Here is a 115343-nt window from a genome sequence, read left to right as displayed (position 1 = left end):
TCTCTGAATTCTAACTTTTAATCTCTAACTTCTAAAAAATGCAATTAGTATTTTCAGACGCACAATATTGGGAAGACTTTCTTCCACTTACTTTTACCCGCCCTGTTGCAGCAATGCGATGCGGAATCCTCACTTTCTCAGAAAGATGGCAGAAAATCCTGGAGAATAATGAAGTTTCTTATTTTACAGAAAACTATCTTCAGAATAAGTTTAAAAATCCTGAAGATACAGAGAGTCTTTTTCTGGTTGCCAATTTTTTACCTACAGAATCAGTCATTCAGCAGATCAAAGAACTTAAACAGGGAGAGGCGCTGGTATATGAAGACGAATTGGTGGCGGCCAGAATTAACATGAAAGATTTTTCCTTACATCAGATTGAAAAAATGACGGATATTAAGGAAAAGCTTATTTTCTTTAAGAAGCCTGCGGATCTGTTTACCTATAATCACCATGCTATTGATTTTGATTTTGAACTTCTTACAAAAGGAAGAACTTCACAGGAACTTTCTTCTACCAATGGATTCTTAGGAGATAAGAAAGATCTGTTTATTGAAGAAGGAGCACAGATTGAATTTTCAACCCTGAATACCAAAACAGGGAAAATCTATATCGGTAAAAATGCTGAAGTAATGGAAGGCTGTAATCTTCGTGGTCCTATTACATTAGGAGATGATTCTAAGTTTAATCTTGGAGCCAAAATCTATGGAGCTACTACTATCGGGCCCCATTGTAAAGTAGGGGGTGAAGTAAACAATATTATTATTTTCGGCTATACCAGTAAAGGGCATGAAGGCTTTATCGGGAATTCCGTTATAGGAGAATGGTGTAACTTCGGAGCCGATACCAATTCTTCCAACCTTAAAAATAATTACAGCCATGTAAAACTCTGGAACTACAGGACTAAAGCTTTTGAAGATACAGGCTTACAGTTTGCAGGTCTGATCGTAGGTGATCATTCAAAAACAGCAATCAATACCCAATTGAATACAGGAACTGTTATTGGCGTGGCTTCCAATATCTTTAAACCGGGCTTCCCTCCCAATCTTGTAGAAAACTTCTCATGGGGTGGGCTTAAAGATGATGAAAGGTTTAAGTTGGATAAAGTGTATGAAGTTGCAGAAAGAGCAATGGGAAGACGAAAAGTCTCTCTAACAGACGATGACAAGGCGATTTTAAAACATATTTTTGAGACCTATTAACCTGATTATAAAAAAACTTCAAAATAATTGAAGTTTTTTTTATTTTCGATGTAATAGAATGGTAACAGCAATTGTCTTACCTATAAGAAACAAAACTCATGACCCAAGAAACTTTCAAGAATACGGTGTTTATTCTCAAAGACGAGATGTATCGTTTTGCGAAAAGATTTGTCATGAGCAGTGATGAAGCAGAAGATGTTGTGCAGGATCTGATGATGAAATTCTGGCAGAAGAAGGAGGAACTTGAGCAGTTTGGGAATTTGAAATCCTATGCGCTGAAATCTGTCCGGAACGAATGCCTGAACCGTCTGAAGCATCACAACGTGAAGATAGGGTTTGCAGATATGCAGCTCCACAGATCAGAGCTCTACAGTATGGATATTGATAATCTTAAAGATCATATTATAGGATTTATCAACCAGCTTCCGGAAAAGCAGAAAATGGTCATCCATATGAAAGATGTAGAGGAGTATGAAGTTTCCGAAATTTCTGAAATGCTGGAAATGGAAGAAAATGCAGTAAGGGTAAACCTGATGCGGGCAAGACAAAAGGTAAAAGAACAAATTACACAATTGATGAGTTATGAAAAAAGATCAATTACAAGATAAATACGACGAAATCTTCCGGGACATAAAGGACGAAAAAATGGACTGGAGTTTTGAAGACTTTCTTCAGAAGACAGAAGAAAAAGATACTGCTCCTATTATTCCTTTAGAAAAGAATAAGCCTTCTTTCCCAAAATGGTTCTGGATGGCAGCAGCTGTTCTGTTACTTTTCAGTATTGGATTTATTTTCAATACCTATCAGAATACAGGTGCTCAGGATGCCGAAAAATTAGTGAAAGATGAAGTATTAAGACAAAAGTCTGACTTTATAGAAGAGAATAATGACCATAAAAGCCAGGTAGCTGTTAATCATACAGATTCTATCTCAGGAGCAAAAAAAGACTCTATTTTTCAGGGAAATTCTATGGCTGAAAAAGATGTATTGGATGAGATTCTACCCAAAAGAGGACGGCTTAAAAAAGAGAGAAAGCCGAGATATGTAGATAATTCTTCTTTCAACACTAAAACAAAAAAAGATTCTACAGGCTATGAAAACTCTTACGTTATCGTTAACGGAAAAAGAATTGATAATGTAGAAGAAGCCATCAATGTGACTAAGTATTCATTCCAGATATTTGCAAATAACGTTAGTGAAAAATTGGTACAGCCTAAAGTGGTGGATGACGATTATTAACTGAAAAAGATTCGGTCTGATCAGTAGTACTCATCATTAACTTAAAAAATAAAATTGACTCATGAAAAAACTATTCATAATATTCGCACTTGCTTTCTCCCATTTTTTTAATGTATATGGGCAAAGAGACAAATTCGACCAGCTTTTTGAAAAATATCAGGAAGTGGAAGGAGTTACTTCCATCAAAATTGCCAAGCCGATGTTTGGAATGCTTAGCAGCCTGAATATTGATGATTCGCAGCTGGATCAGATAAAACCATTATTATCAAAAATTAATGGATTAAAAATTCTGATCACAGAGAATCCTGAAAAAGGAAATACAGCAGACGGACGCAGAGTTCAGGACAACCTTTCTCAATTGAGCAGAGATGTAGCTTCCTATGTGAAAAATCTCAATTATAGCGAGATCATGACAGTGAATAACGCGGGAGCTAAGGTAAAGTTCCTCTCTTCCGAAGCTAAGAATGGAATGCTGGATGATTTGCTGTTGAGCATTGACGGAGGTGGCGGAGAGAGTATTTTTGTAATGCTTGACGGGAAGCTTTCTATGGATGATGTCAGCAAGATCATTAATTCCAGTGAAACCAAAAAGAATCCTGTAACAAACACAAGAAATACACTTACTTCAGAAAATAATGTGTCTTATCTGAATGGAGAAGCAAGAAATGTAGGTGAGTTTTCAGGAATCCAGGTGAGTACAGGAGTAAATGTTGTTTTCAAACAGGAAAAGCCTACCAGTGTTAAGGTAATTGCAGATGCAGATAAGCTGCAATATATTATTACAAAAGTAGAAAACGGAGTATTGAAGATCCATGTTGATAATAAAGGAGTAAAAAACTTAAGGTTTAAAAACTTAAGCGTTAATGTATCTTCTCCAAAAATGGATAATATTGATATCTCATCAGGATCAAACTTTACGGTAGTCAATTCTATTCAGGAAAAGGATATGAGAATTGATGCATCATCGGGAGCTCACATGACAGGTGATTTTAAAATCATGGAAGCCGTAGACCTGTCTGTTTCATCGGGAGCAAGTGTAAGAGCGGGAGTGACTGCAGGGAATATATCCATTAAAAGCTCAAGCGGATCCAGTACCAGCTTAAGTGGAAAAGCCAATTCCGGAACCATTGATATCAGCAGCGGCGCTGTCTGTAAGGCAGAAGACTTAAAGTTTGATTATGTAGAAACAGAAGCTACATCAGGTGGAAATCTTACAGTAAGTGTATCAGGAAAATTAAAAGTGAGAGCATCTTCAGGAGGACTGGTAAGATATAAAGGAAGACCGGAAATAGAATCCAATATCAGCAAAACTTCAGGAGGCTCATTAAAAGCTATAGACTAAAAACAATCACCATGAAAATTTTTAAAAACATTTTTCTTGTCTTCTTCACAGTATTTGCACTTCAGTCCTGTGTGGTTTCAGGAAAACCCAATATGGATTTCTTTTCAGATTCCGGGTATGATTTCAAAGGGGCGAAATTTAAAAGTATTAATGTACCCCTGATGATGGCAAAGCCTTTTATAAAGAAAGCCTTAAGAGAAGATGGGGAAAGTGAAGAGGTCATTGATCTGATTAGAAAGGTTTCTAAAATCAAAGTTCTTACCGTAGAAAATGGAAGTAAAGAAATGCTGAATGATTATGCTAACTATTTAAATAATAATAACTATGAAGACTGGGCGACCGTAAAACATGATGGTGAAAATGTGAATGTACGCGTAAAACAGAATGGGGATGCTATTAAAAATATGCTGATTACTGTAAATTCAAGTAAAGAATTGGTATTTGTAGATGTAAAAGGAAATTTTACAGCAGATGATATCTCAAAAATAATTAATTCTGTTTCAGATAAGTAATTTAATTTCATATAAGTCAAAGCAATTTTAATATTTAAAAATTAGTAAAGGAAGTGCGTGCCCTAAAGATTTACGTTGTTTCACTTACTGTAGTTTGTATTCTGTTTTTTATTCTCGCATTCAAAATGCAGTCTTCCAATGAGAGGTTTAAAGAAATAGATGTGGAACGCATCAATATTGTAGAGAAAGACGGAACCTTAAAGATGATCATCAGCAATAAAGAAAGACAACATCCCGGAATGGCCAGTCACAAAGAATGAAGCCGAGAGAAAGAGAGGCGGGAATGATCTTCTTTAATCCAATGGAGATGTGGGTATTTTTATCCGCGATACAAAAGGAAAAGTTCGGCTAAAGGCTTTATATTGATAAAAATAACCAGACCCACATTGAAAAGCTGAACGAAAATGGTAACCCGGTTAGATAACAGAAGTTATGATGCCGTAAAGATAATTTGTAACAAGTAGTTTCAAACATACTAGATTTATTTTGTGATCAAACCATTCTTATTAAAGGATGGTTTTTTTGATTTAAGTTATAGATTATTAATTTTTATGTAAACTATTAAAAATGATTTTCATATCTCACTAAAATAGCCTAATTTTGCAAAGAAAGTAAAGATGTCTATTCATAACAAAATTGTAGAGACAGCCATCACTTTCGATGACGTTCTTCTAGTCCCTTCTTATTCAGAAGTTTTACCTAACCAGGTATCATTAAAATCAAGACTTACCGACAAAATCACGCTGAATGTTCCGATAGTATCTGCTGCGATGGACACTGTTACTGAAGGTGATCTGGCGATTGCTTTGGCAAGAGTTGGAGGCTTAGGTTTTATTCATAAAAATATGACCATTGCTGAGCAGGCTGCACAGGTGAATCGCGTGAAGCGTTCCGAAAACGGAATGATTTCAGATCCGGTAACCCTTTCTAAAGATTATACTTTAGGACAGGCCAAAGAAATGATGTCGAAATACAAAATTTCAGGGCTTCCTGTAGTAGATGCTGATAATGTTCTGATAGGAATCATTACCAACAGAGATGTGAAATATCAGGAAAATCTTGATATGAAAGTGGAAGAGATCATGACCAAAGAAAATCTTATCACTTCCGATAAAGATACCAACCTTGAAAAAGCTAAAGAAATTCTTCTTAAAAGCAGAGTAGAGAAACTTCCGATTGTAGATAAAGATAATAAGCTTGTAGGGTTAATTACCATCAAGGATATTGATAATCAATTAGAATACCCTAATGCTAATAAAGATCAGGGAGGCCGTCTTATTGTAGGTGCGGGAGTAGGAGTAGGAGAAGATACATTAGATAGAATCGAGGCTTTGGTAAAAGCCGGCGTTGATATCATAGCAATTGACTCTGCACACGGACATTCGAAAGGGGTACTGGATAAGATTTCAGAAATCAGAAAAAAATATCCGGATTTAGATATTGTAGGAGGAAATATTGTAACGGCTGATGCTGCTAAAGATTTGATTGAAGCAGGGGCTAATGTTCTTAAAGTAGGAGTAGGTCCGGGATCTATCTGTACAACGAGAGTGGTTGCCGGAGTAGGTGTACCACAGCTATCAGCTATTTATAACGTATATGAATATGCGAAATCTAAAAATGTTACCGTAATTGCAGATGGAGGGATTAAGCTTTCCGGAGATATTGTAAAAGCAATTGCAAGCGGGGCAGGAGCAGTGATGCTAGGATCTCTTTTAGCAGGAACAGATGAAGCACCGGGTGAAGAGATTATCTTCCAGGGAAGAAAATTTAAATCCTACCAGGGAATGGGAAGCCTTTCTGCAATGAAAAGAGGAGGAAAAGAAAGATATTTTCAAAGTGAAGCTAAAAAATTCGTTCCGGAAGGAATTGAAGGAAGAGTACCTCACAAAGGAAAACTAGAAGATGTAATCTTCCAGTTAACGGGAGGATTAAGAGCCGGTATGGGATATTGTGGAGCTAAAGATATTGAAGTTTTACAAAAAGATTCCAAACTGGTGATGATCACAGGAAGTGGATTAAAAGAATCGCATCCACATGATGTCATCATTACTCAGGAAGCTCCGAACTACTCTTTATAAAAAGAAGTTAATATTGTTCAATAGAAAGCCTTTAAAAGTGAATTACTTTTGAAGGCTTTTTTGTTCAGCTTATTCTGGAATATTTAAATCCAGGTTTAATGATCTTATTTAGGAAAATGCCTTTTGACTTGGCCTTTCTAAACTTTTCAACAATATCAGACGGTACATTAAGGTAGTCATAAACAGCTCCCGACTGATATATAATTCGCAATATTTCAGTTTCAGGAAAATAAATAAAGCTATTTACGACACTTGATGGCATACCAGGGTAAAGCAAAAAATGTTCCCTGATATGAAAAAGAAAAGCTTCCGGATATCCGAAAGCTTTAGTTATACTATTCTCAGTTTTTTTTCTGAAGATGGAGAAGGTCATGGTAATCTGTAATATGAAGATAGCCCTCCTCTTTGATGCTTACCTTTAGATGATGCTTAATGGCAATATCATAAATTTCTTTAGGCAGCATGCTTCCTTTTTCACTCAGTATTCTGCTTATATCTATCAACAGGTCCAGGTGAAGGATAAGGTCTTCCCTGGTTATTTTGGCGAGATCCTGTATTAGTTTTTCTACTCTCTCATCGGTAATATGCTGCTGCATGCGGTGAGGATAATCTTCCAGGTTATAGGTGGCCTGAAAATCCTCCTCAAAACCATATTTTCTGATATAATCAATAGCAAGAACAGTAGCCTGCTCTCTATCATGACTTCTTCCTATGCTGGCATTCTTTTCGCCAAAAATAATTTCTTCAGCAATTCCTCCCGCAAGATAAATTTTAATTCTGTCCAGGATACTTTCCCTTGTGTCGTGTATCTGATGGGGAAATGTAAAACCTGCGGCATAGCTGCTTGCCACCTTACTTTTCAGCTGTAATGGGGCAAATCCGGTATAAAGCATATAGCAAACGGCATGACCGCATTCGTGGACGCTGATATTAGCGACGGCATTCTGCTCATTAGCCTGACGTATGCTGTCTATTCTTCCCAGATAAGGAATTTCAACCATTCTGCTGCCTATCTTCCCGGTAATGATCTTCTGCTCCTGAAGGTAATCAATTTCTATAGTTGTATCCTCATTCATAATTGCTTCAAAAAGAAACTGGCTGAGGTTGGTATCTAAAATATCCACTACACTGCTGAATACGGGACGGACACCCTGTACAGGAAAAACACCGTTTCTGTAGATAAGCTCATTAATATTTTTATTAATCTTCAGGGCAATACCGAATTTTGTTTTGGTCTTATGTTTCAGATTATTGATCTCCCGTTGAATCAGCTTGTAAAAATCTTCTGTTTTCAGTGAAAAATAAATAAGATGAATATTACCAAACCTGGCAACCTGCTCAGGACGGAATTTTCTGGCCAATGCATTCTTTATGTCCACCATTGTGATTTTTTTTGTAAATGCATGGTAGATATTGGCATCTATATCAGCTTCACTGGTTTCGCGGGACATCTGAAAGGCTTCATCCAGGTTTCCACTGATGATGATCAGCATTTTGCTGTAATCTACAGGCTCATAGATTTTCTTTTCCTTTTGTTTCTTACGGATCAGCTTGATCATATCTTCCTCTTTCATATCAATGATGCTCATCACATCATCTTCCATGCTGAGGTATTTCTTAAGCTCTTTTGCATCCCAGAGATTGAGATAGGGGTTTTCTTCCAGATCTGTTTCACCACCTTTTTTCCGTCTTTCATTTTCCTTTTTCCGTAAAAGGTAGGAGAAGAGGTAATGTTCAAGATCTTCACGTTCCCTTTTACTTAACCGTCCATCACTTAAAAGCTCCCAGAAATCTGTATATTTAGTCTGGGGAACAGGAGTTCCATCCGGTTCAAGGGTGTTAAAGCGCTGGATCTCGTCAAAAAGGGCAATACTGGGTTTCTCATCACCAAGACCATTAGTTTGAAATATATCGGCAACGCTTTTGCTCCATGAGGTTTCATCACTGTTGCTGAGCTCAATTTCTACGAAACGGTTTTGGAAATCCAGAAACCGGACCATTTTTCTTACCAGGTCAGTTTTTCCTACTCCTGTCATTCCCCAAAGGCTTATTACCACAGGGCGGGTAAGAATCTCAGGCATCAGATACCATACCTGAATATATTCCATCAGGTTATCAATAATTTTATCTATTCCAATGAATTCCTTTTTGAGAAAAGCTTTACAGTCATCCAGCTTTTTCTTTTTTTTCCGGATCTCTTCTTTATCAATAATCATATTTGAAAAATACACTAATTTTTTAAATTATCCTTAAAATCATCAATACGAAAATCGGTCAGCGCATTTCCTTTTTCAATTTTTTCTTTGGAATACAGTCTGAAATCATTTTCCGTTTTTTCTAAAAGATAATCATAAGGCCCTATGTGGGATATTAATTTCACCAGAACAGGAGAGATCTCAAGACAGATAAAAAGTCCCATTATGAAAGCAGCAGCCAATCCAATAATGGCTGAGTTTTTGCCAAGTTCATCCAGGGCCTGCAGTCTTGCGGCAAAACCGTTGAATTTATCTTCAAAGGTTTCTGAAGATTTCCTTTCCGTTTCCAGATTAGTATATACTTTGGAAATTTCTTTATCCAAATATTCCAGTCTGGGAGCAGATTGTTTCTGAAAATTTTCAAGATCCAGCCTGCGCTGTTCTTTTAATTGCTGTTTACGTTTGGCATTAGGCCCGAAACCTTCTTTTCCACTGGTCAGTCCTGACTGTTTTCCCAGAATTTCTTTCTCCAGTTCCACAGATGCTGAATCATAAGACTTTTGATATTGGGCGGTCTTTTCTGAAATCTGCTGCTTCTCGGTTTCAAAGGGTCCGCTTTGCTGAAGAATTCTTCCGCTCATTTCTCCCTGAAGCTGCTTCTTATTTCTTTGTATAATGGTATTAAGCTGTTTGTTAACTTCCTTTTCAAAAATTTTAAGCTCTAAAGGTTTTGAAATGATAATTCCTAAAAATGTGGCCAAAATCAGGCGGGGAATAGACATCAGGATCTGGTTCCACCATGTCCCGGTCTTCTTAATGGATGAAACAATATAACGGTCCAGGTTGAAGATCATTAATCCCCAAAGAATTCCGAATCCTACAGAAGCCCAGATATTATCAAATACCGTATACATGGCATACCCAGCAGAAAGAGTAGCAAATACAGCGGTGAAGAGGACAATTCCTCCAATCCCCGAAAATTTATTCCATTCACTGGGAGTTTTTCTCAAAATATGGATGTTTCCGCCGGAACATACCATCAGAAACTGCTGGAACCAATTTATTTTATGATTCCCTTGATTTATAGTTTGTTGGTTTGTTTTCATAACTGAAAATTTATACAAATGTAATACTAAAAATCATACCAATGTAAAAGATAGTATTATGTTTTACCAAGTAATCTTCTTTTTATCCGTATTTTTTGTAAAACAAACTATTATATGAATATGTTTAATTGAATATAATGTAAAAGAACATGAAATTTCTTTTTTAGAATTAATTGCTTCTTTTCCATAATTATACGACACGTTTTGACGCTTTTGAGTATTATTTTTGAATGAAAATAACATAAACCTAGAAAGAAGTTAATGGGTGATGAATTTGTACGCATCCACGCTAATAAATCTTTTGACAGTGAACTAAAAAGAATACTTTTGCAGCAAAAATTAAAATAACAATAACTTAAAAGAACAGAGAATGAAAAAATTTTATCTCGGTGCATGGTTTCTGTGCACAGCTCTGAGCCTATCTGCCCAGGAAGTGATCTGGCAGAAAGACATCAAATCTTTCACCCAGGATTTTCTCAATCAGGTGATCACCACTATTGATCAGCAATATCTTATCACCGGAAGCTCTATCCAGGTTAAAAGCCAGTCGCTGGCTACCAATAGCCAAAAGCCAAATAACGGCTACGATTTTCATTTGGTAAAACTCAACCAGCAGGGCGAACAGGTTTGGGAGAAATATTTTGCGGGACAAAACCACGATTATTTATCCGCAACAGTGACCACCCAGGATGGTGGATTTCTGGTTTCAGGAACTTCTTATTCCGGAAAAGGCCTGGATAAAAAAGATGATTCCAAAGGCGGATCAGATATCTGGCTGATCAGGCTGAATGAATTTGGTGATGAACTGTGGCAGAAAACCTTGGGAACTTCCTCAGATGAAGAAGCCAAAGCAGTGATTCAAACCACTGACTTAGGATTTTTTGTAGCGGGAAATATACAGAATTCATCCAAAGGTTACGGTTCAAAAGATGTCTGGATCACCAGACTCGATAAAGACGGAAAAGAATTGTCTCAGCTTATTCTGGGAGGAAGAGGATTAGACGAAGTGGAAAAAATGATACCAACGAAAGACGGTGGAGCATTATTAGGGATCTATTCGAGGAGTTCCGAGGTTGGGAATCCTAATACTAAACCTTCGACTGAAAGATCATCTGTCTCAATGGCCATCAGCCAAAAGCCAAAAGCCAGCACCAACTTCGGTGAAGGCGACTACTGGATCGTAAAGCTGGATAAAAATGGAAAACTAGAATGGGAAAAGAACTTTGGTGGAAAAGGAGATGATCATATCAGAACATTGGCTTTAACTTCAACCGGTTTTATCATTGGAGGAGAATCCAGGTCCGAAAGATCCGGAAATAAATCAGTAGGTATTGAAGAAGGTACGGACCTTTGGCTGATTTCTTTGAATGAAAGAGGTGATGAGCTGTGGCAGAAGTCTTATAATTTTAAGAACAGGGATATCTTAATGGGAATGAATGTGATACAGAGTCAAGAGCCGAGAGCCAAGAATCAAGATGCCACCAAAGGAATATTGTTGGGTGGTTATACTCAGTCGGAAGGAAGAATAGAAAAGGACGATGAAACCTTCTGGATGTTGTATCTGGATGGCAACGGTAATGAACAGTGGAGAAAACATGTAAATGGTGACTCGAGAAAAAGAGAGGAGAGACTTTCTGACCTGAAATTAAACAGAGATGGTTCTATTATTCTGGCCGGAACCAGTGCTGAGGAATTAGGAAAAGAGAACTGGAAGATTGTGAAGCTGGGAGATAAACAGGTTGATCAGCTAATAGAAAAGCATGATATCAAGATCTATCCAAACCCGGTTTCAGACTATGCGTATGTAGAAATAGGCTTTGATTTCAAAGAAGCTGATATTATGCTGTATGATATGAGTGGCAGACAGCTTCAGAATATAAAAACTAAAAATAATGTTACCAAAATCAATGCCCAGGCGCTTATTCAAGGTGCTTATCTGGTGACCATAAAAACGGATACGAATAAAACAGCGAATGCCAAATTGATTAAAAAATAAACAATGAAAAAAATATACTTATCGCTACCACTCCTGCTAGCTATGCATACTTTCTCACAACAAGTAAAGGAGCCAATACAAATAAAGTCACCACAAACTTATGCATTTGAAAAGTATGGAAATGTACCTGTTAATCTTTATACAGGTACGCTGGATCTTAGAATACCTATTTATACGATTCCAACAAATGGTGGAAAAAATATAGACGTTTTTATTTCCTATGATTCGTCCGGTTTTTTACCTCATAAGAAATCTGATTATGCCGGGATGAACTGGTCACTTTTGGCAGGAGGAAGGATTACCAGAACTTTAAAAGGTATTCCTGATGAATATAAGGGTATTCCTAATGGAACTGCTGGTAATCCTTTTGGAACAGGGGCAAATCTTCATGGCTTTTTAACTGGAGTTCGGCTCAATCCCTACACTAATACTCAGGTTTATGATTTACACAATGGTACAGGAGGTATAACTGGGGAGAACTGGAGATTGGGAACTGTAGATAATGGTTATGAAGGAGAACCTGATGTTTTTAGTTTTAACGCAATGGGGATTTCCGGAAAATTTATGTTGGGAAATGATGGAAATGTTTTGGTAGAATCAAATGATCCCAATATAAAAGTTGACTTAACAGGAGTAGTCTCCTATGGAGGATATGAATTTTGTAAACCAACTAATCAAACAATTATTATTACTGATGGACAGGGAAACAAATATTACTTTGGTGGAGATTTCTCCAAATATGAAATAGCATATAATTTACCTCTTCCTGGTCCGTCTAAACAAAATGTGTTTAAGGGATTCCCATACATAAGTTCATTCAGTCTTTCAAAAGTTGAATTTACAAATGGGCAAACCGTCAATTTTGGATATGTTCAAGATAACTTAAACAGTACTTTTTGTAGTATTATGTCCAGTACTACAAATGTCCTGAATAATGCAAAAGTACTTAATTTTGAAGGCTACTTTCAGGATGGTGCAAGGGTTGATGATTGGGTAAATTGTCCGGGAGGACTTGCAGGCTGTGCTTCTAGTGCAGCTGGTACACCAGGTTATACTGAAAATTTTGTTTTGACCAAACGTTCTCTTCTTGAATCTATAAAATATGGAGATAAGGAAGTGAAAATTAATTATAAAGATGCTGGTTATCCAATTAAACATTATGAAGGAAGTGCAAGTGCCTTAAATTTCAACGAGTTTTTGGTAGATAATATTCAGATATTTAGTAACAACCTTTTGGTTCGGAATACCATATTTGCATATGATGATTTTGGAGGGGTAAACAAAAGACCTTTTTTAAAAACAATTACAGAGCCTCAAAGTAATAAAGTCTACAGTTTTGAATATTATAATACGGCAAACTTACCTAAGTATGTCACAAAAGGTCTGGATCACTGGGGATATTGGAATGGAAATGATAATAATACCAATATATCACCCTTTGAAACCTATAATGCCACCACAGGAGATTATACATTAAATAATACATATAGAGATACTAATATTCAAAAATACAATTTAGGATTGTTAAGTAAGATCACCTATCCAACAAAAGGGTATTCTACTTTTGAATATGAACCTAATTATTATGGTAAGAGAATAGAAAGAAATTCTGCAAGTTCTTTTTTGCCTTCTTTAATGAACAATGCGGGAGTTGTAGGAGGAGCAAGAATTCTCAGACAATATGATTATTCAGAAAACGGAGGAATAATTAATGATAAAACATACAAATATACAATGGCATTAAGTGGGGGAATTTCTTCAGGGATATTGATGAACTGGCCAAGATATATTTATTATATAGAATTTACAAGTCCTACTTCGATTCAGAAGCTGATGATGAGATCCAGTTCTAATGTTCAGCAAAATAGTATGGATAGTTATAATGTAGGATACCAAAAGGTTTTTGAAGTGAATGCAGGAAAAGGATATACGGAGTACAATTTTACAAATTATGAAGACTATCCTGATATTTTAAACCCTGATACTGGAAACTTAAGGAACTACTTTACTTCCGATCAGATAGTTCCAGAAAATTTGTATAAAAATCTCAGAAATTTATATGGAATTGATAGAAGTATTTTAAGAGGTAAACTAAAATCAGAAATTATATACGCTGAAGGCTCTGTAAATCCTTTAAAGAAAACAGAATATACTTTCAATGACAATATAGATTTTAATCCTAATAATGCAAAAGACAATAATAATTTTGTAACGGTGCATCATCTTTCAGGTGCCTGGGTTCAGGGGTATAAGAAGTTTTTGAATATGTCTGCTATCAAAAAGAAAGTGGTTACAGATTTCATAAGCAATAATGAAATTAAGTATACAGAAGAATATTATTATGAGAGTAGTAAAAACTTGAACCTTTCCAAAGAAAATATGGTTACATCAGACAATTCCAGTCTATCAAAAAAGTATTTATATGCAGAGGATACAGAAGTAAATAATACTTTAATGATATCCAAAAACATGGTGGGTATTCCTGTAAGTACAGAAGTTAAAAAAGATAATAAAATTATTGCAAAAACAGAGACCATCTATCCGGCAACCCTACCTACTGCTCAAACCGGAAATATCGTACTGCCGTTAGCTGTTAAATCTTATGATCTTCAAAACCCTGCTATTTCAACGACAGAGGCTCAATATGATAAATATGATTTAAACGGAAACTTACAACAGTATACCACAAAAGACGGTATTCCAACAGCCATTATCTGGGGATATAACAATACAAAACCTATTGCTAAAATTGAAGGAGTAACTTATGCTCAGATTTCATCTGCTGCCAGTGCTATTGTCAGTGCTTCTGATACTGATGGAGCAGCAGGGTCCAATAATGATGAAGCCGCTTTATTAAGTGCATTGAAGACATTCAGAGCTCAGTTTCCTAATTCTCCGGTCACTACTTATACCTATGATCCTCTGGTAGGAGTCAGAAGTATCACTCCGCCAACAGGGATCACAGAGTTTTATACTTATGATACAGCAGGAAGGCTGATAAAAGTAGCTGATGCGAATGGAAAAGTAGTAAAGGAAATGAAGTACAACTATAAAAACTAATACCGATGAAAAAAATAATAATCCCTATAGGAGTACTGCTGGTAACAGGAAGTCTACAGGCACAGCTCACTCCGCTTCCTAATACGGAAAACTATATCCAGGCTAAAACGTATCTGGATTACAATGGAGCTACGGCTACAAAATCTGCCGAAACAGTTCAATATTTCGACGGATTAGGAAGACCCAAACAGGTAGTTAATGTAAAAGCATCCCCACTGGGAAAAGATGTTGTCACCCATATTGAATATGACGGCTTTGGAAGGCAGGTAAAAGATTATTTGCCCGTTCCACAAGGAGGAACTTTGAATGGAGCTATTGTTCCCAATCCTTTATCGAATGCGACCAATACTCCTTATGGTTCAGAAAAGATTTATGCAGAAAAGATCCTGGAAAACTCGCCTTTAGACAGAATCCAGCAACAGATTCAGGTCGGAAATGATTGGTCCGGTAAACCTGTAAAATTTGATTATGGAACCAATACAGCAACAGATGTTATAAAGATGTTCACCACCACCACCTGGGAGAACGGTGCTACAAAATCAACCATTGAGTATGGAGGTATGTATGGAGCAAGCCAGCTCTACAAAAATACCATCACCGATGAAGACGGAAACCAAACCATTGAATTCAAAAATGGAAAAGGTCAGACGCTGATGGTAAGAAAAGTAATCAATGCTACAGAAAATGCAGACACCTATTATGTATACAATGAATATGATCAGCTAGCATGGGTAATCCCTCCTTTGTTATCAGAAAAAGTACATTGGGGATGGGCTGACCAGCAGGAATTAGCTTATGAGTACCGTTATGATGGAAGAAACCGTTTGGTAGAAAAGAAGCTTCCTGGAAAAGATTGGGAATATATGGTGTATGATAAACAGGATAGACTGGTGGGCACACAAGATGCCAATCTCAGAGCTAAAGGACAGTGGATGTACACCAAATATGACCAGTTTTCAAGAGTGATTATGACTGGGATATGTCAGGCTATGGGGAACTCCCGTTTGGAAGAACAGAATTATGCCAATACCAAAGGTAGCAATAGTGAAACCAGAAGCTCTGGTTTATCAATGAACTATAGTGGAATGGATATCTATTATTCCGTTACCCAAGGATATCCCCAATATGATAAAGTCTATAATTTTTTAAGCCTCAATTATTATGATACGTATCCTGTAGGGGCACCTGCTACTCCATCACAGATACAGGGAAGCAATGTTTTACAGGATAACACCCAAAACTCTACGGTAAGTACAAAAGGACTACCCATTGCCAGCTATGTAAAAAATACAGAAGCCAATGATATTGGATGGACAAAGAACTATATTTACTATGACACCAAAGGTAGACTCATTGGTACACATTCCATTAATCATTTGGGAGGCTATACCAAAACAGAATCCATGCTGGATTTTGCAGGAGTTCCACAAAACACCAATACCTATCATCTTAGAAAACCTGGTGAATCAGGCATAACCATTCAGGAGCGTTTTGTTTATGATTCCCAGAACAGAATGAAGGAACACTGGCACCAGGTAGATGGTAACCCAGAGCAACTTCTGACTGAAAATACGTACAACGAACTTTCCCAGCTCAGCAATAAGAAAGTAGGAAACAACCTTCAAAGTATTGATTACGATTATAATATCAGGGGCTGGATGACCGATATTAATAAAAACCAGATGCCTGTTGCTGATTTAGGCGGAAAATTATTTGCTTATAAAATTAAATACAACCAGAGAGAAGGTATCGAAAATCCCGATACTGTACAATTCCCCGGAAAGAATGTAAAACCAAGATACAACGGAAATATTGCAGAAGTAGATTGGAGGTCTGTACGGAGTATTGGAGCTAACCCACCCATTACTCCCAAAAGGTATGGATATGCCTATGATAGTTTAAATAGGCTAAGTGCAGGCTATTATCAGAACCCTAATAATCCGAACAGTAAAGAAAATATAGAATCCTTAGCTTATGATTTAAACGGAAATATTACCAATCTTTACAGAACTTCAGTATTTAAAGCAGCAATAAATACGGCAACGGTCATTGATAACCTTACCTATACCTATTCCGGAAACAGACTGACCAATATTAAGGACAGTACCAACAATCAGGCGGGATATGAAGGCGGAGGAAATACAATAAACTATGACCTTAATGGCAATATGAAAGATATGCAGGATAAACAGATTGTAGGAATTGGCTATAACCATTTGAATTTACCTAATTCAATAACACGTGGTCCTAATTTTAGTGTTAATCATTTGTATCGAGCTGATGGAGTGAAATTACATAAAAGAGCAGTTGAATTGAATGACGGTATCAATGGAACGGTAACGACTACAACTGATACCGATTATTTAGATGGATTTCAGTACAGCCGTATGGAAATTGCAGGTGGTGGTTCACCTGGCGGAGGAGAAGAACCTATCGGTTTTGCCACGTCTCCCATGAGAAAAGCAATGGAAATAGAGGCATTTTCCGTAGAAACGAGAAAAATTTCTCCAACCCCTACAGCTAAGACCGTAGACTTAAAATTTTTCCCAACATCAGAAGGGTTTTATGATTATGAAAAAGATCAGTATATTTACCAATACCAGGATCATCTAGGAAATGTAAGAATAAGTTTCGGAAGAAACAGCACAGGCGCTCTTGAAATTACAGATTCCAATGATTATTACCCTTTTGGGATGAGTCATTTAAATACTGGAGCAGCTTTCTTTGGGCCGAGTACATATAAAAATTATAAGTACAATGGGAAGGAGTTGCAGGAGACTGGTATGTATGATTATGGGGCGAGATTTTATATGCCTGATCTTGGACGATGGGGAGTACATGATCCATTAAGTGATGAAACATTCCAGCCGTATAGTTATGCAGATAATAATCCTATTTTTTATAATGACCCGACAGGTATGATTGCCCAACAACCTGAAACGGTTGCAACAATTTATAAGCATAAAAGAACAGGAGAAGAAGTAAATGTTAATGATGGAGTTAATGAAACTGTTTTAGTCAATGGACATGACTTTGCAAAAGCAAAAACTTATGCTAAATATTATGATTCTAATAAAACTAGTTTAGATGGGAATTCTAATTATGAAGTAAACCAGGGATATATAGATTTTTATTACAATAGTAGATATGGTAGTGGTTTTAGTTTTGCCTCTTTATTTGATTCGGGGCCAGACAAACGAAAGATGCCGATAAGTGATGAAGATACTATGATATTGCTGGAAATGCCAGATATAGGTAGAGGACCATTAAAAAGTTCTTTGAGGGCAGTAGGAAAATCACTTGCTAAAAAAAATGCTGGAAAAACTTCAGGATGGGTTGTAAGGAAAGAATTTAACAAGCTTGATACAGCTATACAAAAAAAGGTAGCAGCAGCAATTGGAAAAGGTATTGTAGCACCTGTAGATGCTCAAGGAATAATAAAATTAACAGCTACTGAGGCAAAATCTACAGGTTATACATACAAAATTAAAATATTAGGTAAAGGAGGTGATATAAGAATTTATGGAAATCCCAATGCTACTGGACATATTATATTTGATTATATAACAGGACATTAATATGAAGAAAAAAATGAATAGTGAAATACTAGAAAATTACTATCTCAACGCAATTAAATCTTACAAAAGATGCATTGAAAAAAGTGAAAACTCTTTTTTATCAGATGAAATTGATATATCTGTATTTGACCTTCAAATTGAAAAAGATTCAGTGAAATTTAAATATTCAGCTATAAACAGTGATTCTTATCTTATTGAGGTAAGATTGAATTTATTATCAAATGAAATAAATTTAGGTTACTATGTATCTGTTTTGGATGAAAAGTACAATGAAGTTGACAATTATCTAGTTTTTAGTTAATAGAGGTGGAATTTCTATCTTTTTTAGGACAAAAGAGGTTTCCCCTACGCCGCACGAATCCTTTCGTGTGGCATTTTTCATTAACAATTAGTTATATTTACCAATACAAGAATCAACTTGGAAATGCAAGAATAAGTTTCGGAAGAAACAGCACAGGCGCTCTTGAAATTACAGATTCCAATGATTATTACCCTTTTGGGATGAGTCATTTAAATACTGGAGCAGCTTTCTTTGGGCCGAGTACATATAAAAATTATAAATACAATGGGAAGGAGCTTCAGGAGACTGGTATGTATGATTATGGTGCGAGGTTTTATATGGCAGATATTGGACGTTGGGGGGTAATAGATCCAAGAAGCCAATATACTCATGAAGCTTATAGCTACGTTTGGAATAATCCAATATCTTTTGCAGATCCTACAGGAATGACTGGAGAGGTTTCTGACTGGATTCATAATCCAAAAACGGATAGATATAGATGGGATCCAAATGTCACAGGACCAGAAAATACTCCTGATGGTTGGAGCCATGTAGGTAAAACAGGTAGTTACAGAATCGATGGAGCTACTGTACAACTTTTAGATGGAGGAAATACATTTACTGATATAGATGACATTGCTGTAAGTGGAGTTTCTCCAGCTGCTGCAGGTATTGCTCTTTCACAAAATGCTCGTTTTGGGTTGTTTGCTTTTTTAGCGGCTGCTTCATGGTATGTTATCAGCGATTTTGTAGATACTAATCCAACTTTTCAGCCAACTCGAATTGATCCTATGATGTACAAACATACTGATAGTGCAGAATCAAATGTGGAATCAAATGCAGAAACTGACAGTACCGATGTAAATGGTGTAAATGTTCCTGATGCAAGAAAAGGAGGAGGAAAGAACGGACAGCATGCAAATCTTAAAGCTAAGCAAAGTGCTGGAGAAAAATATGAAGAAGCAAAAAGTAAATTGGATTCCATATCTAGAAAGCCAAATAAAACAAAAGAAGATAATAAGTTGAAAACACAGTTAGAAAAACAGGTAAAACATTGGAAAGCAAAAGCACAAGAAACAGGAGAAAACCATAGTAGAAATGCAAAAGGAAATAGATAAGCTATGAATTTATATACAATTATTTTTGAATTTATGGGAGGCACATATTGCTCACAAAACTATTCAACAGATGAAAAAGAAGCTTTAGTAAATGCTATTAAAGAAAATATCAAGAATCAAGACCTTATTGATTTTAAAGAAAATCTTTTAAATGATCTTAATTTTTGGATTGAAGAAATAGGAGTTTCTTCCTTAGATGGCTTGACTGACGTTTGGTATTTTTCTTTTTCATATGAGGATGAATCATATCATTGTCATATAATTAGAACTGCTACTCTGTAAGAATAATCCCCCCCTACGCTGCCACACGAATCCTTTCGTGTGGTATTTTTTTATTAACAATTATTTATATTTACCAATATCAGGATCATCTAGGAAATGTAAGAATAAGTTTCAGCAGAAACAGCACAGGCGCTCTTGAAATTACAGATTCCAATGATTATTACCCTTTTGGGATGAGTCATTTAAATACTGGCGCAGCTTTCTTTGGGCCGAGTACATATAAAAATTATAAGTACAATGGGAAGGAGCTTCAGGAGACAGGAATGTATGACTACGGCGCAAGGTTTTATATGCCCGATCTGGGAAGATGGGGTGTAGTGGATCCAAATCAACAATCTTATACCAATCATTCTCCCTATAATTATGTTGGAAATAATCCAATTATGAGAATTGATCCCGATGGAAGGGATTGGTATTATACTGGAGATGGGCAATATCTTTATAATAAAGCTTTAAATAGGGATAATGCTTCTCAGTTTTTTAAAGGCAATAATATTGAAGGAGCTAAGTATGCTTTTGCTAGTAATACAATGGGTTCTATGAATTATGCAGCAGATGGATACGTATATGATGATTCTGTTAAAGGAGGGGGTAAAGCTATTGAAGATGGAAGATTGCATGATGTAGGAAACGTAACAGTTACAAAAAGAAGTCTATGGAATAGTCCTTTTGCCAGATTTTTAGTTCCTGATAGATTTGGGGTTACTCAAGGAGGTTCAGTTGGAGGAGGTCTAGAAATTGGAACAAGTATGGGGCTTGAGGTTATCACAAGAAGAAAAGATGCTGGTGTTTACTTTGACCCAGGTAATACTTTAAGTTTTGGTGTAGCTTTTGGTGCAGGTGGAGAAGGTAATCTTTCGTTTTTTTAGCAGCAGCTTTACAGGTAAAGTTTCTGATATGAGTTTAAATTCAGTTGTAGGAACTGAAGCATATGTAAATGGATCTCTGGTTGATGTTGTTGGAGTCACTGGAAGTGTTTCAGTTTCCTTTGATCCAAAAAATCCATTTGTTGGGGACAGGTGGGTTACACGTTCTGTTGGAGTTGCAGCAGGAGCAAAAGGTTCCGTTGGAGCAGGTGTAACAATTTCCAACACAAGAGTAGGAGTTGGCTTTGACGGAAAAATAAGAATAGCTGATTATACAGGAGCAGTAACAGGAAAAGGATCATATTAGTATGGAATTAAATAAACGTAATTTTATTATTTTTTGTATATTGATATTAAGCATTATTATTGCATTTTTAATTATCAAATACAATAGATCAGAGGAAATGTATATTACCGAATTAAATGGAAGAGTTGAATCTTTGAGATATGTAGGAAGAGGTGAAGGTTATGTAGAGGTGAAATTTGAGGGAGATGACAAGTTCAATCCATTATGTGTTATATATATAGGCAGTGAGAATAAAGAAGACCTAAAAGTGGGAGACTCTATTCATAAGGTAAAAAATTCTAAAAATTACCAAGTCTATAGACAAGATACTTTGGGGAATTTTAATTTTTATAAGACATTAAAAAGTGAACCATAAAAATTATACCCTCCCCGCTGACCCGAGCTTTTAGCTCGTGTCCTTAGGATAATTGAACCACTGCAATTGTAGTGGTTCAATTATTTCTGAGAAAACTATTATATTTATCAATATAAACACAACCTTAGAAATGTAAGGCTAAGTTTCGGAAGAAACAGCACAGGCGCTCTTGAAATTACAGATTCCAATGATTATTACCCTTTTGGAATGAGTCATTTAAATACTGGAGCAGCTTTCTTTGGACCGAGTACGTATAAAAATTATAAATACAACGGGAAGGAGTTGCAGGAGACGGGAATGTATGACTATGGAGCAAGGATGTACATGGCGGATATTGGGAGATGGGGTGTGGTTGATCCGCTGGCGGAAACCTCTAGAAGATGGAGTCCTTATACCTACGCTTATAATAATCCAATCCGGTTTATTGATCCTGATGGTATGCAAGCAGAAGATAAGATTAAGATTTTTAATAATGGTAATATAGAGAGAACAAAAGACAATAACCCCTATGACACTATTACAAATGAAGATGAGTCTAAGTCTATACAAATTGATCGTACCAATGTAACAGAAACTAATCCTACAGGAGATTCGCAAATAGGAGAAGCGAAGACGGTACCATATAATTTAAGTGGTGAGGGGACAACAGGTGATAAAATGACTTATTTAAAAATTGATAATTATGATACTGCTACTCAATTTTTTGAATTTGCAGGGGAGAATACGAACGTCGAATTTGCTCAAAATAAAATAAATTTTTCCGATGGTTTTTCCTCAAATTTGATTAATACAAATCACCTATCAAATGTTGTTCAACAAGCTAATTTAATACTTCCATACTTAAACCTTTCACAAGGAAATGGTCTTCATATCGTAAAAGATGGTAGCTGGGTTGAAAATGCCCATAGCCATCCTACCATCACAGGACAAATGGCTCCCTCTGGCTTTGCCGAAAGATTTACAAACGGAAGTGTAACATTTAGCATAAATCCACTTCATGGTTATGAGGGAGATAGATCTACATCTGAAATTAAGGGGTTAACAAGATATATGTATAGTCCAATGTTAAATGAAAAATTGGGAGGCGGATACGTTCAATATAATAACTCAACAGCAACATTTAAAGGTAAAACAAAATGATAAATAAACTTTTATTAATATTTAGTCTTTCTTTTATATCCTGTTCTGCACAGAATATTAAAAAGATAAAAAAACACAGTATAGAAGAATTACTTAATGTATCACTAGATTTATATAAATCACAAAAGTCAATTGATAATCCAAAGGATATATTTTTAATTTTATCTTCTAAAAAAATAAATGATACAATAGGTTTTAAAGATGTCAGTTATGGAATTGGAATCACAATTATTGAAAAAAGAAATACAAAGAATATAGTATATAAAAAATTATATAAGTATAAAAATTATCTGGTAGTTTCTCAAGATTCATTAGATATTTTCAAATCGCTAATAAAACAAATACCATATCAAAATATAAATAATCAAAAATTACCAGATGGTATTATTTATGATCCTTTTAATATATCATTCATGTTTAATGAAAAATCTGAGATAATTTATATATATCCCACAAGCCGATTATCTTTTTTTAAGAAAACACTTAAAAATACAGAGGTTATTGAAAATGAATAAAGATCAGGTAAATAAATTTTCTTCCGTAGCACAAAGTATCCCGCTTTTGAGTTAACATAACTAAACCTCACAAAAAGTGAGGTTTTTACATTTTAGTCACAGCATTTTACTACTGGCAGAGATTTAAAAGTCGCGGATTATAATATAATATTATTAAAAATGAAAAATATTATTTTACTACTAAATTTGATGTTGTTTTGTTCTTGTTATTCACAAGGGAAAATTACGTTAAGACAAATGAATAATTCTTTATTAAAAAATAAAAGTTTATTTCCTTATAGTACATCAAGTGATTCTACAATGATAAAAATGCTTACAAGGGGTTACACTATATATCGTTTAGCAGGTGCTCGATCTTGTAATATAGATCCCGATAAAAAATATTCTCATATTTATATAGAAGATGGTTTTAATGCAGAAAGGGGGTATTATGATGGGGTTATTATTTTTGATAATAAAGATGTTTGTGAGGTTACAGCTAATCCAAATAAATTAGATATAGATAGTCTGTCTTATATAAAAGGTAAAGAAAAAGATGCCATATATAATGAAGTTATTTTTTATACCAAAAAAATAGAAATGGAAAATTTTAAAAAGAACTATCTTAATGAATATTTTCGGTATCAGCTGGTGATTCAAAATAAAACAAAAGAGTTTGAAAAGTGTTTAAATACTGATAAATATACTCCAAGATCTTCCATTGATTTAATTTCATATTATTTTACAAAAAAGTATATTGAAAAAAATTATATTCCTTTTAGTTATAAAGATACATTTATAGAGGATGGGATAAAGTATTTACCATATTTTAAAGAAGAAAAAAAGAAAGAATTTATAAATTGTATAAGTAATTTAAATATTCCCATAGAATAAAAATAAACCCCTTGCAACTGCAATGGGTTATTTTTTAACCTAAGAAAAGTGCTGTGTTTACTAAAGTCGGATCATTTATGAAACGTGGAATAAGGTTCGAAAGAAACAGCAGAGGAGCTCTTAAAAATAAAGATTTCAATGCTTATCATAGAGCTGCATTTTACCATTGGCAAAAGTTAAAAAATAGAGCATACTAATAAATAAGGTACCGACAATGAAAAATTTTATATTATTATTATTAAGTACAATCATATTTACATGTTGTTCTTCACAAAATAAAATATCACTTAAGCAAATGAATGAATCTTTGTTAAAAGATAATTATATATATTATAATACTGCATATATGGATTCAACATTAATAAAAGGAATTAAAAATAATTTTTTGACATACAGATTAGTAGGTGCAAAGTCTTGTCATATTAATCCTGATAAAAAATATTCTCATATTTATATTGAGGATGGATTCCATGATGAACAGGGTTTTTATAATGGAATGATTATCGTAGATAATGAATTTGCTTGTGAAATTACAACCAGCCCATATAAATTGCGTCTGGATAGCCTTTCATACAATAAGATTAAGACCAAAATTAAAGAAACTGATTTTATATTTTATACAAAAAAGGTTTCTATACAAGATGTAAAAAAGAATTATCCTGACGAATATTTCAGATACGAGCTAGTAATACAAAATAAAGTTGATAATTTGAAAAAGTGTTTCGAAATAGATAGGTATACCCCCAAGTCTCCTGTTTATGTAAAGAGTTACTATTTTACAAATAAAAAGATAGTTAATTATAGCAACATAAGAATAAAATATACTGATATTAAAGACGGTATAGATGGTATGCCTTATCTTAAAGAAGAAAAAAAGAAAGAATTTATAAACTGTATAAGTAATTTAAATATTTCAACAGAATAAAATAAAACCTCACAATAAGTGAGGTTTTTATGTTTATAATGTGGCTGCATTTTTATTAAAAAACATTACCATTCTTTTAAGGAAGCTTTTCTATTTCAATCGATCCGGGTTTTGTTTCAAAAAACTATCCCAGCCGGAGTATGATTTTGTATCTGCAATGGTTCCTGAATTGAAATGATGGCATACCGCAACGGCAAGGCCATCGGAGGCATCCAGATATTTTGTGGGGAATTCTTTTAGGTTAAGAAGATTCTGAAGCATTCCTGCTACCTGTTCTTTACTGGCATTTCCGTTTCCGGTAATGGCCATTTTAATTTTTTTAGGAGAATATTCTGTGATGGGGATATTTCTGTGGAGGCTGGCAGCCATGGCTACCCCCTGGGCACGGCCTAATTTTAACATACTCTGTACATTTTTCCCAAAGAAAGGGGCTTCAAGAGCTACTTCGTCAGGATGGAATTCATCAATGAGCGCTAACGTCTTATCAAAAATATATTTAAGCTTCGTTTCGTGATTAGGATATTTTTTTAAGATCAGTTCATGAATGGAGATCATTTCCATTTTACCTTTTTTAACGGAAATAAGACCAAACCCCATGATGGCTGTTCCGGGATCAATACCTAAAATTATTTTCTCTGAAATCATTGGTTCAAAGATAAGGACTTTCTGCCATTTTTTCAGCGATGAAAAAAAATCAAATAGGAGTGATTTGTATTTAAAAGTTTATTAACTTTAAAAAAAATAGACATGAAAAATTTACTCAATTTATTAATCGTTCCCTCTTTTCTGTTTTGTAGTTTTCAGAAAGAGAATGGGTTAGCTTCGTACAGGAGTGTGGCAGTAGAAAATACGGTAGAAAAAGGTGACCGGATTATTTATTTGTTTTTTAAAGCAGATAAAGACCGATCCGGAAGTGAAAAAATTATCCTTCAGGAAAGCAAAATTTCGGAAGGTAAGATGAAGTCAATGCCTTCTTTTGACCGAAAAGAAGTTCAAAATGGAGATTTTATTATTACGCTTGTAGAAACGGGAGGCAAAGAAATTGCCAGCCAGCATGTAAAAGATCCTCTGAATCCGGAACTTGAAGTCTATGAAAAAGAGGGGATGTCCCGGCATAAGGCTTCACTTCAAAATGCCGAGTTCAGCGTGAGGTTTCCCTATTCTGAAAATATGGGTCTTGTAAAAATTGAAAAAGCCACAGACGATGGTGTAAAGCTATTATTCACTCAAAAACTATAATCATGAAAAAAATATTATTATCTCTTCTTATGGGAAGCAGCTGTTTTGGACAGGTATTTGACAAAGTTCCCCTTTTACAGAGTGGCAGCAATGATAAACGTGTTATTATTGCGGTTTTAGGGGATGGTTTTACTGCTGCACAGCAGACCTCTTTTGTGTCATCAGCTCAGTCAACCATTGATTATCTTTTTACCAAAAGCCCTTACAAAGAATACAAAAATTACTTTAATGCCTATGCCGTGAAAGTAGTTTCTGCTGAAACGGGCGTTAAGCATCCCGGAACGGCTACTGATGTTACAGAACCCGTAATACCGGTTTCAAATCCCAATAATTATCTGGGGTCTACCTTTGATGTTGGGGTTCACAGATGTATTTACAGCAATACAACCAATAAAGTAGGACAGGTACTGGCTGCCAATATCCCGGATTATGATATCACGTATGTACTGGGTAATTCTACAGAATATGGCGGTTGTGGAGGCACCTATGCCTTTGCATCGTTGAATGGTTCTGCCAGTGAAATTGTAGTTCATGAGCTGGGGCATTCTTTTGGGAAATTAGCAGATGAATATTGGTTTGCCGGTTCTCTTGAGTCTCCCAATAAAACCCAAAACTCTAATCCGGCTACTATAAAATGGAAAAACTGGGTAGGATTAAACAGTGTGGGAGTCTATCCGTATACAGAAAGCCCAAGCTGGTTCAGACCGCATCAGAGCTGTGAGATGAGGTACCTTAACCAGCAGTTTTGCTCTGTTTGTAAAGAAGCAATTATTGAAAAAATCCATTCTTTAGTTTCTCCCGTAGATTCTTATACTCCAGCCAACAATACTACCTTAAGTGCGAGTTCCAATATCACGTTTACAGTGAATGAAATTCTTCCGATTCCCAATACCTTAGTGAATACCTGGAAATTGAACGGTGCTGCTCTTAGTGCAACAGGAAATACACTAACAGTTACCCCTGCTCAGCTGAACAATGGCAATAATACTTTATTATTTTCGGTAACAGATAATAATCCGCTGTTAAAAGTAGATAACCACAGTACGCTTCATCTTACCAATATTACATGGACCTTAAGTAAGTCGACGCTTAGAGTTGCAGATATAAAAGCAATAGAAAGAAAATTCAGTATATATCCGAATCCTGGTGATGGAGAATTTACTATCCGTGGAAAACAGGATTTTTCAAAAAATACGAAAGTGGAAATCTATGATGCTTCAGGAAAACTGATTTCTACAAAATTTGAATTAAAAGATGCATCAACGATCTATGTTGATATCAGGAATGTTCCTTCGGGTTCTTACCTTCTGAATGTAGCAGAAGACGGACAGCCTGTTATTTCTCAGAAAATAATAAAAGAATAGATAAACATATAAACCGGCTTTTAACTGCCGGTTTTCTTTTTTAGGTTTCTCTCAAGCTCTTTTCAGCAATGGGAATCCATCTGTAATCATGGCGGAGAAGTAAAATTTTATCAACTAGAAATTTAGTTTTATATTCTTTTGATTGATATTTCTCCCAGGCTTTAAGGTAATTTTCCCATGTCAGATCTCTGTATCCAACAGTCATATGCGGATTGAAAGAATATTTTGCGAAATTGAACTGTTGTTTTACCCTGTTATAAAGCTCTGTTAAATTGGGGCTGTTTTCCGGATGAACAAAGATCACCGGATTCTTAGGATTGGGAAAACTTCCAAAACCATTGAGCTCAATTTCAAAAGGAGACATTTGAGTGTCAATTTTCTGAAACGCTGTAAAAATATCACTTTCCAGTTCCATCTCTCTGGAGAATGGAGGAAATAGGGTGATATGGGCATCATTCTTCAATGCTTTGGAGCTGCCATAGCACTCTGCAAGATCTTTCTTGAAAACCTTAATCTCTTCTATGATTTCCTTTGGCGGATAAATGGCTATGAAATACATCTTTTTCATACAGTTGAAATGAGTGAAAGCTAAGGTACTTCATTTTTTTGCTTAAGCTGCATTATTATATTTTCAAGATTGTCAGTAATCTTTTTTATTTCAATATGTGGTTTGAAGACCAGGCCTTTTCCTTTTGCTTCGTCCGCAATATTGGAAAGAATGATTACAGAGGTCTTTGTTTCCGGATAATAGATATTCAGAGAAGGAGAACCTTTTATGTATCCGCTGTGAAAATAGGAGGCAGGCTTTCCGATATTCAGCATGATTCCATAGGCATACCCCATTTTTCCAAAGATGGCATGATGTCTTTCTGCGCTTTTTGCCATAAACTGTTTTAGCGTCTCCGGTTTCAGTATTTTACCTCCGTAAAGAGCATTATTCCAACGGTGAAGGTCCTGAATGGTAGAAAGTATTCCTCCGGCAGGAGTTCCTATTTCTTTTCCACCTAATCTTTTCGGCATATTCGGAACTTCTTCACACAGTGTTCCATTGCCAACATAAGCACTGGCGAAATGAGTTCCTTTAAAAGTATTTCCTGTGGAAGAATTTGTCATTCCTGCTTTTTTAAAAAGCTCCTGTATATTTTCATCATAAGATCTTCCGGATACTTTTTCTACAATTTTTCCCAACGTATTGAACCCGTCATTGGAATAATAAAAATCTGAACCGCTTTTAAACATCAGCTTTCCGCCAAGAAGGTTCAGTCCGGAAGTATGGTTGAGAAGCTGGTGAATGGTAATATGTTCATAGTCTTTATTCTGGAATTCCTTTACATACTTAGAGGCTTTATCGGTTACATTCAGCTTTCCCTGTTCCATTTGAAGCAGAACCAGGGCTGCAGTAAATTGCTTACTCACGGAACCAATGGCAAAAATGGTATTGCTGTCAATTTTTGTTTTTTTCTTAAAATTTGAATACCCGTTTTCTTTTCTGTAAAGCGGCAGAGAATCTTTAAAGACGGCCACGCTTCCATTGAAATGATACTTTTTAAAAACAGAATCAATCTGTTGTTCTAAAAGTGTGGTTTGAAAAGCAGTAATGGTAGAGTCAATGACGGCATTTTTGTCAATGGGAGCTTGAGAAGGTTCAGTTTTACACGAAAGTAAAGAACAGAATAATACCAGGAATGCTAAATTTTTTATCACGGATGTTTGTGTTATAGGTTATAAATTATTTCAATATTTTTTCGAGACCACAGATCATTGATGGGAATATATTCTTTGAGCAGAGATCAGGTGTTTTATTTTTTAAAATTAAATAAGGTATTCTAAAGATAGTGAAATCTTTAAAAGTTTCAAAAGGATGCAAAATGCGTGCTAGGAATGAATTTAACGGGATTTTTTATAGGAATTTAATCTAAACTTAAAGAGTATTTAATACATTTGAAAGATTATAAGCAACCTACCATCATGAAAGGACATTTAAAAAGTGATTCAGAACAGATTGATTACCTGCTGGATATTACAAAAAGACAGGGAACAGAATATCTGAATAATATTACAGACAGGCCGACCTCTATAGATAATGCTCCTATACCAGGGCTACAGGGCTTGCCGGAAACGGGCTATGGAACGGAAAAAGCGCTACAGATTTTCAACGAAAAATTCGAGCCGATAATGGTTGGATCTGGAGGTCCTAGATATTGGGGCTTTGTAACAGGAGGAACTACTCCGGCATCCATTGTGGGAGATTGGCTGGCCACTATTTATGATCAGAATACCCAAACCGTGTCAGGACAAGGAGATATTTCAGCAAATATAGAGATCGAAACAATACAGCTTTTGCTTACACTTCTTCAGCTTCCGGAAAACTTTCTTGGAGGTTTTGTATCAGGAGCCACCATGTCGAATTTTACCTGCCTGGCTGTGGGCCGTCAATGGGTAGGAAAAGAACAGGGACGAGATATTGCGAAAGAAGGTGTTTCCGGAACAGTAAAAATACTGACAGCAACTCCACACTCATCTTCCATAAAGTCATTGTCATTATTAGGGCTGGGAAGCAATAATATTGTTAAAATTAAAACAGAAGAAGGAAACCGTGAGGCTATCAATATCAAAGATCTTGAAGAACATATTCTGAGACTTACCGGTGAGCCGTTTATCCTGATTTCAAGTGGCGGAACTGTAAATACAGTGGATTTTGATGATTTTAAGGCTATCAGTGAATTAAAAGAGAAATATAATTTCTGGTGGCATATTGATGCGGCTTTTGGAGGATTTGCAGCATGTTCAGATTCATATAAACACCTTGTGGAAGGCTGGGAATATGCTGACAGTATTACGGTAGACTGTCATAAATGGTTGAATGTTCCTTATGAAAGTGCTGTGTTTTTAATCAGGGAACAACATAAAATTTTGCAGGTGGAAACCTTTCAGAATTCAAATGCACCTTATCTGGGAGATCCGTTGGAGAATTTCAGTTATTTAAATTTTCTTCCTGAAAACTCAAGAAGATTAAAGGCACTTCCGGCCTGGTTCTCTATTATGGCTTATGGTAGAAAAGGGTATCAGGAGATTGTAGATAAGAATATATCATGGGCAAAACAGTTGGGGGAGTTAATTGAAAACAGTAATGATTTTAAATTGCTGGCCCCGGTACGGTTGAATACGGTTTGCTTTACATTAAAGGATGAGGTAAAGAAGGATGAGGTAGGGCGATTTCTTGAAAAGCTTAATGATACAGGGAAAGTCTTTATGACACCTACTTTTTATAACCAGCATAACGGAATAAGAGCTGCATTTGTCAACTGGATGACCAGTGAAAAGGATATTCAGCTGGTATTTGATCTCATGAATGAAATCATTACTGAAATAAAATAATATGTTGAAAAGCCTGCTGATAAATATTCACAGGCTTATTTTAATAGCAGGTCACAGAACCAGAAAACATATTCTCCATCCTCTTCTTCAGGACTTGTTTTAGGCTTGGGGTATGTTTTCTTTACTGTTTCGCCTATTGTAAACTGAATCGGGTCTTTAAAAATGGGACCGTCAAAAGTAAAGGTATGGAATTCTCCGTTTTCTCCGCAAGGGTCTACATTTTCAGGAAGGTCATTAATGAAGCTTTGATCAATAATCCGGCCCGCAAAGCTTTTATCCAGATAATTCCCGTTCACACAGGTTACGATGGTTTTGAAACCCAGATCTAAAAATTCATGGATGAGGTCTGATGTATTTTGCTTCCAAAGAGGGAAAACAGCTTCCATACCGATACTGTTTAGCTGTTCTTCCCTGTATTGACGGAGATCTTCAAGGAAAATATCTCCAAAAACAGAATGGGAAACCCCTTGGGACTTTATTTCAGATATCGTTTTATTCATTATTTCCCGGTATTCTTCCATGGAAGGCTCTTTCGGAAGTTCCATTTTTATCAGGGGTATTCCTATATAGGCAGCCTGCTGCTCCAAAAGAGATACATGAACCCCATGCATGGAAATTCTTTGAAACTCCTTATTGATACTGGTAAGTAAGGTGGTGACCTCATACCGGTTTTCCTGTAGTGTTTTGTAAAGAGCCAGGGCAGAATCTTTTCCGCTGCTCCAGTTGAATAAAGCTTTCGGTTTCATTGTAAAATAAAAATCTCCCAAAAATAAGGAGATTTTAGCTATTAGTATCTTTTGTTCTGAATTTCTTTCACAGGAATAAATCCATCATTGAAATAATTTATCTTTAACTCAGAGGATTGTTATTTGAATTTGTAATTTCTATTTTTTGATTAATTTTTTGCTAACAATAAGTTTGTTTGATTGATCGAAAACTTCTATCATATAGTTTCCGGTTGTAAGCTTATTTACGTCTATCTTATTAGATAATATATTTGTTGACAGAACTAATTTTCCACTTACATCGTAAATTTTCACAGAGGATAGTTTTTTTCCGTTCTCTATTGTGATAAAATCTTGGGCAGGATTTGGATATATCTTTAGATTATTATTGGAAACATTTTCTTTTGTAGATAATGTTCCACCTTGTAATAACTCAGCAATATAATAATTGCTGCCTCCTAAATTGTTAATTGCAGTACCTTTTATTGATTGCGCGGAAGTATTTCCACTTAAAAGTAATTTATTCCCTGATATGGAAATTTTTTGATTTAAGTCACTAAAAGAATTCTGAACAATAGGTTCTATAAAACTTAAGCTACCGTTTGAACTAAGCTTAATAACATTTGAGGAATAAGTGGGCATTTGATATTCTGTATTTCCAAGTGTAATTTTATCAAACCATCTTCCATAAATGTAGCTATTTCCAGACCCGTCTACATCAAATTGGTTTGAATCATATGTTCCGGAGGTAAAGATAGGAGTTGATGACAACACATCTCCTGTTTTAGAAATTATTGATATCTCATTAGCAATACTTTTGTTCAAATAAGGATCTGTATGATAAACCCCGTTTAAACTTAGAAAAGATGAGGTGCCAATAGTGTTTCGTGCTAAAACCTCGTAAATAAAGAAGTTGAGTCCATTGTATTTTATATCAATAGGCCAGCTATATTTACGTGTTCCGGCAGGTACATTTTCGTAGAAATTTTTACCAAATACAGGATTTCCCGAAGAGTCAAATTTTACCATCAAAAAATTAAGTTCATCTGCATTTCCATTGATTTGTATATTTCCAATATTATAGGTTGTAGGATATGAAAAAGGCTCATAAAAAGCATACATATTATTGTTTTCATCAAAAGCAAAATGTCCGGTCCAAGGATCTAAATCGTCATATTTTTTCAGATAAATAATATTTCCTGTTTGGCCATCTAATTTTGCTATGAAGCTGCTTATTGGGTCATAAGTTTGATTATCAAAAGTCAAACTTCCTCCCTGATTTTGCCCTACCCAAATGATAACATCTCCGTTTTTATCATAAAAACAAAAGACTTTTGGATTGGCGGTAGAATTGGTAATGCTTTTTTTCCAAAGAAGTTCACCGGAACTCGAGATCTTAATTATCTCATATGCATAATTCGTTAAAGGAGTGATAATTCCACTATTGCTATGAAAAGTAGTATTATTTGATGTTTCAATAGAATATATAGTTTCACCTTGGGCATTTACATCAATGTTCTTGGCATTATCATAGCTGGATGGCTGTATATTGGCTGAAGTTATATAGGCTTGTGAAATTAAATTGCCGGTAGCATCTAATTTTGCGAATACGCTGGCTTTATTTGTTCCTGTATTAATTTGATTTCCAAAGAAGTTTACATTCCCGGAAACAATTACATGAGTATAAACACTTCCATCAGAAAATGTTTTCAAATAGCTTGGAGTAATAGTCTGGGACGGTGATCCTGTATTAGATTGCAGAAGCCTGTTTAGCTGTAAATTATTTTGTGCATCTAAAGTATGGGTAGTCAAAATTAGGAGTAAACAAATAAGTAGTGTTTTTTTCATGGTGTAATTTTTCAAATACAAAAATAAATAAAAATCTCCCAAAAATAAGGAGATTTTAGCTATTAGTATCTTTTGTTCTGAATTTCTTTCACAGGAATGAATCCTCCATTGAAGTAATTGATTTTCATTTCAAAAGGATAAGCGGGATTGGTCATAATCAGAACTCCGATGGCGCCAAAAAATGCAGCTCCGGTAACCATCATACTTCCTCTATTGGGATCTGATCTTATTTTTCCAATGAAATAATAGTCATTATCCCTCTTTTCAGCCTTGGTAAACAGGTTTTCTATGGAAAGATAGATATAAGGTTCACCTTTATATACCACAGCATAGATATCATCCTTCTTGATCTCTTTTTCTTTGCCGTCTGCCGTTTCATAGATTCTTACAATTTTGGGAGCATTACCATAAAACTTCACATTCGTAATTTCCTGATCCGGCTGTTGATTTTTTAAAGAATTATAATCTTTGTAAACGCCATCTTTCAATTGAGGTGAGTTATAAAAACGGATCGACTCTTTTGCCGTATCATCAAAGTTTTTAACCTGCTCATAAGTATAGTGATGGGTAACTTCAGGTTTTTTAGAGGCATTTTTACTGATAAAGTCAATAAGCATTTCGCTTCCTTTCTGTAGGGTTTCTTTAGTGACATCAGTTGCCTTGTGATCAATTACCGTATCAGGCTGATCAATCAAAGAATATGTTCCATCTTCATTTTTTGAAAATAAAAATGCTTGAAAATAACAATACCCGTGCTCACTTAGTTTAGCAGTAAGCTCGGCAAAATAGAGCTGTTTAAGATATAAAACTAAAGTCCCGTTTTCAGTATTCTCACCATTAATGCCATTCAGTACATTCTGAAACTGGCTGGAAAGGCTCGAAGCAGAAACAACCTTTGCTTTAGCATTCAAAAGCCCCTGCTGAACAATTCCTAATGAAGTGGTATCTGTTCTGCGGTCAATAAGTTGGATTGTTTTATAATAGCTCTTATCTACTTTTTTAGTGGGAAGGCTGATGGTGAAATCTTCAGTTCGCTTTTGAGAAGATAACACTGAAGTAAGACAGACTATCATCACAATTAAGGCTCTGTTAAAATAATTTTTCATGATTATTCTCTTCATGGGTAAAAGTTTTGGATTAAAAATACAAAAAAACCTCAAAGAAATTCCTTGAGGTTTTAGTTTTATATTCTTGTGTTCAGAATATTACATATTTCTTCTGTACTTACCGCCTACTTCAAATAAAGCATTAGTGATTTGTCCAAGAGAACAGTATTTCACAGCATCCATCATAATCCCAAACAGGTTTTGCTGATTGATGGCTGCATATTGTAATTTTTTAAGCGCTTCTTCAGATCTATCTTCATTTGATTTTTGGAAATTATGAAGCGTTTCGATCTGAACCTGCTTTTCTTCTTCCGTAGAACGAATTACTTCCCCTGGACGAACCGTAGGTGAACCGTCTTTTCCAAGGAAGGTATTTACCCCAATAATCGGGTATTCTCCGGTATGCTTCAGCCACTCGTAATGCATAGATTCCTCCTGGATTTTTGAACGTTGGTACATAGTTTCCATAGCACCAAGAACACCGCCTCTTTCCGTTATTCTGTCAAATTCTGCATATACCGCTTCCTCTACAAGATCCGTCAGTTCTTCAATAATAAATGATCCCTGTAAAGGATTTTCATTTTTGGCTAACCCTAATTCTTTATTAATGATCAGCTGGATAGCCATTGCTCTTCTTACAGACTGTTCTGTAGGTGTTGTAATAGCTTCATCATATGCATTGGTATGTAGTGAGTTACAGTTGTCGTAGATAGCATAAAGTGCCTGAAGCGTAGTTCTGATATCATTGAAATCAATTTCCTGAGCGTGAAGAGAACGTCCCGAAGTCTGGATATGATATTTCAACATCTGGCTTCTTTCGTCAGCCCCATATTTCAGTTTCATAGCTTTTGCCCAGATTCTTCTTGCTACACGTCCGATTACTGAATATTCAGGGTCGATACCATTGGAGAAGAAGAAAGATAAATTCGGAGCAAAATCGTTGATATCCATTCCGCGGCTCAGGTAATATTCTACATACGTAAATCCGTTAGCCAATGTAAATGCCAGCTGCGAAACCGGGTTGGCACCAGCTTCAGCAATATGGTATCCTGAAATAGAGACAGAATAGAAGTTTCTTACTTTTTCTGTGATAAAATATTCCTGAACATCCCCCATTAATCTTAAAGCAAATTCCGTAGAGAAAATACAGGTATTCTGAGCCTGGTCTTCTTTTAAAATATCTGCCTGAACTGTTCCACGAACAGTAGCAATTGTTTTAGCTTTAATTTCAGCATAAGCTTCCGCAGGAATCACTTCATCTCCTGTAATCCCTAATAGCTTTAATCCTAAACCATTGTTGGATGGAGGAAGTTCCCCGTTATATTTTGGTCTTTCTAATCCTTTATCGTCAAATTTTGCTTTTAAAACAGCTTCAACTTTAGCTTCCAGTTTATGTTCAGCGATGTATTTTTCAACGTTCTGGTCGATGGCAGCATTCATAAAGAAAGCCAGTAGCATAGGAGCGGGACCGTTAATCGTCATTGAAACGGAAGTGAGTGCATTCACCAGGTCAAATCCTGAATACAGTTTCTTGGCATCATCCAGAGTGGCGATAGAAACTCCGGCATTTCCGATCTTACCATAAATATCCGGTGGTAAAGCGGGGTCCTGTCCGTATAAGGTTACAGAGTCAAAAGCTGTTGACAAACGTTTAGCAGGCATTTCTGCAGAAACGTAATGGAATCTTCTGTTGGTTCTTTCCGGACCTCCTTCCCCGGCAAACATTCTTGTTGGGTCTTCTCCTGTTCTTTTAAAAGGATAAATTCCTGCCGTGTAAGGGAATCCTCCCGGAAGATTTTCCTGGCCTTTCCACTTGATCAGATCACCCCAGTCGTTGTATTTTGGTAATGCAATTTTTGGAATTCTCAAATGGGAAAGAGACTCTGTAGAAGTTTCAACTTTAATTTCTTTTCCACGTACAAAATAAGAATAAAACTCTTCATGGAAAGCTTTTTTCGTATCCTCCCAGGACCTCAGGAAGTCGATATTTTCCTGTTGAAGTTCCTTTTCAGCTTTTTGATATTCAGCATCTAAAGCCTCATTGGAAATAATTTTTTTGACCCCTTCAATATGATACATTGTTCGCGCTAATTCAGCTTGCTTTTCAATGTTTTCATCATATATTCTGTTGTTTTCAACAATTTCAGACAGGTAACGGACTCTTTTTGGAGGAATAATCGTTACTTCTTCAGTAATTTCCTGTTCCGCAAAGGTTTTTAAATCCAAACCGGAAAACTTATCGTTTACTTTTGAAACGAGTCTGTTGTATAATTCTGTTGTTCCATGATCATTGAACTGAGATGCTTTTGTAGCATATACAGGCATTTCATCCAATGGACTTTCCCAAAGTAAATGGTTTCTCTGGAACTGTTTTCTTACAGCCTGAAGTGCATCAAGAGCACCCCGTTTATCAGATTTATTTAAAGCCACTAAATCCGCATAATCCAGCATGTCAATTTTCTCAAGCTGAGTGGAAGCTCCATATTCGGGAGTCATCACATACATGGAAACATCTGCAAAATCAGAAACTTCCGAACCGGACTGCCCGATACCTGAGGTTTCCAGAATGATTACATCCGGATGTGCCAGTTTCAGCACATTTAAAGCAGAATGAATAAACGGTGACACAGAAACGTTATTTTCTCTTGTGGCCATTGAACGCATATAAACTCTGGGATCATTGATTGCATTCATACGGATTCTGTCCCCTAAAAGCGCTCCTCCTGTTTTCTTTTTTGAAGGGTCTATAGAAATAATGGCAATTTTTTTATCCGGGTTTGAACGGATGAAACGTCTTACCAATTCATCTGTCAATGAAGATTTTCCTGCTCCACCTGTACCTGTGATACCGATGATGGGAATATGTAAGTCTTTTGATTTTTCGTCAATAGCTTTTACCAGTTCGGGTTTTTCTTCAGAAAAGTTTTCTACAGCAGAAATAATTTTGGCAATACTTGTTGAGTTTTCAAAACTGATGGCATCTAAATCATCTGCAGTAATTTCTTTACCTGTAGCAAAGTCTGCCCTGTTTACCAAATCATCGATCATTCCCTGTAATCCCAGTTCCCGGCCGTCGTCCGGAGAATAAATTCTGTCGATTCCATAGTCCATCAGGTCTTTGATTTCTTCAGGAAGGATGACACCGCCGCCGCCGCCAAAGATTTTAATCTGTGGTGAGTTTTTTTCCCTTAGCAGGTCGTAGATATATTTGAAATATTCATTATGACCTCCCTGATAGGATGTCAGGGCAATGGCATTGGCATCTTCCTGGATAGCTGTATTTACAACTTCCTCAGCTGATTTATCATGTCCCAGGTGAATCACTTCACATCCTGTTCCCTGGATGACACGACGCATAATATTGATCGCAGCATCATGCCCGTCAAATAAGGAGGCAGCTGTTACGATTCTTACTTTGTTGGTTGGAGTATATTTTTGGGTTTCCATAAAAATTCTAGAAAGTTTCTAAGCTTTCAAATATAACAATAAAAAAAGAACCGTGTGTTTGATTTTATAGTATTGATTTCCATTATGTTGTAAGCCGTTATTTAATAAAAACACCCCGGTTTTAGGCTGGAGAGTTTAAGGGTTTGATCGTTTAAGGCTTCAGAAGCAGCATAAGTTGGGGAGATTGGGAATTTTCATTTTCAAATTCTCAAATTAAATTCTCTACTTTTGCAAAATATTTTTACAGGTATGCAAAAAGCTTTGATGTATTTCGCGTTGGGAACGGTAGTAAGCTTCCTTATTAATTATTTTTTTTTAAGCTCAGAAAATCTGGCTCTGGATATCTATTATGCGGTTGCCTTTGGTTTAGCGTGGGGAATTGCCTATTATCTTGATACCCCTAATTTTACATTGCCACAAAAAATGGGATTGTCTTTTGTAGCCATGGGAATTCTGGTTCTTGTGGGAACTTTAATTTTTAATCTGGAACTGGCTATACCGTCTATTCTTAAATTCTCTACAGTTTTTGTTGCCTATTATTTATTTGCAAGCTTCAGAGGAAGCAAGTCATTAAGAAAATAAAAATGGCTTCCCTTGTAAACTCCTCATTTGTATCTAATGAATCATCAGGAAGCTTACTAAGGCAAGACCTGTCACCAAAATCATAAAAGCAAAGGAATTAACAGTCAGTAATGTAAGCCCAATTATAAAGCTTACCAATCCATGGGCATGATAAGCACGGCGGTGAGCGATGAAAAAATATCCAATATTGTATAATAACAGAACACTTATAGTTAAATACAACAATACGTTAATAAGCTTGAAGCTTGTTACTCCCACCAGCTTGTAGACTAAGAATATAAATAAAATATTCAGGAGAAGGAATGAGAAATAATGTAGGGTAAAAATTCCGTGATCGAAATACCACCATTTTTTCTTACTGTGAAAGATCCATAAAAAGAAGGCGAAAAGAGGAAGATAAATGAAAAGTGCTTTAGGCAGATTATGGAATGATTTTTCTATCATATTTAAAATGATCTCTTCTTTTTTTACCCCCTTTTCTTTAAGCTCAAAGAATTTATGAGCTAGCGGTATTTTAATAAAATCAAGAGAAGAAGGATTTTTAACGGCGGCCGAGTCGTAGGATTTCCTTGTTTTGTAGCCTCCATACTCAGCATCTGTATCTATTTTTTTGTTCATCTCCAAGGCTCCTTGTATTTCATTCACTGTCACAGTGTCTGGTAATAGATTGAGATTTTGGATTGACAGAGAATCTTCTTTAGTCAGTTTCCGTTCAGCTTTTATACTGTCGAACATCTTCTGCATCTGTGGTGATTTTACCTTTTCAAAGAAATTTATTTTAGATTCATTTTTGGAATCCTTATCCCCTCCAAAATTAAGATTAACCATAGGGAAAAGGGCGAACACGAAAAAAGTAATAAAGCTGACAAAAATATACAGCTTTACAGGAGGTACAAATTTTTGTCTTTTTCCTTCCAGATAAGTACTGGTAAGTGTTCCGGGTTTGAAGATCAGGTTTTTTAATGTTCCCCAAAACTGACCGTCATAATGGGTAAAATCTTCAATAAAATGGGTAAAAAGAAAATAAAAAGGCTGACGTCTTTCGATATTCTCCTGCCCACAGTGGGGGCAGAATCTTTCTTCCACCTGATGCCCGCAGTTAAGGCAGGTTTTATCTTCTCTTATTTTTCCGTGGCTCATAGTTCTGGGTTTGGCGCAAATATAATTATTTAACGAATTAAAATAATGATATTACTAAGCTTTTACGGAAATTGTTAATGAAAAATTAAAAAAAGAAAGAGTTGAGGGAAGAAACTCTTTTCTTTATCACCTGTGCTTTTAGAATCATCTAAACGTTTTTTTTCATCGCAACAATTTTTTACAAGATGTATGCCAAAGTTTAACATAGTGTTAAAATCTATTAAAGACAGTTCACCATACAATATTCTATAGATTAAATAAAATATGTTTTTCAGTTACAAAAATAATTTGTACCTTTGCACACCCTTTTAGGGGAAAATTATGTTTAATCTTTAACTAAAACGTGTGAATACATTAAGTTACAAAACTGTTTCAGCGAACAAAGCTACTGCGAATAAAGAATGGGTTGTGGTAGACGCTGAAGGACAGCCGTTAGGTAGACTAGCTTCTACGGTTGCAAAGATTTTGAGAGGTAAGCACAAAACGAATTTTACACCTCACGTAGATTGTGGTGATAACGTAATCGTTTTGAATGCTGGGAAAATTACACTTTCCGGAAACAAGTGGGCTGATAAGACTTATATCTGGCATACAGGATATCCTGGTGGGCAGAAGTCTATGACTGCGGCTGAACTTCAAAAGAAAGATTCTTTAAAGGTATTGGAGAAGTCTGTAAAAGGTATGTTACCTAAAAACAAACTGGGATCTGCTATCCTTAAAAATCTTTATTTATATGAAGGTACTGAGCACAAACATGAAGCTCAACAGCCTAAAACAATTAATGTTAACGAATTTAAATAATTAATTATGTCTATAGTTCACAAAATCGGAAGAAGAAAAACTTCTGTAGCAAGAGTTTATGTAAGACCAGGTTCTGGAATCATTACAGTAAACGGTAAAGACGCTGCAACTTATTTCTCTACAGACGTGATGGTTTACAAATTAAACCAACCGTTTATCCTTTCTGAGACTGTTGGTCAGTATGACGTTACCGTAAACGTATTCGGTGGTGGAAATACAGGTCAGGCAGAAGCTATCAGATTAGGTATTTCAAGAGCTTTATGCGAAATTAATGCTGAATTCAGATTAGCATTAAAGCCTGCTGGTTTACTTACAAGAGACGCAAGAATGGTGGAAAGAAAGAAGCCTGGTCAGAAAAAAGCAAGAAAGAGATTCCAATTCTCAAAACGTTAAGATTTCCTGTGGGCGAATGGCTACTGGCTATTGGCTACAGAAATGTATTAAATTTTTTTTAAACTTAATCTCGGCGAAAAGCCATTGCTACAAGCAAAAAGCTTTACGCCACATTGCCCGTTACGTTTAGCATCCAAACGCTTCTCCCATCTAAAGAAGTTGTTGATTGTTTAAAAGACGGAAAGTAAACTAACAAAAACAGAAAACATGGCAAAAGCAAATGTAAAAGACCTTTTAGAGGCTGGTGTACACTTCGGTCACATGACTAGAAAGTGGAATCCAAATATGGCTCCATACATTTTTATGGAGAAGAACGGTATTCACATTGTAGACTTACATAAAACAGCAGTTAAATTAGATGAAGCTTGCAGCGCTTTAGAAAAATTAACTTCTGCAGGTAAAAAAGTTCTATTCGTTGCAACTAAAAAGCAAGCGAAAGAAGTTGTTGCAAAACATGCTTCAGAACTTAATATGCCTTATATCACAGAAAGATGGCCAGGTGGTATGTTAACGAACTTCGTTACTATCAGAAAGGCTGTAAAGAAGATGAACTCTATCGACAAAATGAAAAAAGACGGTACGTTCGAAACTTTATCTAAGAAAGAAAGATTACAAGTTGACAGACAAAGAGCTAACTTAGAGAAAAACTTAGGTTCTATCTCTGACATGGTTCGTCTTCCTTCTGCAATCTTCGTTGTAGATATTATGAGAGAACATATCGCTGTAACTGAAGCTAAGAAATTAGGTATTCCAGTTTTCGGTATTGTTGATACAAACTCTGATCCAAGAAAAGTAGACTTCGTTATCCCAGGAAACGATGATGCTTCTAAATCTATTGATATGATCCTGAATATTGTTTCTGAATCTATCAAAGAAGGTCAGTCTCAAAGAAAAGCTGATAAAGAAAAATCTAAAGAAGAAGGAGAAAAAGTATCTGCTGATACAGATGCTGATTTCGATGCTGAATAATTAAAGATATTTCTTTACAAATATAAAAAGCCACTGAATTTTATTCGGTGGCTTTTTGTTTTAACTTTTTGGTAATAAAAGTGGATTTGTTTTCGTGCTTACTGAAAAAGGGAGTTTAACAGTAAACCCACAGATTTCTGTGGGTTTTATTTTTATCTTGAAAGTTTTACAGAATACGAGCTGGTAATGTATTTTGTTGATTGGTAGGAAGAATTGCATACCATGCCGGATAATCTGTAATTCTGATTTTTGGGAACCATAGTGTAGCCTATTTTTCCGGAAGCTATAGGAATCTTTTTAAAGAAATTGTTTCCGCTTACTGTAAGCACCATATTACATGAGGATTGGTTTTCTATGGAAAGAGAGGTCCTTGGGTTTCCCGGATCATCATTATTGAGAAGATCATTAAGAACATCGGCGGTTTCGGGCTTATAGGTCCTGATCAGTTCGCTGTATTCTCTTTCTGTACTGGCTGCACTGCCGGAATTACCTGAGGGGAAAGGTTTTCTTATCGGATAGTTTCCATAATTAGCATTACAGCTGGTAAGGATAATGGATATACCTATAAAGACCAATCGCTTTTTCATACGGTTTATTTTTTTGCTTTTTTCTTTTTCGGGATCGGTTCTTTTGGATCCGTTTGTGGTTTATTATCTGTTTCCGCCGGAGACTGCCCCGGATTGCCAATCGTTATAAATATACTTTTCTTAATCTCCTTTTTAGAGAAGTATTTCAGGTCGCAAACATTGCTGCTTAGGGTATAAGAACCCTTATTAATGATTACAACGTTTTCTCCATGTGCAGGGACTGCTAAATTATAATAATCTTTTCCTTCAATCCTTAAAACGATATTACAATCCGAATTATTTTTAAACAGCAGGATAGCCTCTTTTCTGGTAATATCCTCACTGAGCATTGCATTCAGAAGCTTTACTGTCTTTTCTTTGTGCTCTTCAGATGTTTCAGCTATCAGCTTCTTAAACTCTTCAGCTTCACTGGAATTTGGGCTCCTCAAGACGCTTTTGGGAATATCAGAGATAATAGGTCTTGCTTCCATAGGTTTGGCAGTATGAGCTCCTTTTGTCCACTCTGCATTTTTTAGAGCAATGAGTTTAGGTTTAAGAACAGCCCTTTTGGGATCGTCAGGATGTGCGTTCTTTAAATATTCTTCAATTTCCTTGATTTTTGTGCTTTTAAGAATGTCTTTGGTGCCTTTTTGGGCATTAGTAAAGATGGGGGTAAGGAAAGTGAAAAATAAAATCGTCAAAAATTTTTTTTTCATCAATGTATGTTATTTCATCAGCTGATCCGGAATTTTATATAGGTTATAGTCTTTCCTTTAGCTGAAAACAGTTCTTCATAATGTGTTTTAATATCTCTCAAATGTTCCGTATCCGGATCATATTCTGGTGCACCATAAATATCATGGTGAGCGCTAATAATATCATAACCTGCTCCCTGTAAATAGCCGAGTGTATATCCATGTAAGAATTCTGAATCTGTTTTTAAATGAATAATACCACCTGGTTTCAGGAACTTTTTATACCGGTCTAAAAAGTCCGGATGTGTCAGTCTATGTTTTGTTCTTCTATATTTGATTTGTGGATCAGGAAAAGTAATCCAGATCTCATCTACTTCGTTTTCAGCAAAAAAATGATCCACAAGCTCAATCTGGCTTCTTAAAAAAGCTACATTATTCATATTGCTTTCTACAGCTTCTTTGGCACCAAACCAAAACCTGGCTCCTTTGATATCAATTCCTATAAAGTTTTTTTCAGGAAATGCTTTTGCGAGACCCACAGAATATTCACCTTTTCCACATCCTAATTCCAATACAATTGGATGGTCATTTTTAAAGAAATCTTTTCTCCAGTTACCTTTCAGTTCAAAGCCTTTCAGTGCATCCTCTCTTGTAGGTTGGATAACATTTGGTAATATTTTGTTTTCTGCAAATCTTGCTAGTTTATTCTTGCCCATTGAATTTATAAAATGACTGCAAAAATATGAAAAAATTAACGATAATAATTAGATCTGTTTACTTTTAACTACAATGGGTAGTATAACAAAAAGAGGATAAAAACTATTCGGGATAAAAAGGAAAGCTAGTTTCCTAATGCTACCATAATAGGCCGCTGGACCGTTTTTTGGGAAGCATATTGCGCACCACATACCAAACTGGTAAAAAGATACTGTCCTTTTTCTATCACCACAGAGCTTTCCCCTTTTGAAGGCACAGCAAGTCTGTATTTGGTAGTACCCACTCCCTCCATTCTTACAATAATATTACAGTCTGATTTATTTTGGATCAGGACGATACATTCTCTTGCATTAGGATCATTGTCAAATAAAGAGTTAAGTATTTTGACGGTTCTGTTTTGATGTTCGGTAGGGGATACTGCCATCAGCATATTGAATTCTTCAGCCTCTGCGTCCGGAATAGCTGTATTATTGGTTGTATTGGCTACAAATGTATTTGTACTGGTACTCGGAGTATATACTGCGGTAGACTGTTTTGCAGCAAGCTCGGCTTTATATTTTGCAATCTGTTTCTGTTTGATAATAGCATTCATTTCATCAAAGCTGATCTTGGTAGATGGTCTTCTTCTGAGCAGGGCAAGCATTTCCTGCATATCTTTGACCTTTTGATCCTCAGGATGGGCATTTTTGATATACTCTTTCATCAATTCCATGACCCGGGGCTTTAATATAGACCTTCGCGGATCATCAGGATGAGCATCTCTTAAGAAAGCATTGATCTCGTAGATGTTGTTGCTTTTTATAACATTGGTGTAGTCTTTTCCCTTTTTTTGGGCAGACAGATTAAAGAACAGTACTGAAACAAGAAGTAAAAGTAATTTTTTCATTAATAATAGTAAGTTAGAAATGGATACTTTCTCTTAATTTGGTTTGGTGGTAATTAGTGTTAACTATAACGAAATAGTATTGTTTTTATTTTAAACACAAAATTGTGACCTAAAAATACGTATATTTTTGAATAATAAAGAATTTTCTTTAGCGAAATTTCAGTCTTCAGAAACTGAAAACGGTTGGTTGTAACAGATAAGCAGACAGTTCGCTTATAAAAAATAAACCATGAAGTATTTTCATGGTTTATTTGTATTATTTTCTGAATCTATTTGCAGGACAGATAAGTCGGCATTTATTTATCAATAATTTCCTGAAGATGAGAGTTTCTTAATCTTTTCTGATAGATTGGAATATATTTTTCAATTGGGATTTTGATAGCTTCAAAATTTCCTGCCAGTACATAAGGCTGAATGTTTTCAGAGGTATATACAAACTGCAGGAAGTTATCTATCAGGTTTTCCGGGATTTTAAACCTCAGGAAATAATCCTTTCCTAAATAATTTTTTATTTGACTTACAGAGCCATTCATTCTTTCGTAGGCAAGGTAACGCTGTTTTTTCTTCCTTTCTCCGGAGAGCATATCATAAATGCTTTCCAGGCTTAATGTAAGTCCGCCGTCTCTCAATCCTGCAACAGGAAGCTCTGGAGGAGTGCCGTCACCCTTGGGCTGCGGCAGGCCGATTACTTTTTTGAGGGCAAGGCTCTTATCCTCTTTTCTGATAGAGTTTACATCATACCGAAGGTTTCCGGTAGGCTTGAATCGGGTGAGTACTATTTCCTGTATTTCATAATACGCTATTTTGAGCTCAATTAAGTTTTTCTGTTCTATTAACTGCGGGGTTAGTTTGATATCTTTTCTCTCTGTAACAATAGAGGTAAAACGGATAACATCCCCCGGATTGGCAGGAATATTAAAATTTCCATTATAGTCTGTGAGCACAGTCTTCTGGGAATTAAGATTGGTAACATAAACCTGATTAAGGTATAAAATAGAATTATCTCTTAGAAATACCTCTCCGGAATATATTTGAGCATTGATTTTTGCAAGGAAAACCAATAATAATAGAGTAAACAGTTTCTTCATATAATGGGGCAAAATTACATAGAAATACAGCAATTTGTTCCTATTATGATAGAGAATAGAGGTTAAAGTTATATTAAACTTTAGTATTAAATTGTTAATGAGTGTTATAAACTTAGTTTTAAATATGTTTAATGCCGAAAAAAGGGCCTCTTACACATTTATAATTGTCTTTACCTGTGTTTTACCAAAAGCCAGCTTGAATACTTTATCTCGAGTCCTGATCCATGTTCTGTCCAGCTGATAAAATACCAATAAGTAGCAGTAGGTACATATCTGCCGCCTAATCTTCCATCCCATGTATATTTATTTTCAGGAGTTCCTCTGAAGACTTCCGCGCCATATCTGTCAAAAACCCTGAATACCAGGTTATCATTGGCCATTAAAGCCGAATAGTTTATGCCTTCGTTGTATCCGTCACCATTTGGAGTAATGGTATTGATAAGATTAATGATCGCAAATGATTTTTTAACCTCTTCACACAATTTGGAATCTCTTACAAACGCTGTGTGGGCTCCTCTCGGCACGTTTTGAAAAACATTTGAACTCTGCCATACCACACCGTCCAGAGAATACTCATAAGGAGGGGTACCACCGCTTGCCCCTATCTTTACAGTAGTTCCGTCAATTTCAATAGACGTAATAATGGGAAGTGGTAATTCTGTGACGTTGACGTGCTGCCTGTACACACAACCGTTCGAGGTAAGATCTACCCAATAGCTTCCTACAGGAACATTGGTGATAGAAGGCGTTGAAGCTCCTGTACTCCACAAATATTTGTCAAATCCCGGGCCCGCATCCAGTGTGGTGGTCATTTTAGGACAGATAGCCTGATCCTTCAGCAGGTTTGATTTTTTAGGAATTTTAATGGTGATTTTAATAGAAGCCACTTCCGGGCATACTCCATTTTTTTCAAAACGGATGTAATAGGTCTGAGACATAGTAATATTCACAGCCGGGGAAATAGGATTGATGTTATTCTGTGCCTCAGACAAGCTTCCGTGGAAAGTAAAGGTAACTGCAGGGTCTGTTGTGAACTGAGCTATGTACTGTGATAAATTAACTGATTTTATTCCGTCTAAGTCATCATCACATACATCCTGGTTAGCCGATGTTATTAATAATTGCAATTTGCTTCCGATACTGAATTGTAAAGGTTTAATCACTGTTGCACATCCATCCGGAGAATCTACTCTGATATAGATGGTTACAGGACCGGTATAGCTCCAGGTATTAGAAAGCGTATTAGCATTTCCGGCGGTAGCATCTGCGAAGCTGGCATAATACCGAACATTTGTAAAATATGTAGGATTGTTAAGGACAATAGCCGTGATATTGGGTAAAATAATATTCACAGTACCATCCAGGTTATCGTCACAGAAGACGCCATTGTAGTTATCTAATACGATGGCTTTGTTGTATAGATTGAGGGTTATTTTAGCTATGCTTTTGCAGCCAAGATTGTTTTTTACTACAGCATATACAATAGTTCCGTTCGGCGCAGAATATGAATCCGGAACCGCAATCAGGGCAGCCGGATTTTCTGTCTGGGCATCCGTAAGGGTAGGATAATAGGTAATGGTAACAGGGGAATTATTTGTGACGTTTGCAGTGGTTAAATTAAATACACCAAGCCCATTAATATCACAGGCACTTAAGGTTCTGTCTGTTACAGTAAGGGCGAGAATATTGATGGTGACAGTTATGGTTTCGCAATCCGGAAAATCAGGATCATTTCCACAGAAAGTATAGGTAAAAGTATCCGTTCCTGCAGTACCCGGAGTATTAACGGTATAGGTAATGATTCCGGTAACCGGATCTATAGCTGCTGTACCCAGGGTAGGAGCTGTTGTAATGGCCACTGTAGCTGGTACAGGAGTCTGTAGTGAACTGCTAAAAGCTGGTGTTATGGTTTGGGTGGTACATACATCATAAGTGGCTGTATTGAGCTTCGTACAGTTCAACACTTTATATTGCCCGGTAACTAAAGGAGCACAGCGCCCCATGGTTACAGTACATGTGTAATAGCCTGATTGAGTAGGAGTAATAGAAGATCCCGTAGCTCCGGTAATTAAAACTCCGTTTCTATACCATTGGTAAGTGTCATAAATAATAGGATCTACAGTAAGGATAATTCCCGGCGCGCAGTCTCCTCCTGATTTTATAATGACAGGCTGAGTAGGGAAGCCTGCAAAAAAGCCTCCATATCCTACTGCATCACTTCCTGCATTAATGCCGGCAGTAATTGCTTTATCTGAAACTATGGTTATCGTTCCGGTTACATTGGGTATTCCATAGGTCACCCAATTGGTTGTACCGGTCATGTCATATGGCCCTGTATTTGCTGGTGGGGTTGCCCCGTTCACTGTTACATTCGCTCCTCTTTCTGTAATAAGGTTTAATTTTGTTGGAATATTGAGAATCCCCGAAGGGTTTCCATTGGAGTAGACAAAATTTTCATTAATAAAACCAAGTTCATTAATCTGCTTTGGTAAATAGCAATTCAGGGCTGGGATAAAATTGAATCCACCGGTTGCTACCTGATTTAAAGCATTGTCGCTTCCTGCTAATATTTGATATACATATGCGTTTTTAGATGTTTTAACATACAGGTTGTAATGTCCTCCACCCTGCAAACTGTATTTTGTATCGGGAATTACAAAATATTTTCCCGTATTGATGGTCGCTATAGGTACAATTTCATTATTTACATAGATCTGAGTATTGTCTTCGGTGGCAATCACTACAGCACCCTCCATATTGGTTCCTACGCTTCCATTGCCTTTTACAAGGGCAAACTCATTACCAAGCCTTTCTACCGGTACAGCCTGATCCATTAAAATATCCGAACTTGAGGGGTAGTCGCCGGCATACTGTCCGTTAAAGTTTCCATTGGTAATATTTACCGGCTTGTTTGCGGTGATCTTTGATCCTATAAAGCCGTCAAAATTTCCGATACTGTTCCCGATACCATCAATTATATAAGACTGTCCTTTGTTTAGGGTAAAAGTCATCGTAGGATTAGTTGTTCCGGTAGTTCCATTTGAAAACTGTACAAGCGGGCTGTATCCTGTAATTGTGACTGTAGTATTATCTTCTGTAGCTAAAACACTGGTCATAAAGTTAAGGATAGTATTGCTTACAGAGAGCGGTGCAGATGCTGCATAGAAGTTTTTTCCGGTCGCCGGGATTCCTTTGGAGGTAATGATTTCTGCATGGTTGTATACGGAGAATCTTAAATTAGCATAGAAAGGAAATTCTGCTTTTAAATATAATCCTTTTGTGGTGGGGGTAAATAAGTCTGCCTGCTGGGTGGTAATAATATATTCCCTCAGTACATCAAACTTTTGAGGATTGTTTTTACTGATGTTCACCGTTCCGATCAGAATATTGTTATTGTAAATATTAACCGGAAAAGGAGTGGTTCTATTGGTAGATAGATAGATTTTCTGATAAGGATTGGGGCTGCCAGTTCTGTCTATCATTGGGGCAAACCAATGTTCTCTGTCTAATTGGGCAAAGGTAAAGGTGAAAATAGAAAATATAAATAGAAAAGATAGAATTTTCTTCATTCAGTATTAGTATTTATCACAAATTTAATAATAAATGATATTAAAACCTTGAAAAACTAATAAAAAAACCACGACTTTAAGATCGTGGTTTTGAAAATTGTATTTCTAATTTTTTACTCTCTGTTTTTTACTAAAATCCAGCCAGTGAATTTAATGGCAGTTTGCTTACCGGTTGGTTCGGTCCAGCCTATTTCATACCAATAATTTCCTGTAGAGATTTTCTTATTTCCGTCCAGAGTTCCATTCCATTTGTATCCGTTGGATTTATCCGCCTGATAGACTTTAGTTCCGTATCTGTCGAAAATGTTAATAACGAGATTGTTTTTATTGGCTAATGCAGAATAATCAATAGCATCATTTACCCCGTCATTGTTAGGTGTAATTACATTAATCAGGTTAGGAATTGTAATATCTACCTGCAGTGGTGTACAATTATAGTCATCCTTTACATATACGCTTGTGTTACCTCTAGGCATATTGGTAAATATATTAGAATCCTGCCAGTTAAGGTTATCAATAGAATATTTATAAGGAGGAGTTCCACCTATTACATACACTGTAATTGAATTGTTTGAAATATCAATATTAGAAATTACAGGCTGTTCAGAAGCATATACTTTTACCGTTTGTAAGGTAACACAGTCTCCTGTTTTAAGTTTTACCCAATACGTTCCCACGCCTACATTCTGTATAGCCTGAGTTGTTGCTCCTGTGCTCCATTCGTAGCTTTTAAATCCAGGTCCTGCATCAAGTGTTGTTTTATTTTCCATACAAATGATCTTGTCAACCAATAGATCAGACTTAACAGGTGGTAATACGGTTAAAGTGACTTCTGCCACTCTGTAACATCCATTGGTGTTGGATACTTTCACATAAACAACCCCCGTTGGAGCTATATAAGCTGTTGGGTTTAGAATTTCATTGGTTCCTGCATGGGCATCAGCAAGAGACGGGTAGTATTTCTTAGTATAATTACCCGGATCGTGAACCAGTGCATTGGTAAGATTGAACAGACCTGTTGCGGGGTTTGATTCAATGAAACAAGTTCTTAATGAAGCATTCTTTACTACAGGGCTCTCAGATATCGTTAAGTTTAATGTTATTTCTTCACAATCTGTAAATTCAGGATCATTGCCACAGAACTGATATACGATGGTATCCGGTCCTATATATCCGAAAGAAGGGGCATAGCTTATCACTCCCGTAACAGGATCAATGATGGCATTACCATGAGTAGGAGGCGTAAGAATGGTTACTGTTCCCGGAACTACAGTTTGGGTAGAGTTGGTGAATGTTGGAACAATCTGCTTTACAACATCACATACGGTATCAGTTAAAGTAGTTTTCTTAAGGCAAGTGAATACTTTATATTCCGGGGTAACTACCGGGGGACATGTCCCAACAGTAATTTTCACAGTATAACGCCCTGATTGTGTAGGAGTATAAGAATTTGTTGTTGCTCCAGGAATAGGTGTATTGTTTCTAAACCATTGATACGTGTCAAAACTGTCTCCTACTTCCAATACTAATCCCGGGATACAATCTCCGGTTTGTTTTGCAATCACAGGAATTGAAGAGAATCCTGCAAAGTATCCACCATATCCCACTACACCACTTCCTCCGGAAATACCTGCTGTAACAGCTTTTGTAGAGGTTATGGTAACGTTGCCGGTAATATCCGGAACTGAATAGGATACCCAATTGGAGGTTCCACTTACAGGAAATGGTCCCTGAGTTGCCGGTAGTGCAGCTCCATTTACGGTAACGGCAGCTCCATTTTCAGTCAGAATGTTTAATTTAACAATATGATTGGATAGGGTGGTATAATAAGGAAGGTCTTTGATCTTTCCAATTTCATCAATCTTTCTTGGAAGATAACAGTTTAATGGCGGAATATAATTGAATCCAAGAGTAGCATTGCTATCTGCAATACCTGCCATTAATTGATATACATATACATTTTTTGTTGTTCTTATGTACATGTTGTAATGATTATTTCCTTGGTTGATATAATTGGTGTTGCTTGCTTTATTCACTCGGTAACTTTCTCCCTCAGCAAGAGTAACAACTGGAGTAGTTCCATTGTTGATATATACCTGGGTTCCACCTTCAGTAGCAATGATTAAAGCGTCTTCCATTCTTTTACTGATGTTGCCATTTCCCTTTACAACTACAAATTCATTTCCTAATCTGTCCACGGGTACAGACTGGTCCATAATAATATCGGAACCATCCCAGTATCCTGTTGAAGGTATAGCAAACTGGCCATTAAAGTTTCCATTGGTAACAGAAATAGGTTTGTCTGATTCTATTTTGGCTCCAATGAAGGCTTCTTTGTTCATTGCTTTATCCCCTGTTCCTTCAATAATGTAAGACTGCCCTTTATTAAGGGTAAAAGTAATAGTGGGGTTGGTAGCACCTGTCCAGCCATTAGTAAATATAATATTAGCACTATAATTGGAAACAGTTACTTTTGTATTGTCCTCTGTAGCCAAGATACCTGTGGTGAAATTATATAAACTTCCCAACTCTTCAATAGGAGCTGTAGCGGCATAGAATTTTGTACCGATTCCTGCTTTACCTTTTGATGTTAAGATCTCACCATGACTGGATACTGAAAATCTATAGGTAACGAAATAAGGTTTTGTTCCTTTTGTATATAAGCCTTTATTACCCGGGGTAAAAAGTTCACCATTGGTACTGGCAACCATTCTGTTTAAGGGTACGTCATATGTTTGAGGAGAACCTTTACTGATGGTAACAGTAGCCAATAAAGCACCATTGCTGTATATTTCTACAGGAAAGGGCGTGACAGAATCTGTAGAAAAGTACAAAGCCTGCTTGGGATTGCTGAGTACTGTTGATCTGGCTGCCATAGGAGCAAACCAATGTTCTGTATCTCTTTGGGCAAAGAGCATTTGGACTGCCGCAAAGAATAACAGAAAAACGGATAGAATTTTCTTCATAGATGTAAAATTAGATTTTTACAAAAATAATAGAATAATTGGTTAGTATTGAAAATATTTTTAATATTAGTTGCCAAATTAATAAATATACGTGCATTGCCTACTTGTGATTGATAAATTATAGCTAAAATCTGATATTCGCTTTTTTTCATCAAATCCTCACATTTCATTGAATTTTTGACTTTATTGAGTTGGTATTACTTAATGTGGCTGCGTAAGAAGTGTTTTAAAATAAAAAACCACGATGATTATCGTGGTTTCTAAAAAGTATGAAAGTATTCTATTCTAAATTTTTTACTAAGATCCAGCCTGTATACTTTATTGGAGTTTTTTCTTTATTAGGCTCGTTCCAATTGATATGGTACCAATAGGTTCCTGTTCCCAGTTTTTTATCGAAATGTCTTCCGTCCCATTTGTAGTTATTAAACTTATTTCCGGTAAAGACCATGTTTCCATATCTGTCATACACTACAAAAGAAAGATTTTCTTTATAAGCCAGCTCGCTGTAGTCTATATAATCATTTACATTATCTCCGTTAGGGGTAATTGCATTTAATAAATTAGGAACAGTGATCTCAACAGAAACCGGAGTACAATCGTAGGCATCTTTTACATAGAATGTATGCTGTCCTCTTGATAATCCTCCAAAGGAATTAGAGTCCTGCCAGTTTACAGTTCCGTCAACTGCGAATTTGTAAGGAGCCTTACCTCCGGTTACAATAACAGATGCACTGTTATTGTTAATCTCAATTTGCTGGATAACCGGATCTTCAGCTTTTCTTATTCTTACAATCTGCGTTATGAAACATCCGTCTTTACCCAATATTACAGAGTATTCACCCACTCCTACATCTCTGATCCCTGAAGTAGTAGCTCCTGTGTTCCATTGATAAGAGTCATATCCAGGTCCTGCATCAATATTGGTTTTAGCATCCATACAGATATACTGGTCTACAAGAAGAGGCGATTTTTTGATAGGCAGTGCAATAAGCTCAATTTTTGCATTGGCAGTACAGCCTTCAGCTGTTGTTATTTTTACATATACAAATCCTCCTGTAGCAGGGAAGTTGTCGGGAGTTGTAATTTCATTGATGCCTGCGTTAAGATCAATAAGGGTACGGTAATATTTTTTTACAACTGCATTATAATCAGTTACTTTAGCTTTAGTAAGGTCAAAATAGGCATAAGGGTCTACATCATACCAACATGCTTTAATGCTGGTATCCTGTACGATGAAAGGAACTACTGTAAGATTTAAGGTAATTTCTTCACAGTCGATAAACTCGGTAGCTGCTCCACAGAATTTATACACAATTACATCTGGTCCCAGGTAGTTGGCATTCGGAGTGTAGGTAATTTGTCCTGTTGCAGGATTGATAACAGCTGTTCCGTGAGTAGGAGCACTGATAATCATTACTGTACCTGGCGCAGGCGTTTGGGTAGAAGACGTAAATGCCGGTGTAATAACTTTAGTGGAACATGCATTGAGAGCCTGTGTAGTGCGCTTTAAACATGTTTGTACTTTATAGATAGGAGTAGTAACGGGAGGACAAGTCCCCATGGTTACTTTCACGGTGTAATTTCCTGATTGGGTAGGAGTGTAGGTGAATGAAGTTGCACCTGCTACAGCCGTCCCGTTGCGGAACCACTGATAGGTTTCATAGCCATCATCTACTTCCAGTATTAATCCCGGAACACACTCTCCTGTTACTTTTGCAATAACGGGAATTGATGAAAACCCTGCAAAATATCCTCCATATCCTGCAGTACTGTATCCGCCGTTAATCCCTGCGGTCACCGCTTTGGTAGAAGTGATGGTTACATTTCCTGATATATCATTGATAGCATACGTTACCCATTGTGTATTTCCCGTAAGTGGGTAAGGGCCTTCAGCGGCTGTCGGGGCAACGCCGTTTACGGTTACTGCAGCTCCGGTTTCAGTTAAAATATTTAATTTTACATGGAGATCACTTGGGGTAGTGCTTGCACCAGATGTGCCAAGTGGCATTTGGTTGATCTTTCCAATTTCGTCAATCTTTCTTGGAAGAAAACAGTTTAATGGTGGTATATAGTTGAATCCATTGGTAGCATCACTATTATCTATTCCAATAAACTGGTATAAATAAACATTTCTTGAAGTTGAAATAAGCATATTGGAATGAGCTCCTGCACCGGGTTGGGTAACATAGTTGGTCTCATTGATTCTATACCATCCTCCCGCATTAATGGTCTGAACAGGAGTGGTAGCCCCATTTAAATATATTTCAGTATTGTCTTCTGTAGCTACGATAAGGCCTCCTTCCATATTAAGATTGGGAGCTGTGGATCTTGTTTTTACCATAGCAAAGGTGCTTCCAAGTCTGTCTGTAGGAACAGACTGATCCAGAATAGGGTCTGAGCCACTTGGGGCAGAAGAAAAATTTCCGTTACAGCTTCCGTTGGTAAGGGTTACAGGTTTGTCTGCAACAACTTTAGCACCAATAAAGCCGCTAAGGTTTGCTGTATTAGTTCCGGTACCGGCAAAAATAAAGGCCTTTCCTTTGTTTAGTGTAAAGGTCTGGGTGTTTCCTGTAGGTGTACCATTATAAAACTGAACTCCGGTTCCATTCCAGGTTACTGTTACTGTAGTATTGTCTTCCGTAGCCAAAATTCCTGCTGTGAAATTATTAATACTGTTAGATGTATTTGTATTAGGAGGGGTAGCAACATAAAACTGTTTTCCAATACCTGCTTTTCCTTTGCTGGTGATAATTTCACCATGTGCAGATTGGGCAAGTCTTAAACTGCAGTAGAAAGGTTTGTCTCCTTTCAGATACAATCCCTTTCCAATAGATTTGAAAGCATCGGTAGTTGCTGAAGTGGATACCAGACTAGGATCAATAAATTCAGACTGGGGATTACCTTTACTGATTGTAACAGTAGCAATCGGAGTAGGATTATTATTGTTATATATTTTTACATCAAAAGGAATTACAGAATCTGTGGATAAATAGATCCTGTTGGAATAGTTGCCGGCATTACTGAAGTAGGGCGCTATCCAGTGTTCTGTATCTCTTTGAGCAAATACTGTGTTAATTGTAAAAAAAACCAATACTAAGCCAAGTAAAAATCTTTTCATGTGTTGGGAATTAGGATTTCTACAAAATTAAAATAAAATTTTAAATATTGTTAAAAAAATACTAATAAATACGATGAATTATTCTCGATTTTTAATTAAAAGCCAATCCAAATGTGAAACTGGTAATTGTATACCCGGTTCTGCCCATTTAAAAAAAATTATGATAAAGGACCGCAAATCTATTAAGTAATAATTGATTTTTAGCATGGAGAATTCTATGAATACTTACTTGTTGAATATTTAAATTCATGTTATATTGTGTTCATATTAGCTGGAATACTGCATAAAAAATCCCGATGAATTTCATCGGGATCAAATATTTTTTTGAAAGCTTGATTACACTAAGCTTACTCTTACAAATCCTGTTACTTTTAGGTCTCCGTTTACAGATTTTACATAGTCAGCAACTGAGATACTTCCGTCTTTAATAAAGTCCTGGTGTACCAAAGTGTTGTCTTTGTAGAATCTCTGCATTTTACCTTTAAGGATATTATCGATAATGTTTGCAGGCTTACCTTCTTCAGTAAGTTTGTGTCTTTCGATCTCTAATTCTTTATCGATAGTTTCCTGAGAAACTCTAGTTTCGTCTAAAGCAATTGGGTTCATGGCAGCAACCTGCATAGAAACAGCTTTAGCAGCTTCGTCAGCCCCGTCTACTTTAGCAGAAAGAGAAGTGATAGCAGCAATTTTGTTTCCAGCGTGGATATAAGCTCCTAAGAAATCTCCCTGAATTCTTTCGAAAGATCCAATCTCGATTTTTTCACCGATAACTCCTGTTTGCTCAATTAATTTTTCAGCAACAGTCATTCCGTGGAAATCAGTAGCTAAAAGCTCTTCTTTAGTAGCCGCGAAAATAGCCATTTCAGCTAATTCATAAGCTAATTCAATGAAAGCTTCATTTTTAGCAACGAAGTCAGTCTCACAATTTAAAGAAATAACAACCCCTAAAGTATTGTCTTCATTTACTCTTGCAATTACCGCTCCTTCAGCAGACTCTCTGTCAGCTCTGTTAGCAGCAACTTTTTGTCCTTTTTTTCTAAGGATATCTACCGCTTTTTCGAAGTCTCCTTCAGCTTCAACTAGAGCTTTCTTGCAGTCCATCATACCTGCACCTGTTTGGTTTCTTAATTTCGCTACGTCAGCAGCAACTGGTGTATAAGACATAATATCTATTATTTTTTATTTAAGATTAGTATTAATTTTTAGCTTAATTTTAAAGCAGTGCAAAGATAATGATTTTAATGATAAACTAAAAAATGACTTTTCACGTTATTAATATATTTAATACTATTTTAAAGTTTTGATTAATGAAAAAATTCTTCTTCCTTCTATTTATATGCATTTTTTCTCTTGGTTTTTCCCAAAAAAAGAAAAAATCGAAATCTAAAGCTGTTATAGAAAAAGAAACAGTAATCATCTATACAGAGCAGGAAGCAGAGATTTCTAAAGAAGCAAGAATAATAGCAGGTTTCCTGAAACAAAATCCCGGCCACGCAAAAACAGACTATTTTAAAAGAAAGCTGATGGAAATTATCATGGCTGATAATTCTCCTGAAGCAAAACCTACAATCAAACCGATCGGCAAAGAAAAGATTGAAAAAATAGTAAAAAACAATGAGCTGAATAGTGGCAAAGTGTTGGCTGCCAATAAATCTTCTGCTGCTAATAATAAGGTCTCCACAGCTAATAATACAGCTGCCGCTATTGATGCATTAAAAGAAGAAAGAAGTGTAAGCTATGCTTCGGTAGGTTCAGCAAAAAGTGCAGGCTCTTCCATGTCGGGGGCGAGTGAAGAAAATAAAAGAAGGGCGGCCATGCTTACCCATCTCTTTAGCAATGATATCAATAAAAATGAAGCCTACGTCAATATTAAAAACAGGTCCAGTTGTAATCTGATCGTAAAAATAAATGGTAAAAAATATTATAATCTGAGTGTTCCTGCTAAAGGGGAAAACTTTATTCTTATAGATAAAGGAGAATATATATTGACCACCATGGTGTGTGATGCAAAATATTCTTCATTAAAGAAAATTAACCAGGACATTGAAATTGCTCTCAATGTTGCGGATTAGAAGAAGACTAGAGCTTAAAAAAGGGTTAAGAAAATATTTCTTAACCCTTTTGTTTTTTTATCCTTTAAACTGACCCATCGCAATGAATTTATCTTGTCTCTGGGTTTCAAGCTCTTGCCCTGTAAATTTGGAAAAAGCTTTTATATTCTGTAAAATAGAACTCTTTAGATTTAAATAAGTGGTTTCCGGATCATACTGAGCCCCTCCAAGAGGTTCCTCAATGATTCCATCAATGAACTTTTCTCTTAAAGCATCCTGTGGAGTAAGGTTTAATGCATTGGCTGCATCTTCTTTGTGATCCCAGTTTCTCCATAGGATGGATGAGCAGCTTTCCGGTGCAATTACGGTATACCAAGTGTTTTCTAACATATATACCTTATTTCCTACACCTATTCCCAATGCTCCACCACTAGCTCCTTCTCCAATAATGTAAGTGAAAATAGGAGTTTTAAGCTGAACCATTTCAAAAATATTTCTTGCAATAGCTTCACCTTGTCCTCTTTCTTCAGCTTCTAATCCTGGATATGCTCCGGGGGTATCTACTAAAGTTACAACAGGAATATTAAACTTTTCAGCTAGCTTCATTAGTCTTAAAGCTTTTCTGTATCCTTCAGGATTTGGCATTCCAAATCTTCTGTACTGTCTTTCTTTAGTTGTTCTTCCTTTTTGAGTTCCTATGATCATCACTCTTTGACCATCCAGGGTAATCAATCCTCCAATCATTGCCGGATCATCAGCGAAGTTTCTGTCTCCGTGAAGTTCCAGAAAACTGCCTTTGTCTGCCATTCCGTTGATATAGTCTATAGTATATGGACGATCCGGATGACGGGACAGTTGTACTCTTTGCCAAGGTGTAAGATTTTCGTAGATTTCTTTTTTCTTTTCTAAAATCTTATCCTCAATCTGGCTGCATGCTAATTTTACATCAACACCACTTTCTTCTCCTACTAAAGAACAGGTCTGGTATTGATCCATTAATTCTTTGATAGGAAGTTCGAAACTTAAATATTCCATTTCTTGAAGTAAATTAAATCTTTCAAATGTATGAAAAATTATGGTTATTCTATTTAAAATTATTTATGGCATTGCCTATTCTGGAGGTACTTTCCTCTTTTCCAAGGATTTCCAAAATATCCGGAACATCAGGTCCTTTCAATTCTCCTACTAAAGACAAACGCAAAGGCATCATTACTTTACCCATTCCCAGCCCTTTATTTTCGGCAAAGTCATGAACCGTCTGTTTGAGCGCTTCTGCAGTAAAGTCCGAAGACTCAAGAGTAGATGCCAATTCTTCTAAAATGGCAGAAGTCTCCTCATTCCATGCTTTTTTTGAGGCTTTTTCATCATAAGAGGTTGGAGCCTCAAAGAAAAATTTTCCGTTTTCATAAATGTCTTTCGGGAAAGTAGCTCTTTCTTTCATCAGCTGAATCACCTTTAACAGTTTTTCGTCTGAAGAACCGGAAAGATCAAGATCTGTATTTTTAAGAAGCTGAAGAAGTTCTTCATCAGATTGCATCTGAATATACTGATGGTTGAACCATTCTGATTTTTCTTTACTGAATCTAGCTCCTGCTTTATGTACTTTATGAAGATCAAATTCTTTGATCATATCCTCCAATGGAAGAATTTCTTTATCATCGGCAGGAGACCAACCCAATAAAGCAACCATGTTGATGAATGCATCAGGTAGGTAACCGTTTTCTCTGTATCCCTTGGAAACAACTCCAGTTGCAGGATCTTTAAAATCAAGCGGGAATACCGGGAACCCGAATTTATCACCGTCCCTTTTGCTTAATTTTCCTTTACCTTCAGGTTTTAAAATTAAAGAAAGGTGAGCGAATTGTGGCGCTTCCCAACCCATTGCCTCGTATAATAAAGTGTGCAGACCTAAAGAAGGCAGCCACTCTTCACCACGGATTACATGAGAAATTTCCATCTCATGGTCATCAATAATGTTGGCAAAATGATAAGTAGGCATTCCGTCATTTTTTACAAGAACCTTATCATCTAAAGTATTGGTATTTACAGACGATTTTCCACGGATAATGTCTTCAAGATTTAAAACTCTGTCAACAGGCATTTTAAATCGTACCACATAAGGTGTTTTTCCGTCCAGTAATTTCTGAACTTCTTCTTCAGAAAGTGCAATGCTATTTCTTAAACGGTTTCTGGTCTTGTTATCATAAGAGAAAACATCACCTCTAGCCTCGAATTCTGCCCGCATAGCATCCAGCTCCTCGGGAGTGTCAAAAGCCAGGTAAGCATAATCTGTTTTTAAGATCTGCTCAGTATACCGGTCATAGATATCTCTTCTTTCAGATTGTCTGTAAGGGGCAAATTTTCCTCCTTTCTTAGGACTTTCATCAGGAATGATTCCGCACCATTCTAAAGCTTCTTCAATATATTCTTCAGCCCCTTCTACATATCTTGCGGTATCTGTATCTTCAATTCTCAGTACAAATTCTCCACCCTGATTTTTAGCAAAAAGATAATCATATAATGCGGTTCTTACGCCTCCCAAATGCAAAGGTCCTGTAGGACTTGGAGCAAAACGTACTCTTACTTTCTCCATTTCAATTTTAATTTTTGCAAATTTACTTAAAATTATGCGTTTAGGAGATGATTTATAACCGTGTATTTTCCGATTTTTATATTTAAACCACTTCATTCCCTGAGGATAGAAGCTGTAAATAGCTAAGAAAGTATAATACAACAGATTCAACATTGAAACTCAGGATACTGATCCATAAAAAATCCGAAGAAATAAATACTTCTCCGGATTACATATTGTTTAATTTTATGTCAACTTATTTGAAGACACTGATTGTTGCTACCACTGGAAGTTAGTTGCGCCTTCAAGACTGTACTCATTTCCATTGACTGTGGTAGTGAATGTGCCACCAATTCTACCTCTGGTAGGAGCCCATGCATGATCTGTTTTCCCTCCAGTATTTCTTAATACACTTCCATAATCAGATAAAAAGCCAAGTCTTTCCAGATCACCTATTCCTGATCCTAAAAATTCTGCATAAGCATCTAATGCTGGACGCATAGAACTAGGGTATAATACCCATTGACCATTAACAAGTGCATTTGAACCAATTTGAGTGAAGTTACGGTAGAACATAATTCCGATATCATCCTTATGTCTTTCAACCCCTACATGCCATGTCAGGGTATATACTCCATTTGACAGTAAAATACCTTCTTTTACACTGCCAACTCCTAAATATTTTCCTGCTGATATATCAGATTGTATTGTTCCCAATTCATTAATGTCAGTTACAATAGCTGTTTCGTAATCTAAGGTTGGGGTAACAGTATAGAGTGATTTTCTTAAAAACTTGGAATATTTGTCGAATAGACGGTCAGATTTTTCTTTATCAAATAAAACAAGGAAGTTGATTTCGTCTGCAAGGTTCTGAAGACTGGTAAACTGAAATTCTTCTCTTTCTTTATATACCGACTTTAGTTTTAAGTTATGATAAAATGTAGCTGTTTTTTCTACCTTATCAGCATTTGAGCCTGCAATGAAATTTTTGAACTCAGCTGAAATAGATTTTTCTTCATTCTGTCTGAATGTTTCTACTCTGTCTGTTAAGCTACTTAAAGTTTTTGTTGTTTCTACGGTCTGTGAAATTTCAGTGCTTTCATTAGTACAAGAAATTGCCGTAATACCAATTGATAATGCCAATACAAATTTCGCTAACTTAAATGATCTTTTTTTCATGTTAATTCTAAGATTTTTAATTCTTTTTTTAAGGTGCAAATATATTGTTTTTACATTAAAAATCTTCATAATGTGAGTTATGGTATGTGTTAATTATGCTTAATGTCGAGTATTTTTCTATTTTTTTTATCTTAAATTGGTGATATATGTTGAGCTGTTTTTTTAATATCTTGATTCTGATAACAGCACGCAACAAAAAAGGGCTCATTCTATTTTTTTTAAGCTTATTTTATTTCCTGATTTTTGAAATAATTCTATTTATATTTTAATTTCTACATTTGCATTCATTGAAATCCACAGATCAAATGATCAGAACATCATGATGATTACAGGGTTTTTACCATAGAATATAGCTTTAATATATAAACGACTATGAAGATTATCTTCCATGAAAATCAGCTCTGCTACCGAGGAACATCGAACGCAGTATTTGATTATGCTTATTACAATGAAGAGATTTTGAATAATGAATCGGTGATCATGTACCAGAAAAATAATTCCGGTAATATGCTTGAAGCTATTCAAAGATTTGAAAAACATTTTACTGTATTTGGTTATGCCAATCTTCAGGAAAGGGATGATTTTATTAGAGAATCTGGAGCTGATTTGTTTTATGCAATTAAATCAGGACAAAAAGAGACAGATGTTCCTTCAGAATTAATTAAAACGGCTATTCATGCTGTTTTTAAATATAATGAGCCTTATGGAGATGTGTACGCCTATGTTTCGGAATGGTTAGCAAAAACTATGAGTAACCAAACGTTACCTTTTGTTCCTCATATTGTGGATCTACCTGATGTAAAGGGTGATCTTCGAGATGAGCTGGGAATACTTAAAGACGCTATTGTATTTGCCCGATACGGCGGTGCTGAAACTTTTGACCTGGATTTTGTGAAAGAAGCGGTGAAAAAAGTAGCTCGCAGTAATAAAAACATCTATTTTATTTTTATGGGGACAGATCAGTTTGTAAAAAGAAATTTTTTCAGACCTTATAAAAATATTATTTTTCTTCCTCCAACCACTGATGTGGAAAGGAAAGTGAAGTTCATTAATACTTCGGATGCATATTTACATGCAAGAAGGCAGGGTGAAAGTTTTGGAATTGCAATAGGAGAATTTTCCATTAAAAATAAACCGATCATTACCTGGAATGGATCCGATGAAAAATCCCATCTTGAAATTCTGGGAAATAAAGCCCTTCTTTACTCGGACAAGGAAGATTTAATACAACTATTAAAGAATTTTGTTCCTGATTCTCAAAAGGACTGGGACTGCTATTCGAAACATTTCAATCCTAAAGTGGTAATGAGAAAGTTTGAAGAGGTTTTTATCAGATAGATCAGAACAAAGATTTAAAGTATAATTTTAATCTCTTTTTAAAATTGAGAGGCATTGTTATTTCTTTTTGTGGATAAGCCGTTTCGAACTTTGTTGTAAATTCTTCAATATTCTTTGATTCAATGAAAATCAATTCTTTCCAATCTGTAGGGGTCAGCGGATGGAAATTTTTCATTTTCATATAGTTCTTGGAATTTAGTTTTTTCCATTCATTCAGAAATTCGTTAGTGTCAAAATCATTATTATGTCCCCAGTTATTGATTTTCTGAGAGATTTCTTCCGGACTTCTTGCCCAGGATTGGTGGATATTATTGAAATCTAATCTTAAAAAATATGGATTTTTAGGATATCTTGCATTGACATACACAGGAACGTTAGTGATCAGAAAACAAGGTTCTGTGTAAGGAGAGATCACCAAAAAACCATCTTCCGTCTGTTTGAAAAGGGTTACAAAATTCACAAAGAAATTTACCGGTGTTTTCTCTGGCTTCCTTAATAGATACTGGTGTTTTTTAAGGAAGGAAGTGAGTTTGCCAAAATCAACAGGATATTCATCGCTATCGATCTGAAGATGCCATCCTCCTTTTCCCATTTTTTTTGCCAGTTTATTTCTTTGCCTGGTGTCAAGGTCAATTGTGGCCATTCCTTCTATATAAAATGTGTCGCTGTAAAAAATGACTTTATTCTGAATGTCCAGCTTTTTAATATCTTGAAAAACATGATCGGGAATGGAAAAATAATTTCCTGCCCAGGTTTTTCCATCTTTATCATAGCAAATAAAAATTTTATCAGCAAAATCATAAACCTGCTTTAGAGAATTGAAAATATATGTATAATCATATGACAGAAGATAGCCAACCTTGATAATGTCCTTTTTGTTTCTCATAATTTGTAATAAATGCTTAATTTCGTTTCCTTAAACGACTAAGGTCCGACAAAATAATAGATTTAAAATGGGAATTAAAAGATTTTTTAAAAATAAAATAAGGGATAATAAATTCATCAAAGACAAAAGAAAAATTGGAATTAATCATTTAGACCTTGATTTTTTTAGAAATTATGAATTTAATTTTAACACTAATTCCCATAATCCTGAAGTTTCTATTATTATTCCTGTCTATAATCAAATCAGATATACCCTCAACTGCCTTTATACGATTGAGCAGTATGATAAAAATACTTCCAAAGAAATTATTATTATTAACGATAACAGTTCAGATGAAACGTTGGAGTTTTTAAATAAAATTCAAGGGATTACAGTCATCAATAATACTGAAAACCTTGGCTTTCTAAGAAATGTAAATAAAGGAATTCAAGCCTCAAAAGGGAAATATGTCTATTTACTAAATAATGATACTGAAGTTCAGGAAAATTATTTAAGCTCACTGATTGATGTTTTTGATACCAAAGAAAATGTAGGAGCAGTAGGCTCAAAAATGATTTTTGCAGATAATACTTTACAGGAAGCGGGTTGCCTGATTTTCAAAAACTGTGAAATTGTAAACCTGGGAAGGTTTAATTCCATTGATCATCCTTCGTTTAACTTTTTAAGAAAAGTTGATTACTGTTCAGGATGCAGCTTGTTGTTTAAAAGAATTGATACAACAGGAAATTTAAATTTCCTTGATGAGGAATTCTTACCGGCCTATTATGAAGAAACAGACTTTTGCCAGCGCTTGAAGTATGTACAGGGTCTGGATATCTACTACCAGCCCAAATCTGAAATTTTACATTTTGAAAATATAAGTTATACAGGAAAAGACAGTAACAAGGAGATATTGCTTGAAAAAAATGCTAAGAAATTTAAAGAAAGATGGAACTCAAGGTTCGAAGGAGATAAATTTTTAGAAATTAATAATAAAAAGCATTTAAATGTCTACAAAAATTATCAGAAGCCTACTATTCTTTTTCTGGAGGAATCTATGCCTAAATATGATCAGGATAGCGGTTCGAGGAGACTGGATGAAATTTTTAAAATCCTGATAGCCCAGAATCATAAGATCCTATTGGGAATTCCGGAATTTAATGATACCGATAAAAAATATATAAAATATTGTGAATCTCTTGGAATAGAAGTATTTCAGGATTATGTTACACCTAAAAATAAGATCGTAAAAATTAATGATCAAATCATTGAAAAGTTACCTCTTATTGATATAATCTGGATTTTCAGACCACATGGTTTTAAAAACTGGCAGAAGGTTTTTAAAAAACATATCACAAAACAAAAGCTTATCTACGATATGGTGGATCTGCATTATTTGCGTGTTGAAAGAGAGAGAGAATATATGCCGACTAGTCCGAAAATGGAGAAGAGAAACCAAAAGACTAAAGAACTGGAATATTCAGCAATGCGAAACTCTGATGCTGTGGCAGCGATTAGTGATGTGGAAAAAGGGATCGTCTCTCAAAATGGAATTGATATCAATAAAGTGCATGTGGTAAGTAATTTCCATACGGTAGAGCAGGTTAATAAAAACGGATTTGCAAACAGGAAAGGATTATTATTTATTGGAGGCTTCAGGCATCTTCCTAATTTAGATGCATTGAAATTTCTTGTTGAAGATATAATGCCTTTGGTATGGAAAAAAGACGATACTATTTTTGTTAATGTAATTGGGTCTGAGTTATCAGAAGAACTTACAAGTAAATATAATTCGGATAAAATCAGGATATTGGGATATCAGGAAACTGTTGATGAATGGTTTGATTCATCCAGGGTTTTTGTAGCTCCTTTACGATATGGAGCCGGTGTTAAAGGTAAAATAGGCCAGGCATTGGAGTATGAACTCCCTATTGTAACAACACCAATTGGGGTGGAGGGTATGAATCTTCAGCATAATATGCATGCACTGGTAAGTGATAGTAATGATGCAGAAACCTTTGCCCGTAATATTCTGGAACTTTATTCTAATGAAGGACTTTGGAGTACACTTAAAAATAATTCAAAGGAAGCATTACATCCTTTTTCAAGGGAGGTACAAGGGAAAAATGTTCTTAATTTAATAGCAAGTTTATACAAGAAATAAGCTTTTGAATTTTTTAGAAGTTATGAATGAATTTGTAGAGAAGCAATTAATTAAAATAGGTTTTAGCTTTATATTTTGTAATGTTTGTGGAAGCATTAGGAAAATAAAGATAAAAACAAATAATCTAAGGGAGGATGCAACATGTAAGAAATGTAGCTCAAACTCCAGAAAAAGACATCTGGCTGAGGAAATTTTAGAATTGGTCAATAAACAGAATAAAACCTCTTATAATAGTTTGAGGAAAATAAAAAAAGATTCGGGATTGAAGATTTATAATGTAGAATCTAATGGAGCTCTTCATCATTATTTAAAACACATTAATAATTATGTGTGTAGTGAATATTTCGGTCCATATGAAACGTATGGTAATGAACAGAATGGGATCCTTAATGTTGATTTGATGAATATTCCATTGGATGACAATACCTTTGATTTAATTGTTTCAACAGAGGTTTTTGAACATATTCCGGATCCTTATAAAGCATTTAGTGAAGTCCATAGAATACTGAACAAAGGGTCGCATGTATTTACAGTACCTTATTATGAAGATAAAGAAAATGATGAGGTTAGAGCGTTCTTAGATGATAATAATGAGATTGTCCATCTTATGAAGCAGGAATATCACGGTGATCCTATAAGAAGTGATGAAGGTATTCTGGTGTATACAGTCTTTGCAAAAGAAATGCAAAAGAAATTAAAAGCTATGGGATTTGAAGTAAAAGTTAGTAAAAAGAGAAGTATTATCGAAGGAATTTTAGGAGATAATAATATTGTCTTTACTACAACGAAATTATAAAAATGAAAAGGAGGTTTTACAATCTCCTTTTGTTTTTGAAAATATCAAGAATAAATAATATTTGTGATCTTACAGGATATCTGGTCTTGATCAGTTCTACTTTTTCAGCATATATTTTTTCAATTTCTTTGATGTTGTTTTTTATCATTTCATGATGTTGGGGCTGAAGCTGAAGATAGAGCAGATTTTTTTTATAGCTGCTGGTCAGACGCTTTATATATTTGGATAAACCTTTAAAATCCTGAATGAGCCCGAAGGTGCGTTTAAGAAATAATAAAGACCTGTCATTTTTATCAAAAAATACACCTCCAATTTGTTGATGTTTATGAATTCTGTAATAGAAAAGTTTTTCATCAAGCATTGCGAAAGAATCTTTTTGAGCAGCAATAAAAGCAATCCATTCATCATGATGAAGACCTTCAGAATCCGGAATGGGTATAATTTCGTTTAAAAAAGACTTTCTTAATGACATTGATGCTCCAGTTGCAATATTTGTAATTTTAGAAAGGGTGCCTTTTATACTGAAGTTTTTATCCGTTGAGTTTGCAATGACAGGAAGATCCCAGAAAGAATACATTTCTTTTTTTTCACCATTATCGTTGATGCAATAGCCATTTGTAGCTATTACCTTTATATTCTGATGCTTTTTAAAATAATCTAAATGTACCTTAACTTTATGATCAGCCCATATATCATCCTGATCACTTAGAAATATGATATCATTATTACATAAAGAAATTGCCTTTTCAAAATTCTTTACACTGCGAAGATTATTTTCATTAGTATAGATTTTGAAAATAGAGGGGTATTGTTCCCGGTAAGAATTTAAAATAGAAATGGTAAAATCGGTAGAGCCGTCATCACATACAATAATTTCATCTATTGGAACGGTTTGGTTCAAAATAGAATCGAGCTGGTATTTTATATATTTTTCTCCGTTGTAGGTACAAAGAGCAACTGAGGTTTTCATGGAGCCTTATTTGTTAATTTGACTGAATAAAATTTGGATCCAATTACTGAATGAATATCTCTGATAAATCTCATCAGAAGATCCAATATAATCATCAGCCAGGAAATGGGTGATGTCAGACATATTGTGATCATTCAGCAGAAATATATTACTAGAATTATAAAAGCTATATTCCTTTACCAATTCATTATTGGTGATTAATTTTTTTCTGTATCCTACAGCCTCAAAAACTCTGAAAGAAAGTCCTTTATGGATCGTGTTTTGAAAATCAAGAATAATTCTTGAAGACTTGGCATTTTTCATGTTTTCCTCAAAACTCATTCCGGTTCTTGTGAAATTAATAGGATACTCCTGATACTTTCTGATATGTTTTTCTTTAGTATAGATTACATTGATATTGGTCTTCAGATTTTTTTCCTGAAATAATATAGAAAGATTGCAAAGCTCTTCAATACGATCCTTCATAAAAGTCCCTACGAAGAAAAGGTCCTGCTTTATTTCGGATTTTTCTGGCAGATAATCAAAATAAAAATTATGGATATGCTTTGTCTGCGGATATCTGATGGTATCTCTTTCATCAAATACAAAAAAGCTGTCAAAATATTGTATGGTATCTTCTGCTAAAGGAAACCTCTGCATTCCGTCCCATTGGTAAGCTACAGTGTAAGTGCTTTTTTTCTGAATTTTGGCCAGAACATTTTTACTGAACAGATCAGGACGTACTACCAGGGCATAATCTGCATGGCTGATTTTATCAAGAAAAAACAGTTGTGGTTGTTCCTTTTTTTCGGCTAACATTTTGGCTTTAAAGGTCCTGTTATTACTGAATGCCTTTTTATAAATATGAATTAAAGACTCTTCAGCGCTCAATTTTACCTGTGAACAATCATGTTCTACAGTAAAAACCTTAAAACCAAGATACTCAAGGTTCTTTTTAAAAACCTTTGGTAGCCCAAAATGATTGGGAACAGCTAATATGATACTTTTATCTTTAAAGTCCTTCATTGTTATATTGAATATCCTGCTTTTGAAAAATAAGGTCTCCAGAAATCTTTCTCCTTATTCCATCTATGGCAGCCAAAAGGAAGTTCTCCTTTATTGATGTTCATTGCTTTCTCCTGTTTGTTCTCAATGGAGAAAAGACAGGCTTCTTTATAATTAGGTTTAGAAAAAATTATACCATTTCTTTCAGGCTCGATACTAAAAAACACATCTTCGGCGTAAAATTGCCCTGTATTTTCAGATTTTAAATAAATTTTTGCTACTTCTGGAATTTTTTCAAGAACTTCTATAAACTTTTCTCTCTTTCTTAAAGACAGTCCTCCATTCCCTACAGCATTATAAAGAAGAGATTTGTCTTTTTGCCATTTTCCATTCCCTTTAAAATTGACCGCTGCCTTAAGTTTTGCAATGGTTTTATCAAAAAATAATTTTAATAAAGGAATATGTTCTGAACTTCGTATCCAGGGAGCACCAATATAATCGTAGTCTTTTTTACACCAATTTATAAGATTATCTTTAAATACAAAACAGTCAGATTGATAAATTAGTATATATTTTTCTGAAAAACTTTTATAAAAATTCACATTCATCATGAGTTGATTGTATCCAAAAATATTTTTGAAATAATGTTCGTCAAAACTAATGAATGAAGCATTAAAATCTTTATAGGCATCAAGAGAAAGACTTTCAGGATGTATAAAAGTGATTTTGTAACTTCCTAAAATATGAAATACCTGATTGAGTGCTATCAAATCATCGCGATCAGGTATTTCTTTATATATTGGAATAATAATATCTACCAAAGTTATTTTGAATATTCTAATACAGTTTTTTCAATGATCTTCACACAATCCAGTAATTGCTCTTCTGTAATTACCAATGGTGGAGCAAGTCTGATGATGTTACCATGCGTTGGCTTGGCCAATAGTCCATTTTCTTTTAATTGTAAACAAAGGTTCCATGCCGTAGAACTTTCAGGGCCATCATTAATCAATATGGCATTCAAAAGACCTTTTCCTCTTACCTTTGTAATAAGGTCTGTTTTTTCAATAAGCTTATTGATTTCAGCTCTGAAAAGCTGACCAAGTTCTTCTGCTCTTTCAGATAATTTTTCATCCGCTACTACATCTAATGCTGCTACGGCTACTGCACAGGCGATTGGATTTCCTCCAAATGTGGAACCGTGTTGTCCAGGCTTAATAACATTCATGATCTCATCATTGGCCAAAACAGCTGATACTGGGTACATTCCTCCTGAAAGTGCTTTTCCCAAGATCAAAATATCCGGCTGTACATTTTCATGATGACATGCAATGAGTTTTCCTGTTCTGGCTATACCTGTTTGTACTTCATCTGCAATAAAAAGGACATTATGTTTTTTACATACTTCAGACGCATTTTTAAGGAAATTTTCATCCGGAACATATACCCCGGCTTCTCCCTGAATAGGCTCTACTAAGAATGCTGCAATATTTCCGGCTTCTCTGGTCAGAACTTCTTCTAATGCAGCAACATCGTTGTAAGGAATTTTGATAAACCCTGGTGTAAAAGGACCGTAATTCTGGTTGGCATCCGGATCATTGGAAAAAGAAACAATAGTAGTGGTTCTTCCATGGAAATTATTTTCACAAACTATGATCTTAGCTGCATTTTCTGAAATACCTTTTACCTCATAGCTCCATTTTCTGGCAAGCTTTACTGCTGTTTCCACAGCTTCAGCCCCAGAGTTCATAGGAAGGACTTTGTCAAACCCAAAAAGGCTGGTGATTTTTTCTTCATATTCTCCTAATCTGGAGTTGTAGAAAGCTCTTGAAGTCAGAGCCAGTTTTTTAGCCTGTTCTACTAAAGCTTCAACAATTTTAGGATGAGAATGTCCTTGGTTCACAGCAGAATATGCTGAAAGAAAATCATAGTACCTCTTGCCTTCTACATCCCAAACAAAAACGCCTTCTCCACGCTCCAGAACTACTGGAAGAGGATGGTAATTGTGGGCTCCATGTTTGTCTTCAAGGTCAATAAAATACTGTGAGTTTTTTGTTTTTTCTGCTGTTGACATATGTTTTGCTTTTTGGCAAATTTAAGCAATATTAATGAGATGAATAAATATTAGGATAATATGCTGCGTGGCAATAATTAAAAGCATATTTTGAAGCTCATTGAGGTGTTTTTAAAGGTTGAATTTATCTTAACATCTTCACGGTTTCTTATGAATAGCCAAAATAGATCAGATACTTCAAATATTCCTTATAAACATAAGCAAAAAATTCTCTGGAAATTAGTGTATAGACCGCTTCAAAAAATTAGGTGCGAATGCTCAAGCATATGGTTCGGAATTGATGATTTTTTACATAATTACTTTTTCCAAATAAAAAAACTGCCTCCGATAAGAGGCAGTTTTACAATATATTGTTAAAATAATCTTAGTGATTATCATATTTTCTATCCATTACAAAATCTTCCATGAATTTTGTAGTATAGTTTCCTGCAAGATAATCTTCATTATCCATCAGTTGTCTGTGGAAAGGAATTGTAGTTTTTACTCCTTCAATATAGAACTCTTCCAATGCACGTTTCATTTTAGCAATAGCTTCCTCACGGGTTTGAGCCGTAGTGATAAGCTTAGCAATCATAGAGTCATAATTAGATGGAATACTATATCCGGAATAAACGTGAGTATCTACTCTGATTCCGTGTCCGCCAGGGATATTTAATCCTGTGATTTTTCCCGGAGATGGTCTGAAGTCAGCGTAAGGATCTTCTGCATTGATTCTGCACTCAATTGAATGTAGCTTTGGATAATAATTGATTCCTGAAATAGGAGTTCCTGCAGCAAGAAGAATTTGTTCCCTGATCAGGTCATAATCAATTACCTGTTCGGTAATAGGATGTTCTACCTGGATTCTTGTATTCATTTCCATGAAATAGAAATTTCTGTGCTTGTCTACAAGGAATTCAATAGTTCCCACACCTTCATATCCAATAAATTCTGCAGCTTTTACAGCAGCATCACCCATTTTTTCACGAAGTTCATCTGTCATGAACGGAGAAGGAGTTTCTTCAGTTAATTTCTGATTTCTTCTCTGTACAGAGCAGTCTCTTTCAGAAAGGTGACAAGCTTTTCCAAACTGGTCACCCGCTACCTGAATTTCAATATGTCTAGGTTCTTCAATCAGCTTTTCCATGTACATACCTCCATTTCCGAACGCAGCCACGGCTTCCTGAATTGCAGACTCCCAGTGATCTTTAAGGTCTTCGGCTTTCCAAACGGCTCTCATCCCTTTTCCACCACCACCAGCTGTTGCTTTGATCATTACCGGATACCCCGTTTCTTCAGCAACTTTTACAGCATGCTCATAAGATTCGATCAAACCGTCAGAACCGGGTACACAAGGTACACCCGCTGCTTTCATGGTAGCTTTAGCATTGGCTTTGTCTCCCATTTTTTCGATTTGCTCAGGAGAGGCACCAATAAATTTGATGCCGTTTTTCTGACAAATTCTTGAAAAGTTAGCGTTTTCAGATAAGAATCCGTAACCAGGGTGAATGGCGTCAGCGTTGGTAATTTCCGCAGCAGCAATAATATTAGGGATTTTAAGATAGGAGTCTTTACTCATTGCAGGACCAATACAAACCGCTTCGTCAGCAAATCTTACGTGAAGGCTGTCTTTATCAGCAGTAGAGTATACTGCTACAGTTTTGATTCCCATTTCTTTGCATGTACGTAAAATACGCATTGCAATTTCGCCACGATTGGCTATTAATATTTTTTTGAACATCTTCTTCAATTTGAAAATTAGATAATTTGAAAATTAGATAATGTTATTTTAATGTAGAATTTAATCTAACATCTAATGTCTAACATCTAACTCTAAAATTAAGATGGATCCACTAGGAATAAGGGTTGGTCATACTCTACAGGAGTAGCATCGTCAACTAAAATTTTAACGATTTTTCCGCTGATTTCAGAGTCTATCTGGTTGAATAATTTCATGGCTTCAATTACACAAACTACTTTACCGGCAGAAACTTCATCACCTACATTTACAAATACATCTTTATCAGGAGATGGTTTTCTATAGAAAGTTCCGATCATTGGAGATTTGATCGTTACATATTTACTGTCATCAGAAGCAGCCTCAGCTTTTTCAGAAGTTGCAGCAGCTGGAGTTGCAACGGGTGCCGGTGCAGCTACCGCTTGTGGTGCAGTATGGTAAACTGCAGGCTGTGCATATACAGCGTCGCTTCCAGCTAATGGAGTTTTAATAGTGATTTCGAAATCTTTAGTTTTGTATTTTACTTCTGAAACCTCAGCCTTAGATACAAACTTAATAAGATTTTGTATGTCTTTAATGTCCATAAATTTGATATTTGATTTTGGGTCAAAGATACCAAAAAAACGTAAAAAACAATAAAAAACCGCCTAATTTTATTAAAATTGGGCGGTTTTTTGTATTAAAATGAGGTTTTTTTGAAAATCCCTCGATTAGTTTTCTTCAGTAGTTGCTACTTCTTTTTCCAATACTACTTTACCTCTGTAGTAAAGTTTTCCTTCATGCCAGTGAGCTCTGTGGTAAAGGTGAAGCTCTCCTGTTGTTGCATCTTTAGCCAATTGAGGAACTACAGCTTTGTAGTGAGTTCTTCTCTTATCTCTTCTTGTGGACGACTGTCTTCTCTTTGGATGTGCCATTTTGTAATAACTTTTTTAATTGATGAGCGATGAGATTCATCATCTCATCATATTTAAATTATTTTATTTAATTTTTATCTTTTAATTTTCTCAATGCTTCCCATCTAGGGTCACTTTTATGTTCTTCCTCTTCAGTTTCCTCAATTTCTTTCGGGCTGAATTGGTCTAATACTTTAAGATCTTCATCACTTACATGAGGTGAAATCTTTTTCATCGGAATGGATAGCATTACATTTTCGTATATCAAATGCGCTACATTGAAAGCATGCTCTCCGGAAGGAATGGTAATAACATCTTCATTGCTATCATCATATTCTTCTCCGAAATTTACCAGGATCTTGATCTCATTCTCAATAGAATAGTCAAAGTCTTCATTTGTAATATCACAAACCAGCTCAACTAATCCATGGATTTTAATCACAAATTCCAAGAACGTAGTGTGCTTATCCAGTAAGACATCCACTGCTATTCTAGGATTTGTAAATTCCTGCTCAGTTTCAAATAATTGAAAGAACGTTTTATCGATCTCAAACCTGAACTCGTGTTTTCCGTTTTTAAGTCCGGAAAAGCTTACGTCATAGTTTCTTAACTTGTCCATAAAATGAGTGTGCAAAAATATGCATTTTTTTTATAATAACAAATAAAATCTAAAACAAATTAATTTAAAACTTATTTTAGGGATTTAAGCTTCAGTTTCATCAGGAAGATCTTCATCCACTCCGTTGTCTGAAACCATTTTTCTTGGCTGAAGGCGGTTGCTCATCAATTCGCTGTATTCATTTCTGTTTTTGAAAACGTTAATAGCAGTGAAAATAGCTTCGGTAAAACTTTGCTCATCAGCAATATTTTTCCCCGCAATATCGTAAGCAACTCCATGATCCGGAGAAGTTCTTATATAAGGAAGTCCCGCGGTATAGTTTACGCCTTCTTCATAAGCTAATGTTTTGAACGGGGCTAATCCCTGATCGTGGTACATTGCTAAAACGGCATCAAAGTTCTTGTATTTACTTGGCTGGAAGAAGCTGTCGGCAGGAAAAGGCCCGAATGCTAATACTCCGTTATCAGAAAGTTCTTTAATAGCAGGAGCAATGATTTCAATTTCCTCATTTCCTATTACACCACCATCTCCAGCATGCGGGTTAAGCCCCAAAACAGCAATTTTAGGTTTTTGAACCTGAAAATCTTCAATCAGGGTTTGATTTAGTACTCTGATTTGTTTTTTTATTTTCTCTTTAGAGATGTTTTCTGCAATCTTGGCAATAGGAATGTGGTGTGTAGAAACGGCTACTTTTAAATCTTCAGTTACCAGAAACATCAGTCCCTTTTTGCTGAATTTTTCTTCAAAGTATCCGGTGTGTCCTGTATGTTTGAATCCCATTTTCACCATTTCATCCTTATTGATAGGAGCGGTTACCAGAACATCAATATCTCCTTTCATCAATGCTTCAGTAGCTGCTTCCAAAGAATCAATGGCCATTTTTGTGGATTCTTCTGTGGGAACTCCTAATTCTACGTTGACATTCTCCTTTGTCAGATTCACCATATTAAGTTTTCCTTCCTGGGCTTGAGAGGCTTCATTAACATAGTTGAAGTTAAGATTAAGCTTGAAAATATTTTTCTGATAAGTGAATAATTTTCCCGAACCAAAAATTACAGGGGTGAAAAAATCCGTAATGGTTTTGTCTTTCAGAGACTTCATAATGATCTCCGGGCCTATGCCGTTGAAATCACCGATTGAAATTCCTACTCGTACTTTATGGTTTTTTGGGCTCATTTTGATTATCTTTGAAGATTATAATTTACAAATTTAGCAAAAAATAATATGTTCACAGGAATTATTGAAGCAGTTGGTGTTATTGAGAAGATTGAAGAAAAAGGAAGCAATATAGATTTTACTTTAACTTGCCCTTTTACAAGCGAACTGAAAATTGATCAGAGCCTGGCCCATAATGGCTGTTGCCTTACTGTGGTTGAGATTAAGGATGATCAATATGTTGTTACCGCTATCAATGAAACTTTAGAAAAAACCAATCTTGGAAAATGGGAGCTGGGAACTGTTGTTAATCTTGAACGCTGCATGAAAATGGACGGAAGATTAGATGGCCATATTGTTCAGGGACATGTAGATAAAACAGGAGAGGTAGTCAATATTGAAAACAAAGATGGCAGTTATTTTATTACCATTCAATATGAAGCAGACGGTAATTTCGTGACCGTACCTCAAGGCTCAATCACGGTAAACGGAATCAGCCTTACGGTTGCAAAAAGTGAAGATTCACAGTTTTCTATAGCTATTATTCCTTATACTTGGGAATTTACAAATATGAACCATTTAAAAATAGGTGATCAGGTAAATTTAGAATTTGACATCATTGGTAAGTATATTGCTAGGTTAATTAAAAAATAGGATGTCAATAAATAAGTATAAAGGATATAGCTTAAGGAACCGGGTGTTTTTCGGTTTCCTGTTGGTATGCTTTTTAAGTGTTGTGGCAACTTCGCTTGTTCCGTATTTTGTTTTAAGGAATAATTCTTTACAACAGAGTAATATTGACATGCAGGAGAAAACCAATGCTGTTATGAGGTATCTGGATTATGCTGTTAGCCGTACTCTTGTGAAAACGGAAGATCTGCCGAATGTTTTAGGAAATAAAATTTTTGAAATAGCAGATATCAACCAGCATGATATTGTTATTTATGATCTGAAAGGAAATTATGTGCTTTCCAATAAAGATGAAAGCCTGGTTGAGCAGAAAACGATTCCTATAGAAATCATCAATAAAATTTTATCTACTGACGCCAGAGTAGATATGACAAGATATGACGCTTCTAAAGATGCCAAGCTTACTTCTTCCTATCTTCTGTTGAAAAATAATGAGCTTGAACCCGTAGGGATAGTTTATATTCCTTTATATCATAATGTATCTGCCTATCTGGATGTTCTCCATCAGTATGTTAAATACATCCTTTTAGTAGATATATTCCTTATCTTATTCAGTATTTGGATTAGCTGGGTGACTTCTAACAGCCTTGCAAAAACAATTACGAAGTTTTCCGATATGATTACGCGTATTACATTGTTTGAAAATGAAATGCGGCCCATCAGATATTATAAAAATGATGAGCTTAATGCATTAGCCAGAGCTTATAACAGAATGATTCTGCAGATTCAGGATCAAAAAGAAAGACTTCGTTTCAAAGCATCGGAAGAAGCTTGGAGAGAAATGGCAAAACAGGTGGCCCATGAGGTGAAAAATCCACTTACTCCTATGAAGCTTACCATCCAGAATTTTGAAAGAAAATTTGATCCGGAAGATCCAAATATAAGAGAGAGAGTAAAACAGATGAGTAAAACGGTGGTAGATCAGATCGACTTAATTGCCACAGTTGCTTCTGCATTCTCAGAATTTGCAAAGCTTCCTGAAAAAAATAATGAGGTAATCAACCTGAATACTGAAGTTGAAGATATATTACGTGTTTTCAATGACGACAGTGTTTTTATGCATGCTAATAAGAGTAATATCATGATCAGTATGGACAGGATTTACCTTTCCAGAATTATCACTAATCTTGTAACCAATGCTAAGCAGGCAGAGAGTGAAGATAGAAAATTAATTATTAATGTTGATGTGGAACAGCATCAGAGAAGAGTTATGATCTCTGTTCAGGATAATGGGATAGGAATTTCCGATAATATGTATGAACGTATTTTCGAACCTAATTTTACTTCTAAAAACAGTGGGATGGGACTTGGCTTATCTATGGTTAGAAAGATGATTGAAGACTACAAAGGGGAAATTTCCGTGAAATCCGAAGTAGGGAAAGGATCAACATTCATTATTACACTGCCTACCAATTTATAGTGAAATCTTTTAAATTTAAACAGTTTGAAATTCAGCAGTCTGAAAACGTCTTTCGTGTAGGAACAGACGGTGTTTTGCTTGGTGTGCTGGCCGATGTTGAGAAGGCTTCAAATGTATTGGAGATCGGGACGGGAACCGGGCTGATTACTTTGATGCTGGCGCAGAGAAATCCTAAAGCTGCTTTTTTAGGACTGGATATTAATGAAGATGCAGTAGCGCTTACAAAAACCAATTTTAAAAATGCTCCATTTCAGACAAGACTCAGGAATATACATCAGGATTTTAAATCTTTCGATACACAAGAATCATTTGATTTGATTGTTTCCAATCCCCCTTATTTTGAAGAATCAGCATCAGATAAAGATAAGATGGCCCGCCAGACGGTGGAATTGAATTTTAAACAGCTTATTAGCCAGGCAGCCGGGCTTTTATCCGAAACCGGGCTTTTATCTGTGATTATTCCCAGTGAAGCCGGAGAGGTATTCACTTCGATTGCGAAAGAAAATTCTTTGTTTTTAAGCCGTAGGGTCAATATTACCGGCATTGAAAATTCAAAAGTTAAAAGACTGGTTCTTGAATTCTCATTACAGGAAAAAAATCTTGAAGAATCTGATTTTACTATAGAAAAAAGTCCGAGACAATACTCGGACCAATATCTTGAACTCACCAAAGAGTTTCATGTTTTTAATAGAAGCTAGAAATTAAACTTGGTATTTAAATCCTTTACTTTTAAATTTTTAAAGCTTATTCAAATAGCTCAGCAGTGTCCAGTACGGAAACTTTTCCGTCTTCACATCGGATCGCTTCACCAGGGAAGTTCTGGATCATGTGATAATCATGTGTTGCCATTACTACCGCAGCTCCATTTTCAAGGGCTACCTGCTTTAATAGAGTCATAATTTCATTAGATGTTTCCGGATCAAGGTTTCCTGTTGGCTCATCCGCCAGAATAAGGTCCGGGTGATTCAGTAAAGCCCTGGCAATGGCAATACGCTGCTGCTCTCCTCCGGAAAGTTCGTGTGGCATCTTATGCTTTTTGCTTTTCATGTTCACACTGCCCAATACCTCATTGATACGGTCTTCCATTTTTACTTTATCATTCCATCCTGTAGCTTCAAGGACAAATTTTAAGTTCTTTTCAACAGTTCTGTCTGAAAGTAACTGGAAGTCCTGAAATACAATTCCTAATTTTCTTCTAAGGTTTGGAATGTCAGAAGGTTTTAGCTTTGCCAGCTCAAATCCAACAACAGATCCATGTCCCGATGCTAATGGAATGTGACCGTAAAGGGTTTTTAAAAGTGAACTTTTTCCGGAGCCTGTTTTCCCGATAAGATAGCAGAATCTACCTTTCTTAATGTTAAGATTTACATCAGTAAGAACAGTAAAGTTTTTTTGTGCAATCTTTGCATGTTGTAAACTTATGATATTGTCTCCGGAGATATTTGTATGTGGCATAATTTAATTTTAAAGGCTGTTTTCTAACAAAATTTTTCAACTTTTAAAAATAGAAAAAGAAGTTTATACAACCTAAATTTTAGTAAATTTTAACAACAAAAAATGCCTGAAAAAGATCTTTTCAAGCATGATTTGTATATGATAAGGTAGAAATTATCTCTTAGCGCGTGCTGCACTTACAGTTAAACTCTTTCTGCCTTTAGCTCTTCTCGCAGCCAAAACTCTTCTTCCATTTGGCGTAGACATTCTTTCTCTGAAACCGTGTTTGTTTCTTCTTTTTCTTTCTGATGGCTGGAATGTTCTTTTACTCATTACTATATATTTAAATCGTAATTAATCTATTTATTTTCAGGTTGCAAAGATATAGAAATTTTTATAAGCTACAAATTTTCACTATCTTTTTTTAAAATTATTTTGAAATGTTTTTTAATCAGAAACTTACAAATCCCTAATCAGAAACGAAATTCTGTGTGCAAAAATAATATTTAAATGATTTATATAAAAGCTTTATCTTTGAAAACTTTAATTTTAACGAAAATAAACACCACGATGTTTACACCAGCAGAACTTTTAGAAATCAACACATTACTTAAACCTGAAAACAAAATAGTTATTCTTACCCACTATAATCCGGATGGAGATGCTATTGGTTCCAGTCTGGGATTGAAACATTATCTGAAAGCCAAAGGAATTCATGCTGAAGTAATTGTCCCTAATGATTTTCCGAAATTTTTAAAGTGGATGCCGGAATCTAAAAAAGTAATCATTGCTGAATACAAGAAAAAGCTTGCTTCTGATATGATTGCCGGAGCTGACGTGATTTTCTGTCTGGATTTTAATGCCCCATCAAGAATTGGGTTGCTGGGAGACTGGCTAATTAATGCGCAGGGAAAAAAAATTCTTATTGATCACCACCAGCAACCTGAAAAATTTGATTATGTATATTCTGATACAATAATTCCGGCCACTTCCCAGATGATCTACCATTTTATTGAAGTGATGGAAGATGAGAAACTGGTGAACCAGGATGTAGCAGAATGTCTTTACACAGGGATTATGACGGATACAGGAGGCTTCCGTTTCCGTTCTACAAGCGCTGCTACCCATAGAATAATAGCTAACCTTATAGAAAAAGGGGCAGACCCTGCTATGATTACTTCCAATACCTGGGATACCAATACCGTTTCCCGTCTTCATCTTCTGGCTTTAATTCTTGGAAGAATAGAAGTGGTGAATGATGGTACGGTAGCTGTTTTAAGCCTTACGAGAAATGAACTTAAAGAATATGGTTTCCAAAAAGGAGATACGGAAGGTTTCGTAAATTACGGACTAAGCATTGCCGGAGTAAAAATGGCTGCATTTTTTATGGAAGATCTTTATGAAAACTTTATTAAGATTTCTTTCAGAAGTAAGGATGATGTAGATGTCAATCAGTTTTCCAGAAAATACTTTAGTGGAGGTGGTCATATTAATGCTGCAGGTGGAAAATCTTACGATTCATTGGCGGGAACTATTGAAAATTTTAAGCAATATATATCAAAAGAAGAATTTTTGAATATAAAATAATTAAATAATAGTTTGTTTTTAATTTGAATTTATTGTACTTTAGGAAAGTAAATCACTAAAAAACAAACCATTATGAAAACAAAATTACTAGCATTCTTGCTTGCATTGCCGCTTTTGGCCCATGCGCAATTTTCTCAAAACTTTGATGCGGGAACTACAGCACCTGCTGGCTGGTCCGTCATTAACGGAGGAGATCTCAACGAATTTATATTTGGCCCGGGAGCTCCCAGAAGTGTGTATTCGTTACCCAATGCTGCGCAAATTAATTATTCAGCGGCTCCTCATGACGACTATTTAGTAACGCCTGCAATTACTGTAACGGCAGGTGTAAATGACAGATTAACTTATTTTGTGAAAAATCAGGATCCGAATTATGTAGAAAGTTATGCCGTTAAGCTATCCACTACAACAGCTACTGCAGCAGCGTTCACAACAGTTCTTACTCCGGTTGCTCCTGCACCCAATAAATGGACTTTCTTCTCTATCGATCTATCGGCTTATATAGGACAGACAGTGTATGTTGGCTTTCAGGCTACTTCTGCAGACATGTTCAGGCTGTTATTTGACAATATAAACAGTAATACTGCTCCTACTGCAGTTCCTAACTGTAGTACACTGGTATCGCCAAGCAATGGACAGACAGGCGTAAATCCCAATGCTGTAACATTAACATGGGCCGCACCAACTTCCGGAGCTCCCGTAGATAGCTATGAGGTATATCTTGATACCAATCCAAATCCTACTACTTTAGTTTCAAGCAACTATTTATTTGCTGACTTTAATAACTTGTTAGGAAATACTACTTATTATTGGAAAGTAGTAGCAAAAAATGCAGCAGGTGTAGCGGTTGCCTGCCAGACAAATAGTTTTGTAACAGGGGATTCATTTGCCCCTTACTGCTTTGGTAACCTATTATTCACCAGTGGAGTGGAGCCAATTACCTCAGTTAAGTTAAGTGATATGACCAATACTTCTTCAGAGGCACTTACAAGCCCTTCTCATGAAAATTTTGTTAATAAAGTAGCCTCAGTAGAGCAGGGAGGAACTTATCCTATTACATTTAAAGGGAATACAGACGGGAATAATGCTACGAAGATTGTAGTATATATAGACTGGAACCAGGATGGAGATTTCCTGGATGCAGGAGAAGTCTATTTCGGGGCCGCAGGAACTGCGGTAACCATAACAAACTCTACAGGTATTGATGCTATAACAGCGACTGGAAATATTGTTGTTCCTGCCACTGCTACATTAGGAAAAACAAGAATGAGAGTGAAAAAAAATTATGCAACGGGAACAACATTCTATTTAAGTCCGTGTTATTCTTCAGGAACCGGTCTTGCTGCTGTTTCAGGAACCGGTGGTTATGGTCAGGCCGAAGATTACAGTATTATGGTTTTGGCTCCAGGGACACTTGCCGTTAATGAAACTAAGGCTAAATCTGCACTTGCTGTATATCCGAATCCTATGAAAGATATTTTAAATATCACTACAGCTGATAAAAAAATAACAGAAGTAACATTCTATTCTGCTGAAGGCAGATTGGTGAAATCTGTTAAAGGAAATATTGCCACTGTTAATACAAATGATCTGAAATCAGGGGTGTATGTGGTAAAAGTAAAGACATCAGATTCTGAACAGACATTCAAAGTGATTAAAGAATAATAACTTATTCAGTCATATTATAAGCTCTCAATCTGGGAGCTTTTTTTATATCCTTTTTCTTCTAATTCAATACAGGTATACTCGTAAACCTGCTGAAACATTTCGTCCATGTATTTCTTATTAAAAAGGCTGAACTTTGTCATTTTTGGAGGGTCTAAAAATATATTGCAGTATTTTACTTTAGAATACACGGATTTTGCGATGGCTAAGTGAAGTATACGGTCAAATTCTTTCATCAGACTCATCTTTTTTAATTCATCATAGCTTATTGAATTCACATGGGAGGCAATCAGGAAATCGCATTTATTAACAATAGGTTCAATGGGTAGATTGTCTAAAACACCACCGTCTACATAGATTTTGTCTCCTATTCTTACGGGGGGAAGGATGAAAGGTACGCTTGATGAAGCCAACAGAGGCCCGAAAAGTTCTCCTTCAGAGAAAAAATCAACAATACCGTGGGTCATTTCTGTAGCGGTAACATAAACCGGTATTTTCAAAATATTGAAATTATCTTCAGGAAAATAATCTTTAAAAAGTTTTAAAATAAAATTGGAACTGAAAATTCCATTTTTTGACAGCTTCAGAGAAGACCGGGAAAAAAAAGAAGTCTGTTTGACGATTTCCATCATCTCATCGGGGGTTTTTCCAAAAGAATAGAAAGCCCCTATAATAGAACCGGCACTGGTTCCTGAGATTATTTGTGGTTTCAGATTATATTCTTCCAGTGCTTTAAGCACAGCAATATGTGCAATCCCACGCATTCCTCCGCCTGAAAGAGTAAGGCCGATAACCGGTGGTTTCTTTTTTTTGAACGAGAATAAACCCATTGCGTCAATTATGCATTACTAATATACAGGATTTTTATAAATGATTATGGCTCATCACAGTCATCATCTATTTTATCTGTAGAAATATGTTTTTCTTTTGTACAACTTAAAAATGTGAGGATAGGGAGATGGTGGATTTCATAGGCTTTTAAAGCACTAATTTTTTAGGAAGATTATGTAAAAGTTCAGTGTTGATGATCTCAGCACAGATGCGTGGTTTTTCCCAATGGCCATTGTGGCCACAGTCTACTATATAAGATTTTATATTGGTTCTGTCCGGGAGATTTTTAATGGTAATATCCGTTTTTACGGCATTGTCATGCTTGCCTGCCAGTACCAGTATTTTTGCTTCCAGGTTTTCCATGATATGTTTTTTGTCAGTTCTCTCTACCATACCTTTTACGCAGGCCAATGCTCCCAAATTGTTTGTGGAAAGAGCTGTCTCAAGGGCAATTTCAATCTTACCTTCAAGGATATCTTTTTCATTAGGATTGAATAAATTGGGAATTCCCGCTCTTACATAATGGGCAAACGCATCCTTAATGATTCTGTAGCTTTTTATACGCTGTAGCTTTTTCTCTTCGTCATCCGGGAAATAGGTGGAGAAGAACAACGTTAAACTTTTTAAAGAATCAGGATATTTCTCGGCAAAAGCCAATGAAGCGTACCCTCCCATAGAATGTCCCAATAGATGTACTTTTTCTAGATTCTGATGATCCAAAACTTTTTTTACCTCCTCTGCCATCAGCTCCATGGTGTGAACTTCACCAAGAATTTCAGATTGTCCGTGGCCGGGCAGATCAATTTTTAAAAGTGAAAAATCTTTAGAAAGATGAGGTTCCATATCGCTCCATATAGAAAGGTTTTCCATAAAACCATGAAGGAGTACTAAAGTTTCTTTTCCGTTTCCTTTTTTTTCAAAATTCAGCATGATATCAAAATTATAAAAGGTTAAAAATAATGCAGAGTCCTTAGGATGCTGCTGCTGATTCAAATGTAAACAAAAAAGAGCATTTTTAAAATGCTCTTTCTCTTTTATTGAACTAAGTCTTTATAAACCTTCGTTTCCCAAGGTTTGATATCTGCAACGCCATAACGTTCCTTTTTTGCAATAGCAAGGTTATCAAGCATATCTACAAAATTTTTATAGTTGGCTTCATCAGTCGGTTTGATAATGACGGTGAAGTTTTCAGGTTTAGGAGCATTTTTGTATGCTTCAGCAATGATTTTTGAAATCTTTATCCCACTGAAATCGGTCTCTTTCAGGTTGCTTGCATTTAAATCTGCCGCATTGCTCTGATGATAAAATACCCGGTCGTCTTTTCCCAGGATGAATGTTACCTGGTTTTTCTGATCCATTACGACAGGTCCTGAAGGAGGATCTCCTTTTGCCGGAAGTCCCAGATCCATCACATTGGGTTTTGTGAAATTGGTAGTGAACATAAAGAAAGTGATCAGTAGAAACCCCAAATCTACCATAGGAGTCATATCAACTCTTATTAATTTCTTTTTTTGCTTGCCGCCTTGTTTTTCTTGTGCGATTACTTCAGCCATAATTAATACTTTAAATGTTAAACGGTATTTGATGAAAACTTTTAAAACTCGATCGTAGTTTGGTTGAATTCATACAAAGTTTATACCTAAATTTTTTAAATGCTATGAATTTGTGAAAATTAATTATTATTTGATATGAAAAAGCCTTGTGATATTTTAATTTCATAAGGCTTTAAGAATTTTTAACTGTATGGCGTTTATCTTTTTAGGATTAGTTTTTCATTTAAAATGATTTTTCCCTTATTTTCAATTTGAATCATATAAATTCCCGGAATTAGCTGAGAGGTATTTATTATTACTTTGTCTTCATGACAATTTTTAGACAATAGCTTTCTTCCGGATGTATCTGTAATGGTCACAACTGATCCGCCTGGGAGATTACTGATATTAATAAAATCTTTGGCAGGATTAGGAAAGAAAGATATAGGTCTGTTTGTTTTCATCTCCGTAGTAGATAATGTTGTGGTAGGTATAAGTTTTACAATCCAGAAATCTGAAAAACCATCTGAATGATTTCCTGATACATCTCCATCATTAGAGTCTGTATTACCTGCAAGAATAAATCCTCCATCCGCTGTTTCTATTGCTGAATACAGTTGATCTGTAGCACTTCCTCCTAAACTTTTCTCCCATATAATACTGCCTGTTGAATTAAGTTTGGCAACATAAAAATTGTCTGTGAAATCTGTTGAGCTTGTTGTGGTCCCTCCAATAAGGTAGCCGTTATCTGATGTTAATTCAACAGATGAAGCCCCATCATAACCGGTTCCGCCAAGAAACTGTTTCCATTGAATATCTCCGGTATTGTTAAGTTTAAAAATCCAAATATTGGGTGAATTACTATTTCCTGTAGCATCTCCGTCTGTAGAATTACTGTTTCCTGCTACAATATAGCCTCCGTCCATGGTTTGCTTTATTGCAGTAGCGTAATCATCATGACTGCCGCCTATCTTTTTTTGCCATTGCAGATCTCCGGACGAATTTAACTTGATAATCAGACAGTCGCTATAAGAAATACCTCCAATTGTGCTGTTTGTACTGCCGGCTACGATATAGCCTCCCTCTGCAGTTTGCTGGATAGAGTAGGCGTAGTCTTTACTATTGCTACCATACGACTTTTGCCACTGCAGATTTCCAGCTTGATCCAGTTTGACGATCCAGAAATCTTCTTCTCCATATGCAACGGTAACATCTCCGTTTGAAGAATTGGTATAGCCTGCAATGACATAGCCGTTATCAGTAGTTTGTTGAATGGAATAAGCTTGTTCAACAACACCTCCTCCGAAAGTTTTTTCCCATTGAATATTTCCCGATGAATCAAGCTTTACAATCCAATAATCAAAACTCCCATGGCTTCCTGTAACATCTCCATCTGATGAAGCAGCTGTTCCTGCGATAATATAGCCGCCATCATTTGTCTGTTGGATGGAGTTTGCTTCTTCAATACTGTTGCCTCCCAATGATTTTTGCCATTGTATATCTCCCGAACTGTTCAGTTTTACAATCCAATAATCAGTCATATAAGGTTGGCCAACGGAGTGATTTCCTGTGACATCTCCATCGGTAGAACTTGAATGTCCTGCAACAATATAGCCTCCATCGGTAGTATGTTTAATTGACTTTGCCCATTCTAGATTGCTTCCTCCAAGTGATTTTTGCCACTGGATATTGGGTGCTTGGGCATACATTGAAATAGAGCAGCCTAAGACTGCCAGCATGTAAAATAACTTTTTCATTTGCGTTTAATTTAGAATTGTTTTCTAAATATATTGAAAAAGATTTTACTTAATGAAAACGACTTAGTAAGTGTTGATTTATTTCTAATAAGTGTAAAAAAAGCCTTACCAATGAATTGATAAGGCTTTAGTGTATTTTGAAATAAAATCTATTTATTTTTCTTGAAGAAATCTACTCCGCATTCTAAGAATTTTTTGAAATCCTCTTTTGGCATATATCCGGAAACAGGGGTATTAATCACTTTTCCGTCAGGAGTTATTAAAACATAGTGAGGCTGAGAGTTATTATTAAAGTTAACCTGTTGGAATAAGCTCCATCTGTCACCAATTGTTTTTACTTTTTTAATCTGTCCTTCCCCAAGGTCTATTTTAGTTTTTTGATCTTCAGGAAGCTCTTCTTTATCATCTACATATAAAGAAGCTAATACCACGTCGTTTTGCAGTATAGGCAGAATATCCGGTTCACTCCAGACAAATTCTTCCATTTTTCTACAGTTTTCACAACCGTATCCCGTAAAGTCAATTAAGATGGGTTTGTTTTCCTTTTTGGCAAGCTCAATAGCTTTGAAAAAATCATGCTCAGGATGCATTCCTAAAATTCCGTCTTTCTCATCGTGGAAATAGCTAACGTTCAGTGGAGGTAAAATACCACTTAACAGCTGAAGTTTCGGACGTTCAGAAGGAATTAATCCCTGGATCAGATAAATGACAAATCCAAAACCTAATACTCCAAGAATCTTTCTGGTGATCGAGATCTTTGGTTTTTTATCATCATGCGGGAACTTAATCAGCCCGAATAAATATAAAGCAAGCCCAAGAGCAACAATAATCCAGATGGCGATGAAAAGTTCTCTTTTCAGGAAGAAAGTTTTGGAAACCAAATCTGCCTTGGATAAGAATTTTAATGCTAATGCCAATTCTACGAATCCTAACACAACTTTCACAGTATTCATCCATCCTCCGGATTTTGGAAGACTTTGCAACGCTTGTGGGAATAAAGCCAATAGCCCGAAAACAATCGCCCACGCCAGCCCAAATCCTGCTAGTGCAAAAGTCAGCAGCATAGGAACATTGGAAGATCCTGTTACCGCACTTCCCAGTAAACTTCCTAAAATAGGTCCTGTACAAGAGAATGAAACAATAACCAGCGTAAGTGCCATAAAGAAGATTCCGATGATCCCTCCGGCTTCTTCTGCTTTAGAAGATTTATTGGCAATGGAACTAGGTAGTGTAATATCATAATACCCGAAGAAACTTCCGGCAAAGAAAATAAAGATGATAAAGAAGGCAATATTCAGCCATACACTTGTAGAAATTTCATTGAAGATATTTCCGGCAATTCCGTCAATGATATGGAAAGGAATACTTAATAAGACAAAAATAAGAAGAATGAAAAATCCGTAGATAATAGCGTCTCTTTTTCCTTTTGCTTTATCTTTATTTCCTTTGGTAAAGAATGAAACCGTTAAAGGAATCATAGGGAAAACACAAGGTGTTAGCAAGGCAATTAAACCTCCGATAAATCCTAAGAACAGGTATGTCCAGTAGTTTTCTTCTACCTGTGTAGATGCTGTCCCACAGTCTGTCAGTGGATTTTTAAAATCCAATGTTTCAATTTTTAGCTGTTTAGGATCTAATTTTGAAACTTCAGAAACGGTAACTTCTTGTTTTGGAGGATTTTCGGTAACTTTTTCAACTGTTTTCACCGAGTCTTTTACTGCTGCAGGTGTTTCTTCAACAGCCTCTTCAGTGGCTCCTTTCGGAGTTAGTTTTTGATTGAATTCTAAAGTATTGGGAGCTAAACAAACCCTGTCGTCACAAGTCTGATACGTAATCTCAGAAGTAACATCGGCTGGTTTTGCAGGATCTTTTAATTTGAATTTTTGTTTGAACCCTGCTGAATTGGAGTAAAAAACAATAGTTCCTCCAAAAGCCTCAGAAAACTCTTCATGCTTTTTACCCACCTCGGTAAATTTTCCGATCAGTTCAATATTTTTTCCTGAAACTTTATACTCAGTAGGAATTCCGGTGTCTTCCGGTAAATCTTTTGAGTAGATATGCCAGCCTTTTTCCATGGTGGCATTTAAAACCGCTTCATACTGGTTATTTCCCAGTTCATTGATGGTGAATTTAAACTTTACAGGATTCTTTATCTGCGCATTAATTCCCGTCGCTAAAAATAGTAGAATTAATAAAAACCAATTTCTAAATTTCATTTTTCGTTTCATTAAAAATTTTGAGACTCCATTTTGTTTTCTCATCCTTAGTATATTTTCTGTCCTGCCTGAAAGGGAGTATTCCAAGTACGGAATTATTGCTGTCAGCCAGTATCCAAATTTTTTGCCTCGCTAAAATAGATAATTTTTCGTCCCTAAAAAATTTAGAAACTTTCTTTTTTCCTGAAAAACCAATAGGGTAAAACTCGTCACCATCCTGTTGCTTTCTCAGGCGCAATGGAAACTGAAGTTTTTCAGCATCAAAATCCCATTCAAAATCCTTATTGATTCCATCAATGTCTTCAATAGTATTTTTAAGGTTAATATTGATTTGTTTTTCAGAAAAATTAAAATGATAAATCAGGATAACTTCCTCTGTAGACTTCTGTTCTTTATTCCTGTCGAGAAATATCAATTCATCACGGTTAACGATCAATTGGTATTCTTTTGAAAAAAAAGAGCTGTTGTTTTCAGCAGTAAAAATTTTAGGGATTTCTTCCTCCTGATTAAATCCATATTTTTTTAAAATTTCAAACTTTATAAAGTCACTTTCCCGATCCAGCTTTTCTTTTGATAAAATTTTGTAGTCTTTGTTAAATAGAGAAAGCTTATTTTCTATTTCTTCCACCTGTTTCTGAACAAAATCTTTAGTTTGATTCAGATAAGAAGAACTCTTTTTGAAATTTTCAAGAAAATGATCATTGGTTTCCAATAGTTTGGGAACGATTTCGTTTCTGATCTTATTTCTTAAATAATCACTTTTTTTATTGGAGAGATCCTCACGGAATTCGATATGGTTTTCCTTGGCAAACTGGTAAATTTCTTTTTTGGAAAAATTTAAAAGTGGTCGGATTATATTATTGTCATGAGAAGGAATACCGCTCAGTCCATTAATGCCAGATGCTTTGGACAGATTAATGATAAAAGTTTCCAGCTGATCATTAAGATGATGTGCGGTAACAAGAAATTCCAGCTTCTCCTGATTCCGGATTTCTTTAAAAAAATGATAACGGAGTTCTCTTGCCCAAAGCTGAATAGAGTGGTCCGGTTTTTTATCTTTTTCAGAAACTTCATACAGATGAAACCTTATATGATTTTTCTCACAAAAATCCTGAACAACTTTCTGATCAAGATCTGAATCTTCATCACGAAGTTTATAATTGATGTGAGCGATCTGTATTTCACAGTTTTTATCTTGCCCATTGTCCCGTAAATCCTGAAATAATGAGGCCAGAACCATAGAGTCTGCTCCTCCGCTCACCGCCAGAAGGTAGGAGTGTTTTTCAGGTTGATCAACGAGGTTTTCCAATTGATTTTTAAAGCTTGTTTTTTTCAACATATACGTTGAGAATTTCTTTTATGCAAAGATAACCGATATAATTCAATTGAATTTTCCTAACTTTGATTGGTCTAAAAATGATTATTTATGAAGATTTTAAAAATTTTAGCAGTTTCTGCAATGGCGCTGGGTATGACATCTTGTGTAAGCAAGAAACAATACGATGCCCTGAGCACAAACTATAAGCAGTGTATTGAAAATATCGGAGAAAGACAAAGAGAAATTCAGGATCTGAAATCTCAGAATTCTGCATTAGCAGGGGAGAACAGCTTACTGAAAAGCCAGCATGATGCGTTGAAATCATCTCTGGATGCATGTCTTTCAAATACAGGAAAAAGCTCTGCTAACATCGATAAATTGGTAAGTGAAATCAACTCTTCAAACTCATACATCAAGCAATTGATTTCAAACAATGCTAAAAATGACAGCTTGAATCTGGCATTGTCTAATAAGCTGAAGAGATCTTTAGATAACGTTTCTGATGAAGATGTACAGGTGAAGGTACTGAAAGGGGTAGTAATGATCTCGCTTTCAGATAAAATGTTATACAAAACAGGAGATTACAATATCTTACCTGCTGCTCAGGAAGTCTTAGGTAAAGTAGCGAAAGTAATCAATGATTATGATAAATATTCTGTACTGATAGAAGGTAACACAGATAATGCTCCATTAAATTCTACAAACCTGCCTAGAGATAACTGGGATCTTTCTGCATTAAGAGGAACTTCTGTTGCTAAAGTTCTTCAGACTCAGTTTGGAGTAGATCCTGCGAGAATGACAGCAGGAGGGCGTTCTGAATACAACCCTAAAGCTACAAACATGAGTGTTTCCGGTAGAGGGGAAAACAGAAGAACTGAAATCATCATTATGCCTAAGCTTGATGAATTTATGAAACTGATGGATATCGCTCCAAAGAAATAATTAAAACAATTATAATAAAAACAATAAATCCCGAAGAAATTCGGGATTTATTGTTTTTATGAAATAAGTTCATCTTTTTCAAAAGATGGATCTAAGGTTAATCAATAGATGTAATTATTTATAGCAAGCGTAATCTACATCTCTTTCTCTCAACTGCTTTATCATATACCCCACATAAAAAATCCCGAAGAGGCTCGGGATATTTTTTTTTAATCAAATTAATTCTTCCTTTTTAAGAAGAGAAATAATTCTTTGCAAAAATGAATTGGATATTTCGGTCTTCGTTTTTTTTGAAGAAGAGCGTGTATTACCTTTCAGTAACACAGATTTTTGATTCTCACGGTTAGTTTGTTTCTCTTCTGCAATCATTTTTCGTAGTGTTTTTACCCTTTATCCTACACGCAAAATTATAACTATTGTGGTAGCGAAAACATCCGTATTTTCACGGTATTTTGTATGGGGTTTTCCCCGGCCGCTTAATCAGATATATAAGTTTTTTATAGATGAATTCTGGAAAACAGACTGATATGAAAAAATGTCTGTTCAATACATTTGTGTAAAAAATCAATAAAAACACATGTGATTTATGTTTTTAATTATGTGATATCATGATATTTATTTAAAATAATACGTATATTTAAATCTCCATAAAAGGAAATAAATATAGAGGCATCCGAAAATCTTAAAGAGTAGGAAAATAATACTAAACAAAATAAATATGAAAAATTCAAAAAAACTTTCAAGAAGAGAAATGAAAACTGTACAAGGAGCTATTAGTGGGTGTAATCCACAGATATTTTGTTCCAGTCCACAGACAAAGTGTTGCCCAGGATGGGTCTGTGCAGGTATAAGACAATATTGTATAGCCATATAATGATTTTTTACATAAAAATTAGATATGTCTAAAAAGAGAGGAATTAATTCCTCTCTTTTTTGTTTTGGATATGGAACAGAAACATGGGTTGTTCAAAAAAGAAATTTTAAAATCCTTAAATTTGTTTAAATTAAATTTTCTATGAGTTTTTTTGAAGAAAAGAATCCTGAAATGGACAGGTATTTGGAAGCACATGCTTCTTCAGAATCAGAAATACTGAAAAAGCTGAGAAGGGAAACCTATCAGAAAACAACACAGCCCCACATGATTTCAGGATATCAGCAAGGAAGACTTTTAACCATTATTTCCCAAATGCTGAAACCCAAAAATGTGCTGGAAATAGGAACATTTACAGGATATGCTACCTTGTGTCTGGCAACAGGTCTTGCTAAGGATGGAAAAATTACAACTTTGGATGTGAATGAAGATCTTGCATACCTGCCAAAGAAATATTTTGAGACGAGTGAATATGCCAGTCAGATTGAATTCAGGCTTCAGGATGCTAAAGAGTTTTTGAAAGAAACAGATGAGGTTTTTGACCTTATTTTTGTGGATGCTGATAAAGAAAATTATGCTGACTATTTTAGACTCATTAAACCGAAAACGAAATCCGGATCTGTAATTATGTTTGATAATGTCTTGTGGTATGGAAAAGTACTGGAAGAAAATCCAAAACAGAAATCTACACAGTCTATCAAAGAATTAAATGATTTAGCGGCAAAAGATGAAGATTTCGAAAATCTTATTTTACCTTTGCGAGATGGAGTAAATTTTCTGAGAAGAAAATAAATTAAAAGATTTAAAAATTAAGAAATTAAAAGATTTTACGGAATCTGATTCTTTAATCTTTAAATCATTCAATCTTTTAATCTTAATGAATGAATAAAGGAATTTGTATTGTTACAGTAGCGCCGGTCCGTGCTGAAAATTCTGACAAAGCGGAAATTGTCACGGAAATATTGTTTGGGGAAAGTGCTGATATTTTGGAGGTTAATAAAAACTGGACTAAGATAAAAATGCACTATGACGGCTATGAGGGATGGATGGATACGAAACAGATAAAGCCTGTAACAGATGAAGAGCTTGCTAACAGAAAAGTTACTATTGTTACTGAAGACTTCTCTTCCGTACTCATGAATGACGGTAAAACTTTGTTATCTATGGGTTCTGAGGTGGAATTTCCTGCTGTAGCCTCAAAAAGAAGTCATGACCTACGGGAAAGTATTGTCCTGGCTGCTCGTGAATTCATTAATGTACCCTATTTATGGGGTGGGAAAAGTTTCTTTGCCGTAGACTGTTCCGGTTTTACCCAGTTGGTTTATAAAATTCATGATATAAAATTACCCAGAGATGCTTCTCAGCAGGCTGAAGTAGGAGAAGCACTTACTTTTGTGGAAGAAACACAGCCTGGAGATCTTGCTTTTTTTGAAAATGCTGAAGGCAAGATTATCCACGTAGGCATTATGCTGGAAAATCAAAAAATTATCCATGCCTCAGGAAAGGTGAGAATTGATACGCTGGACTCTACGGGAATCTTCAATAAAGAAATGAATAAACATACCCATAAGTTGAGAGTACTTAAAAGTGTTATTTAAAATATGAAAATCTCCAGCATATTATTAATTGTAAATACGCTATTGCTTATTGTAATTTGGGCATTTGCAGGAATTAAATATGCTGCATTACCAGAGGTGATTCCTACTCATTTTGACTTTCAGGGAAATGTAGATGGAGAATCTGGAAAAACTGCGATCTGGGCCCTTCCGTGTATTGCTACTTTTATTTCTGTTCTTTTTGTTGGAATATCCAGAGATCCCAATTCTACTTTACTGAATGTTCCTAAAAGTTTTCGTAATAAAGAGACTTTAGAATTGTATGTGTTTTCCCTGCAGCTTCCTGTAATGCTTTTATTTTTAGATATTATTTTAGAGAGCGTTCGGATAGCAGAGGGTAAGCAGACTGATCTCAGTAATGCTATTTTTATTATTCTAGGATTGCTGTTTACAGTGATTGGAGTAGGATTAGTGAAATCAATTCAGGAGAGCTTCACAAAGAAATCTAACGATAAATCAAATCAAAATTGAAACTGATTTACAACATATTTATTAGCCTTCTCATTTTCGGAATGAAGGCTTTCTCTTTGATTAATGATAAAACTAAAAAAGGCGTTGACGGCAGAAGACAATCTTTGGATAAAGTAAAAACTGCCTTTTCAAAAGAAGACAAGGTGGTCTGGATGCATGCCGCAAGCTTGGGAGAATATGAGCAGGGGCTGCCGGTTTTGGAAAAACTAAAAGAAAGACTGCCGGATCACAAAATTCTGGTAACGTTCTTTTCTCCGTCGGGTTATGAAAATGTTGTTAAAAAAAAGCATATAGCAGATGTGATCTGCTATCTCCCTTTTGATAAAAAACGTACTGTAAAAGACTTTACATCACAGTTTAATACTCAACTGTTTTTTACGGTGAAGTATGACTATTGGTATAATCTGCTGGCTGAGCTTAAGAGTAAAAATGCAAAGGTGTATGTGATTTCTGCATTGTTCTATGAAAGACAATCTTTCTTTACTTCCTATGGAAAGTGGTTTGTAAAACAACTTCAGCATAATGTAGATTGGTTTTTTCATCAGACTCAGTTTTCCCTTGCTCTTGCTAAAAGTGTAGGCCTGGTGAAATCTTCAGTAACGGGAGATACCAGGTTTGACCGTGTAAGACAGCTTAGGTTACGCGACAATCATGTAGATTATATTGCAGATTTTATAGGGAAAAATAAAGCAATTGTTTTTGGAAGCTCATGGCAGGCAGAGGAGAAAATTGCAGCAACGGTATTCCGAAAAAATTCCAGGTTAAAACTGATTATAGCGCCTCATGACATGAAAAGAGTGGAACATTTAAAAAGTATTTTCCCTGAGGCATTGTTGTATAGCGAAATGCAAACCTCTCAAGCCATAAATCTCAATACTCAACTCTTGATTATAGACAGCATAGGTTTATTGTCAAAGCTGTATTCCTATGCAGATATTACTGTAGTGGGAGGAGGTTTCCATGATGCAGGACTGCATAATATCCTGGAGGCAGCCACATTTGGTGTTCCTGTTATTTTTGGGAATCATTACAAAAAGAATCCTGAAGCAGATGACCTTATCTCTGTAGAAGGTGGGAGATCTTTTGCTGATGAAGCTACTGCTGCAGAATTTGTCTTATTTCTTACCAATGACGATAACAAAGAAGAATTGGCAGCAATGTCTCAGAATGCTGAGAAATTTGTTGACGGGAAACCTAATGCTACAGAAATGATCCTTCAGAAAATCCTATCTTAAAAATCCCTGGCTTTTAATCTCTTTCATAATCGTTTCAATATTCTCGGGAATCTTTTCACATTCAAACCAGTTGAAATCAAGGCCATTATTGATGCAGAGTTTTTGCAGGTAATGGTTTTCCAAGATTTTATTTTGGGTATCACTCAGGAGCTCATCAATTTCCATCCAGTAATCTTCATCCAGCTTTTTGGCTAAAATCAGATACTTAAATATTTTATTGATGATATAAAGATACAGCTTGTAGATATTGTCAAACCTCTGCCGGCTGAGATCATCATTATATTCTAAAATGGCATTGATCATCAGTAAATTAAGAGAGATGTCTCCAAATTTATCAGTGGTAATCTTTACATGCTCTGTAACTTCTGCGCTTATTTTGCGGATAATGGTCAGGAAATACTTCGCATTGCCAATATATTTTGAAGCTAAAAGAACCTTTTCGGCTACTTCCTTTTCCATTGCATTTCTTTTATCATCCGTGGTTTCAGGATCAATAAGTTCGAAATATAATTTTTTAGACAGCAGTTTGTCCTTTTTTAAAAGTCTGAAGATAAGTTTATCCTTTTCAGGGCCGGAAAAGGCACTCAGTGCTGCTTTAAATTCTTTTGAATACTCCATTAATTAAAAATTTTTGAATACTTTAAAAATCCGTTTACTGCCCAGTTGACAGTGTAATACAATGATTTTACAGTAGAAAAGCCCATAAAATCCTTATAGACCAGATATTGGTCTTTAATAATGTCCTTCTTCTTTCTGGAAACACTGTTTTCCCGCATTCTGTATTTTGCCATTGTTTTGTTGATGGGCATTCCTTCCGGAATTACTTTTAGAAGATTCAGCCACATTACGTGATCCTCACGCTTACTTTTTACGGGAAATAAAAATTTTCCCGCTCTTTTGGTGTCATACATCGTTGAAACCGGAGCTAGTCTGCATGTTTTCAGAAGGTTTGAAAAAGTAACTACCGTGTCAGCCATAAAATCCTTTAATATAGGCTTCAGATGTTCATCACATCGGGAATAATTGCAGTACACAAGCTCTGCATTATGTTCCTGCATATAATCAGTCATGGTTTCCAGATATTCCGGATACCAGTAATCATCAGAATCAAGAAAGGCAATATATCTTCCCTGAGCTCTTTCAAGACTTTTATTTCTGGCATTTCCTGCGCCACCGTTCTTTTCCAGGACCTGTAGTTTTATTCTGGGATCATTGTACTTTCTGAGGATTTCTACGGTATTGTCTTTAGAAAGGTCATCCGTGATCAGCCATTCCCAGTTTTCATAGGTCTGGTTAAGAACAGATTGTATTGTTTCTTCAATGAATTCTGCAGAATTATAACAGGGAGTGATGATGGAGACGAGGTCTTTCATTTGTGGTCTTAAATATATTCAAAATTATAAAAATCTTTTTTCATAAAAGTGCCAGGAGGAAACTCCTATTCCAATTACGGTCAGCATACAGATAACACCCATTACATAAGGGTTATAATCTTCAAAAAGTCCTAATGTCTGGAATACCCGGATGACAGGGAAATGAAATATGTAAATACCGTACGTAAAGTCTCCGTATTTTCCGAAGTTATTCAGGAACTTAAAAGAGTAGGCGATATACAGTACAATAATACTGATCATAATAGGAGAGAACAGTTTTATTTTAAAAATAAGATCTATCCATACGGTGGTCATAGCAATAATAAAAAGCGTATGCTTGTGCTGAATGAATTTATCAAAATTAAAATATAAAAGCATCCCGCCAATGAAATAACATAATGATCCGGGTAATTGTCTTGAGATGGCTGCCTTTCCTGTCATTTCAAAATAATTAAGAAATACCAGGGAAAGAAAATACAATACAATCAGACTGATATTTCTGTATCTATTATTTTTTCCGAAGAATAAAAACATGAAGGGAACAGCAATATAGAAGCACATTTCTATTTTAAGGGTCCACAATGCACCATTTACAGCCTGGTTGCCAAATACCCCGGGAAGCCATGGTGATTTGAAATTCATGAAAATCGAATTCCAGAACCAATATTTGTAGACCTGTGCATTGCCGAAATATTCAGAAAATGATAATTTGCTGACAAGGCTTAATAAGACTGTACAGAGAAATACCACCAATAAATAGGCAGGAACAATCCTGTTGAATCTCTTTTTTGTATAGCTTTTTAGGCTGGAAGATCTTTCATAACTTCTTGCAATTAAAAAACCACTGACGATAAAAAACGAAAAAACCGCGACTTCTACTGGGCTGTGTTCTAAAAATTTAAGTTGAGGAGAGACGCTTAAGGCGCCTAAATGTCCCACAAATACAATGAATGCCAGGAGAACACGGATAAAGTCAAAATTATTTTTCGTTATATCTTGCATTTTTTTCTTTCTTATCTACAAAAATAACTTTTTTAATAAAATAGAGGGCTTTTCGAAGGTTCAATATTTGTTAAATAAAGGCAATATCGTCCTTAAGTGTTTAAAAAAATGTATAAATAAAGGTTGACTCAATAATTTTTCACAAAAAATAGTAATATAAATCAAAAAAATTATAATTTTAGCCCTTGAAAAAATTGATCTATGAAGAAATTAGCACTACTATTTGCCGGGTTATCATTATTTGTAGCTACCGGATGTAATGATGATAAAGATCCTGTTATGGAGGCTCCTATTGTGGGGGTTTGGCAGCCTTTAAAGGAAGTGGTTACCACTGTGGAAGTGAATGAGCAGCCGATTTCGGATGTCATTACCTATTCTACATGTCAAAAAGAATCCAGATGGAGGTTCAATACTGATGTTCTGGGTAAAAGAACTGACTGGGGAGATACAGCTACACCAGGGCAGTGTGCTATTGTTTCTGATAAAAACTTTACCTATACTTATGATAAAAGCAGTAAATCTGTGCAGATAAAGTATCAGGGAATTGTAGAACCGGTTACTGCAAAAGTGGTTACCCTGGATGATACAACGCTCAATCTTGCAGTAAGAGAAGAGACACAGGATCCGACTGTATTTAAAACAAGAACCTATACTTTCAAGAGAATTCCTCAACCATAATAAGTATATTTCAAGATATAAAACAGATCTCATCCCAGGATGAGATTTTTTTGTTGGGTATCGATTGGTAATTAATAATAAATTAAATTTTTATTTCTTTTAAAATCATTAATTTTGTGAATCTTGTTAAAAGAAAATGACATTCAATAGTTAAAGTCTAACATCTAACATATATATAAAGTGTTTTACGATCATCAGCAGATAGAAAAAAAGTGGCAGAAATACTGGGAGGAAAATCAAACCTATAAAACCTCCAATAACACAGATAAACCTAAATTTTATGTACTCGATATGTTTCCGTATCCATCCGGGGCAGGGCTTCACGTAGGTCACCCACTTGGGTATATTGCTTCGGATATCTATGCAAGATATAAGAGACATCAAGGGTTTAATGTTCTCCACCCGGTAGGATATGATAGCTTTGGGCTTCCTGCTGAGCAGTATGCAATCCAGACAGGACAGCATCCGGCAATCACCACAGAACAAAATATCAACAGATATGAAGAGCAATTAAAAAAAATTGGATTTTCGTTCGATTGGAGCAGAGAGGTAAGAACTTCTGATGCTTCCTATTATAAATGGACACAATGGATTTTTATCCAGTTGTATCATTCCTGGTATAATAAAAATACAGATAAGGCGGAAGCTATAGATACCTTAATCAAACATTTTGAAGAAAAAGGTACAGAAGGGCTGAATGCCAATCAAAATGATGCACTTAGCTTTACCGCAGAAGAATGGATGAATGCTTCTGATGTGGATAAAGAAGATATCCTGTTAAATTACCGTCTTTCCTACAGGGCAGAAACAACAGTGAACTGGTGTCCTGCTTTGGGAACAGTATTGGCGAATGATGAGGTGAAAGACGGAAAGTCTGAAAGAGGAGGCTTTCCAGTATTCCAGAAGAAAATGATGCAGTGGAGCATGAGAATCTCTGCCTATTCTGAAAGATTATTACAAGGGCTTACTCAATTGGATTGGCCACAACCTCTGAAAGATGCCCAGGAATACTGGATTGGAAAATCTCAGGGTGCCCAGGTGAAATTTCAGGTAGAAGGTCATGATGAAATCGTTGAAGTTTTCACCACAAGACCTGATACTATTTTTGGAGCTACTTTTATGGTGTTGGCTCCGGAGAATCCTTTAGTGGAAACAATTACTACAGCTGCACAAAAAGCAGCAGTAGATACTTATATAGAAGAAACTTCCAAAAAAACAGAAAGAGACAGGATGGCTGACGTGAAAAACGTGAGCGGAGCTTTCACCGGAAGTTATGCCGTGAATCCTTTCAGCAATGAGAAGATGCCGATCTATATTTCAGATTACGTATTGATGGGCTATGGAACAGGAGCTGTAATGGCTGTACCTGCTCATGACGAACGCGACCACAGATTTGCTAAGAAATTTAACCTGGAAATTAAAAAAGTGGTGGAGACTGAAGAAGACATTCAGGAGAAGTCTTTTGATTCTAAAGATTCTGTTTGTGTCAATTCTGATTTCTTAAACGGACTGCATTATAATGAGGCAAAATCAAAAATAATCTCGGAAATAGAAAACAAAGGAATCGGTCATGGAACTACAAACTACAGACAGCGTGATGCCATTTTCTCAAGACAGCGTTATTGGGGAGAACCTGTTCCTATATATTATAAGGAAGGGATGCCATATACGTTACCGGTTTCTGCTTTACCGCTTGAACTTCCTGAAGTTGAAAAATATTTACCCACTGAAGATGGAGATCCTCCATTAGGAAATGCAAAAGTATTTGCCTGGGATGAGGTAAACCAAAAGGTAGTCTCTACAGAGTTAATTGATGATCAAAGTATTTTCCCGTTAGAATTGTCTACCATGCCGGGTTGGGCCGGAAGCTCATGGTATTTCCTTAGATATATGGATTCTCAGAATGACGGAGAATTCTGTGCAAAGGATCTTTCAGATTATTGGGGACAGGTAGATCTATATATAGGAGGTAGTGAACATGCAACGGGTCACTTGTTATATTCCCGTTTCTGGAATATGTTCTTAAAAGACAGAGGCTGGATCAGTCATGATGAACCTTTCCAGAAACTGATCAACCAGGGGATGATTTTAGGAATGAGTGCTTATGTATACAGAATAGACGGAACCAATCAATACGTTTCTAAAAATCTTGCGGCCAATTATCAGACTCAGCAAATCCATGTTGATGTATCCTTATTAAAAGGAACCTCTGATGAATTGGATACAGAAGCGTTCAAAACATGGAGACCAGATTATGCTAATGCAGAGTTTATTTTAGAAGATGGAAAATACATCACAGGCCGTGAAGTAGAAAAAATGTCCAAGTCAAAATACAATGTAGTTAATCCGGACGATATCTGTGAAGAATATGGAGCGGATGGTTTAAGACTGTATGAAATGTTCCTGGGACCATTAGAGCAATCTAAGCCTTGGAATACACAAGGGCTGAGCGGAGTGTATGGTTTCCTTAAAAAATTCTGGAATCTGTATTTTAACGGCGATGTATTTGAAGTTTCTGAGGAAGAACCTACCAAGGCAGAATATAAAATTTTGCATACCTTAATAAAGAAGGTGGTTTTTGATATTGAAAACTTTTCTTTCAATACCTCGGTGTCCTCATTTATGATTGCTGTAAACGAGCTGCAGAAAATAAAATGTAACAAACGCAATATATTGGAACCTTTAGCCGTTATCATTTCTCCGTATGCCCCTCACATCTGTGAAGAGCTTTGGAGTTTACTGGGACACGGTGCATCTATCGAATTTGAAAGATTCCCTGCATTAAATGAAGAATATCTTGTTGAGGACGAAATTGAATATCCGGTAAGCGTAAATGGTAAAATGAAGTTCAAAATTTCGCTTTCTGCTCAATTATCTGCTAAGGAGGTGGAAGATTTGGTGATTTCAAATGAAAAAATGCAACAGATTTTGGAAGGTAAAACCCCTAAAAAAATCATTGTAGTTCCTCACCGTATTGTGAATATCGTAATTTAAAAAAAAATTAACATTGGGAAATTAAAAAAAATGGGGTGCTAATTTTTTTGATTTTTTAACTCAAATGTTAAATTTGGAAAAAATATATAAAATATCTAAGAATAATTATTATTTTAAAATCGTATTAATTTTTCTTTATCAAAAAAAAGCAAAATGTTTAATTAAGACTCTTGCATTTTAATTAATTTTGCCTTTAATTTACACCCTGTAAAAATTTAAAACAATATAATTTAGTTAAATATGGAAATGAATGTTTCAAAAAATGATGAGCAAGTAGTTGCTAGAAAAGCGGGAGGTTTAAATCCAGCTGTTATTATTCCTATTCTATTTGCTATAGGAATTTGTATTTATTTATTCGTTCTTGGTAACCCAGGAAACTTTAAAGATGCAGACAAACTAGGTAGTGGTTCTGTAGCTTTCTCAAGTGTTGAAGGAAAAGACATTCACCCAGAGTCGTTTTTAGGTATTATCTACAAAGGAGGGGTTATTGTACCAATCTTGATTACTTTCATGATTACGGTAATTGTTTTCTCTTTTGAAAGATATTTCGTACTTGGTAAAGCTGCCGGAAAAGGAAACTTAGACAACTTCGTTGTACAAGTAAGAAGCTTACTAAACCAAAACAAAATTGATGAAGCTCTTGAAGAGTGCGACAGACAACAAGGTTCAGTAGGAAACGTAGTAAAAGAAGGTCTTACTACTTACAAAGCTCTTTCTCACGATACAACTTTAAATAAAGAGCAGAAAATGGTAGCTCTTAACAAAGCTATCGAAGAGGCTACTACTCTTGAGATGCCAATGCTTGAGAAAAACATGATGATCCTTTCTACTTTAGGTACGGTTGCTACGCTAATCGCACTTTTAGGAACGGTAATCGGGATGATCAAGGCATTCTTCGCATTAGGTTCAGGAGGAGGTACTCCAGATGCTGCTGCACTTTCTACAGGTATCTCTGAAGCATTGATTAACACAGCTTTAGGTATTGGTACTTCAGCAATCGCTATTATCCTTTACAACTTCTTTACTTCTAAAATTGATGGATTAACTTACAAGATCGACGAGATCTCTATGAGTATCCAGCAGTCTTTCGCTGAATTCAACTAAGAATTAGCAAGGTATTTGCATTGGCAATTAAAAGAAGTTTAATTAAAAATATTTTATAATAATGGCGAGAGTCAAACCAAAAAGACATGGAGTAGTGACGGACATGACCGCGATGTGTGACGTTGCGTTCCTACTACTTACATTCTTTATCTTGACCACTCAGTTTAAAAAACCTGACGTGGAGCAGATTAAACCGCCATCTTCAATATCAGAGAAGTTACTTCCTGACGCAAGTTTGATGACCATCAACGCTACTCCGGACGGAAAATTTTATTTCCAGCCAGTAGAGAATGCATCAGAGAGATTACAGCTTTTAGACAAAATGGGCCAAAAGTATAATATTACTTTTGACAACAAACAAAAAGCATCATTTCAGAAAGTACAAGCTATTGGGGTTCCTATGAACCAACTGAAAAGCTATCTCGATTTGTCAGATGAGGAACAGAAAAATTTCAAGAGTCCTAAAGGGATTCCTATGGATAGTACAAATAAGCAGTTAGTTGACTGGGTACAGCAGAGTTTGAGCGTAAATCCTGATTACAAATTAGCAATCAAGGGTGACGTTACGACTCAGTATCCTAAAGTTAAAAGCCTATTTGAAGGTTTAAGAGATATTGATTTTCTTAAATTCTGGTTGATTACATCACAAGAGGGTAAACAATAATATATCATTAGAAATGGCAGAAGTACAAGTACAGGAAAAAGGCGGCAAAGGCGGCAAGGTACGTTCCAAGAAGCAGAATACCAGAGTCGATATGACTCCTATGGTGGACTTGGGTTTTCTATTGATTACCTTCTTTATGTTCACAACCACATTTAGCAAACCGAATGTAATGGATTTGGGTCTTCCGGCTAAACCGAAAGATGAAAAACAAAAACCACCTCCAACAGAGATTAAACTTTCTAACTCAATTTCTTTATTATTGGGTAAAGACAATAGGATTTTTTGGCATCAGCAGGATAATACTTCTTTAACTGATCAGAATCTTAATGAAACTTCTTTCGATAGAGAAGGGATTAGAAAAGTAATTGAGCAGGCAAAAGCAAACGCGGCAGATAAAACTAAATTTACTGTTATTATCAAACCGACTGACGATGCTGTATATAAGAACTTTGTAGATATTCTTGACGAAATGGCAATTACTAAAAGTGAGCAATACGGGGTAACCGATGTGAAGCCTTGGGAACAAGCTATTTATAATAAGAAGGTTGGTAACTCTGGAGCTCCTGCAGCACCAGCAACAAAGTAATTTAACCATAAAATTGTAAAAATCTATGGCAGATGAAAATGTATACAATCAAAATCTTACTTTAGACGAGATTGTATTTGAAAATAGAAACAAGGAATATGGTGCCTACGATCTTAGACATCAGTATCCGAGACTTCTGACAAAATCATTTATTGTTGGAACGGCATTATTCCTGGTTGCGGCATTGTCTCCTTTTATTTATCTTACCATTAAGAGACTTACTGAACCGCCTAAGCAAGAAGTGAAGGCAGACTTGGTAGAAATTCTTCAGGAAGATAAAATTATTGAGCAGCCAAAAGAAGAAGAACCACCTCCACCACCTCCACCTCCAAAAGAAGAGGAGAAAATTGAGGTCATCCAGAACGTGGTTCCTGAGCCTGTAAAAGCTCCGAAAATTGAAACTCCACCACCACCGATTTCTAAGCAGTTGGAAACAACAACTGGTTTAAACAATCAGGAGGGGGTTAAAGCTCCGGCTTATACGCCACCACCGCCACCACCATCTACAGGTACTAAAGCTAGTACTGTGGAAGTAAAAGCGAATAATCCTAACGAGATCTACAAAGATGTAGACCAGTCTGCAGAATATCCTGGAGGTATGGGTGCATTAAGAAAGTTCTTAGGAGATAACTTCGATACTTCTCTAATGGAAGGAGGTGAAGGTACGCTTAAAGCTAAGCTTAAGTTCGTTGTAGAAAAAGACGGAACTGTTTCTGGAGTTACCATTGAAGAGAAATCTCCAAATGGCGACTTCAACAGTGAAGCGATTCGTGTAGTTAAGAAACTTAAAAAGTGGACTCCAGCGAAAAGAAATGGAGAAAGCGTTAGATCTTACTATAGCGTTCCATTTACTATGAACTTTGAATAATTAGACTTATTTATTCATAATATAAATAAAAAGAGAGGCATATGCTTCTCTTTTTATTTTTTTTGTATTTTTGTTACATGATGTTCAATTGGTTATCCCTGGTTACGGGATTGTTTTATATCGTTTTAGGAATTGTAGTCATTATCTATAAATTCTTTTTTACAATTTTGGAACCTGCTATTGCCTATGCAATGGGAACTGTTCTGATTATTTATGGAATATTCAGGATCTACAGGGCGCTTTCAAAAATTAAAAAATCAAAGAATGAAGAATAGTTTTAAGATTGTAGTTGTTTTTATTCTGAGTATAATGCTCATCAACTGCAAAAAGGAAGAGAAATCTCCGTCTTACAATAAAGGTGACCTTACAATTTATACTGACGAATCTTTTCAAAGTGTTACAGAAGCATTAGCCGACGGCTACATGATCAACTACCCGGAAACACGTATTAAAGTGGCTACACAAAAAGAGGATTTAGGACTTCTTGACCTCCTGAATGGGAAGGCAAAGGTTATTGTAATGTCTAGAAACCTGACTACAGAAGAAGTGAAAACTTACGAAGAAAGAACCGATTTAAAGTTTTTACCTTCAAAGTTTGCTGCTGATGCTGTTGTCTTTGTGGTTCCTAAAAACTCTCCAAAAGAAAATATTTCAATGAATGAGATTAATGAGGGAATGCTATCTGAGAACAAGAATTTTATTTTTGATGGTACGAATTCCAGTAACTTGAATTTTGTTGCTGAAAAGCTGAAAAAACAGCCTAAAGATCTTAAGTTTTCAATTATTCCCGGGAATAAGAAAATCATAGAAGAATTAGCTCAGTATCCGGATAAAATTGGAGTAGTGGGGTTAAATACCTTTAGCCGTCCCTACGACAAAGCCTCTGAAAAGTTAAGAGAAATGGTTAAGGTGCTTCCTGTTGTACAAAATGGAAAACAATATACGCCTGATTTTGAAAATCTTCGTTCAATGGAATACCCATTTACAAGAGTTCTTTATTTTCTGGCTAACGAAGGTAATTTTAACATTGCTAATGGCTTTATGAGATTTTCATGTACTCATTTAGGACAGAAAATTGTTCAGAAAGAAGGTTTACAGCCTTACAACGTATACCGTAGAGAGGTGCAGATGCGTTAAAAATTATTAAATTCGCAATATAGCTTCGCAAAAAGTGTTATTTTGGTCTGAAAATTGTGTATAATATAACTCAAATATTAGAAATTTAAAATGAAAGATATAATGAATATGAATGTAAAGAAGATTGCTTTTGGAGCAGCTGTGGTATTTTTTGCCGGTTTTACCTCTGCACAAACACTGCAGGATGGTATCAACAGTATAGACAGTGATAAATTTGCTCAGGCAAAAACTAATTTCACTGATATGATCACTAAAGAGCCTACTGCTGAGAACTACTTCTATTTAGGAAATACTTTCTTAAGACAGGGTGAGCCAGATTATGCTAAAGCTATTGAAAGCTTTAATAAAGGGATTGCTGCTGACGGAAAGAGTTATCTTAACAAGATTGGTCTAGCTGCTGTAAAATTAAGTAAAGGTGATAAAAGTGCTATCGCTGAAATCCAAAAAGCAGTTACTGATTCCAGAGAAAAAGATGCTGAAGTTCTATTCAGAGCTGCTGAAGCATTAACTTTATTTGAAAAAAACAGTTCTCCGGATCTTGCTATTCAGTTCCTGACCAAGGCTATTGAAAAAGCGGAGAGAAAGGGTGTGCCTGCACATTATTATTATACATTAGGAGATGCCTACAGATTGAAGAGAATGCCGGGAGAAGCAATGTCAGCGTATGATAAAGCTTTACCGTTAGCTAAAAATAAAGCATCTGTTTATACAAGAATGGCAACTTTATGGATGGCCGCTCAACAATGGCAGCAGGCTAAGCAGAATATTGATAAAGCTATTGCTGTAGATGCTACTTATGCTCCTGCTTATAAAGCATTAGCTTCTTACGATATCAGATATCAGCAAAATGCTAAGGCTACGCAAGACCTTATCAACTATACAAAATATGCTGATGAAGATCCATATACTCAATTGGAAATTGCTAAATTATATTTCACTAACGAAGATTATGTAAACTCTAAAACAGTATTGGATAAAATCTTTGATAAAATTGAAGATCCTATCAAATTCAAATTAAGAGCGTATCAGTCTTATGCTGATGGAAATTATGCTGAAGCAAAACAGAATATGGATACTTTTGTTTCTCAGGCAGAAAAAACCAGAATATTACCTGCAGATCAAGGTTTACAGGGACTTATTGCTGCAGGATTGGCAAAAACAGAAACTGATGCTGCTAAAAAAGCTGCTTTAACTACTGAATCTCAGCAAAAAATTGCAATTGCAAAAGCTGCTAAAGATGAGACCATGAAGTGGGATCTTGAATTAGCTAACATTGCCGGAGGTGGAGGTGCTTCACAGGCAGAAGCGGATAAAGGACCAACTAATCCAACTATTGAAGGCTTGAAAAAGCAAGTTGCAGCTAATGCTCAGGATTCTGATGCTTTATTTAAATTAGCGACCGCTTATCAGGATGCTAAAAACTGGAATGGAGCAATTCTTACTTGGCAGAAAATGAGTGCACTTCTTCCGGATTGGGCACCAGCTTACTACAGCCAGGGGTATTCTTACCAACAGGCAGGAAATAATGAAGCGGCAAAAATTGCTTATGAGAAATTTATTTCTACTGTAAAACCTGCTGACCAGGAAGCTAACAAGCAGACTCTGGCTTATGCTTACTTTGCTGTAGCTTATATGAATAAAGATACTGATCTGGCAAAAGCTAAAGATTATGTAGCAAAATCTTTACAGCTGGATCCTACTTACCAGGATGCTGTAAAATTAAATGCAGAAATCAATAAGTAATTTAAAATTTAAATTATAGATATTAAAACTTCCCATTCGTAATGTTTGGGGAGTTTTTGTTTTAAACCTTATATTTGGAGATATGAAAACTGATATACTTGCTTTTGGAGCACATCCTGATGATGTAGAATTAGGCTGTGGCGGAACTATTGCTAAAATGGTTTCTGAAGGAAAAAAATGTATTGTCGTAGATCTTACAAGAGGAGAACTCGGAACAAGAGGTACAGATGAAACAAGAAAAGCGGAAGCTGCAGATGCTGCCAATATTTTAGGTCTTTCCGCCAGAGAGAACCTCGGAATGAAAGATGGCTTTCTAGTCAATTCTGAAGAATATCAGATGAGGATCGTAAAAATGATCCGCAAATACCGCCCGGAAATCGTCTTAGCGAATGCAATTGATGACAGACATCCGGACCATGCAAAAGGAGCAAAATTAGTGTCGGATGCGTGCTTTTTGTCTGGGCTTAGAAAAATTGAAACAGTAGAGGAGGGTGAGATTCAGGAAGTGTGGAGGCCCAAGCATATTTTTCATTATATTCAATGGAAAGATATCAAACCGGAATTTGTAATTGATATCTCAGAACATCTTGATAAAAAACTGGCAGCCTGTATGGCATATAAAACCCAGTTTTATGATCCCGCTTCCAAGGAGCCTGAAACTCCAATTACGACAAAAGACTTTTATGAAAGTTTAACTTACCGTGCCCAGGATTTAGGGCGTTTATCGGGAGTGGCTTATGCTGAGGGATTTACGTCTGAGAAGTTAATTGCAATGAAAAATTTTGAAGGAATTGTTTGGTAATTAAAAAATCTTTCCTATATTTGCACTCACAAAACGGTGATTGTAGCTCAGTTGGTTAGAGCGTCGGATTGTGGTTCCGAAGGTCGGGGGTTCGAGACCCCTCATTCACCCAAGAAAAGTACACTTTTTAAAAGTGTACTTTTTTATTTTATACCTGTTTCTAAGGTTCAATGAGAGTGTTTTTTTCTTTTTTCTTAGAATATTTTTCCCACAATTCCTTCATATTCTTCACATCAGCGCTTAAAAAGGGTATTACCTGTTAGGAGTAGTTGCTTTTAGCGGGCTAATAATATAAGTAAGTAATAGATCAGGTGCAAAAGTTGGGGTAATATAAACTTACATCAATACCCTTCTCTTTGATGTAAAGTTCTATTTTTATTACGCTTGATTTTAAGTGAGCCAAGAATGAATCGATTAAAAATCGATTTGACGAAGCTAACTTTTTTATATCGTTTATTCAGCGACAAAAGCAGCCTTTCTTGCTTTCTTAAAAATAGAGTATCCGAATTATTACTCCTTTGTGTAAAAGGTTATAAAGCAATCCGCATTTAAAAGTTTCCCTCTGTTTTTCTTGATATTCATCATAAAATCTCAAATTGATCCAATAGCACTACAAAATTTCCCTATATTTATTCACACTAAGTTCAAATATGGAAATAAAGGTCACTGTAAAGCAGTTGGGGAAAAAACGCCCTGTTCTTTCGGAACAAAAAATTGAGATCAGCTACAAAGATTCAAATATTACATTAGAGCATTTATTACAACTGATTGTTCAGCAGCAAGTGGAGGCATTCAATGCAAAATCATTTGAGCTGGAAGATCAAGATGATACTAAAATTCCTCGGGATAATTATCTCAATATTCTTACAGATACCGGAAAAGCAGGTTTTGGAAGTATTTATAACTTAAAAAAGGCTGATGTATACAAAGCACAGGAAAATGCTATTCAGGCTTTTGAGGATGGAATGTTTGCTGTATTTTATAATGATGAACAGCTGGAAGGCCTTTCTCAAACCATAGACTTAAGCACACCTTATACCTTTACTTTCATCAGGCTTACATTTCTGGCGGGAAGTTACTGGTAATCTATTATACTAAAACATCAAAAACATGGAAATCAACGAAAAGTTAGAATCGAAAAAGGTTATAACAAATTATTATGAAAAAGTAAGAAAAGACCTGATAGAACAGTCAGAGAATGGCGTGTCTACTCACATTTTTCCGGATAGGCCGTTACTTAAGAAAGAAGTAGCCGAATTAGGCTTATTGCTGAGTGGAAAACCTAATTCTTATGAGATTGTAACTTTAGGCTCTAAAACTGCCGAAAAACTTAAAGGACATATAAAATCGGATCTCTGGGAAGATCAGGACTATTATAATTTATTGGTTTATTTCTTTGGGGATAATGCAGACCTTGTGAAGCATGTATGGAATAAAATGCCCTATAAAATGTATCAGACGGGGTATTACCGCCGTTCGTTTCGGGCGCCTCATCGTGAAGAATATATAGTACTGAATCAGATCAATTTAATAAGAGGGCTTTTACGCCTTCCGCAGCGGAATGCTTATGATCATGAATTTTATGACCTTTCATTAGAAGAACAGATTATATATGACAATGAAGTATCTAATAACAGCAGTCAGTTCTATATATGGTCGGCAGCTATTGATACAGGAAATACGGATATTTATCAACTGATTGAAGATATTATATTCAATAAACACACTCAGGGAAAAGTATCTTTGAATATGATCAAGGCTTTGCTCAACAGCGAGCAGAAACAGTGTTGGGAACTGGTGGAAAAACTTTTACTTGCTGCCCAACGTCAGGAAGGATTACGCCAGACGATATTAGAAGCCCTGGATGAGACAAGTGTTGGTGCTTTGGAATATATGACCCGTGTCATTGTAGAGCATAAACTTACTCGTTTTTCATCGGTTGTCCGGGCGGTAGATACCTGGACAGGTTTAGGCTGGGAAGCAGAGAAAGAATCTGTGGTGAAGAATATTGTATTACTGGCTCATACCTATTTCAAAAATCCTGAGCTGATTCCTGATGCCATAAAAAGTGAGAATAATACTGAGGTTTATATGGCGCTTTGGGTACAGGCTGTATGGGATGTGGAAAAAACAGTACCTTATCTGCATCAGTTGTTTGACAAAGGTAATACCGAAAAAAAGTGTTTAGCGATAAAATTTGCAACAGAAACGCAGAATCCTTACATTCAGATGCCTCTGTATTATAAAGCTGTGCTGGAAGGAGATATACAGGTATTGGCATTCGCAGGTCATTCAATATCCGAATTATTAAGTGTCAATACAAAATCTAAATTTTTTATCAATAATAAAGATTATCCGGACTTTTTTGAAAAACTGCATGAGCTGACTCAAAAAACAGAGATAAAAGAGAAGAAATTTGAGGGAAAAGTATTCTCATGGCTTACTGCTATTTTTAAAAAGAGTGATTTATATGCTTCTATGTTTTATCTGGTAGGAGAAGACAGTCATAAGCTGGATACTGTACTTTCTTATTTTGATCAGTTTGATCTTTCTTTACGGGAGCTGCTTACCCGAAATATTTTAGGTGATTTTTACTGTTATTCTTTATCTTATAATATTGGGAAACAAAAGAAGAATACGGTGACCCCTTTTCAAAAAGAGTTTGCCTTTAAGGTTATAAAAGACAGAGGTGAATCTCTGATCGCCTCAGGAATCAACGTTCTGCATCAGAATCCTTTACATAAAGAGGAAATAATGATTTTCTTTGATCTGTTTAAAAGAAAAGGGGGAACTCTCCGTAAGACGCTTATAGAGCTGGTGCTTGCGCAGGATGACACCGAAATTACCCCATTGATTGATGAACTTACCACTAAAGGTGATATAGAGCAACGGGCTGCTTCTTTGGATATGATGCTTCAACTTCAAAAAAACAAGAGGTTGCCTGTTCAAATTACTCGCTGGACACAGCAGTATGCCGAAAAGACAAAAGTGTCGGAAAGAGAACAGAGTCTGCTGGACCAACTTCATCCTTCCGATGATAAGAAAATACTTTCTGCTGAAAACGGATTCGGATTTTATGATCCTTTGGTGATCTCAAAATACGCATTACCAGCAGTGGAAGCCAGTTCGGTGTATGCACAGGCTGTTAAAAAAGATAAATATGGATTTTCACAACCTCTTGCCCAGGTAAAAGAAGAATTAAGAAAGCTTAATGATATATTTCTGCAGCATAAGGATTATGAATATGAATCCGAAGACTGGAACGGCTCTGTAACAATAGAATTGATGGGAAATACTTTCCGTCAGATAAAAAATAATACCGATGGGTTTACTCCTCAGCAGCTTGCTGAAAATTATCCTTTGTCTGAAGCCTGGGAACAATGGTATAAAGACTCTGGATTGCTACCCAGAGATCTGTTTTTGCTGACCTTTGCGGATACTTGTGACCGGAAAGTATTCAGGGACTTTTTAGAAGATTATGTATTCTATAACCAGGGTGTTATTCCTAATCCTACGAAAGGAAACTATCATTGGGATAATGCGATTAATAAAATCCTTTATTTACTGCAGTATAAGTTTGTATTCGAGGAAAAAGTTGATTTCTTACTGGATGCCTGCAGTACGCTGTTTGCCAATCTTCCTGAAGAAATTATTAACTATAAAGGAAAGGATAGTAAAGACTATTATTATTCGTATAAAGGGAATGGCTGGCAACAACTGAGCTTTTTTGATGCGTTTTTAAGGGCTGTACCGTTGAAAAATCTTACCGAAGAACAATATCTTAAACAATGGAATTTATACCGATGGATGCAGTATAATGGGTTGCCGGAAAATATAACAAATAGTGTTCCTCCCTTCCATGTATTCTGCAAAGCCTATGAATTGAAAGCCATTACCCAGGAAGAGCTTTATGAGGGAATTCTCACTGCAGATTCTGCGATCAGGGATCTTACCATCACCAAATTCTATCATCATAATGAAAAATATCTTGAGGTATTTCCATTCCTGAAACCGATGATTGAAGAAATACAGGATAAATTTCTGGATATAGAGCTTATTCGTGGTGATGCCAACACCTCTGTTTCTCATTTTGTACAGCAGTTTCAGACGATATATGGTACGCGCCGTTTTATTCAGCTTCTGAAAGGATTAGGAAAATCCGGGTTATATGCCAATTATATATACAGTTATAGTGGAGAAAATATGACGAAGCAGAAACTCTTTTCCTGGCTTATTTCGAATTGCTATCCGTTGGAGAGTGATACGCAGGAAGCATTTAACGAGATAGTGAAAAAAGAAAAGATTGCAGAACTTCGTCTGATACAGGCTGCAGTATATGCACCGCAATGGCAAAAGCTGATAAGTAATTATTTAGGCTGGAAAGGATTGGATTCAGCGATCTGGTGGATGCATGCCCATACAAAAACAGGAGCTTATGAAGCACAGAATGCAAAACTGGAAAGTGAAGTTGCAAAATATTCATCAGTAGATATTCAGGAGTTTAAGGATGGAGCTGTAGATAAAGATTGGTTTACAAAAGCTTACAGGGAGCTTGGTAAAGCCCGGTGGGAAATGCTTTATGAATCTGCAAAATATATATCTGATGGTAACGGACACCGACGGGCGAGGCTTTATTCCGACACGCTGGCTGGAAGTTTAAAAATAAAAGAAGTAACAACAAAAGTAAAAGACAAACGTGATCAGGATTATCTCCGTGTATATGGACTGGTACCATTGAGTAAAACTAACCCTGAGAAAGATGTCCTGAACCGGTACGAATACATCCAGCAGTTCAAAAAAGAAAGCAAGGAATTTGGCTCTATGAAACAGTCGAGTGAGGCGCTTGCTATTCGGGTAGCACTAGAAAACTTAGCCCGAAATGCAGGGTATCCTGATCCGATAAGGCTAACATGGGCTATGGAAACCAAGCAAATTCAGAATCTTTTATCAAAAGAAACGCAGGTTACCATTGACGGCGTTACAGTAGGTTTACTTATAGAAGACAATGGTAAAGCAGAACTTGTTGTATTCAGAGATGATAAACAGCTAAAATCTATTCCGCCAAAGATTAAAAAAGATAAAGCGATCATAGAACTTGGGAACTACCGTAAAATTATGCGTGAGCAATGGACGCGTTCCCGAAAAGGGCTAGAGGAAGCGATGATCAGGGGAGATGAGTTCTTTTTTGATGAAATCAAAAAACTTTTTGAGCATCCTGTTATTGTAAAGCATTTAGAGAAACTGGTGTTCATTTCCAGTGATGATAAAATTGGATTTTTCCACGACGGAAACCTGGTCAATACAGATGGCGAAATCCAGGAATTAAATGAGAATCATACGCTGCGTATTGCCCATTGTGTAGACTTCCATCAGCATTCAGTCTGGAATGATTACCAGCATTATTGCTTTAAAGAAAAGCTTATTCAGCCGTTCAAACAGATATTCAGAGAACTGTATGTTCCTACTCCTGATGAATTGAAAGAAAAGTCTGTATCCCGTCGGTATGCAGGACATCAGATTCAGCCAAAGCAGACATTAGCTTTGCTTAAAACACGTGGATGGAAAGTAGATTATGAAGAAGGTTTACAAAAAGTGTATCACAAGGAAGGGTTCCAGGTGAAGCTTTATGCGATGGCCGATTGGTTTTCACCTGCCGATATAGAAAGCCCCACATTGGAAACGATAGAATTTCATTCTTTAAAAGATGCTAAGAATATTCCTTTTGAAGAGATCAATCCAAGACTGTTCTCAGAAGTGATGCGTGATGTGGACCTGGTGGTATCGGTAGCCCATGTGGGAGGTGTGGATCCGGAAGCCAGTCAGTCTTCTATTGAAATGCGGACTGTACTGATGAAAGAAACTGCCCGTTTATTTAAACTTGAGAATATAAAGATTGAAGGTTCACATGTATTGATAAAAGGAAATATGGCAGAATATAGTGTTCATTTGGGAAGTGCTGTGGTACATCAGGTGCCGGGACATTATCTCTCCATACTTCCTGTTCATTCTCAGCATAGAGGGCGACTGTTTTTACCTTTTACAGATGATGACCCGAAATCTGCTGAAGTATTGTCTAAAGTACTGTTATTATCTAAAGACAATGAAATACAGGACCCAACGATACTCTCACAAATAAAGCGTGAGTACGTATAAAATACAGAAAGTACACTTTTCAAAGGTGTACTTTTTTGTTTTTCAAACCTTAAATTTGCTAAGCCATAAGCCATAAGCCATAAGCCATAAGCCATAAGCCATAAGCCATAAGCCATAAGCCATAAGCCATAAGCCATAAGCCAGATTTTTACACAAAAAAAGCATCCTTTTTCAGATGCTTGTGTTTTTAGATATTCTTTTTTTTAAACTTCGTCGTCAGAATCAATCGTGAAAGATTTGCTTTTGAAGTCTTTGTCATGTTTTTCAGAAATTACATCCTCCCCCTTTTCATTAATGATGAAATCTGTGGACTCATTAAACATCTCCTGAAAACTTTTAAAATCTTCCTTATAAAGGTAAATTTTATGCTTCTCGAATGTAGCTTCCCCATTCTCTCCGAAATTTTTCTTACTCTCAGTGATTGTAAGATAATAATCTCCTGCTTTCGTCTCGCGCACATCAAAGAAATAAGTTCTTCTCCCTGCTTTTAACACCTTAGTGAAAATTTCATTTTCATGGCGTTCCTTGTATTCACTCATTGTTAGATATTTTTTAATCTTGTTAAGAACAAATATAAAAGAATTCTTTTAATCACAAAATTTTTTTTATGATTTATTTAACAATTGAGAACGAAACGGCTAAGCAGTTACAGAATTGGCAATTTCCGTAAGGTTAATGATTTTGTCTGCTTTTTGAGCGCTAGACTCTCTGTGTGTGATAATTATGGAAGTCGCATTGCCTATTTTTTTATCAATATTTTCAAGAATATTCTGCTCGGTCTCCGTATCTAAAGCCGATAAAGAATCGTCAAAAATAATGATATTTGGGTCCTTAATTAAAGCCCGTGCAATACAGATCCTTTGCTTTTGACCTCCCGAAAGCATAACTCCACGTTCACCCACAAGTGTTTTATATTGCTCTTTAAACTCGACAATATTTTTGTGAACATCGGCAATCTGAGCATATTCTACCACTTTTTCGTGAGAAGGGTGATCAATAGCAAAACCAATGTTGTTTTCGATGGAATCAGAGAATAAATAGCTTTCCTGAGGAATGTACCCTATAAAATTCCTATAGTTGCTGAGATTGTGTTCTTTAAGGTTTTTACCGTCAATAAGAATTTCACCTTCCGTAGGATCAATCAACCTGCACAGAAGAAGAGCTATGGTAGATTTTCCACTTCCTGTTTTCCCCATAATAGCTAAGGATTCGCCGGCATTGATGGTAAAACTTAGATTATCCAGTGCTTTGATTCCCGTATTTGGATATACATAAGAAACATTTCTAAACTCTATATTGCCCCGGATAGGGTAATTCTCAAAGTTTGAATTTACAATTTCAGACTCCTTATCCATAAATTCATTAATCCTCTGCATCGATGCTTCAGCTCTCTGATTCACAGAAGTAACCCAGCCTACCATTGAGAATGGAAAAATTAAGGTATTTATATACATGAAGAAATCGGCAATTTTACCTATGCTCAATTCTCCTGCAATATATTTCTGACCACCAATCCAGATAACGGCAACATTCAGTAATCCGATTACAAATAAAATAATGGTAAAGAAATAAGCTTCAGTTTTAGCAAGATCTAATGCTTTGTTCTGATAATCTGTTACTTTGATCCCGTAATTCTTTTTGATGTATTTTTCTTTTGCAAAAAACTTTACCACCCGGATTCCCGAAAAGCTATCTTGAACAAAAGTTGAAATAG

At 35.8% G+C, this 115343-nt stretch carries 99 protein-coding genes and 1 tRNA gene (1 of these 100 cut by a window edge); 54 read left to right on the top strand and 46 right to left on the bottom strand.

Annotation, left to right across the window (positions count from 1 at the left end; all coding sequences use genetic code 11):
- Positions 1 to 38 precede the first annotated feature (38 nt).
- The 7 genes from MP477_RS08560 to guaB all read left to right on the top strand — a co-directional run bounded on the left by MP477_RS08560 (position 39) and on the right by guaB (position 6370).
- Positions 39 to 1199 (top strand): putative sugar nucleotidyl transferase, encoded by a 1161-nt coding sequence (locus tag MP477_RS08560; RefSeq protein WP_257190050.1) that lies wholly within the window; start codon positions 39 to 41, stop codon positions 1197 to 1199.
- 98 nt (positions 1200 to 1297) lie between these two features.
- Complete coding sequence (locus MP477_RS08555) at positions 1298 to 1807, top strand: RNA polymerase sigma factor (RefSeq protein ID WP_230037356.1); 510 nt, start codon at positions 1298 to 1300, stop codon at positions 1805 to 1807.
- A complete protein-coding gene (locus MP477_RS08550; RefSeq protein WP_257190048.1) occupies positions 1782 to 2438 on the top strand; it encodes a hypothetical protein in 657 nt (218 codons plus the stop codon). The genes MP477_RS08555 and MP477_RS08550 overlap by 26 nt, the downstream gene beginning before the upstream one ends.
- Before the next feature lie 61 nt (positions 2439 to 2499).
- Positions 2500 to 3780, top strand: a complete 1281-nt coding sequence (locus MP477_RS08545; protein ID WP_257190046.1) for a DUF4252 domain-containing protein — start codon at positions 2500 to 2502, stop codon at positions 3778 to 3780.
- Between the two features lie 11 nt (positions 3781 to 3791).
- Positions 3792 to 4292, top strand: a complete 501-nt coding sequence (locus tag MP477_RS08540) for a DUF4252 domain-containing protein (protein WP_230037363.1) — start codon at positions 3792 to 3794, stop codon at positions 4290 to 4292.
- Positions 4293 to 4345: 53 nt separating this feature from the next.
- Positions 4346 to 4552: a hypothetical protein gene (locus MP477_RS08535; RefSeq protein ID WP_257190044.1), complete on the top strand. Its 207-nt coding sequence runs from the start codon at positions 4346 to 4348 to the stop codon at positions 4550 to 4552.
- Between the two features lie 357 nt (positions 4553 to 4909).
- A complete protein-coding gene (gene guaB, locus MP477_RS08530) occupies positions 4910 to 6370 on the top strand; it encodes an IMP dehydrogenase (RefSeq protein ID WP_230037367.1) in 1461 nt (486 codons plus the stop codon).
- 64 nt (positions 6371 to 6434) lie between these two features.
- Here guaB and MP477_RS08525 read toward each other — a convergent pair whose 3' ends face one another.
- The 3 genes from MP477_RS08525 to MP477_RS08515 form a co-directional block, all read right to left on the bottom strand.
- Entirely contained in the window at positions 6435 to 6632 is a 198-nt protein-coding gene (locus MP477_RS08525; RefSeq protein ID WP_230037369.1) for a KTSC domain-containing protein, read from the bottom strand.
- 79 nt (positions 6633 to 6711) lie between these two features.
- A complete protein-coding gene (locus tag MP477_RS08520) occupies positions 6712 to 8586 on the bottom strand; it encodes an AAA family ATPase (RefSeq protein ID WP_257190042.1) in 1875 nt (624 codons plus the stop codon).
- 14 nt (positions 8587 to 8600) lie between these two features.
- Positions 8601 to 9671 (bottom strand): DUF4407 domain-containing protein, encoded by a 1071-nt coding sequence (locus MP477_RS08515; RefSeq protein ID WP_257190041.1) that lies wholly within the window; start codon positions 9669 to 9671, stop codon positions 8601 to 8603.
- 370 nt (positions 9672 to 10041) lie between these two features.
- On the opposite strand from MP477_RS08515, the gene MP477_RS08510 reads away from it, so the two are divergent.
- From MP477_RS08510 to MP477_RS08450, 13 genes are all read left to right on the top strand, one after another.
- A complete protein-coding gene (locus tag MP477_RS08510) occupies positions 10042 to 11667 on the top strand; it encodes a T9SS type A sorting domain-containing protein (RefSeq protein ID WP_257190040.1) in 1626 nt (541 codons plus the stop codon).
- Positions 11668 to 11670: 3 nt separating this feature from the next.
- A complete protein-coding gene (locus MP477_RS08505) occupies positions 11671 to 14727 on the top strand; it encodes a hypothetical protein (protein WP_257190039.1) in 3057 nt (1018 codons plus the stop codon).
- 5 nt (positions 14728 to 14732) lie between these two features.
- Positions 14733 to 18305 carry an RHS repeat-associated core domain-containing protein gene (locus MP477_RS08500; RefSeq protein WP_257190037.1) on the top strand — a complete coding sequence of 1191 codons (3573 nt, stop codon included), beginning with the start codon at positions 14733 to 14735 and terminating at the stop codon, positions 18303 to 18305.
- Position 18306: 1 nt separating this feature from the next.
- Positions 18307 to 18606: a hypothetical protein gene (locus MP477_RS08495; protein ID WP_257190033.1), complete on the top strand. Its 300-nt coding sequence runs from the start codon at positions 18307 to 18309 to the stop codon at positions 18604 to 18606.
- Between the two features lie 5 nt (positions 18607 to 18611).
- Complete coding sequence (locus MP477_RS08490) at positions 18612 to 19703, top strand: RHS repeat-associated core domain-containing protein (protein ID WP_257190032.1); 1092 nt, start codon at positions 18612 to 18614, stop codon at positions 19701 to 19703.
- A gap of 3 nt (positions 19704 to 19706) precedes the next feature.
- Entirely contained in the window at positions 19707 to 19985 is a 279-nt protein-coding gene (locus MP477_RS08485; RefSeq protein WP_257190030.1) for a hypothetical protein, read from the top strand.
- Positions 19986 to 19987: 2 nt separating this feature from the next.
- Complete coding sequence (locus MP477_RS08480; RefSeq protein ID WP_373567414.1) at positions 19988 to 20854, top strand: RHS repeat-associated core domain-containing protein; 867 nt, start codon at positions 19988 to 19990, stop codon at positions 20852 to 20854.
- Positions 20855 to 20882: 28 nt separating this feature from the next.
- The gene (locus tag MP477_RS08475) at positions 20883 to 21158 is read left to right on the top strand and encodes a hypothetical protein (protein ID WP_257190028.1); all 276 of its coding nucleotides are present in this window, start codon (positions 20883 to 20885) and stop codon (positions 21156 to 21158) included.
- A gap of 1 nt (position 21159) precedes the next feature.
- Positions 21160 to 21513 (top strand): hypothetical protein, encoded by a 354-nt coding sequence (locus MP477_RS08470; RefSeq protein WP_257190025.1) that lies wholly within the window; start codon positions 21160 to 21162, stop codon positions 21511 to 21513.
- A 102-nt stretch (positions 21514 to 21615) separates the two neighbouring features.
- Complete coding sequence (locus MP477_RS08465) at positions 21616 to 22653, top strand: RHS repeat-associated core domain-containing protein (protein WP_373567413.1); 1038 nt, start codon at positions 21616 to 21618, stop codon at positions 22651 to 22653.
- Positions 22650 to 23168, top strand: a complete 519-nt coding sequence (locus MP477_RS08460) for a hypothetical protein (RefSeq protein WP_257190022.1) — start codon at positions 22650 to 22652, stop codon at positions 23166 to 23168. Before MP477_RS08465 ends, MP477_RS08460 begins: the two co-directional genes overlap by 4 nt.
- Before the next feature lie 159 nt (positions 23169 to 23327).
- Positions 23328 to 24041: a hypothetical protein gene (locus MP477_RS08455; protein ID WP_257190021.1), complete on the top strand. Its 714-nt coding sequence runs from the start codon at positions 23328 to 23330 to the stop codon at positions 24039 to 24041.
- A 346-nt stretch (positions 24042 to 24387) separates the two neighbouring features.
- Positions 24388 to 24966 carry a hypothetical protein gene (locus tag MP477_RS08450; protein WP_257190020.1) on the top strand — a complete coding sequence of 193 codons (579 nt, stop codon included), beginning with the start codon at positions 24388 to 24390 and terminating at the stop codon, positions 24964 to 24966.
- A gap of 90 nt (positions 24967 to 25056) precedes the next feature.
- Here MP477_RS08450 and ruvC read toward each other — a convergent pair whose 3' ends face one another.
- A complete protein-coding gene (ruvC, locus tag MP477_RS08445) occupies positions 25057 to 25611 on the bottom strand; it encodes a crossover junction endodeoxyribonuclease RuvC (protein WP_115916273.1) in 555 nt (184 codons plus the stop codon).
- A gap of 102 nt (positions 25612 to 25713) precedes the next feature.
- Between ruvC and MP477_RS08440 the strand changes: the two genes are divergently transcribed.
- Both MP477_RS08440 and MP477_RS08435 read left to right on the top strand, forming a co-directional pair.
- On the top strand, positions 25714 to 26205 hold the full coding sequence (locus MP477_RS08440) for a hypothetical protein (protein WP_257190016.1): 492 nt from the start codon (positions 25714 to 25716) through the stop codon (positions 26203 to 26205).
- Positions 26206 to 26207: 2 nt separating this feature from the next.
- Positions 26208 to 27569: a M64 family metallopeptidase gene (locus tag MP477_RS08435; protein WP_257190015.1), complete on the top strand. Its 1362-nt coding sequence runs from the start codon at positions 26208 to 26210 to the stop codon at positions 27567 to 27569.
- A gap of 40 nt (positions 27570 to 27609) precedes the next feature.
- On the opposite strand, the gene MP477_RS08430 is transcribed toward MP477_RS08435, so the two are convergent.
- On the bottom strand, positions 27610 to 28137 hold the full coding sequence (locus MP477_RS08430) for a 2'-5' RNA ligase family protein (RefSeq protein ID WP_257190014.1): 528 nt from the start codon (positions 28135 to 28137) through the stop codon (positions 27610 to 27612).
- 20 nt (positions 28138 to 28157) lie between these two features.
- Positions 28158 to 29273 (bottom strand): serine hydrolase domain-containing protein, encoded by a 1116-nt coding sequence (locus MP477_RS08425; RefSeq protein ID WP_257190013.1) that lies wholly within the window; start codon positions 29271 to 29273, stop codon positions 28158 to 28160.
- Between the two features lie 264 nt (positions 29274 to 29537).
- On the opposite strand from MP477_RS08425, the gene MP477_RS08420 reads away from it, so the two are divergent.
- On the top strand, positions 29538 to 30947 hold the full coding sequence (locus tag MP477_RS08420) for a pyridoxal-dependent decarboxylase (RefSeq protein ID WP_257190012.1): 1410 nt from the start codon (positions 29538 to 29540) through the stop codon (positions 30945 to 30947).
- 35 nt (positions 30948 to 30982) lie between these two features.
- Here MP477_RS08420 and MP477_RS08415 read toward each other — a convergent pair whose 3' ends face one another.
- From MP477_RS08415 to MP477_RS08400, 4 genes are all read right to left on the bottom strand, one after another.
- Complete coding sequence (locus MP477_RS08415) at positions 30983 to 31693, bottom strand: diphthine--ammonia ligase (protein WP_257190011.1); 711 nt, start codon at positions 31691 to 31693, stop codon at positions 30983 to 30985.
- Between the two features lie 138 nt (positions 31694 to 31831).
- Positions 31832 to 33520 carry a T9SS type A sorting domain-containing protein gene (locus tag MP477_RS08410; RefSeq protein WP_257190010.1) on the bottom strand — a complete coding sequence of 563 codons (1689 nt, stop codon included), beginning with the start codon at positions 33518 to 33520 and terminating at the stop codon, positions 31832 to 31834.
- Between the two features lie 62 nt (positions 33521 to 33582).
- Positions 33583 to 34641 (bottom strand): hypothetical protein, encoded by a 1059-nt coding sequence (locus MP477_RS08405; protein WP_257190009.1) that lies wholly within the window; start codon positions 34639 to 34641, stop codon positions 33583 to 33585.
- 84 nt (positions 34642 to 34725) lie between these two features.
- Positions 34726 to 38073, bottom strand: a complete 3348-nt coding sequence (locus MP477_RS08400; protein WP_230037400.1) for a methylmalonyl-CoA mutase family protein — start codon at positions 38071 to 38073, stop codon at positions 34726 to 34728.
- Between the two features lie 249 nt (positions 38074 to 38322).
- Here MP477_RS08400 and MP477_RS08395 point away from each other — a divergent pair, with 249 nt between their 5' ends.
- Positions 38323 to 38655: a hypothetical protein gene (locus tag MP477_RS08395; RefSeq protein ID WP_230037402.1), complete on the top strand. Its 333-nt coding sequence runs from the start codon at positions 38323 to 38325 to the stop codon at positions 38653 to 38655.
- 33 nt (positions 38656 to 38688) lie between these two features.
- On the opposite strand, the gene MP477_RS08390 is transcribed toward MP477_RS08395, so the two are convergent.
- Complete coding sequence (locus MP477_RS08390) at positions 38689 to 39795, bottom strand: DUF3667 domain-containing protein (RefSeq protein ID WP_257190008.1); 1107 nt, start codon at positions 39793 to 39795, stop codon at positions 38689 to 38691.
- A gap of 345 nt (positions 39796 to 40140) precedes the next feature.
- Here MP477_RS08390 and rplM point away from each other — a divergent pair, with 345 nt between their 5' ends.
- From rplM to rpsB, 3 genes are all read left to right on the top strand, one after another.
- Entirely contained in the window at positions 40141 to 40596 is a 456-nt protein-coding gene (rplM, locus tag MP477_RS08385; RefSeq protein ID WP_047488670.1) for a 50S ribosomal protein L13, read from the top strand.
- A 6-nt stretch (positions 40597 to 40602) separates the two neighbouring features.
- Positions 40603 to 40989 carry a 30S ribosomal protein S9 gene (rpsI, locus tag MP477_RS08380; protein WP_034746528.1) on the top strand — a complete coding sequence of 129 codons (387 nt, stop codon included), beginning with the start codon at positions 40603 to 40605 and terminating at the stop codon, positions 40987 to 40989.
- Positions 40990 to 41196: 207 nt separating this feature from the next.
- Positions 41197 to 41958: a 30S ribosomal protein S2 gene (gene rpsB, locus MP477_RS08375; protein WP_230037406.1), complete on the top strand. Its 762-nt coding sequence runs from the start codon at positions 41197 to 41199 to the stop codon at positions 41956 to 41958.
- Positions 41959 to 42110: 152 nt separating this feature from the next.
- Here the strand turns inward: rpsB and MP477_RS08370 are convergent, their stop codons facing one another.
- From MP477_RS08370 to tsf, 9 genes are all read right to left on the bottom strand, one after another.
- Positions 42111 to 42545 (bottom strand): DUF6759 domain-containing protein, encoded by a 435-nt coding sequence (locus MP477_RS08370; protein WP_257190005.1) that lies wholly within the window; start codon positions 42543 to 42545, stop codon positions 42111 to 42113.
- Between the two features lie 5 nt (positions 42546 to 42550).
- Complete coding sequence (locus MP477_RS08365) at positions 42551 to 43240, bottom strand: DUF6759 domain-containing protein (protein ID WP_257190004.1); 690 nt, start codon at positions 43238 to 43240, stop codon at positions 42551 to 42553.
- Positions 43241 to 43257: 17 nt separating this feature from the next.
- A complete protein-coding gene (trmB, locus tag MP477_RS08360) occupies positions 43258 to 43935 on the bottom strand; it encodes a tRNA (guanosine(46)-N7)-methyltransferase TrmB (RefSeq protein ID WP_257190003.1) in 678 nt (225 codons plus the stop codon).
- Between the two features lie 125 nt (positions 43936 to 44060).
- A complete protein-coding gene (locus MP477_RS08355; protein WP_257190002.1) occupies positions 44061 to 44822 on the bottom strand; it encodes a DUF6759 domain-containing protein in 762 nt (253 codons plus the stop codon).
- A 296-nt stretch (positions 44823 to 45118) separates the two neighbouring features.
- On the bottom strand, positions 45119 to 45910 hold the full coding sequence (locus MP477_RS08350; protein ID WP_230037416.1) for a hypothetical protein: 792 nt from the start codon (positions 45908 to 45910) through the stop codon (positions 45119 to 45121).
- 170 nt (positions 45911 to 46080) lie between these two features.
- Positions 46081 to 49479, bottom strand: coding sequence for a T9SS type B sorting domain-containing protein (locus MP477_RS08345; protein WP_257190001.1), 3399 nt, complete (start codon positions 49477 to 49479; stop codon positions 46081 to 46083).
- Positions 49480 to 49592: 113 nt separating this feature from the next.
- The gene (locus MP477_RS08340) at positions 49593 to 52445 is read right to left on the bottom strand and encodes a T9SS type B sorting domain-containing protein (RefSeq protein WP_257190000.1); all 2853 of its coding nucleotides are present in this window, start codon (positions 52443 to 52445) and stop codon (positions 49593 to 49595) included.
- A gap of 280 nt (positions 52446 to 52725) precedes the next feature.
- Complete coding sequence (locus tag MP477_RS08335) at positions 52726 to 55563, bottom strand: gliding motility-associated C-terminal domain-containing protein (protein WP_257189999.1); 2838 nt, start codon at positions 55561 to 55563, stop codon at positions 52726 to 52728.
- Between the two features lie 336 nt (positions 55564 to 55899).
- Positions 55900 to 56727 (bottom strand): translation elongation factor Ts, encoded by an 828-nt coding sequence (gene tsf / locus MP477_RS08330; RefSeq protein ID WP_047488703.1) that lies wholly within the window; start codon positions 56725 to 56727, stop codon positions 55900 to 55902.
- A 143-nt stretch (positions 56728 to 56870) separates the two neighbouring features.
- On the opposite strand from tsf, the gene MP477_RS08325 reads away from it, so the two are divergent.
- On the top strand, positions 56871 to 57635 hold the full coding sequence (locus MP477_RS08325) for a DUF6759 domain-containing protein (protein ID WP_257189998.1): 765 nt from the start codon (positions 56871 to 56873) through the stop codon (positions 57633 to 57635).
- Positions 57636 to 57692: 57 nt separating this feature from the next.
- Here MP477_RS08325 and MP477_RS08320 read toward each other — a convergent pair whose 3' ends face one another.
- The 3 genes from MP477_RS08320 to MP477_RS08310 form a co-directional block, all read right to left on the bottom strand.
- A complete protein-coding gene (locus MP477_RS08320; RefSeq protein ID WP_047488710.1) occupies positions 57693 to 58649 on the bottom strand; it encodes an acetyl-CoA carboxylase carboxyltransferase subunit alpha in 957 nt (318 codons plus the stop codon).
- Positions 58650 to 58698: 49 nt separating this feature from the next.
- Entirely contained in the window at positions 58699 to 60207 is a 1509-nt protein-coding gene (gltX, locus tag MP477_RS08315; RefSeq protein ID WP_257189997.1) for a glutamate--tRNA ligase, read from the bottom strand.
- Between the two features lie 258 nt (positions 60208 to 60465).
- Positions 60466 to 61365, bottom strand: coding sequence for a hypothetical protein (locus MP477_RS08310; RefSeq protein ID WP_257189996.1), 900 nt, complete (start codon positions 61363 to 61365; stop codon positions 60466 to 60468).
- 372 nt (positions 61366 to 61737) lie between these two features.
- Here MP477_RS08310 and MP477_RS08305 point away from each other — a divergent pair, with 372 nt between their 5' ends.
- Positions 61738 to 62703 carry a hypothetical protein gene (locus MP477_RS08305; protein ID WP_257189995.1) on the top strand — a complete coding sequence of 322 codons (966 nt, stop codon included), beginning with the start codon at positions 61738 to 61740 and terminating at the stop codon, positions 62701 to 62703.
- Between the two features lies 1 nt (position 62704).
- Here MP477_RS08305 and MP477_RS08300 read toward each other — a convergent pair whose 3' ends face one another.
- The gene (locus tag MP477_RS08300; protein WP_257189994.1) at positions 62705 to 63589 is read right to left on the bottom strand and encodes a hypothetical protein; all 885 of its coding nucleotides are present in this window, start codon (positions 63587 to 63589) and stop codon (positions 62705 to 62707) included.
- Positions 63590 to 63656: 67 nt separating this feature from the next.
- Between MP477_RS08300 and MP477_RS08295 the strand changes: the two genes are divergently transcribed.
- Entirely contained in the window at positions 63657 to 65732 is a 2076-nt protein-coding gene (locus MP477_RS08295) for a glycosyltransferase (protein WP_257189993.1), read from the top strand.
- 4 nt (positions 65733 to 65736) lie between these two features.
- The gene (locus tag MP477_RS08290) at positions 65737 to 66528 is read left to right on the top strand and encodes a class I SAM-dependent methyltransferase (RefSeq protein ID WP_257189992.1); all 792 of its coding nucleotides are present in this window, start codon (positions 65737 to 65739) and stop codon (positions 66526 to 66528) included.
- 16 nt (positions 66529 to 66544) lie between these two features.
- Here the strand turns inward: MP477_RS08290 and MP477_RS08285 are convergent, their stop codons facing one another.
- The 9 genes from MP477_RS08285 to pdxA all read right to left on the bottom strand — a co-directional run bounded on the left by MP477_RS08285 (position 66545) and on the right by pdxA (position 74961).
- Positions 66545 to 67498 carry a glycosyltransferase gene (locus tag MP477_RS08285; protein ID WP_257189991.1) on the bottom strand — a complete coding sequence of 318 codons (954 nt, stop codon included), beginning with the start codon at positions 67496 to 67498 and terminating at the stop codon, positions 66545 to 66547.
- Positions 67499 to 67504: 6 nt separating this feature from the next.
- Positions 67505 to 68503: a hypothetical protein gene (locus tag MP477_RS08280; protein ID WP_257189990.1), complete on the bottom strand. Its 999-nt coding sequence runs from the start codon at positions 68501 to 68503 to the stop codon at positions 67505 to 67507.
- A gap of 2 nt (positions 68504 to 68505) precedes the next feature.
- Positions 68506 to 69303 (bottom strand): DUF5672 family protein, encoded by a 798-nt coding sequence (locus tag MP477_RS08275; RefSeq protein WP_230037437.1) that lies wholly within the window; start codon positions 69301 to 69303, stop codon positions 68506 to 68508.
- A 2-nt stretch (positions 69304 to 69305) separates the two neighbouring features.
- Complete coding sequence (gene rocD, locus MP477_RS08270) at positions 69306 to 70556, bottom strand: ornithine--oxo-acid transaminase (RefSeq protein WP_230037439.1); 1251 nt, start codon at positions 70554 to 70556, stop codon at positions 69306 to 69308.
- A 364-nt stretch (positions 70557 to 70920) separates the two neighbouring features.
- The gene (accC, locus tag MP477_RS08265) at positions 70921 to 72276 is read right to left on the bottom strand and encodes an acetyl-CoA carboxylase biotin carboxylase subunit (protein WP_230037441.1); all 1356 of its coding nucleotides are present in this window, start codon (positions 72274 to 72276) and stop codon (positions 70921 to 70923) included.
- Positions 72277 to 72374: 98 nt separating this feature from the next.
- Positions 72375 to 72857: an acetyl-CoA carboxylase biotin carboxyl carrier protein gene (gene accB, locus MP477_RS08260; protein WP_230037443.1), complete on the bottom strand. Its 483-nt coding sequence runs from the start codon at positions 72855 to 72857 to the stop codon at positions 72375 to 72377.
- Between the two features lie 126 nt (positions 72858 to 72983).
- Positions 72984 to 73187 (bottom strand): 50S ribosomal protein L32, encoded by a 204-nt coding sequence (rpmF, locus tag MP477_RS08255; RefSeq protein WP_007843326.1) that lies wholly within the window; start codon positions 73185 to 73187, stop codon positions 72984 to 72986.
- 67 nt (positions 73188 to 73254) lie between these two features.
- Positions 73255 to 73785, bottom strand: a complete 531-nt coding sequence (locus MP477_RS08250; protein WP_230037445.1) for a DUF177 domain-containing protein — start codon at positions 73783 to 73785, stop codon at positions 73255 to 73257.
- Between the two features lie 84 nt (positions 73786 to 73869).
- A complete protein-coding gene (gene pdxA / locus MP477_RS08245; RefSeq protein ID WP_230037447.1) occupies positions 73870 to 74961 on the bottom strand; it encodes a 4-hydroxythreonine-4-phosphate dehydrogenase PdxA in 1092 nt (363 codons plus the stop codon).
- A gap of 48 nt (positions 74962 to 75009) precedes the next feature.
- Here pdxA and MP477_RS08240 point away from each other — a divergent pair, with 48 nt between their 5' ends.
- The 3 genes from MP477_RS08240 to MP477_RS08230 are packed head-to-tail and all read left to right on the top strand — an operon-like array spanning position 75010 to position 77748.
- Positions 75010 to 75594, top strand: coding sequence for a riboflavin synthase (locus tag MP477_RS08240; protein ID WP_230037449.1), 585 nt, complete (start codon positions 75010 to 75012; stop codon positions 75592 to 75594).
- A 1-nt stretch (position 75595) separates the two neighbouring features.
- Entirely contained in the window at positions 75596 to 77050 is a 1455-nt protein-coding gene (locus tag MP477_RS08235) for a HAMP domain-containing sensor histidine kinase (protein ID WP_257189984.1), read from the top strand.
- Complete coding sequence (locus MP477_RS08230; RefSeq protein WP_257189983.1) at positions 77050 to 77748, top strand: methyltransferase; 699 nt, start codon at positions 77050 to 77052, stop codon at positions 77746 to 77748. Before MP477_RS08235 ends, MP477_RS08230 begins: the two co-directional genes overlap by 1 nt.
- A 46-nt stretch (positions 77749 to 77794) precedes the next feature.
- Here the strand turns inward: MP477_RS08230 and MP477_RS08225 are convergent, their stop codons facing one another.
- Positions 77795 to 78505 (bottom strand): cell division ATP-binding protein FtsE, encoded by a 711-nt coding sequence (locus MP477_RS08225; protein ID WP_047488760.1) that lies wholly within the window; start codon positions 78503 to 78505, stop codon positions 77795 to 77797.
- Between the two features lie 153 nt (positions 78506 to 78658).
- Positions 78659 to 78817, bottom strand: a complete 159-nt coding sequence (rpmH, locus tag MP477_RS08220; RefSeq protein ID WP_039365072.1) for a 50S ribosomal protein L34 — start codon at positions 78815 to 78817, stop codon at positions 78659 to 78661.
- A gap of 237 nt (positions 78818 to 79054) precedes the next feature.
- Here rpmH and MP477_RS08215 point away from each other — a divergent pair, with 237 nt between their 5' ends.
- Entirely contained in the window at positions 79055 to 80071 is a 1017-nt protein-coding gene (locus tag MP477_RS08215) for a bifunctional oligoribonuclease/PAP phosphatase NrnA (protein ID WP_257190084.1), read from the top strand.
- Positions 80072 to 80143: 72 nt separating this feature from the next.
- On the top strand, positions 80144 to 81736 hold the full coding sequence (locus MP477_RS08210) for a T9SS-dependent choice-of-anchor J family protein (RefSeq protein WP_257189977.1): 1593 nt from the start codon (positions 80144 to 80146) through the stop codon (positions 81734 to 81736).
- A gap of 17 nt (positions 81737 to 81753) precedes the next feature.
- Here MP477_RS08210 and MP477_RS08205 read toward each other — a convergent pair whose 3' ends face one another.
- The 6 genes from MP477_RS08205 to tilS all read right to left on the bottom strand — a co-directional run bounded on the left by MP477_RS08205 (position 81754) and on the right by tilS (position 89411).
- Positions 81754 to 82566: a patatin-like phospholipase family protein gene (locus MP477_RS08205; RefSeq protein WP_257189976.1), complete on the bottom strand. Its 813-nt coding sequence runs from the start codon at positions 82564 to 82566 to the stop codon at positions 81754 to 81756.
- A gap of 148 nt (positions 82567 to 82714) precedes the next feature.
- The gene (locus MP477_RS08200; protein ID WP_257189974.1) at positions 82715 to 83497 is read right to left on the bottom strand and encodes an alpha/beta fold hydrolase; all 783 of its coding nucleotides are present in this window, start codon (positions 83495 to 83497) and stop codon (positions 82715 to 82717) included.
- Between the two features lie 104 nt (positions 83498 to 83601).
- A complete protein-coding gene (locus tag MP477_RS08195) occupies positions 83602 to 84120 on the bottom strand; it encodes a biopolymer transporter ExbD (protein ID WP_257189973.1) in 519 nt (172 codons plus the stop codon).
- 197 nt (positions 84121 to 84317) lie between these two features.
- Positions 84318 to 85856: a T9SS type A sorting domain-containing protein gene (locus tag MP477_RS08190; RefSeq protein WP_257189971.1), complete on the bottom strand. Its 1539-nt coding sequence runs from the start codon at positions 85854 to 85856 to the stop codon at positions 84318 to 84320.
- Between the two features lie 149 nt (positions 85857 to 86005).
- On the bottom strand, positions 86006 to 88072 hold the full coding sequence (locus MP477_RS08185) for a thioredoxin family protein (RefSeq protein ID WP_257189969.1): 2067 nt from the start codon (positions 88070 to 88072) through the stop codon (positions 86006 to 86008).
- The gene (tilS, locus tag MP477_RS08180) at positions 88062 to 89411 is read right to left on the bottom strand and encodes a tRNA lysidine(34) synthetase TilS (RefSeq protein WP_257189968.1); all 1350 of its coding nucleotides are present in this window, start codon (positions 89409 to 89411) and stop codon (positions 88062 to 88064) included. The genes MP477_RS08185 and tilS overlap by 11 nt, the downstream gene beginning before the upstream one ends.
- An 87-nt stretch (positions 89412 to 89498) precedes the next feature.
- Here tilS and MP477_RS08175 point away from each other — a divergent pair, with 87 nt between their 5' ends.
- From MP477_RS08175 to MP477_RS08155, 5 genes are all read left to right on the top strand, one after another.
- Positions 89499 to 90332, top strand: coding sequence for an OmpA family protein (locus tag MP477_RS08175; protein WP_230037468.1), 834 nt, complete (start codon positions 89499 to 89501; stop codon positions 90330 to 90332).
- 1015 nt (positions 90333 to 91347) lie between these two features.
- Positions 91348 to 91995, top strand: coding sequence for an O-methyltransferase (locus MP477_RS08170; RefSeq protein WP_230037470.1), 648 nt, complete (start codon positions 91348 to 91350; stop codon positions 91993 to 91995).
- A gap of 89 nt (positions 91996 to 92084) precedes the next feature.
- Positions 92085 to 92801 carry a C40 family peptidase gene (locus MP477_RS08165; RefSeq protein ID WP_230037472.1) on the top strand — a complete coding sequence of 239 codons (717 nt, stop codon included), beginning with the start codon at positions 92085 to 92087 and terminating at the stop codon, positions 92799 to 92801.
- 3 nt (positions 92802 to 92804) lie between these two features.
- Positions 92805 to 93290 carry a DUF1648 domain-containing protein gene (locus MP477_RS08160; RefSeq protein ID WP_257189964.1) on the top strand — a complete coding sequence of 162 codons (486 nt, stop codon included), beginning with the start codon at positions 92805 to 92807 and terminating at the stop codon, positions 93288 to 93290.
- 41 nt (positions 93291 to 93331) lie between these two features.
- Positions 93332 to 94525, top strand: a complete 1194-nt coding sequence (locus MP477_RS08155; protein ID WP_373567412.1) for a 3-deoxy-D-manno-octulosonic acid transferase — start codon at positions 93332 to 93334, stop codon at positions 94523 to 94525.
- On the opposite strand, the gene MP477_RS08150 is transcribed toward MP477_RS08155, so the two are convergent.
- Genes MP477_RS08150 through MP477_RS08140 form a run of 3 tightly spaced genes read right to left on the bottom strand, consistent with a single transcriptional unit; the run spans position 94517 to position 96900 of the window.
- Positions 94517 to 95143 (bottom strand): deoxyuridine 5'-triphosphate nucleotidohydrolase, encoded by a 627-nt coding sequence (locus tag MP477_RS08150; protein ID WP_257189962.1) that lies wholly within the window; start codon positions 95141 to 95143, stop codon positions 94517 to 94519. The two genes, MP477_RS08155 and MP477_RS08150, sit on opposite strands and share 9 nt — an antisense overlap.
- On the bottom strand, positions 95143 to 95898 hold the full coding sequence (locus tag MP477_RS08145; protein WP_257189961.1) for a glycosyltransferase: 756 nt from the start codon (positions 95896 to 95898) through the stop codon (positions 95143 to 95145). The genes MP477_RS08150 and MP477_RS08145 overlap by 1 nt, the downstream gene beginning before the upstream one ends.
- Before the next feature lie 24 nt (positions 95899 to 95922).
- Positions 95923 to 96900, bottom strand: a complete 978-nt coding sequence (locus MP477_RS08140) for an acyltransferase (protein WP_257189960.1) — start codon at positions 96898 to 96900, stop codon at positions 95923 to 95925.
- Between the two features lie 201 nt (positions 96901 to 97101).
- Here MP477_RS08140 and MP477_RS08135 point away from each other — a divergent pair, with 201 nt between their 5' ends.
- From MP477_RS08135 to MP477_RS08075, 13 genes are all read left to right on the top strand, one after another.
- Positions 97102 to 97578, top strand: coding sequence for a lipocalin family protein (locus tag MP477_RS08135; RefSeq protein WP_257189958.1), 477 nt, complete (start codon positions 97102 to 97104; stop codon positions 97576 to 97578).
- A gap of 180 nt (positions 97579 to 97758) precedes the next feature.
- Positions 97759 to 100572: a leucine--tRNA ligase gene (gene leuS / locus MP477_RS08130; RefSeq protein WP_257189957.1), complete on the top strand. Its 2814-nt coding sequence runs from the start codon at positions 97759 to 97761 to the stop codon at positions 100570 to 100572.
- 240 nt (positions 100573 to 100812) lie between these two features.
- A complete protein-coding gene (locus MP477_RS08125) occupies positions 100813 to 101676 on the top strand; it encodes a MotA/TolQ/ExbB proton channel family protein (RefSeq protein WP_047488818.1) in 864 nt (287 codons plus the stop codon).
- Between the two features lie 61 nt (positions 101677 to 101737).
- Positions 101738 to 102340, top strand: coding sequence for a biopolymer transporter ExbD (locus MP477_RS08120; RefSeq protein WP_230037486.1), 603 nt, complete (start codon positions 101738 to 101740; stop codon positions 102338 to 102340).
- Positions 102341 to 102353: 13 nt separating this feature from the next.
- Positions 102354 to 102926 carry a biopolymer transporter ExbD gene (locus MP477_RS08115; RefSeq protein WP_230037488.1) on the top strand — a complete coding sequence of 191 codons (573 nt, stop codon included), beginning with the start codon at positions 102354 to 102356 and terminating at the stop codon, positions 102924 to 102926.
- Between the two features lie 25 nt (positions 102927 to 102951).
- Positions 102952 to 103794 carry an energy transducer TonB gene (locus tag MP477_RS08110; protein WP_230037490.1) on the top strand — a complete coding sequence of 281 codons (843 nt, stop codon included), beginning with the start codon at positions 102952 to 102954 and terminating at the stop codon, positions 103792 to 103794.
- A 77-nt stretch (positions 103795 to 103871) separates the two neighbouring features.
- Positions 103872 to 104069 carry a DUF308 domain-containing protein gene (locus tag MP477_RS08105; RefSeq protein WP_230037492.1) on the top strand — a complete coding sequence of 66 codons (198 nt, stop codon included), beginning with the start codon at positions 103872 to 103874 and terminating at the stop codon, positions 104067 to 104069.
- Positions 104059 to 104931: a PstS family phosphate ABC transporter substrate-binding protein gene (locus tag MP477_RS08100; RefSeq protein ID WP_230037493.1), complete on the top strand. Its 873-nt coding sequence runs from the start codon at positions 104059 to 104061 to the stop codon at positions 104929 to 104931. Before MP477_RS08105 ends, MP477_RS08100 begins: the two co-directional genes overlap by 11 nt.
- A 90-nt stretch (positions 104932 to 105021) precedes the next feature.
- The gene (locus MP477_RS08095; protein WP_257189955.1) at positions 105022 to 106674 is read left to right on the top strand and encodes a tetratricopeptide repeat protein; all 1653 of its coding nucleotides are present in this window, start codon (positions 105022 to 105024) and stop codon (positions 106672 to 106674) included.
- Between the two features lie 82 nt (positions 106675 to 106756).
- Positions 106757 to 107476, top strand: a complete 720-nt coding sequence (gene bshB1, locus MP477_RS08090) for a bacillithiol biosynthesis deacetylase BshB1 (protein WP_257189954.1) — start codon at positions 106757 to 106759, stop codon at positions 107474 to 107476.
- 35 nt (positions 107477 to 107511) lie between these two features.
- Positions 107512 to 107587 (top strand) — tRNA-His (locus MP477_RS08085).
- Positions 107588 to 108126: 539 nt separating this feature from the next.
- A complete protein-coding gene (locus MP477_RS08080; RefSeq protein ID WP_257189953.1) occupies positions 108127 to 108561 on the top strand; it encodes a hypothetical protein in 435 nt (144 codons plus the stop codon).
- A 25-nt stretch (positions 108562 to 108586) separates the two neighbouring features.
- A complete protein-coding gene (locus MP477_RS08075) occupies positions 108587 to 113629 on the top strand; it encodes a DUF4132 domain-containing protein (protein WP_257189952.1) in 5043 nt (1680 codons plus the stop codon).
- A gap of 203 nt (positions 113630 to 113832) precedes the next feature.
- Here the strand turns inward: MP477_RS08075 and MP477_RS08070 are convergent, their stop codons facing one another.
- Positions 113833 to 114168, bottom strand: coding sequence for a DUF3276 family protein (locus MP477_RS08070; RefSeq protein ID WP_034701927.1), 336 nt, complete (start codon positions 114166 to 114168; stop codon positions 113833 to 113835).
- 99 nt (positions 114169 to 114267) lie between these two features.
- A protein-coding gene (locus tag MP477_RS08065) for an ABC transporter ATP-binding protein (protein WP_257189950.1) crosses the window boundary here: on the bottom strand, positions 114268 to 115343 show its 3' portion. 586 nt of this gene lie beyond the right edge of the window; the window shows 1076 of its 1662 coding nt (coding positions 587–1662); the start codon falls outside the window, past its right edge; it ends in the stop codon at positions 114268 to 114270.

Source organism: Chryseobacterium sp. WG23 (assembly GCF_024586575.1).
GTDB lineage: Bacteria > Bacteroidota > Bacteroidia > Flavobacteriales > Weeksellaceae > Chryseobacterium.
This window is presented reverse-complemented; position numbering and strand designations above follow the sequence as displayed.

Excerpts from the sequence above, each read along its gene's own strand:
- MP477_RS08560 (WP_257190050.1), top strand. The coding sequence starts at position 39 with ATGCAATTAGTATTTTCAGACGCACAATATTGGGAAGACTTTCTTCCA.
- MP477_RS08555 (WP_230037356.1), top strand. The coding sequence starts at position 1,298 with ATGACCCAAGAAACTTTCAAGAATACGGTGTTTATTCTCAAAGACGAG.
- MP477_RS08550 (WP_257190048.1), top strand. The coding sequence starts at position 1,782 with ATGAAAAAAGATCAATTACAAGATAAATACGACGAAATCTTCCGGGAC.
- MP477_RS08545 (WP_257190046.1), top strand. The coding sequence starts at position 2,500 with ATGAAAAAACTATTCATAATATTCGCACTTGCTTTCTCCCATTTTTTT.
- MP477_RS08540 (WP_230037363.1), top strand. The coding sequence starts at position 3,792 with ATGAAAATTTTTAAAAACATTTTTCTTGTCTTCTTCACAGTATTTGCA.
- guaB (WP_230037367.1), top strand. The coding sequence starts at position 4,910 with ATGTCTATTCATAACAAAATTGTAGAGACAGCCATCACTTTCGATGAC.
- MP477_RS08525 (WP_230037369.1), bottom strand. The coding sequence starts at position 6,632 with ATGCCATCAAGTGTCGTAAATAGCTTTATTTATTTTCCTGAAACTGAA.
- MP477_RS08520 (WP_257190042.1), bottom strand. The coding sequence starts at position 8,586 with ATGATTATTGATAAAGAAGAGATCCGGAAAAAAAAGAAAAAGCTGGAT.
- MP477_RS08515 (WP_257190041.1), bottom strand. The coding sequence starts at position 9,671 with ATGAAAACAAACCAACAAACTATAAATCAAGGGAATCATAAAATAAAT.
- MP477_RS08510 (WP_257190040.1), top strand. The coding sequence starts at position 10,042 with ATGAAAAAATTTTATCTCGGTGCATGGTTTCTGTGCACAGCTCTGAGC.
- MP477_RS08505 (WP_257190039.1), top strand. The coding sequence starts at position 11,671 with ATGAAAAAAATATACTTATCGCTACCACTCCTGCTAGCTATGCATACT.
- MP477_RS08500 (WP_257190037.1), top strand. The coding sequence starts at position 14,733 with ATGAAAAAAATAATAATCCCTATAGGAGTACTGCTGGTAACAGGAAGT.
- MP477_RS08495 (WP_257190033.1), top strand. The coding sequence starts at position 18,307 with ATGAAGAAAAAAATGAATAGTGAAATACTAGAAAATTACTATCTCAAC.
- MP477_RS08485 (WP_257190030.1), top strand. The coding sequence starts at position 19,707 with ATGAATTTATATACAATTATTTTTGAATTTATGGGAGGCACATATTGC.
- MP477_RS08475 (WP_257190028.1), top strand. The coding sequence starts at position 20,883 with ATGAGTTTAAATTCAGTTGTAGGAACTGAAGCATATGTAAATGGATCT.
- MP477_RS08470 (WP_257190025.1), top strand. The coding sequence starts at position 21,160 with ATGGAATTAAATAAACGTAATTTTATTATTTTTTGTATATTGATATTA.
- MP477_RS08460 (WP_257190022.1), top strand. The coding sequence starts at position 22,650 with ATGATAAATAAACTTTTATTAATATTTAGTCTTTCTTTTATATCCTGT.
- MP477_RS08455 (WP_257190021.1), top strand. The coding sequence starts at position 23,328 with ATGAAAAATATTATTTTACTACTAAATTTGATGTTGTTTTGTTCTTGT.
- MP477_RS08450 (WP_257190020.1), top strand. The coding sequence starts at position 24,388 with ATGGATTCAACATTAATAAAAGGAATTAAAAATAATTTTTTGACATAC.
- ruvC (WP_115916273.1), bottom strand. The coding sequence starts at position 25,611 with ATGATTTCAGAGAAAATAATTTTAGGTATTGATCCCGGAACAGCCATC.
- MP477_RS08440 (WP_257190016.1), top strand. The coding sequence starts at position 25,714 with ATGAAAAATTTACTCAATTTATTAATCGTTCCCTCTTTTCTGTTTTGT.
- MP477_RS08435 (WP_257190015.1), top strand. The coding sequence starts at position 26,208 with ATGAAAAAAATATTATTATCTCTTCTTATGGGAAGCAGCTGTTTTGGA.
- MP477_RS08430 (WP_257190014.1), bottom strand. The coding sequence starts at position 28,137 with ATGAAAAAGATGTATTTCATAGCCATTTATCCGCCAAAGGAAATCATA.
- MP477_RS08420 (WP_257190012.1), top strand. The coding sequence starts at position 29,538 with ATGAAAGGACATTTAAAAAGTGATTCAGAACAGATTGATTACCTGCTG.
- MP477_RS08415 (WP_257190011.1), bottom strand. The coding sequence starts at position 31,693 with ATGAAACCGAAAGCTTTATTCAACTGGAGCAGCGGAAAAGATTCTGCC.
- MP477_RS08410 (WP_257190010.1), bottom strand. The coding sequence starts at position 33,520 with ATGAAAAAAACACTACTTATTTGTTTACTCCTAATTTTGACTACCCAT.
- MP477_RS08405 (WP_257190009.1), bottom strand. The coding sequence starts at position 34,641 with ATGAAGAGAATAATCATGAAAAATTATTTTAACAGAGCCTTAATTGTG.
- MP477_RS08400 (WP_230037400.1), bottom strand. The coding sequence starts at position 38,073 with ATGGAAACCCAAAAATATACTCCAACCAACAAAGTAAGAATCGTAACA.
- MP477_RS08395 (WP_230037402.1), top strand. The coding sequence starts at position 38,323 with ATGCAAAAAGCTTTGATGTATTTCGCGTTGGGAACGGTAGTAAGCTTC.
- MP477_RS08390 (WP_257190008.1), bottom strand. The coding sequence starts at position 39,795 with ATGAGCCACGGAAAAATAAGAGAAGATAAAACCTGCCTTAACTGCGGG.
- rpsI (WP_034746528.1), top strand. The coding sequence starts at position 40,603 with ATGTCTATAGTTCACAAAATCGGAAGAAGAAAAACTTCTGTAGCAAGA.
- rpsB (WP_230037406.1), top strand. The coding sequence starts at position 41,197 with ATGGCAAAAGCAAATGTAAAAGACCTTTTAGAGGCTGGTGTACACTTC.
- MP477_RS08370 (WP_257190005.1), bottom strand. The coding sequence starts at position 42,545 with ATGAAAAAGCGATTGGTCTTTATAGGTATATCCATTATCCTTACCAGC.
- MP477_RS08365 (WP_257190004.1), bottom strand. The coding sequence starts at position 43,240 with ATGAAAAAAAAATTTTTGACGATTTTATTTTTCACTTTCCTTACCCCC.
- trmB (WP_257190003.1), bottom strand. The coding sequence starts at position 43,935 with ATGGGCAAGAATAAACTAGCAAGATTTGCAGAAAACAAAATATTACCA.
- MP477_RS08355 (WP_257190002.1), bottom strand. The coding sequence starts at position 44,822 with ATGAAAAAATTACTTTTACTTCTTGTTTCAGTACTGTTCTTTAATCTG.
- MP477_RS08350 (WP_230037416.1), bottom strand. The coding sequence starts at position 45,910 with ATGAAGAAACTGTTTACTCTATTATTATTGGTTTTCCTTGCAAAAATC.
- MP477_RS08345 (WP_257190001.1), bottom strand. The coding sequence starts at position 49,479 with ATGAAGAAAATTCTATCTTTTCTATTTATATTTTCTATTTTCACCTTT.
- MP477_RS08340 (WP_257190000.1), bottom strand. The coding sequence starts at position 52,445 with ATGAAGAAAATTCTATCCGTTTTTCTGTTATTCTTTGCGGCAGTCCAA.
- MP477_RS08335 (WP_257189999.1), bottom strand. The coding sequence starts at position 55,563 with ATGAAAAGATTTTTACTTGGCTTAGTATTGGTTTTTTTTACAATTAAC.
- tsf (WP_047488703.1), bottom strand. The coding sequence starts at position 56,727 with ATGTCTTATACACCAGTTGCTGCTGACGTAGCGAAATTAAGAAACCAA.
- MP477_RS08325 (WP_257189998.1), top strand. The coding sequence starts at position 56,871 with ATGAAAAAATTCTTCTTCCTTCTATTTATATGCATTTTTTCTCTTGGT.
- MP477_RS08320 (WP_047488710.1), bottom strand. The coding sequence starts at position 58,649 with ATGGAATATTTAAGTTTCGAACTTCCTATCAAAGAATTAATGGATCAA.
- gltX (WP_257189997.1), bottom strand. The coding sequence starts at position 60,207 with ATGGAGAAAGTAAGAGTACGTTTTGCTCCAAGTCCTACAGGACCTTTG.
- MP477_RS08310 (WP_257189996.1), bottom strand. The coding sequence starts at position 61,365 with ATGAAAAAAAGATCATTTAAGTTAGCGAAATTTGTATTGGCATTATCA.
- MP477_RS08305 (WP_257189995.1), top strand. The coding sequence starts at position 61,738 with ATGAAGATTATCTTCCATGAAAATCAGCTCTGCTACCGAGGAACATCG.
- MP477_RS08300 (WP_257189994.1), bottom strand. The coding sequence starts at position 63,589 with ATGAGAAACAAAAAGGACATTATCAAGGTTGGCTATCTTCTGTCATAT.
- MP477_RS08295 (WP_257189993.1), top strand. The coding sequence starts at position 63,657 with ATGGGAATTAAAAGATTTTTTAAAAATAAAATAAGGGATAATAAATTC.
- MP477_RS08285 (WP_257189991.1), bottom strand. The coding sequence starts at position 67,498 with ATGAAAACCTCAGTTGCTCTTTGTACCTACAACGGAGAAAAATATATA.
- MP477_RS08280 (WP_257189990.1), bottom strand. The coding sequence starts at position 68,503 with ATGAAGGACTTTAAAGATAAAAGTATCATATTAGCTGTTCCCAATCAT.
- rocD (WP_230037439.1), bottom strand. The coding sequence starts at position 70,556 with ATGTCAACAGCAGAAAAAACAAAAAACTCACAGTATTTTATTGACCTT.
- accC (WP_230037441.1), bottom strand. The coding sequence starts at position 72,276 with ATGTTCAAAAAAATATTAATAGCCAATCGTGGCGAAATTGCAATGCGT.
- accB (WP_230037443.1), bottom strand. The coding sequence starts at position 72,857 with ATGGACATTAAAGACATACAAAATCTTATTAAGTTTGTATCTAAGGCT.
- rpmF (WP_007843326.1), bottom strand. The coding sequence starts at position 73,187 with ATGGCACATCCAAAGAGAAGACAGTCGTCCACAAGAAGAGATAAGAGA.
- MP477_RS08250 (WP_230037445.1), bottom strand. The coding sequence starts at position 73,785 with ATGGACAAGTTAAGAAACTATGACGTAAGCTTTTCCGGACTTAAAAAC.
- pdxA (WP_230037447.1), bottom strand. The coding sequence starts at position 74,961 with ATGAGCCCAAAAAACCATAAAGTACGAGTAGGAATTTCAATCGGTGAT.
- MP477_RS08240 (WP_230037449.1), top strand. The coding sequence starts at position 75,010 with ATGTTCACAGGAATTATTGAAGCAGTTGGTGTTATTGAGAAGATTGAA.
- MP477_RS08235 (WP_257189984.1), top strand. The coding sequence starts at position 75,596 with ATGTCAATAAATAAGTATAAAGGATATAGCTTAAGGAACCGGGTGTTT.
- MP477_RS08225 (WP_047488760.1), bottom strand. The coding sequence starts at position 78,505 with ATGCCACATACAAATATCTCCGGAGACAATATCATAAGTTTACAACAT.
- rpmH (WP_039365072.1), bottom strand. The coding sequence starts at position 78,817 with ATGAGTAAAAGAACATTCCAGCCATCAGAAAGAAAAAGAAGAAACAAA.
- MP477_RS08215 (WP_257190084.1), top strand. The coding sequence starts at position 79,055 with ATGTTTACACCAGCAGAACTTTTAGAAATCAACACATTACTTAAACCT.
- MP477_RS08210 (WP_257189977.1), top strand. The coding sequence starts at position 80,144 with ATGAAAACAAAATTACTAGCATTCTTGCTTGCATTGCCGCTTTTGGCC.
- MP477_RS08205 (WP_257189976.1), bottom strand. The coding sequence starts at position 82,566 with ATGGGTTTATTCTCGTTCAAAAAAAAGAAACCACCGGTTATCGGCCTT.
- MP477_RS08200 (WP_257189974.1), bottom strand. The coding sequence starts at position 83,497 with ATGCTGAATTTTGAAAAAAAAGGAAACGGAAAAGAAACTTTAGTACTC.
- MP477_RS08195 (WP_257189973.1), bottom strand. The coding sequence starts at position 84,120 with ATGGCTGAAGTAATCGCACAAGAAAAACAAGGCGGCAAGCAAAAAAAG.
- MP477_RS08190 (WP_257189971.1), bottom strand. The coding sequence starts at position 85,856 with ATGAAAAAGTTATTTTACATGCTGGCAGTCTTAGGCTGCTCTATTTCA.
- MP477_RS08185 (WP_257189969.1), bottom strand. The coding sequence starts at position 88,072 with ATGAAATTTAGAAATTGGTTTTTATTAATTCTACTATTTTTAGCGACG.
- tilS (WP_257189968.1), bottom strand. The coding sequence starts at position 89,411 with ATGTTGAAAAAAACAAGCTTTAAAAATCAATTGGAAAACCTCGTTGAT.
- MP477_RS08175 (WP_230037468.1), top strand. The coding sequence starts at position 89,499 with ATGAAGATTTTAAAAATTTTAGCAGTTTCTGCAATGGCGCTGGGTATG.
- MP477_RS08170 (WP_230037470.1), top strand. The coding sequence starts at position 91,348 with ATGAGTTTTTTTGAAGAAAAGAATCCTGAAATGGACAGGTATTTGGAA.
- MP477_RS08165 (WP_230037472.1), top strand. The coding sequence starts at position 92,085 with ATGAATAAAGGAATTTGTATTGTTACAGTAGCGCCGGTCCGTGCTGAA.
- MP477_RS08160 (WP_257189964.1), top strand. The coding sequence starts at position 92,805 with ATGAAAATCTCCAGCATATTATTAATTGTAAATACGCTATTGCTTATT.
- MP477_RS08155 (WP_373567412.1), top strand. The coding sequence starts at position 93,332 with ATGAAGGCTTTCTCTTTGATTAATGATAAAACTAAAAAAGGCGTTGAC.
- MP477_RS08150 (WP_257189962.1), bottom strand. The coding sequence starts at position 95,143 with ATGGAGTATTCAAAAGAATTTAAAGCAGCACTGAGTGCCTTTTCCGGC.
- MP477_RS08145 (WP_257189961.1), bottom strand. The coding sequence starts at position 95,898 with ATGAAAGACCTCGTCTCCATCATCACTCCCTGTTATAATTCTGCAGAA.
- MP477_RS08140 (WP_257189960.1), bottom strand. The coding sequence starts at position 96,900 with ATGCAAGATATAACGAAAAATAATTTTGACTTTATCCGTGTTCTCCTG.
- MP477_RS08135 (WP_257189958.1), top strand. The coding sequence starts at position 97,102 with ATGAAGAAATTAGCACTACTATTTGCCGGGTTATCATTATTTGTAGCT.
- MP477_RS08125 (WP_047488818.1), top strand. The coding sequence starts at position 100,813 with ATGGAAATGAATGTTTCAAAAAATGATGAGCAAGTAGTTGCTAGAAAA.
- MP477_RS08120 (WP_230037486.1), top strand. The coding sequence starts at position 101,738 with ATGGCGAGAGTCAAACCAAAAAGACATGGAGTAGTGACGGACATGACC.
- MP477_RS08115 (WP_230037488.1), top strand. The coding sequence starts at position 102,354 with ATGGCAGAAGTACAAGTACAGGAAAAAGGCGGCAAAGGCGGCAAGGTA.
- MP477_RS08110 (WP_230037490.1), top strand. The coding sequence starts at position 102,952 with ATGGCAGATGAAAATGTATACAATCAAAATCTTACTTTAGACGAGATT.
- MP477_RS08105 (WP_230037492.1), top strand. The coding sequence starts at position 103,872 with ATGATGTTCAATTGGTTATCCCTGGTTACGGGATTGTTTTATATCGTT.
- MP477_RS08100 (WP_230037493.1), top strand. The coding sequence starts at position 104,059 with ATGAAGAATAGTTTTAAGATTGTAGTTGTTTTTATTCTGAGTATAATG.
- MP477_RS08095 (WP_257189955.1), top strand. The coding sequence starts at position 105,022 with ATGAAAGATATAATGAATATGAATGTAAAGAAGATTGCTTTTGGAGCA.
- bshB1 (WP_257189954.1), top strand. The coding sequence starts at position 106,757 with ATGAAAACTGATATACTTGCTTTTGGAGCACATCCTGATGATGTAGAA.
- MP477_RS08080 (WP_257189953.1), top strand. The coding sequence starts at position 108,127 with ATGGAAATAAAGGTCACTGTAAAGCAGTTGGGGAAAAAACGCCCTGTT.
- MP477_RS08075 (WP_257189952.1), top strand. The coding sequence starts at position 108,587 with ATGGAAATCAACGAAAAGTTAGAATCGAAAAAGGTTATAACAAATTAT.
- MP477_RS08070 (WP_034701927.1), bottom strand. The coding sequence starts at position 114,168 with ATGAGTGAATACAAGGAACGCCATGAAAATGAAATTTTCACTAAGGTG.